Below are 100965 nucleotides of genomic sequence, written 5' to 3'. Positions count from 1 at the left end.
GAGCTGTTCATGTTTGGAATCCTGGCTCCTGGTTTAAGCGATGCGGGTTTGGCTTTGCGGATCGAAGAACACGGCCTTGTCGAGGTTGAAGGCGAGGCGGGCGTGCTGGCCGGCCTGGATGCGGGCGTCGGCCCTGAGCCGCGCCACGACCTCCTTGCCGCCGAGCTTGGTGACCGCGAAGGTGTCGGATCCGGCCGGTTCCACCACCTCGATCAGGCAGTCGCTTTCGGCCAGCGCCTTGGCGTTGCGGTCCGCACCGTCAGGATCGGTCAGCGCCTCGGGGCGGATGCCGAAGACGATCTCGCGGCCGGTATGCGCTTCGAGCGCGCCGTTGCCCGCCGTGACAGGCAGCCGGATCGGCTCGCCCTGCGGACGTGAAAGCGACACGGTCAGGCCGGACGCCCCCTTCTCGATCGTCCCCGCGAGGAGGTTCATCGCCGGCGAGCCCATGAAGTCGGCGACGAACATGTTGGCCGGGTTGTTGTAGATCTCGGCCGGCGTGCCGAACTGCTGCACCTCGCCGTCGCGCATGACGGCGATCTTGGTGGCCAGCGTCATCGCCTCGATCTGGTCGTGGGTCACATAGACGATCGTCGTGCCGGTCGCCTGGTGCAGCCGCTTGATCTCGATGCGCATGTCGACGCGCAGCTTGGCGTCGAGGTTGGAGAGCGGTTCGTCGAACAGGAACAGCTTCGGGTCGCGCACCAGGGCGCGGCCCATGGCGACGCGCTGGCGCTGGCCGCCCGACAGCTGGCTCGGCTTGCGATTGAGCAGGTGGCCGATCTGCAGCACCTTGGCGACCTTGTCGATCGCCTTGTTGCGCTCCTCGACCGGCACGCCGCGCATCTCCATGCCGAAGGCGATGTTTCCGGCCACCGTCATGTTCGGGTAGAGCGCGTAGCTCTGGAACACCATGGCGATGTCGCGCTTCGACGGATGCAGGTCGGCAATGCTGCGGCCATCGACGCGAATGTCGCCCTCGGTGATCGATTCCAGGCCGGCAATGGTGTTGAGCAAGGTCGACTTGCCGCAGCCGGACGGGCCGACGAGCACGAGGAAGCCGCCCTTTTCCAGGTCAAGGTTGATGCCCTTGAGGATCTCCAGCGAGCCGAAGCGCTTCTTGAGACCTGAGATTTCGAGGAAAGCCATTGGATTATCCTTTGACAGCGCCCGCCATCAGGCCACGCACGAAGTAGCGGCCGGCGAGAATGTAGACGAGGAGGGTCGGAAGCGCTGCGATCATCGCCGCCGCCATGTTGACGTTGTATTCGACGACACCGGTGGAGGTGTTGACGACGTTGTTCAGCGCCACCGTCATCGGCATGGAATCGCCCGTGCCGGCATAGGCCGAGGCAAACAGGAAGTCGTTCCAGATGTTGGTGAACTGGTAGATGACGGTGACGACGATGATCGGCAGCGAGTTCGGCAGCATGATGCGGCGGAAGATCTGGAAGAAGCTGGCACCGTCGACCTGCGCCGCCTTCACCAGTTCGGTCGGAAAGGCCTCGTAATAGTTGCGAAAGAACAGCGTCGTGAAGCCGAGGCCGTAGACGACGTGAACGGTGACGAGGTTGACGGTCGGATTGCCGAAGCCGAGCGACATGCCGATCTGGTCGCGCAGCGTCGCCCCGAAGCGGCCGAGGCTGCCAAGGATGGTCGCCATCGGCAAGAGCACCGACTGGAACGGGATGAAGCAGGCAAACAGCATCAGGCCGAACACCAGCGTGTGGCCGGGGAAGCGCCACTTGGTCAGGATGTAGCCATTCAGCGCGCCCATGATCGTCGAGATCGCCACGGCCGGAACGACCATCTTGATCGAGTTCCAGAAGTAGCCCTTGATGCCGGCGCAGGTCAGCCCGACGCAGGCCTGCCCCCAGGCCTTGAACCAGGGCTCGATGGTCGGCGACTGCGGCAGCGCCAGCATGTTGCCGTTCTGGATCTCGTCCATCGTCTTGAACGAGGTCACCAGCATGACGAACAGCGGCATCAGGTAGATGATCGCGAAGATGACAAGCAGCCCGTAGATGAAGATCCGGCTGAACAGTCTGTTGCGCGAGGCGCTGGCCGCACTCGGCAGGGTCGAGGTGACGGCGCTCATCGCGATTTCTCCCTGAGTTCCGAATAGAGATAGGGAACGATGATCGCCGAAATCGTCATCAGCATGATCACCGCGCTCGCCGAGCCGACGGCCATCTCGTTGCGCTTGAAGGTGTATTCGTACATGAAGTTGGACGGCAGCCAGGCCGAGCCGCCGGGGCCGCCCGAGGTCAGTGCCACAACCAGATCGTAAGACTTGATCGCCATGTGGGCGAGCACGATGAAGGCCGACAGGAAGATCGGTCTGAGCAACGGGATGATGATGCGGCGATAGAGCTGCACGGTCGTCGCCCCGTCGATCTGCGCCGCCTTCATGATCTCGCTGTCGATGCCGCGAAGGCCGGCAAGGAACATCGCCATGACGAAGCCGGACGCCTGCCAGACACCGGCGATCACGACAGTATAGATCACGAAGTCCTTGTTCTTGATCCAGTCGAAGTGGAAGCTCGTCCAGCCGAACTGATGCAGCGTCTGCTCGAGCCCGAGCCCCGGATCGAGGAACCATTTCCAGGCAACGCCGGTGACGATGAAGGAGAGCGCCATCGGATAGAGGAAGATCGGCCGCAATATGCCCTCGCCGCGGATCTTCTGGTCGAGCAGGATCGCCAGGAACAGGCCGAGCGCCAGGCAGATGCCGACATAGAGCACACCGAAGATGCCCATGTTGGTGATCGAGGTGTACCAGCTGGACGGCGGATCGCTTTCGAACGTCCAGCGCCACAGCCGCTGATAGGCGCGCGGGCCCGTCAGCACGTAGGACGGAAAGGTCTTGGAATTGGTGAAGGACAGATAGATCGTCCAGAGGATGAAGCCGTAGACGAACACAAGCGTGATGGCGAAACTCGGCGCGAGCACGATCTTCGGCAGCGCGTCCTGCAGGCGCGCGCGGATGGAAATGGGCGTTCCACGGTGCGGCGTGAGAACGGTTTTATCGGTAGCGATGGTGCTCATGGGGTCATCTCCTCCAACGAGATCGTCCGTGGCGGAATCTTCCCCGCCGACACCGGCGGGGAAGACCGTGGGAGGCCTTGATTACTTGGCGTCGTCGATGGCCTTGACGAGCTCTTCGACCGCCTGGTCGGAGGTCTTGATCTGGCCATGCACGAACTTCGAGACGACGTCCTTGTAGGCATTGGCAACCGCCGGAGGCGCGCCATAGCCCTGGGCCAGCGAGCCGTACAGCGTGCCGCCTTCATTGGCCTTCTTCAGGTCGGCGATACCCTTCTTGCCGCAGGCGTCGAAATCGGTATCCGGAACGTCGGTACGGGCCGGAACCGAGCCCTTGACGACGTTGAACGCCGACTGGAAGCTCTTCGACAGCGTTGCCTTGGCAAGCGCCACCTGTGCTGCCTTGCGGTCGTCAGGCACGTTGAACATGCCGAACATGTCGGAGTTGTAGATCACGCTGCCGTCGGTGCCCGGGAAGCGGTAGCACAGGAAGTCGGTGTTCGGTGTCTTCTTGGCGGCGACGAACTCGCCCTTGGCCCAGTCACCCATCACCTGCACGAGCGCATCGCCCTTGATGACCATGGCGGTCGCAAGGTTCCAGTCGCGTCCGGAGAAGTTCGGGTCGACGTACTGGACGATCTTCTGCAGGTTGTCGAACGACTTCTTCATCGTGTCCGACTTCAGCGACTCCTCGTCGAGGTCGTTCATCGCCTTCTTGTAGAACTCGGGGCCGCCCGTCGACAGCACGATCGAGTCGAACATCGTCGCTTCCTGCCAGTTCTGGCCGCCGAGCGCCAGCGGCGTCACGCCGGCAGCCTTCGCCTTGTCGAGCAGCGCGATCAGGTCGTCGAAGGTCTTCGGCTCGGTGCCGCCGATCTTGTCCATCACACCCTTGTTGATCCACAGCCAGTTGACCGAGTGGACGTTGACGGGGGCTGCGACCCACTTGCCGTCATAGACGGAGAACTTCTGCAGCGCCGCCGGAACCGCCTTGTCCCAGCCCTCGGCCTTCGCCGTCTCCGTCAGGTCCCCCATGACGCCGGCCTGGGCGTAGTCGAGAACGGTGTAGCCGAGCATCTGCGAGGCCGTCGGATAGGTGCCGGCCGCAACCATCGCCTTCAGCGCCGTCATCGCCGCATCACCGCCACCACCGGCAACCGGCACGTCCTTCCAGGCAAACCCCTCCTTCGACAGATCCTCCTTCAACACGTTCAAGGCCGCTGCCTCGCCGCCGGACGTCCACCAGTGCAGCATCTGCACTTCCTTCACATCCGCAGCCTTGGCAGCACCCAAGCCCGCAACACTCATCGTCACCAACGCTGTCGTCATCAAAAACTTGCGCATCGTTTCCTCCCGGTTTGCAAGTTCACAAAAGCGGAAAATCCGCGGTCAAAAAGCCCCTGCGCTCCCCGCGCGAAAGACTCTACTTATACGGCGCGAACGCCGCATGGGTTAATTTAAAACGTTATAAACATAAGCAAGTCAAGTGTAGCGACGCGCCTTTCTTTGTCGGAGGCAGTATCATTTACCGCCTGTTTTTACTTGTCTTTCAGACGCAGCCCTATTGCTTGGAAAACGGAAGCCGATTATTTAAAACGTTTCCATAATAGCATTGCTTTCGGCGCCGATATCGCGCTAGTGTCCGGCCAATCGACGCTTTGGAGGAAAGTCGAGCGTGTCTCGCATTACAATGCCGCCCACGACCGGAGTGACCCGCAGGAGCGGCAAGCCGACGTTGCGCACCATCGCGGACATCGCGGGCCTTGCTGTGACGACGATATCCCGAGCCCTCTCGGACGACCCGGTCATCAACCACGAGACCCGCAAGCGCGTCCGGGAGATCGCGCTGCAGGTCGGTTACTCCCCAGATCGAGCGGCCCAGCGCCTGAAGACCGGCCGCACGAACGTCATCGCCATCCTTCTTGAATCGCATGAGGAGATCCTCGGCTACGGCACCTCGATCATGTCCGGCATCGCCGCTGCTTTGCAGGGCACCACCTACCATCTGATCGTCATGCCCAACCTGCCGCACACGACCAATATCGAGGCAGTCAACTACATCATGCGCAATCACATGGCCGACGGCCTGGTGATGTCGCGCACCGAACCGTTCGACCCGCGCGTGCGGCTGCTAATGGAGCACAATTTTCCGTTTGTCACCCATGGCCGCACCGAACTTTCCACGCCGCATCCTTATGTCGACTACGACAATTTCACGTTCGCCTATGAGGCAACCAAGCGGCTGATCGCCAAAGGGCGTCGTAAGCCCGCTTTGATCGGCGGTCCGATGCAGTTCAGCTTCGGCAGCCATATCCTGCACGGCTTCATGACCGCGGTGCGCGAAGCCGGCTGTGCCTACGAGATTATCTCCGAGATCGACCTCGATCATCCGGCGGGCGCAATTCGCGACCGTATCGCCCGACGGCATCGCGAAGCCGATCCACCCGACGCCTTCATGTGCGGCGGCGAAGTGTGCGCGCTTGCCACGATCACCGGCATGAGCGATTGCGGCCTCACCCTTGGCGTCGAATACGACATCGTCGCCAAGCAGACCTCGCAGTTACTTTCCGCCATCCAGCCGAAGGTGGAAACGATTTATGAGGACCTTACGGCCACCGGCGAACATATCGGCCGCATCCTGAGGAAACGGATCAGCGGCGAGACGGATATGGACCAGTTGCAGATGCTACTAACGCCGCAGCCGCCTTTCTCCGGCGGTGCCGGAAAATAGATGACATCTGCTACTCGATCTCAACTGGCTACGCGGTAGACCTTAGCCTCGTGACCTCGGCGGTTACTGCAAGCGGACACCCTATTGAAGCTCGGATTTCTGCTCGAAATCGACAATGACGCCGTGTCGCAATGCCTCTTCTTGAGCTGCACGAAGAGCCTGCTGGATGAAATAGACGACGAGGTCATAGTCCGGGCTCTCCTGCGAGGCGATTTCCCACGCGATGTTCAGAGTGAATATCAGTTGTGGGGCGATCGTATCGGTCACGGCGGCGTATCCCGGAAGCACGGAGATACTAGGGTGCGCCCGCACCCAGGGCAACATCAACGGTTGAGCGTGCCGTAGGAGAATGTCACCAGCGACCTAGTGGGATTTACTATGGCCTTCACAAGGACGCCCAACGATTCAAGAGACGCGCACGTGCTGGGCGGCTTGAGAAAGAGTGGCGACCCCTGCAGGAATCGAACCTGCGACAACCTGCTTAGAAGGCAGGTGCTCTATCCAGCTGAGCTAAGGGGCCGCATGACCGAATTCGCACCCGGTCAAATCTGCGGATGAACGCGGATCAATGCGTCCAGGGTTGCGTCCGCGTATAGCGGAAATTGTCAGGATAAGCCACGATCTGGCGCTGCGGATCCTTCGGGGCAATAACCCGGTACTCGATGCCGTTACGCTTCGCGTAAGCCTCAGCGAGTTCCTGCGTTTCGAAGGTCAGCTTCAGCTGCTGGCGCATATCCGAGGAAGACGTATAGCCCATGATCGGATCGATGGTGCGCGGCGTCTCCTGATCAAACTCAAGAACCCAAATATGTGTCTTTGCCTTGCCGGACTGCATCGCGGTCTTGGCTGGGCGGTAGATCTTGGCAGACATTGCTGCAGGGCCTCCGATTTAGCGGCTTTCGCACTTGAAACTTCATTCTGCCCCACAAGGCAGCTACTCTTGACGCAAACCATCGCACGAAGAGATGAATTTTGCTTAGCGGCGAATCCCTTTCTTTTCAAGAAAAAAGCCGTACCAGTCGCAGCGCTGTTCAACCGTTTCCAACAGGCGCCTTCCTCCCGCGATCATCGATTGTCATGCTCATATCGATCGCTTCACGCCGCAAGCTTGAGGAAGAGAATACTCACACCAAGGTTGGGGATAGGCGATTTAGATATTGCGGGCACGGGGCGAACCGTGTATTGGCCTCCCTCGTCGGCACGGAGTGTAGCGCAGTCTGGTAGCGCATCTGGTTTGGGACCAGAGGGTCGGGAGTTCGAATCTCTCCACTCCGACCACTACCCTTCCCCTCCACATCAAGACTTGTCGGACTTTCGCAGGACATCCTCCGATCGACGCTTCCGAAAACTTCGATGCCGTACTGGGGCCTCCGCGTTGTCCCAGGAATCATAAGTCTAAGATTTCCAGTTCTGAATGGCCGGTTCGGCGAGGCACTTCACCTAGTCCTGATCGGCATTGTCAGAATTTGAGCGATCCGGATCAGCGCCACGGAGAGCCTGCACGCTGGCTGCGGCAATAAGACCCGTAAGGACAATCCCGCATAGGCCGATCACCAGAGCCAGCACCCGCGCGATTGTCTGCTTTGGTACGAGGTCGCCGTAGCCGATCGTCAATCCCGTAACAAAGGTGAAGTACAGGGTGTCGCCGAGCTGCCATCCTTCGATCCATCCGACAAGTGCGCCTGACCCGACGATGACAACGAGAACACCGGAGAAGATCGGCCACAATATTCGAAGTTGCTGGAAGAGAGAGGCGAAGAACCGCCTTCTCATCCTCCTCGATTTAAACTTGCTCTCTGTGCCTCGCGTCATCGGCGCCGCTTTCCTTGCGCTTCCAAGGTGCCTGATTGAGTTTGCTTTGGCGTCGCTGCAGAGCTATCGCGCGGCGCGCCTAGAAGTAGCCTTTCGATCACGTCGGTCCAGCTGGAGGCAAGACAAACAAGGTGAAGGCGAAGATCGCGTAGAGGGCAAGTGCCATCACTCCTGCGTACCAGGCGCCTCGACCACCGTTCGACAGAAGCGTAGCGGCCACGGTGGCGACGATCATCATTGTAACTGCCCCGGGCCAGAACTGCAGCGTCATTGGTTCCGGTCCGATGACGTAGCTGACAATGACCAGCAGCGGGGCAACGAAAAGCGCGATCTGGGCGGCGCTGCCGAGCGCGATCCCAACGCTGAGATCAAGGCGATCCGCCCGAGCTGCCGAAAACGCGGTGGTCATCTCCGCGGCCGCACCAACAAGGGCGACCACGATGAAGCCGACGAACGCCGGTGTCATTCCCAGATGTTCAGCCGCAACCTGAACCGACCCGACGAAAATTTCACTGACCAATGCGACCAGCACGGTTACGCCGACGAGAATGGCGATGCTGAGGCCAAGCGGCCAGGTAGCCTGCTCTTCGTCCGCGTGACCGGCACTGGCGAAAAGCTCCTTATGTGTTCGCAAGGAGAACAACATGCCCAAGGCGTAGACGGCGATGAGGATGACCGACAACCCGAGGCTCACGTTCTGAGAGATGGCGAGCGGTGGCGGCTGATCGACTTCACTGATGATCGACGGCACCAGAACGGCAATGGTTGCCAGGAAAAGCAGGCAGGCCTGGAAGCGAGCATTGACGCGATTGAACTCCTGCAGGTGATGCTTCAACCCGCCGAGTAGAAATGCGCCGCCCAGCATGAACAGGGTGTTTGTAACGATTGCGCCGGCCAGCGATGCCTTGACCAGCAGATATTGTCCCGTCCGCAGGGCCGAAAGCGATATCACCAGCTCGGTCAGATTTCCGAGCGTAGCATTTAGCAGGCCGCCGACCGCGTCGCCCGTTCTCGCCGCAACCGCCTCGGTTGCACGGCTAAGGAGCGTCGCCAGAGGAACGATTGCAAGGACCGATATGAAAAAGAGCAGCGTATGACTGTCCGGAACCAGGTGCTCCAGAACGATGACGATCGGCACCAGCACGATCAGCCAGAGAACGGGCGTGTGTCGCAGTTCTTGAAGAACACTTCTTCCGATGCCAGCAGATGGAGAAGATCGTCCGTCGGAGCTGCTCATGTCGTTTCTCCCATCATAAGATAGTCTCGTTTGCAGGCGATGCATTCTCGGTAGGAGTGCTCATCCGAGAGGATCGCGATCGGCAGCCGAATCGAGCGTCTGCAAAGACCGCCAGCAAAGCAGGCGTTGCCCAACAGCGTTAGTCTCGGGGCGTTCATCCGAGCCTCCACACTCCCAGGGGGCGGCCCATCAACTGCTGGCGCGCGGCATCGTTTCGACGCCGCGGCCTCTTTCCGATCAGGACTTAATCTTGAAGACACCGAGGTTGATAAGTTGAACACGTCTGTTGTTCGACCCTTTCACGTCAGTGCCTTCGATCGGTAAGTGTTCCCCGACACCGACCGCGTAAAGGCGCGCCGGATCGACGGCAAACGTCGTCGATAGTGCTTCTTTGATTGCAGCAGCACGCTGTTCGCTGAGATCGAGGTTATGTTTTTCGTCCCCGGTCGCGCTGGCATGACCGACCACGAGGAACTTGTAGTCCCACAGGTTCGGATGATGCAACGCGTCGGCGATCAGCCCGAGGGTGCGATAGGAGTTCGGCTGGATGGCGACAGAGTCGTTCTCGAAATCGATCTCGACCACCATCTGCGGCAGCTTCCCTATCCGCTTCCAGTTCGGAAGCGCAGACATCGGCTGGTTACCGCCGTTGATAGCCTCCTGTCGCAATATCTCGAGGTCGATCGCAGGAGCCGCCGCCCTGAGTTTACCGAGTCCCTTGACGATGCGCTCCTGGGAGACCTCCTGCGCCGACGCAAAGCCGGAAAACAATACGCCCGCGGCCAGAACGAGAATGGCTTTGGAAATAAGACGTTTCATCGGTTTACCTCCAACCCGCATCGGTGATGACCTGATTGCATTCCTTGCTGACGCGCTTTTCCTTTTTCACCAGACAAGCCAGCACGAAGCCGTCACCCTTGATGCCTGAGCAACTTTTGGACATGTCCCGCTGGCAGACCCGCTCGTAGGCGGTCTGCGCGTGTTCTCGCTGGGTTATCGATTGGAACACTGATGTCAGCGAGCCTTTGCAAGTGGGCGACACTTTTGCCGCGTTCTGCTGCAGGCAGTCGGCGATCCGTCCGCTGCCGAGGTTCAGTCCCTTGCACAGTTTCTGGATGTCCGTGCCGCAGTCGGCGGCGAGCTTCGTGACCGCATCCGCATAGCTCAGCGTCTGCGCCGGCGCATTCCCGGCAAATGTCAGCGTCGCCAACGTGAGCGCCGCCGTAAGAATTCCGCGTTTGAACATGTCGCCCTCTCCCTGCCTCGACGATCTAGCCGGTGAATGTTCTCACGAAGCGCTATGATTGGGGACGTATATTACGGTAGCGCACACTGCAGAGCACTCACTTCGGCGGCGCGGCAGTACCTGCTTCGTGCGCCCGGATCGCCTGCGCGGCAGCCACCGCGCCACCCTCCTTGTCGTCACCTCCGACTTGCACCGTCGGTTGGGCGAACGTGATCCCGTTTGCCAGGAACAACTCGCGAATCTTGGCGTAGGCCTTGCGGCGTATGTAGGTCTGCATGCCGGGAACCGTGGTCATGGCGAAGCTCAATACGATTCCGTAGTCGGCGAACTCCTCGACACCCTTCATCTTCAAGGGCTCGATAAAGAGCGGCCCGAGTTCCGGGTCATCCTTCAGCTCCGCTCCGACCTTTTTGGTCAGCTTGCGTGCCTTGTCGATATCGGTGTTGAAGCCGACCGTGATCCTGAACTTGTCGATCACCCAGTCGCGGCTCATGTTCTGGACGGCTCCGAGTTCGCCGAATGGCACGGTGAAGACCGGACCGCGATGATGACGAAGGCGTACCGATCGCAGGCTGAAGCCCTCCACGGTTCCTTTGTAATCCTTGGCCTGGATGTATTCCCCAACCCGGAAGGCATCATCCAGCATGTAGAACACACCACTGATGACGTCCTTGACGAGGGTCTGAGAACCGAAACCGATGGCAACGCCGAAGATGCCGGCTCCCGCGATCAATGGCCCGATCTGTACGCCCATCTGGGCCAGCACGACCAACGCCGCCATGACCGCGACAACAACAGCCAATGCATTGCGAAAGATCGGAAGAAGCGTGCGGAACCGTGCCCGTTTGGCGGCATCAGCGGGCGCAAGGGATGTTGCGTCGGTCGCCACCCGCAACGTTCTGTCGATCCAGCCTCTGGCCAGTTGCCAAAGAAAATCAGCAACCACGAGGATCAAAACACTCTTCAGGCCCCCGTAGAAAAGGGCAGCGACAACAGGATCGCGCTGACCCAATGTGTCCGGATTGAGACGCCAAACAAGTGCCAGCCACCCGACGGCGAGGAAGATCACCGCCGCGCGTGCGCCACGGACGATCAAGACACCACGAAGGCTACCGGGATCGCTTACGAAAGACCCTGCCACGCGGCCAACGGCGTTGAGCATCGCCGGTAGTACGAGGACATAGACGCCGATCCAGAAAAGGCCTCTCATGTCGAGGCACCAGATGATCCACAGCGCGACGAGGAAGGCAATCACAGCCGCTTTCCACGGCCGAGATCGCTGCGACGTAGCCCACACCATCTCGATCGCGACAAATAGCCCAACGACCGACAAGCAGTAGCTGATTGCATCCCTAACCAGCGGCGGAACGCCCAAAGGTTCTCCGATTGCCGCCGTGGCAACGGCAAAGCAGACAAGCCCGAATAGGATCATCAACCGTGTGCGCAAGAACGGCGTGATATCGGCGGCGGACAAAAATGCGACCGCCAGCCGAAACGCGACGAATGCCGTGAGATAGGCAAGCAAGGTGATACGGGCGAGAGGCGGCCATTCCACGGCAAAGAACACGATCGCCATTGCCCCCGCGAAGATTCCGACTGGGGCCAGTCGCCCAAGGAGCGTTTCGCGGGGCTTGGCTAGCCTGCGGTACAGCCCCTCGACGAGGAGACCGAGAGCGACCAGTCCGCCGAATATGACGAATACGGGCGCATAGCCTCGGCTTACGGCGTCATGCCGTGTTCTGGCAGCGGCGGCCGCCACTTCCGCTGGTATCGCCGGTATGGCCGTGATGATTTCGTGAACGCGCGTCCGCGCCGCAGACTCCCAGCTGACCAAATCGGAGGCGCCTGCGGATGAAGCGGGGCTCTGAGGTGCACCGACCTCCTTGCGACTGTTCAGCCAGGCCTGCACCTCCGGGTCCTGAAGAAGGCGCACGAGTTCGTCGATCTTCTGCTGTGGTGCGGCCGCGGGAGCTTGCGCCACGGCATTGAATGCGAAGAGAAGTCCGGCGATGAGAGACAGAATCCATTTCATGCTGGTTTTCCCCCTATTGCGTCCGCGTCTGCTGCTTCAGGTCGCCGCCAAGCGTATCGTCGGCCGGCCGTGGCTTTCTTCTCTCAGCAAGCGGCTGCTCGATGATTGTCGCCGGAACCGCGACGGCTGTAGCCGCAACCGTACCGATGTTCGTCACCGTGCCGCCGACCACGGCTGTAATGCCTTGGCCGAGCGCGACATTCGAATCCGTAAGTGTCTCGCCCGTCATGAGTCGCTGGCCGATAAGTTGGACGATTTCCGGACTTTCGGCAAACTTGCCGTGATTGAGCCCGTCCTCGGTCTTTACTTTCGTCAAATCGATCGCGGCGATGCCCGCTTTTTCGAGCTTCGACCGATAGGGCTCTTCTGCAGGATTGATGGCACCGAGACGGGAGACCCGCCCCGAAATAAAGCTCGAAACCGCGAGAGCCTTATCATCCTTGGACACGAAGGTCGTGAACTTCGGACATGGCTCGCCCATTTCGGTGAACTGCTTGGCAAAGACTTGGATATCGATATCGGGGGAAGCGAGGATCACATTGTGAATTTTCGGATCCACACGGCCGTCGCGTATCCCCATCTGCCGCAGCGATTCCATCGCCAGCCAGGTCCCCATCGAATGTGCCATGATGGTGATATCCTTGACATTGGGATCGGCAGCGAGCGTGCGAAGGGCCTGCTCCAGTCCCGTGCGCGAATAATTCGTGCTTTCCTTGTCATACTGGTAGGCGGTGATTTCGGCTCGCGACGGCCATGTGAACAGGACGGGCGTCGCCTCCATCTTGCTATCGTGCACGATCTGCGCCAGCCGGAAGACGGAATCCTCGTAGGCGTTGTTGAAGCTGTGAATGAACACTAGCGCATGTCCGGCGTTCACATGCTGCGCGAACCATTCGCGCCCTTGCGCGATGGTGTCTATCTGCTGAGCATTCGTCACAGCGAAATCGGTTGCCGGGTCAGGTGGGAGACGCTTCGGCCACTGTACCGTGCCCGGCTCGCGCTTCGGCGGAATCGAGACTGTGATTTGCGTCAGGTGCGGCTTGGAACTGCGCTCCCCATTGAATAGCGTCGCCGGGTCCCCAGACGGCTCGCGTGTGGTCGCAACCAGCATCGCAACCTTGGACGTTGGTGGAGCGGAAGCCGACAGCGGAACCGGCGTCATGACACCGTCCGGATGTCCGAAACTCGTCAGAAAAAAGAGAAGAAGAGGGATACTGCGTTTCACCATGCCTGCATTCCAGCTATTGCCCAGGGGGATGGGCCATCTCAAGCCTGGAGGCTAGCAGGTGGCGTGCGGCGAGGCCTGTAGCATCGCGTAGTATCTGTCGGGACGGACGCCGCCGTGGTACGAAATTGCCACGCCAGCGAGAGGATGACGGCAACGGCTAGTTGGTCACTGCCGGCTGAACCTGATCGACCGCGGCACCGGCAGCGCGCAGCCCGGCGAGGACGCGCTCTTGGTCTTGCGGCCGCGCCAAGCGCATCGAAATCTCGCGCTTTACCACCGGCATCAGCGCAGGGGCCTTCGTGTCAAGCCAATCGAGTTCCCTTTTCGCCTGCTCGATCTTTCCGGACGCGCCAAGGATGGATGCCAGAACCATGCGGTGCATCGGATTGTAGTTTAGATCAGACATTCGCGACCACAGTTCTGCTGCCTGAAGGTCGCCTCTCATGAAGGCGCACAACGCCATCCCGACCTCGTAGTAACCTTGCGGACCTGCGTTCCTGCTGACTGCCTTGGAAACGAGATCGCAGCCCGTATCCCACTTGCCCGCCATGGAGAGACGTAAGCCGTATTCGCCGGCCACCTCGGTGTCGTTGGGATTCAACTGATAGGCCGCGGCACCCGCCTCGAGGGCGGCGTCAACGTCATTGCGAAAGAAGCTGGTCAGCATCAGCGCCTGCAGGACGCGCGGGTTCTGCGGATCAATTACAGCCGACTTTTTCGCCAGCTCCGATGCCGTCTCCAATATCTTTGGCGACGGTTTGGTTCCAAGCTTGTAGGGGAAGCGTACCTGATCGAGGTAAGTCAGCGACAAGAAAGCAAGAGACGTGGCGTCGCTCGGAAACTTCTCGGTCACGGACCTGAGACATTCCTGTGCTGTCTGAAGCGCTTCCGCCGTCATGCTTCTGCGATAGTTGTAATAGGACAGGCTGCAATCATATGCGTCCCATCCACCCGCCCCATCCGGGGCTATGTCGGTCTGAAATACCACGCCAAAGGGTTGGGCGACGGCGGTCGCGATCTCCTCTGCGAGAGCGGTCTCGACTTCAAACACGCTCTGTATTCGAAGATCGGAATCGTAGTGGTTGGCCCAGATGACGGCGCCGTCGGAACGACGCACCAGGCGCGCCGTGGATCGAACACGATCGCCATCTTGTCGAACACTTCCCTGGAGGGCGTATCGAGCATTCTGGAGGCCGCTCACAGCGTCCTGATCATTACCGGACGCATCGACGACCAGAATGTCCTTGAACTTCACGAGCTTCGACATGATTTCATCGGTCACGCCGCCCGAAATTCCCGAAAATCTGCTGCCACCCGCAATATCCTCGAAGCGATCCACGGCTATCGTCGGTCGGCTGTTGATGGAAGCGACCTCCTTGGAGGCCGGCTCTAAGCCAAGGAAAATGGCCCCTGCAGCAATCGCGGCCGCCATTGCCGCGCCAGCTATCAGCCAGCGTTTTCCAGCGGATCTGGAAGCCGCCGGTGCTGCCGCAACCTCACTTGATGAAGGCTCGACAGAGACGGGAGAAGGCGGTGCCATCGCCTCGTCCGCTGTGTCGCCACGGCAATGCGACGAAGCTTGGAATATGGGAACATATCGGCCCTTGGGAATCGTGATGACAACCGGCTCGCTGCCACCAGCCATCAAATAATAGCGCTCCAGCTCCCGCCGGATGCGCCCAGCCTCGATCCGCACCGCGGGATCGCCCTGAGCATCGAAATTCTGCCTTCCGAAAACGACCTCCGCGATCGTGTAGGCCTTGAGGTAGTGGGATCGACCGGCGAGCGTCTCCGTCACGACATACACCAGGAACCGCCGGGCTCGCTCAGGGAGGTGAACACTCTCGCTTCCGAGGATGCGCTCCAGCTGGTCTTGCACTTCCTCGGCAGATGGCGCTACAGGGGCCACGTCGCCTGACCTTGCACTTGCCATCGAATTCCCCTCGATGCTGACTAAGCACAACCCAATGCGTATGTTGCTAGCAGATAAACATGACCTATACGTTGTGGCAATACCGGGTTCACAATCGTTCGGGCAACACTTGCCCTTGGTGAGTGAGGACCACATGCGTTGGCTCTGGGTGGGCTCAATCGCAGCCAACATCACATATGTCGCCGTTGGTACCGAGGTATTCTACCGTATTCTACACCGCTCATCTGGAGAACCGTGATATCCCAGCGACCAATACGCAATCACTGCTGTCGTTTGTGCACCAGGAGGGGACGGTGGCGCGAATGGGCAAGTCATTCAATCGTCTAGGCGAGGCTGCAAGATGCGGTCTGGCGCGCATGTTGTTAAGGTTACCGGCATCCCAGCGCGAGGCTGTGCGGTTAGCCGCCAATGGGCGACCGTTGCTTGATGAAATGCTGGGTGCCTATGAGGAGGCATGCCTCGCACTCGAACGGTTCCGCAAGGAGGCCAGCGCCGAGCTCACCCTGGTCGATGAATATGAAGAACTTTGTGTGGAGTTGGAGGGCGACGTCATGCGCGAGGTGTTCGGCGCACGTCGCTAAACCGCCCTTCTCACGCCGGGCCTGTCGAGGAACAAGATACCCGCTGCATTCCCGCTTTTCGGGAGAAATTCGGCGCTGCCTCAAGCAGCCCCGTGTCACCGCGTGGCGCGAACGCCTACTTTTTCTTGGTCGTCGTGGCGCTCATCACCTTGTCGCCAGGCTTGATGCCGAGCTTGGCCGTTACACCGGCATTGAGTTCGATCACGTACTTCACCTCCGTCATCGAATCGATGATGTCCTCGGAGTACGGCACCGCGTTCTGCTTGATGTTGCGGATCGTGCCCGTCGAGTCGACGAACAGCATGTCGAGCGGCAGGATGGTGTTCTCCATCCACATCTGCACCCGCCGCGAAACGCCGAAATCGAAGATCATGCCGGCGTCTTCCGCCATGTCCTTACGATACATCAGCCCGCGCTGGCGTTGCTCGTTGGTGTCGGCTATCTCAACGATGAAATTCAGCCGCTTGCCGGACGCCGTCTGGATAATCAGCGGTTCCTTGTCGAAGGTTATCGGCTGTTGGGAAAGGGCCGGCACGGCGAGAATGAAAAAAAGCGCCGCGATGGCGCTTCTGATCCAGTGAGCTGCAGACATACGCATCAGTGCGCGCGGCTCACCGGGCTCGGCACATCGGGATGGATCTCAGCGGCCATCAGCCCCTTGTCGCCATCGCCGTAACGGACGAGCACCACCTGCCCCGGACGCAATTCCGTGAGACCGAACCGACGCAGCGTTTCCATGTGGACGAAAATATCCTCCGTCCCCTCGCCCCGCGTCAGGAAGCCGAAGCCCTTCGTGCGATTGAACCACTTCACCAGCGCACGCTCGAGCCCGCTCGTCGCCGTCACCTGCACATGCGTGCGGACCGGCGGCAGCATCGAAGGGTGTACAGCCGTCGACTGGTCCATGGAAAGGATTTTGAACGCCTGGTAACCGCGTTCGCGCCGTTGGATGAGCGCAACGATCCGCGTACCCTCGAGAATTGTCTGGTAGCCGTCGCGACGCAGGCAGGTCACATGAAGAAGAACATCCTGCATACCGTTGTCGGGAACGATGAAACCGAAGCCCTTGGCCACGTCAAACCACTTGACGACGCCAGTGATTTCAATGAGATCGACCGCTTCCCCCGCGAGTTGATCGAGGTCGCTGAATTCCTTTGACGAAATTCTGTCAGCCATATCGCCAGTCCCTCAATACGCGTCACACTGTTACGGTTAACTGATTCTTCACATCAAGATTAACATGTTGGTAACGGATTAGCGCAAGTCCTACTTTTCGATTATTCGCAGTTCCCAATCATACCCCGCTATCTTGCCCGAAGCTGGTGTTCCGCCACATAAGATTCCGACAGAATCCAAGACCCCGCATTAGAGAGGAAATAGAATGCGTTATCTCCACACCATGGTTCGCGTGAAAGATCTGGACGCCTCCCTGCATTTTTACACCAAGCTCTTCGGACTCGAGGAAATTAGGCGCACGGAGAACGAGAAGGGCCGCTTCACGCTCGTTTTCCTTGCAGCGCCCGGCGACAAAACCGAGGCCAGTGCCAAGGGCGCGCCCTGCCTGGAACTGACCTACAATTGGGATACCGAGGACTACACGGGCGGCCGCAATTTCGGTCACCTCGCCTATGAGGTCGACGATATCTATGCCACCTGCCAGAAGCTGATGGACAACGGCATCACCATCAATCGTCCGCCGCGCGACGGTCACATGGCCTTCGTGCGCTCCCCGGACGGGATCTCGATCGAGATTCTGCAGAAGGGCGGCAGCCTCCCGACAGCCGAGCCTTGGGCTTCGATGGGCAATACCGGCGCCTGGTAAGTCGAGGCTTTTGCGAGGCTTGCGGCTTTGGCGATTTCGGACCTGCGTGTCCGCATCGCGCTTGCCGCAGGCCAGTGGCGCGGGCACTGTCCAGCCGACTCGAGGCGAACGATGCGTTTTGGCGCAGCACTCGCCGTCCTCTGGAGAATGCTCGCGTGCTCGCTGTTGAAAAGCGGATACCTTTCGGACCTGCCCTTCTCATCGCCACGTCAGCGCTGGTGCTCAGCGGCTGCGTGTCAAACAAGAAGGCCGCCGACGCTGCCGCTGTCGTTTCCCCAGTCGAATCGACTGCAGCCGTTCAACAGGCCACCGCCTCGCCCACCGCCCAACCCGGCTATCGCGACCCTATGGTGGCGAATGTATCGGGTCAGCAGCCGGCACAGGTTCCAGCGGCGCAGTCGATGGCAGTAGGATCGACCGCTTCGGCTCCCGCCAATATCGGCGGTCTCGCAATGCAATCAACGGGGATCAACGCGCAGGCGATGAGCATCTTCTCGGCACACACGCTGCCGCAGAACAACCCGACATCGACCCAGGTGCAGCCCGTCACGGGCAACGCCTACACGCCGGCCGGTGTCAGCCCCATGCGCTCGAGCGTCTACAGCAGCCAGCTTCCTGTCGATCAGCCCCAGCAAACGCAGCAGACTCAACCCCTGTTGCCGCAGCAGTCCTCACAGAACACGGCCATACGCGGCGAGCCGGTTCAGAGTGCCTCGCTCTCGACCGGAGCACTGGCAGGCCAGACGATGAATGCGCTCTATAGCGCGCCGAGGCAAAACCTGCTCGGCAGTCTCTCCGGGCTACTGCAAAAAGCCTCACTGCCCGGCATGACGCGAATTGCGCCCAACGGCCTGCATCTCCAAAACGACAAGGTAGAGGTCGGCTGCTTCAAGCCGAACTTGTTGAATGTGATCAGGGCGGTCGAAACGCACTTCGGCAAGCCGCTCGTCGTCACGTCGGGATATCGCGACCCGGACCATAACCGCATGGTCGGCGGCGCCGAAGAATCCATGCACAAGACATGCGACGCGGCCGATATTCAGATCGACGGCGTGTCGAAATGGGATATCGCAAGCTATATCCGCTCGCTGCCTGATCGCGGCGGTGTCGGTACCTACTGCCACACGAACTCCGTCCATCTCGATACCGGAAAAAGCCGCGACTGGAACTGGGGCTGCGGTGGTGGGACGGCTGCATCGCCCCTTGCTCGCGCTCTGTGACGCTCACGCTTCGCTGCCATTAGCGTTACGTAAGCTCTTGTGAAGAATTGGGAACATCGATCCATAGCGTTTTGATTCGGCTGCAATAAACGCCATTTCGCTGCTGCAAAAGAATCCTGTCATTATTTTGAAAAAAATCCAATTTGCCGCTTGCGGGATTCAAAGTGCCTGACTATAAGGGCGCCACCACGAAGGAAGCGCCCTTCGTCTATCGGTTAGGACACCAGATTTTCATTCTGGGAAGAGGGGTTCGACTCCCCTAGGGCGTGCCATCGTTGTTTAATATCAATAACTTACATTGCCGGGTCACCATCGAGTCACTTATTGATAAGTGACCGTCACTTTTCGGCTGCGCGAAGGCGCTTTACCTCGGCTGACCGCTTCTTCGCGGCGGCGGCGGCGCGGAACGCCATCGGCTCCTCATTCAGCTGATCCATGTAGATTGCCGTCGTCGTCGGCGACCGGTGGCCCATCGCTTTTTGAACAGTGAAAAGGTCGGCACCGCCCTCGGCAATCTCGCTTCCGAATGTCCGCCGGAGGCCGTGCAAGGTATAGCCCGGCTCCAGCCCGGCCTGCCGCGTCCAGACCGCCATCTGGTTAGAAAGGCTCTTCTGCGAGAATGGCTTGCCCGCCTGCGTCTTTAGCATCGTTCCGCCCTTCGACCGGTCCAGCGCGTTCAAGACCATCTCAAGCTCTGGCCTGACGACGACCGTAACCTTGACGCTGCCGCCATTGTGCTGGTTTTTTTGCGTCATGAATTCGATAACGGTGGCGACCTGTATCTGGTCGTTCTCATCGATGTAGCGCTTGGTCCGCAAATTGTCCCTTTCGATCTTCGCGACATCGCCACGCCGACCGACGCCGTAGCGGGCCAAGGCATAGGCCGTTCTCGCGCTACTTCCCAGCTGGTGGCGGCGTTCAAACCTTTCGCAAATATCGTCGGGCCAAACCTTTTCCGGCGAGGACGGAGGCAATTCCACTTGTTCGACGTCGCAGCCCAAATTTCTCAAGCACCACTCCTCCTTGATGGCGGCGGCGTACAATTTCCTGATCGTGACCGCGACCCGCTTAGCTTTATGCGCCGCATGGCTTGCTACGGTTTTGCGCAGGCAAGGCAGCATTTCGGCCTCCGGCGTGTCAACTGGAGCCTCGGCGAACGTCGCCTTCGATGTCTTCGTCATAGGCGCTTCCAGAAAAGCTTTGGCATGCCGAACATGCCCCTTGATGGTCTTGCTCTCATAGGCTTTCCATTCATCGCTCTTCTTCCACGCGACGTAGGCGTCGGCAAAGGTCGGCTTCTTGATGGCTGGCTTGGCCTCGGCGGCGGGCGCATCGACCAGCAGCCTAAGCTTTTCATAGGCGTCGGCGAATTCCTCCGAGCCAATGTCCGCCGGGAGAGTCTTCTGACCGATCAGCGGATGGCGAAAGACCAGCTTGCCGTTCTTTAGCTGGAGGACGTGCGGGTAGTCAGCAAATCTGGATTTACGCGCCATGATGTTCCATGCCCTTCAATGCCTCGACCGCCAACGTCATCATGGCCGCATACCTGAATGCCCGGCCCTGCTCGATATGCTGCAAGCTTCTCAGCGGAACCCCCAGAATTTCCGCCGCCCTGGACTGTGACAATGCGCCGTCCCTGCGCCATTCCTTTACGGTTTCCCTCAGTTCCATTGCCTTTCCCTTCCGTTTCGATGGCAGGAAGGGTGTTATCTCCACTATGGGTAGAAGCAACTCGGAACCCACCTAAGCCACGGGTCGCGAATCCAGCAATTTCTGGAAGGTCGAGCGGTTATCCTGTGCCTGATCGGGCAAGCTTTCGAACGCGGCGTCCAGCGCTACCCGGTCCCAGATGACACGTTTGTTCACCTGCTTTGGCGGTGGCAAGCGCCCGTCTTTCACTAAGGTATCGAAGAGGCTCAAACCGAGGCCGAGATAGCGAGCGGCGTCAATTCTACCAAGGCCGCGCGGCGGGTAGGAATTCGGATTCCCGGCTTTTTCAGACATGCGGAGCGGCTCCCTTACAGAGGCAAGCTGGAAAGCGCTCCGATATGCGCTTTTTAGTGTTTACTTAATTATACCAGTAGTGCTAGCGTTGTTCCATAATATGCCAGCATCTATTGGAATTGCTAGGTAATCTGATGAAGAAAAAGAAACTCGCCAACGCCGAGATGCGGGCGAAGACCAATCTCAAAAGCTACGAGGTCTCGATCCTGCAGCGGCACGCACATTTCCCGATTGGCACGAAACGCGTACCAGGCTCGATGCAGTCACCTCCGGAAAACGACAACGACAAGATCGAGAGATGGCTGGCGGCAATGGATCGCCTCCGCCTCGAAATGGACAGTGCATGAAATGAAATACGCCGGGCGTTGGGAACCCGGCGCGAGGCAAAAGTGATACTGCTGCAAGTATCCATTATGCGCCCCCTCGGCATTTTTTAAAAGGGCGCGTTCATCGGACAACTCAAGATGCATCAGAGGCCGCGCGGCGATCAGGAGAGACGCCCCGCAGAAAGGGCATCCTTGTGGTCCACACAGACTTATCACCTCACGAGAGAGCGCGCGCGCTAATTGCCCGTATCGAGGAATCGCGCCGGGACTTTGAGCGGGAGACGCAAAGCCGCCGACGCCTGCTGGCCGATATCAACGTCGCGTTGGAGGCCCGCCTTCGTCCTGACGAGCCGCTGTCAGATGCCGAGGAGGCCGCCCTTTTCCGCAACGAGGCGTATCGCTCCAACTGCGAGTTACGGGATGCCAGGAACGAACTAGCCCGCACGCAGGCAGCACTCGCGCATGACCAGGGCCAAGCCCCGCAAGGACCTCCCGATAAGCTGACGGCGGAGATCGAGGCGTCATGGCAGTGGCTGTATCGGGATTACAAAAACTACCGAAGGCAAGTCGGCTATCCCGGCGAACGCAAGGGAGGCGGCGATGCACCAGAAGACTGACAAGCCTGACAGAACCGCCATCGAGGCCATGGACGTCGTTACCCAATCGGACGTCGCTCAAGCCTTCATTGACCGCCATGCCGATGCTATCCGCTACGATTGGGATGCGGGCCGGTGGTATCGCTGGAACGGTTCGCTCTGGAAAATCGATACACTCGGCGCGACCTATCACGATGCTGTTTTGATTAGCCGCCAGTATTCCAGGACGCTCGATCCCCGTGACAAGCGCGATTGCCGAAAGGCTATGTTCGCCAGCGGCGTCCAGAAGATTGCGGCCTCATCGCCTGTGCTTGCCTGCGGCTCATCCCATTGGAACAGCGATCCGTTTCTACTAGGAACGCCGGACGGAACTGTCGATCTAAGGAGCGGAACACTTGTGCCGCCGTCGATCGGCGATTTCATCAACCGCAGTACAGCTGTGGTCCCAGCGGAGGCCCCTGATTGCGCGCGCTGGCTCACGCTGATGGAGGAGGCTACCAGCGGCGACGATGAGGTTGCCTCCTTCTTGCAGCGCTGGATCGGTTACTCGCTGACCGGCGCGACGACCGAACAAAGGTTCGTCTTTATGTTTGGTCCAGGCGGCAATGGAAAAGGCTCGATCCTCAATACCATCGCCGCAATCGCGCATGATTACCATCGGGAAAGCCCGATGGAGACGTTTCTGGCATCCGGCAGCGACAGGCATCCGACCGAACTGGCAATGCTTGCAGGCGCGCGAATCGTCACGGCTTCAGAAACTGACAAGGGCCGGAAGTGGAACGAGCAGCGCATTAAGGCGATGACTGGGGGCGATACGATCAGCGCCCGGTTCATGCGAAGGGATTTCTTTTCGTTCCAGCCGCAGTTCAGCCTGACCGTCCAAGGCAATCACAAGCCAGAGCTCCGGAGTGTCGGAGATGCCATGCGGCGACGACTGATCCTTGTGCCTATGATGGCAAAGCCGAAGACAGTTGATCTGGCATTGTTCGAAAAGCTGAAGCCGGAATGGCCCGGAATCCTCCGATGGATGATCGACGGTTGCCTAGAGTGGCAAGTAAAGGGCCTCGGCGTCCCGGCGTCGATAGAAGCCGCCACTAGCCAGTATTTCTCGGAGCAGGACGTCTTCACCACTTGGCTGGATGAATGTTGCCGCGTGGATCGAGGCAATAGCTACCTATTCAACACCGCCACAACGCTGTTCGCGTCTTGGAACCAGTTCTGCAAACGAAGCGGCCTCGATGCGGGAACCTTGAAAAGTTTCGCGGATGATCTGGATCGCGAGGGATTCCCGAGCGAGCGGCGCAATGCAGGCCGCATGAGGATTGGCATTGATATCAAGCGGAACGACTACGAGGAGGCCAAAGCATGACGCATGACGGATCATGCCGCTCCTGCCGTATATCGCTACGCGCGCGCGTGGGGACGATACTGAAAACCCGTCATGACCTGACATGCGTCATGGAGGGAGGACGCCCATGCTGAAGGAATTCGAGGTCGTGCCGGGCACCCGGATACTTTTCGACCATCAAGTCTTCCGCTGCGAGACCATTGCGCCGCTGCTTCGCGACGACGGTTCGGATCGCGGGCTGGTGCTGGTTTGGGAAACCCGCTGCCCCCATTGCTTCGCGCCTTTCTTTTTCACCACGGCAATCAATTGCGAGTTTCGGCCATCAAGGCGGTGCGCGGCGCATCGCGCTCCAGGCAAGCCGGTATTTCCCAAAGGAGGACGAAAGCAAGAACGGCAAGGTCGGGAGCTGACGATTCCGGCGCAATGAGGAGGAAGGGAAATGAGTGTGGAATCCGATACCAAGCCAAAGCCACCAGACATCGAAGAACTTCAAATGCGCATCTGGAGCCTCAACGATGATGTCAGATATCTCGAAGGCGAACGTGATGCCTTGGAGGAGAGTGTCGCGGAACTGATCGATCTACTGCGCAAGGTTCGCGTGATGATCAGGAAGCCAGCGCCAGATCTGGAGTTCATCGAACTGCTGATCGAGCGTGAAATCGGATTTTGAAAAGGAGGAAAAGCAAATGACAGAACAACTGATCCTCACCGACGAGGATATCGCAGAACAGCGCGAGGTCCGGCGCAAGCAGCTTTTGACTGATCTGGAGACGGCACAGGACGCCAATGTCGCGTCCCTGTTGATCGCGCAGTTCGCAAGTTATGTGCATCCAGCCAGTGCAGTTGGTGTGCCGGTATCGCGAGAGCGGATTCGCAATCGCATCCTCTATCACGGCTGGATGAAAAGCTGGTTCGAAAGCCAACTGAAGCTGAACCATGAGGTAGCCGCAGGAGAACCAGTGCAATCGAGCCCCAAGGCCTGAATGGAATGCCGGGGTGGCAGGAGGGGCCACCACCCACACGCTTCGTGCCGAACGATGCCCACTATGTCGCTGATCGACCAATCTGGCCAAGCGCTTCCGTCGCTAATAAATATTGCGATTCGTATGGGATTTCCCGGGAATTTCGGCGACAAGGTGGCATAACGGTGCGGCTGGTACAGCCACACACCGGCATGTCCGCGCCCAACGACCGCGTCAACTTGCGTCGTCCTCGACCAGCGGATCTCTTCCGCGGAGTACTACTACAAGTCGACGCAAACTCTCGGCGATCCAAAGGTCTGACGGATAGCCCAATGTACTGATAAAATTCTGCGCTCGCTCAAGGACCAACGGCGTGTCGAAGAATATTTCCAATGTCTCTAGACTTACCCTGATACCCGGCGGAACCAGAAGTGCAGCCAATGTCGAAATCGCATCGAATGTCGTGAGCTGGTCGGTAAAGGAACTGCGCATCTCACTGTCGAAACTGTTCAAATTTGCGAAGATATAAAGTGCGTCTGGTGATGCGACGCGACGGAGGAAGCTTCCATCGATTATTGCCTCCCGATAGCGAGGAAGTTCGCGGTCAAGCAGCGCTTGGGTCTCCGATTGAGTGAGCACCCCCCCGCCCCTAACCTGGTTCCCGACTATCCCATAAGCGAAAAGATGAGTGCGAAGTATGTCTGGAGCAAGCACGAGATCCCCATCGGTAACCAGTGCTTCGATCGTCGCTCGGAGTCTGTCCGCAAGTTCCGGGTTGCGTCGAGCGAGGGAAACAAGCGTGCGAGAGGCGTCGTCCGCAAGAGCATGACGATTATCGTTTTCCGAAATCCAGTCGTCCTGCCTAACCAACGCTCGCGAAAGCGCAACCCAGAACGTTCGATCTCCCCTTTCCGGTAAAGAGCGAAGCAATTCGTCTAAACGATCCATAAGTGTCGCTAGTTTGCGCTCACGTATTAGTTCGCGCAAAATGCGTTCCAGCTCGCCCAGGTCGGTATTGTTCCACAATTGCTCGACATCGCGACGCGTCACCGCGCCTGGCGGGTTGCCCAAGTAGAGCATGCGAATGAGATTGCGCCGCCTCGTGAGCCGTTCTCTATCGTCAACTTGTCGTTCTTCGATGAAGCGAGGAAACAAGAGCTCCAGCGTCCTTGTGTGTTCTCTTGCTGAGCTGCCCAATATGCTAACGATATCCGGCTCTGCCTCATTGTTCATTCTGCGAACAACCCGCTCGCTTGCACTTTCGTCACTCGGGTCAGTCACGAGAGCGTCCACATGTTCGGCGATCCGTGTCCGCAGTGTCGGTGACTTAGTGACGATCCAACTATACGCCAGAACGTCAAATGGGCAGATCTCGTCTCGTACGGCCCTCTCTAGAATAGCAAATGCCCCGACCAACCGTTTGACCTCGCGAGGCGTCTGGATCGAGTCAATTATATGCGCATACAGCTCTTTCTGGCTGTCAGTTCTCTGTTCCGCCAAAAGTACGCCGTGGTCGGCCAGCGTACTTTCCAACAGCGCTTTGACATCCTCAGAGAAAAGCGGCCGTAAAGGGATGGGATACTGGATGATTTTCTCCAGATAGAGTTCCCCGACTCGACGGCGTCGCTCGCCTATCCCACGTCCTAGAGCTTCAACCACTCTTTCGGGGTCGTACGCCACGAGATAAGACAAGCCCTTGATGTCGCCCACGGCCTTCACAAGCTGCGCAACCGCCCTTACCTCGTCGTCCTCTATCCTGTCGAGTTCGTCAATCAGTACAATTACTGCGCATTGCGTGGCTGCGATCTTCTTCTCTAGCGAAATTCTCTCCTCGTCCGGCGTAAGTGGCCTTGGTTTTACGAGAGCGCTCTTGAGCTTTCCGCTTAGCTTTTTCCAACCGGCCGAAGCGGCACCGGAGCTGCCGTGTAGATCGACGATCGCAGCAACCCCGTGCCCCGCAAGATCAATGGCGCCCCAATAACGATCTAGCGCCTCGACGAGCGCGCGAACCTCCTCTGTATTGCTCCTACCCAATGCCCCTCGGAGCGTATTGAAAAACCCCCTAACTAACTCGTCTCGTCCACTAAAGAGCCAAGGATTGAAGAGCGCAACAACAACGTGATCCATCGCGTCCAGGCGTTGGTGCAACATATTAAGGATGCTGGACTTTCCTAGTCCCCACCGCCCCGTAAGGCCAACAACATAGCCAGTACCGCGGCGCCCCAGAACATGTCCCTTTGCATCAGTTTTATCGATGACAAGTGAGCGAACCAAGCTTTCGACAAATGGCGAACGGTCCAATCTATCCTGATCCGGCATGCTAATTGGGCGATCTTGATGAGAGGCGTGGTCAATTTCAGTCATGAACGAGGTTCCCAGCAGTGTGGTGCCGATAGGTAAGCGAGATTCTCAGCTGGCACAACCAAAGGGGGATGGGGAGGTAGTAAAACCCATGATCCTAGGCCGGGGATCGACGCGGGAGATTGCGTTCTAATTTCCGGGTTATCGATTTTTAGGGTCTGTTTCCTTCATTGATACAGTTGTGCAATCCTACCTGAACGCGCTCTAATCGGCCCTCACCGGGACTAACGTATGTTCTGTAGTTCTGCACGCCAGTCTCAATGGCGGGTTCCGGCCCGAAGCGGTCATTCTTTCAGGACCCTGTTAAGGCATCCCTTCAGTTCGTCTCCGTTAGTTGCTCGCAACCTTAACGCATCTCTCTAGCAAATTCAGTGCTGTAAACCGATATTGAAGACCGCCATCACCGCCCCGCCGGTGACCCAGGCTTGTTTGGCGTCGGGCGAGAATCCAAGGGTTAGGGCGCCCCAATAGGGCATTCGAAATCGCTGAAGAACAGTGCCATCAGTCATCGACACAAGCGCGATATGGTCATAGTCGCTAGGCATCGTTATCAACGCGTATCGCCCATCGGGGCTGATTGCGGGCACCTCGCTCGTCGAGAAAGTTTGGGCCGTTCCCGATAGAGACCAAATCAGCCGACCGGAGCTTACCTCCCTTAGCTCTGCGATCATTCCTGACCGCGGCGTTGGCGGCGGGCAGCGATTGCCGTTCTCGCACAACCACCCGGTGGCACTCAGATTTCCCATGATCAGCGCTTTGCTGCCATCAACCGAAAGCGCATAATTTTTGCGAATTGCGTTGCTGTGGATCGGCACAACCCTCGGCCTGTCACCTTGATCCCAGAGCACCCAAGTGTCTGGAGTCCAGGTGGCCAAAACATGCGCTCGTCCCGTTCCGTCAATGCGAGAGGCCGCTGCAACAAGAGTTCTCTTCGCAGCCAGCCCTTGGATCGTTGCAGTCTCAACCGATTCCAAAACCCGACCGACTTTCGCGTCGACGAGTGAAATCGTGGTGTCACTGAAACTCTCTGCCGAGGGCGTGAATGTTGCAAAGGCCAAGCCGTTGCCGCCCATCCAATAGATCTCACGCAGCGTCCCGTTTGAGTGAGAGAGAGGCGGCAGAGGCGTCTGTTGTCCAGTATTGCTGAAGAGGTATGGCTGCCCACGTGTAATAACAACGCCTTTGTCATTCATGATATCCTTGACACCAATGACCTCGGTCGAGTCTGCAAGCCATTCAAAGGGGGCATGTCTCGTGAACACAGATAACTTGGCATGCCCCGGAAAGGTGTGGTTCGCATCGTCGGGATCGACACCGCCGACCCACAAGCCTTCAATGGCATGAACGCTGAATATCTTGCTTCCGTCGGGCGAAGGCGAAACGGGATAACCCCGGTGGGCCACCGGCAAGCAATGGATTGCCGATAACATCATTGGTCCAGAAGGTTGGGGCTCGAGTGACGCTATGGTGTCGGCCCAGTTCCCACGGCAGTTACTCATCAGGGGGGCGCTCTTTGCTGCTGGAGCAAAGATCAAGCTAAGTGCTGCCAAAACGACCAACTTCAACATGTGGCACTCCAGTTCATCCCAGAAACACAATGCTTCGAAAGCGCACAAAGGATCATTAAACGCGTTAGGCGTATTCTACTTATTCGAGCGATTTGCAGTTGCAGCCGGTTGTTGGGCGATCTCCAAAGCGACGCGATAGTGAGCTTAGCTCCGACATGCCCTCTCATTCAGATATCAATCGCTACTTCTAGCGCAAACCAGCCGTGCAGCCCCTATCCACCAGCCTCGCCGAGCGTGTCCCCGCCCGGCGACATGTCATTTCGGTAGCGAAACGATTGGTGTATGATCGGCGTGTTTGGAATTAGCGCCGGTGGTCACGCCCGGTATCAAGCTTAGGTCGTCGGCCATCGCGCGTTTTCCATTCCGCTGTGAGGGCCATTCCATGCGCGAACCAAAGACCGATGAAATCCTTGAGGCCGTACAACTGGCATTTACCGATGTCAGAAGCTATGTCGATGGCCAGTTCGGCCAGCGGGAGCGCAAGACCGGCCTGATGTTCAAGAACCTGAACGACCGGCTGGATGAAACCAAGCGGCTGGCGATAGCCAACCGGCGGCAGATCGATACCGGCGCGAAAAGGCGCTCGTCGCCGCGAAGCATCCTCATCAAGAGCTTGACCACACGGTTGATGGCCTTGGCGCTGAAGCGCGGCGAGCCGGATAAGCTGGCCGAGCAACTTTACGGCGCAGGCAAGATTGTCGAGGCCACCCGCGATCCGGTCGGCTGGCTCAGGAAGGCCGTCACCAATCCGGCGATGACCAGCGTGCCGGGATGGGCCGCCGAACTGGCAAATCCGGGCGTCTATGGCGGCGTCATGAGCGAGCTTGCGCCCACCAGCGTCTATGCCGCCCTGAAAGCGCGCGGGATCAGCGTGAACTTGACCGGCACATCGGGCTTGAGATTTGCCGCCAGGGCGAAGCCAGGCAGCATCCCGAATTGCTTTATTGGCGAGGGCCAGCCGATCCCGGTAAGGCAGCTTAGCTTTCTGGAGGGCGCATTTCTGACGCCGCACAAGGCCGCCAGCATCAGCCTTTTTACCGGCGAGCTTGCCAAGGCATCGACGCCATCAGCCGAGGCTATCATCGGGCAAGCGCTGGCCGAGGATATCGGCATTAGCGTCGATACCGCTTTGCTCGGCAACGCGGCGGGGACGGCCACGCAGCCGCCAGGCCTCCTATTCGGCGTGACTCCGCTGACGCCATCGGCGGCCTCCGATCCAGCAACCGCGGCAAGCGCTGATATGGCGGCGCTGGCGGCGGCCATCAATCCGGCGGCGGCATCCCCGGTCTTCGTCATGAATTCCATTCAGGCGACCAATGCGGCCATGCTGGTGCCGGGATTCGGCGCGGTGGATGTCATCGCCTCGGATACCGTCCCGGCAAAGACGGCCATCGCCCTCGACGCCGCCGATTTCGTCAGTTCCGTCGATGACGGCGAGGTTAGGGTCGAAACCGATGCTTCGATTGTTTCGAGAGACGATCCCACGCCGGTATCGACGGGCGCAAGCGGCACGGACGCGGCGAGCGGCAGCCCGCATCTCAGCTTGTGGCAGATGGATCTGCTTGCAATCAGGATTGTTGAGGACATCAGTTGGGAGATGCGCCGGGCTGGCCGGGTAAGCGTCGTCGCGAATGTGAAATGGTGAATTCGCCATGCCAAGTCAGGCAATTGGCGGGTAGCGGGCGGCGGGCCTGCTGAATCAATCCCCGCCGTCCGTTTGCATGTTTTGAGACCGCGCACGTCTGCTATCGACCTATAGAGCTACACTTGACCGAATCTTGCTGATCGGCTTCCTATCCAGCACGGAGTTCCAAAGGGTGTGAAATGGAAGACGACATCTGGAATCGGGCCTTCTTTGACGACGGCGAGTGGGTTTCATGGTCCGATGTGGAAGAACAACTCCAATTCCAAGAGTGGCGAGCAAAGTATCCGAATGCCATAAGATCTTTGATTCCGTATTTTCAGGATCTCCTTTCGCTCGCAGAAAGCTACCACTTTGAGACAGGCCGTCATCTCAACGTGTACGGAGACATTGGGGAACTCTTCGGCGCCATTACCTACGGAATAAAGCTGAACAAAAATTATGCGCAGGGTGCTGACGGTAGGCTTGGCAACGATCACATTGAGATCAAAACCATCACCCCGTTCAAGACCAAGGACGAGGTCATCGTGAAAGTATCGGGAAACTTCAGCAAGCTGCTCGTCGTGAAGATCAACGCGGACTTTGAAGTCTCATCCCGGATGGTCGATCGCTCGAAGCTCCCGAAAACGGCAAAGCCTTTCCTCAAAATAAGGTGGGCAGATCTGCTCATGAGCGGATCGGCGGAAATAGTGAATAAATGACTCCGGGCAACAATCGATTCGCCAAGCCGAGTCAGGCATCGGTGGATAGCGGGCGGCGAGCCTGAGTTTAGGCTCGCCGCCACATCATTGCCTCAGCTGACTAGCCATTGGAAAACGTCGTCAAGGTCGGCGGAATAGTCCGAACCGAAAACAACACAATTTCTGTCGTCTGCCAGCAGATATCCCCCTACTTCCGGGTCCGGATTCTTGATGAGCAGAAACCCGAGCTCTTCGGCACGGCGATAAGCACTCATCTCGAGAGCGTTGAACTCCCAAGTAATGTCCTTAGCGGTCACGATACATCACCTTCTTTCCACAAGGATTTTCAGTACCGTGCCGTGCAATGCCTGCCTTGTCGTGGAACCGGCGCCATGCCGTGACAAAATCGCTGTGCCTCACCCCACGCGAGTATGTTTCCCACAATAGCGAGGAAGCGCAAATCTCTTTATGCGTCCTCAAAGATTAAATGGGGCAAGCAAGCTGGTACAAAAGCGGAACGTGAATAAATGACTCCGGGCAACAATCGCGGCATTTCGATAAGTGACTCGGATTTGCAAGCCATTGAAAACATTAAAAGATGGTATACCCCTAGGGCGTGCCAATTTTTCTAATTATCCAATAAAATCAATGACTTGAGTTTCGAGGTCACTAAGACCAAAAGTGACCTGCTTTTGATGCCTCTGCTTGAATTCCAAAATCTGCGCTTGGCGCTGCTTGTAAGCCGCGCGAACAGCCCGGATTTTGTCGGCGCTGTCTTCGTTGCCGATGAGATCCTTGAGATAGATCGTCGTCGATGCGGGGCTCTTGTGCCCCATGGCCACCTGCACCAGCGACAGGTCGCCACCGGAGGCGTGCCATAGCTCGACCGCAAAGTTTCCCCGCAGCCCGTGGGCCCGATAACCATCCGGGATATCGGCCGCCACGCACCAGTCGAAAAACTTGTTGCCCAAGCTGTCGATGGAGAACCCGGTGCCCCACTCGTTCTTGATGATGGTGCCGCCCTGGCCGACGGCTCTCCACCAGTTCCGGCAGCTGCAGGATGGTCTTTAATTCGTCCGGCACCGGGAGCCACATTTCCTGGCCGCCCTTCTTCTGGTTAAAATTGAAGGTCCACTCTTCGACGAGATCGTTGTCGATGATGGTGTCCTCGATGCGGAGCTTGTCCTCTATTACCTGGAGAGCGAAGGCGTGTTGAAGCTCATCGAGGACAACCGGCTGCGGGTGACCAAGCCGATGGTGCGGCCAGAACAGCCGTGAACAAACCGGAACAAAAGGCTTAGTGACCTTTAGTGACCTCTGGGTATTTCCGGCAGTTTTCGTTAGTGACCTCGACCCAAAAAATCCAATAAAAACAAGAAAATTGGCACTCCCCTAGGGCGTGCCACAGTTTGTCGTTGAAATCATTTGGCTTGTGACGTTTACACGATATCCTCGTAACATTGTTGTTCGGCGCGTCAAATGCTACTGAATCTCGAATGAAATCCGGTCGGTCAACCGACGACGCGTAGCCCTCGAGCCTGTAGCGCCCTCGCCTTGACTCGCGACTCGGCAACACGCCTGCTTCCTCCAGTCGGCCTCCTCAGCATGCGCAGAACATCTGGCATCCGAGCGTCGACGCTGCCATAAATGAGCTTCATCGAGGGAGGGATGATGATGCAGAAGAACGCGCCGGACTTCAGCCTTGCGGGTAAGGTGACTTTCGTGACGGGAGCGAGCCGTGGCATCGGTCGGGCTTGCGCGCTTGCCTGTGCCGCAGCCGGCTCCGATATTGTCTTGGGGATCCGCGATGTCGCGGCGTCGGCAGGCCTGGTCGCCGAACTCGAGGGCATGGGACGAAACGTCCTCCCTGTCGAACTGGACATTCCCAATGGGGTCCATATCGCACAAGCCGTCGACGCGGCTCTTACGAAGTTCGGTCGGATCGACGTACTCGTCAACAACGTCGGCGTGGCTCCGGGCAATCTTGCAGAACTCGTTGAGGAGAAAGACCTTGACGAAATACTTGATGTCAACATCAAGGGCACGTTTCTGATGACGCAGGCGGTGGGCCGTCAGATGATCAAGCGCAACAGCGGCCGGATCATCAACATCAGCTCACAGGCCGGCACCGTGGCACTGCGCGGCGAGGCAATCTATTGCATGAGCAAGGCGGCAATCAATCACCTCACGCGCTGCCTTGCAGCCGAATGGGCACGCTATAATGTCACCGTGAATACCGTATCGCCGACGTTCATCCACACGGATGGTACGGCACCTTTTCTATCCGACGCCGACAATCGCAAAGCGACGCTCGCTCACATTCCGCTCGGCCGGATCGGTGAAACCGATGACGTGGTGGGTGCCGTCGTCTTTCTTGCGTCACCAGCTGCGAGCCTAATCACCGGCGCGAACCTGCTGGTGGACGGCGGATGGTCCGTGGCCTGATGCCGAAGTGCGCAAATCCTCTGCAGACGAGAACGACGACTTCCCCCGGGCGTGCCAGTTTCTCACCTAGCTTGGATTCGACAACGCGTTGGTATCGCTACTCATGCTGAGTATGGACCAGCCTTGCTTCGGCCTGCCCCGCCGAATAGAGTTGCCGGATGGCTAGGCAGGTCCTCTTTGTACAAGGAGCCGGCGAAGGCGTCTACGATTGCTGGGACAGCAAGCTCGTGGCGAGCCTTGAGCGCGAACTCGGCGAAAACTATACCGTCCGCTATCCCCGAATGCCCAATGAGGACGATCCAAGCTACGCAGCGTGGGAGCCTGCGTTAACGAGAGAACTCGCTTCGCTGGACGACGGGGCAATTCTCATCGCTCACTCGGTCGGCGGCACCATTTTGATCCATGTGCTTGCCAAACAGCAGCCGAAACCGAGGTTCGGAGGGCTATTCGTCATCGCTGCGCCCTTCATCGGCGAAGGCGGATGGCCGAGCGACGGCATCGGCGACTGCAAGGACGTCTCAGAGGGTCTCCCGCCCGGCCTTCCCATCTATCTCTATCATGGCGCCGCCGACGACGTGGTACCCACTGCCCATGTTCATCTCTGTGCGAAGGCGATTCCGCACGCCGTCGTCCGCACCCTCGACCGCAGGGATCACCAGCTCAACAACGATATGAGCGACGTTGCACGAGACATACTTTCAGCCGGCTAAGCTGTCAGCACGCCGAAGCGCGCGCTGGATCCCTTTTCCAGCAAGCTGAACGTCTTGCCGAACAGCCATGCCGTTCCTATTTTCTTGTCAGATGCGCCCTTCGTCTATCGGTTAGGACAACAGATTCTCATTCTGTAAAGAGGGGTTCGATTCCCCTAGGGCGTACCAACCTCTCGATTCCAGATTACCAAATGGCGCACTCGCGCGAGTTCCATTCATACACAAAATCAGAAGCCGCTGATCAGCTCGACCTTCGAGCCGTCGCTGAAGCGCGAGAGCCGGAACGCTTTCGGGTCGACGACGGGCGCCCGGCCTGTAACGATATCGGCCATCAGTCGTCCCGCTGCCGGTCCAATGCCGAAGCCGTGGCCGGAGAATCCGGTCGCGATATGAAAGCCGCGAATGGAATCGACCGCCGAGATGACGGGCATGGCGTCCGGCGTGACATCGATGTAGCCACCCCAACGCTGGGCGATTTCCGCCTTGGCGAAAACCGGAAACGCCTTCTTCAGACTGTCGAGTGCATCCAGCGTCAATCTCTTCGAGGGCACCGGATCGAGAACCCGGTGATACTCGAACGGAGTTGCGTCATCCATTGACCAGCGCCGTGGCATGCGCAGCTCGTCAAAGAAACGGCCCGCAAGCCGGAAGGAAAGCGACTTCCACTCTGACCGCAAGGCCGGCAGAAACGTAGCGGCATAGCGGAACGAGGCCGGCACGATATCGACGATGTTGTCGTGGCCGCGGGCCACTGTGTAACCACCGTCCTGCCGCTTGCGGATAGCGAAATCCTTGGCCCATATCGTTTGCGCCGGCCCGCCTTCCAACGGCTTCGTGCGCATAACACTGTTCAGCACCTTCAGTTGCGGCAGATCGATGCCGAAGCGACCGGCAAACAGGCTGGACCACGCGCCGCCGGCCAGGACCACGGCATTGCAGGCGATCGCGCCGCGTTCCGTCACGACACCGCTGACGGTCCCTGCCGAGGTCTCGATACCGCGTACAGCGCACTCCGTGAGAATGGTCGCTCCCTTGTCGCGTGCCGCTTCGGCGATCGCCGGTGCCGCCTTCTGCGGCTCCGCCCGCCCATCGGCCGGCGTGTAGAGCGCTCCCGCCATATCGACACTTGAGCCGGGAACCGTTTCACCGAATTCTTGCGCCGTTAGCATGCGGGATTCGATCTGGTAGCCGTCCAGATTGGTGCGCCAACGCTCGCGCTCCGCCACCTCCTTGTCATTGGCGCAGGTGAAGATGATGCCGGCGCGCTTGAAACCCGTATCGCGCCCGGTGCGCTTGTCGAGGCCATCCCAGATTCTCAGCGCCTCTGCCATCAGCGGCACCTCGCGCGGATCGCGCATCGAGATCCGCACCCAGCCCCAGTTCCGGCTCGATTGTTCCCTCCCAATCCCGCCTTTCTCGCAAAGCGTCACGCGCAGGCCGCGTTCGGCGAGTTCCAGCGCCGTGGAGCAACCGACAATGCCGCCGCCGATCACAACGACGTCGCACTCTTTCGGAAGCTCCTCGTCGCCATGGACGGGAACAACATAGGGACCGGGCATGAGGGATTGTCTCCTGGCAGGGACTCAAGATCGTTTGGCTTGTGTAGCCCTACAACCCCGCCCCGCTTTTAGGAACCCTACCCGCGCTTCGTCTGCATATCTTACAGCTTCAGGATCGCTTGAAGGCAAACACATCAACTGGCTCGCCCAAACCACGCAGAGGAAACGCGCCGAGGCTTTCCATGCCTTCCTTGCACGAAGCCATCTCGACGAAGGCCCTGGAGAAGAGCACCGGCCGCTTGATCTCTTTCGTCAGGCTTTCCAGACGCGATGCCACGTTGACCGCAGGCCCGATGACCGTGAAATCCAACCGGCGGCGCGAGCCGATGTTGCCATACATGACGTCGCCGACATGCACGCCGATACCGTAGCGCAGCACCTCGCGACCCTCGCGCGCATTCTCCTCGTTGAGCGCAGCGACCGCGGCGCCGGCCTCCTTGATCGCCGTCAGGAGGTTTCTGCAGGCCATCGGATCGGTCAGCGGGAAGATCGCCAACATCCCGTCGCCCATGAATTTTAGGATCTCGCCGCCGTGTTTCTCAATTGGCTCCGACATCGCGTCGAAATAGCCGTTCAGCAACTCGATCACGTCATCGCGCGGCCATTGATCCGAGATCGTCGTGAAATCGCGCAGATCGCAGATGAGGATTGCCGCACCGACGGTGGCCCCGCTGCCACGTGTTGTCGCCCCAGCAAGGATCTGTCCGCTGGCATGCGGCCCGACATAGGTCTCCAACAACGTGCGCGCGAGAATGTTCTTGAGACGGATCTCGGTCACCAGTGTCAAGGCGGGCAGAAGATCCTGGAGGAAAGCAATGTGCTCGTCAGAAAAACCGCCGGGCCGGTCGCTGGCGAAGGTCGCGATGTGGCGCTTTCCGAGTGTGTGCTCCATCGGCCAAGCGATATATTCCGTAAGCCCATCACGTATCAGTTCGTCATAAAATTGATGGTGGCCGTCTCCGTCTCTCATAGCCTCGAGGTTTTTGCGAACCTCGATCGCGCCGCTGAAGATCTCGTTGACCGGACTGTTGCGAAACTGCGGTGTCTTCTCGACGCCATAGCCGAACGTATCGATCTTGGCCTCGGCCAACCCGGTGCGCCACAGGATACGTGCTCCGAGCCATTGCGGATGAAGCGTCCTGAAGTGCAACGATGCGCGCGCTACCGGTACGCCTTCGTTCCGGAGCCGCTGGCACATCTGCACGAAGATGTTGTCGATGAAGCGCTCGTCACGCGTTTCCGTGACCAGCCAATCGATGATCTTTCGCCGACGCGAGGGCCACACACCCTCACTCTGATCGTTGAAAGACAAAGGCACGTCCGAAACGGATTGCATGGCTATACTCCACAAACACGGTCGCGTCCCGATTGAGGAAGGACATCATTCATCCCCTAGATGGTGCGTGACTCTGCAGATTGAAATGGTTGCGTCCATCCGAGTCTGAGTCACCCGGCTTCTAGCCGAGCATATGCCGGGTCTCCACAATCGTCGCAGCGCTCGCTGCCAGCGGCCTGTATTCCAGCCCGATCGCGCCTCGGTAGCCATGTTCGACAAGCCAATCGACCCGTCGCTTAAGGTCGACATTTCCGCTGCCGGGCTCATTCCGTCCCGGATGATCGGCTATATGGACGTGGAAAACTCGGTCGATATCATCGCCGATCACCTCGGCCGTGTCCTCTCCCATGACGGCGGAATGATAGACATCATAGACAATGCCGATCTCGGAACGCCCCGTCGCCCTTACGATCTCGAGACCTTCCACCGTTGAATGAAGGAAATAGCCGACGTGGTCGATCAGCGTGTTGAGCGGCTCGAGGCCGAGGCGAACCCCACTGCCCTCGAGAATTTCGCCGGCGGCGGTCAGGGTTTCGATCAGCGCTGCCTTCTGCTCCTCGCGGGACTTGCCGGCAAGATCATCACCTGCCTGCGCAATCAGGGTGTGCGCGCCGAGGCGTCTTGCCGTTGCGATCGAACTTTTCAGACCTTTCAGAAACGCTTCCTTATTGGTTCTGTCTGTCAGGGCAATCATCGGTTCCGCCACAAAACTCGTGAGTTCTATGCCGGTTTCCGTCAGCGCCCATTCGATGCTGCCGATATCCTTGTTCGTCCACTTCCAGAATTCGACTGCCTCCACGCCGTGCGCGTGCGCAAGGCGGATCCTGTCCGCGAAGTTGTCGGCGTCAGCTGCGAACAACCATTCGATGCAGGCGGAAAGTCTCATGGCGGCCTCGCTGAATCGGGAACTCTTTCGCCGACAATAGTCGAGCCGCGGCAAATGGCAAAAAGCTTCCATGCTCCGTTTCTGACTTGACGCCATATTCAAGATTGCTAACGTGCGGGTGCGTATTAATCTCCCAACTCCGCCCGTCATCATTGACGGGCGTATCTTTTCCGGCTCGATCCAGAAAGTCAGGAATGGCGACAGAGGGACGATGGCTGCGGTGGGCGTATCGTTTGGCAAAGCACGCATCGTAGCGCTGGTGGCCAGCTTTCTGTTGGCACTTACCCAGATGGCCCTCTCCCAGCCGCCCGCTGCAACGTCGCATCGTGTCTGTGTCTATTCCCTCGACATGCCGACCTCTGGCGAGCGCCTATGTATCACCCGCGAAACTTACGGTCGCGATCTCTGCATCGCGATCGATCACTTCGCGCGGGAAAACGACCTGCCGCCGGAATATTTCGCCCGGTTGATCTGGCGGGAAAGCCGTTTTCAGGCAGGCGCCATCAGTCCCAAAGGCGCGCAGGGCATTGCGCAGTTCATGCCTGGCACCGCAAGGCTGCGCGGATTGAGGGATAGTTTCGATATCCTCGAATCCCTCAAGGAATCAGCGCGCTACCTCGACGAGCTGCGAATACGCTTTGGCAATCTCGGCCTCGCTGCCGCGGCCTATAATGCCGGCGAGCAGGGCCTCTCCGACTATCTCGATACGGGCCTGCTGCCCTTCGAGACACGCAGCTACGTTCTTGACATCACGGCGAATACGATCGATCAGTGGAAGAACGATCCGCCTGTCGAGGCTGCGCAGTTTCTCATTCCGGACAAATCCTTCATCGATGGTTGCATAGAGCTTGCCAGCAAGCGCCGCCTGACCGAAACCGCCTCGGTCCAACAGGGTCAGTGGGCGCCATGGGGCGCCCAGCTTGCGGCAAATAGTAACGATGCCGCAGCACTTCGCCTATTTACCGCAGTCGCACGTCAACTTCCCGCACCTCTCGCGAGCGAGGAGCCGGTCATCGTGCGCATGCGGGATCGCAGCTTTGGCTTCAGGCCGCGCTTTGCTGCTCGTATCGGCAGAGAGACTCGCGCTGAAGCTGACAAGGTTTGCATGACTGTCCGTGCCGCCGGGGCAGCCTGCACCGTCTTCCGAAACTGAAACCATTTCGGCCCCTGCTGCGGATCGGCGACGGCGAATTTTCCGGTGGAGCCATGAACTTTGGCGCGAGTTGTGCGTTTCCCCCGGAGGGAGGAAAGAGCCATGCACAGCACGCAAAACCGACAGATTAGAAATCCGGGGCCGAGGGGCCGGAGCATCGCCAACCAAGGCAGGCGGAACGGTGCCGATTCCGCCGAAGAGCGCAAATTGCACAAGCTCCTCGGGCGCCACGTCCCTGAACACGAAATTCAGGCGAATATGACCAGTAAGCCACCGAAACTTCGATAGCGGCAGCGAAAATATCAGAAGACCAGAAAATCCGGGGCCGTCTGCTGGGAGGTCAACTTAAGCGTTCCATCAGGCTGGACCACGTATTTCTCGAATGTGCGGTAACCCCATTTTCCCAGGAACGTGTTATTGATCACCGTTCCCGGCGGGTACGGCGAGCGCACGACGCGTCCATAGGTCAGGCTTCCCGGCACAGGCTCAAGCGGCGGTGCAGTCGTGTTGCAGCCGGCAAGCGCTATCGCCATGATTATTGGGGTATATCTCATCTCTCCCTCCTGAGCCGAAGCCCAAGCTGGCCGCACAAGAATGCGGCCAGATTTATTCAAGAGCGCGCCAATCGATAGCCGGCGAGACGCCGTTAGCCTTGTGGCGTCAACGTCATGGACGTTCCGGTAGCGGCAACGTTGAGGCCGAGCTGTCCGGTCACGCTCAGCGTCTGCAACTGCACCGAGCCACTGGTGCCGCCGACGAGGATGTTGGCACCAACACCGGCGACAAGCGTCGCTTCGGCCGATGCGCCCTGGTAAAGGCCGCCCAGCGAACCGCGATGGTATCCCGTCGTCGGCGCAAACACCGCCCACACAATCCGGCCGCGCGTGGTAAATCCGACATCAACGCCCAGTTTGCGGATCGCACCCGCGTACCGATCCTGCGTCTCGCTGCCCGATGTCGGGCTGAAAACGCAATCGACCGATTTTGCCGAACCGAGGACATAACCGACACCGCCACCGACGTCACAGGTCAGAATCCCGATCTTGACGCCGTCACTCAGGTCGGGCTCGGGCTGCTTATAAGTGGTGACCAAATCGGCAGCACCGACGCTCGTGGCCAAGGCTTGCATCAGCGATACGGCAGCAACTGCGGTTGCAATCTTCTTCATCATTTTCTCCTTGTATTGCACGGAGATAGATAGCGCATCGCTATGATTTACCAAGGCCGCTGATGCATGGCTGCCCTTCCGATCTTGCACGCTAATTGAGCCAATTCGTGAGCATCCTTGCCAGCGCCCGGCAGCGCGCCGCCCATCTAAAACAGCTCGATCACAGCCAAACACAAGGGCTCGCCCGATCCGCGACCTCAGACCGATTTTGGTGAGACAGTTCTGCCTTGAGGACCGGGAGAAGTAGGCCCGAGAAAACCGCCGTGCATAGGTGGGACGGCCAACGCGGCAAAATCAGGCTGGGGCGTCTAGGGCGGATGACGGCAGAAACGCCAGGTCCCTGAGAAAAAGCCTCGCTTCACGCGAGGCCGATTCTCTATTCGCAAACCGTTCTATACCTGGTGATATAGTGGTGGTGGCTTCGGTGCTGGTAAGGCACCCTCCAGCATACGTCGCGGCGGGCGTAGCGCGGTCCGTCATAGTCGTAATCACGGTACCTTGGGCCGTATCGGTAGTAACGAGGCGGTGGTGAATCATCATAATACCTGTGGCCGCCGGAACCGAACTCGAAATAGACACCTTGGGCGTCGGCAGGAGCACTCACCAGTACTGCTGCGAGGCCGGCCATTGCGATGATCAACCGTTTCATGGTCAGTCTCCTTTCTCTGGAGATCAACGCGCCAGGCCTGCATATGGTTCAGGTTTTTGAGGTCCTATAGGACCTAAGTCCTACAAGAGCCGGCTGAAAAGACGACAAAGGAAAAGCCCCGCCGCGGTGTCGGCGCGGCTCTCTAATATCGTTACACTTCAAAACAACGTGCCTAGGGCGGCACGACCTGAGCGAAAAACGCCGGTGGTTCGCTTCTGTTCCCAACCATTGTTCGTTTTGTCCACTAAGATCGATGCGCAAACCCGCGCGCCACGTCGATCAGCGTGTGCAACTGTTTCTCGTCACGGACTCCCTGGCGATAAAACCCGATGATGATTGAGGCGATCCGATCGGATTCGTCCGAGGACGCTTCGATCCCCTGCTCGTTGCGGATGTGATCGAGCACCCGATGGCAGACTGACAGATCCTTGGAATGTAGCGGCTCGTCGCGACGACTGTAGCGCTTATGTGACATGGTGGCTCCCCTTCCTCGACAAGCAGAAAGGAGCCCCGCAACAAGCGGGGCAGATGACAGGGACTTTTGGAAAGGCCAAGGCGGGCGTGCGGATCGCCTTGGAACTGTGCCTAAAACGCCGCGCCACACTGTTGGTTCCCACAGTTTTTTTGCCGTGCGAAAGGACCGGCGGTGGCTCAAGTTCCCCGGAACAGCGTCATTGGCTGGCAGTCTCGGCACTGGTGTTGCTGGAGAATGGCGAGACACATTCGCGCCTCGGTCGGCCGTACGGCTGGTATGTATTGTCGTTTGCCCGATAGGACGCATAACGCGCAAAGCACCACGCGAGATGGTCTGGGTTTCCACTCACCGATCCAGTGATCTCCATCGATGGGGCGGCGAAGGGCGACACGCAGATGCGGGTTTGACCGCTGTAGGAGCGATAGGTGTCACGGGCACGATCGTAGGACCGGTATCGCGACGCGCACCATTGTTGATGCTCGTTACGAAGTGACGCCGAGGCGGCGTCCGTCGATGAGTCCTCGGACGCGGAATTTGCTACCACGTCCGCCTTGGGCTTGGGTGCTGCGGATGTAACGGGATAGGCCGCTGACACAAGGGGCGCAATCCGCTCGAACTTCTGACTACGTGCGTCAACCCGCTCGGGAGATGCAGTCCAAAGGTTCGGTGTATCCAGATTCGCGAACTGCCGCCCATCAGGCACGGCGAGGATGTAAGTGGCGGCCGCAGCCCCGATGAAACAGGCCCCGACAGCCGAGGCAATGCCGAACAGCATCGTTGCAATCGCTCTCATGACAGCTTCCCTACCCTCATGACTGATGCATGCGCCCTCTGCGCTCGATCATGCGGAGCCGCACGACGCCTTAAAATGGCGCCTTGCGGATGCCCCATGGCGAGGCGGCGCAGGCCTGGTCGAGATAATCGCGATCAGCCAAGAAACCCGTGCGAGGGAACTTTGTTCCGCGTCACTATCGTCTTGCCGGCAATACCCGAGCCAAGCGCCGCCGGCGGCGTCTATCCGATCGCCGCTGCCCAACAATCATGGATAGTTTCTTGTGTTCCATGTCTCTTCTCCGTGGACGACAAGGCGCACGCAACGTACGGCATCGAGCCGCAGCGTATGTCCTTGACGTCAATTTGATTGGGGTTGGTTGCGCGCAGCATAGCCGCGCTCTCGAACCAGGATCAGTTGAGAACCCGGATAACCTTGCGCGATGAAGGCTCGACGATCACACGCTCGTCGTTCGCGACCGCGTATGCAAAGTTCGGATTGTCGGGAACAGGTGTTAGGACAACGGTCTCCGGAAGCGGCTGACCGACGACGATCTTTTCCTCGACGACGACCCGTGCCTGCGGAGCCGGGACCTCGCGGACATAGGTGACAACCGTCTGCGGCGGCTCAAGCATGGCGCCAACTGCCGCACCGGTCACACCGCCAACAGCCGCGCCCACCGGTCCACCGACAATCGCGCCGGTGGCCGCGCCGCCAACGGTGCCATTGACAGTGGACGATTGTGCGAATGCCGCGCCAGACGCAAAGATCAATGCTGCGACCGCGCCAATAGATTGTTTAATAAGCATATTCTCCTCCTTGAAAAGGCGACCCGACGGGCCGCTCTTGAAACCGACGAGGCAAAATCCTCCCGGTTCCACTTGTCAGACCTCGGTCGGAGACGAAACCCGACTTCGGTCCGATCGTCGTCTCAGGTGGACGGATGGGGAATTGGTGATGGAATGGCAGCGGGCGAAGGTCATCTAACCGATGAGGGCGCGCAAACCATTGCTGGAGAGGCGACGAGAGGATCCCGTGCAACGAGGGCGCGCACCCGTCGGGCGGATCGCCCTTCGGCAGGCGCTACCGCCCGTCAGTAACTGCAGGACCGGCCGTCGCTGGGCCTGAAGCCGTCGGAGCAGGCTCGATTCATTGAATCTCCCGGCTCATAGCCTGACGCATTGCCCATCGAGTTCGGGGGCGTCCCGCAGGCCGACAGGAGCGTGGAAAGACTGATCATCGCTCCAGCTGCTACAAATGCCCGAAATCTGCTCATTCATGCTTCTCCTGGCTGCAGCGGTTTACGAGAAAGAGATGTTAGACGAAAGCGGCCCCGCGCTAAACCGCTGTCCCCTGCTTCCATTCAAGCTTCACACAACCCATGCGCCGATCAATGCCTTCGCCTCGAACCGGTGGCTGCCAATTGACACCGTGTCAAGCTGAAAGCTCGTCATCTCAAAGTCGCTGACGCAATTATCGTCCATTTCATCGCTCGCCGAACCAGTCTCTGGTTTGCAACCCACCGACACGATTACGGATTCTGACATTTGCTGATAATCTGGGAGCCACCACGGTCAGGCCTATCCGGCCTCGCCCTATGCAACTATCGCGTTCTTTTCCTCGCGATGGTCTGGCCGAAACGGTCATGTCGGGCGTTTTTCAGGACCGGCATGAGTCAAACAGTGAGGATGATTATGAGTATCGTCACAATAATGCGTGGATCTTCGCTCGTCTCATCAGTGCTCGCCTTGGCAATAGTGGCGTCACCAGTGGCGCTTCCCCGTGAAGCGATTGCCCAAACGGACATCAGCATACACATCGGGATCGGTAGCAGCCTCAATAGAGGTCGAGGGATAACCTGTAGTCAGGGTGAACGACTGCTTCGCAATCGCGGCTTCCGCGATGTTCGTCGGGTCGACTGCCGTGGCAGGTTCTTCATCTATCGTGCGTGGCGAGGCAACACCCGCTTCGAGATCGCAATCCGTCGAACTGACGGCCGCATTGTCGACATGCACCGCATTAGCCGCCGGCGATAGCTGCAAACCTCCACGCTGCTCTAATGAGAACTCGCTTTAACGCCGACGGGATGCACGCGCCTGTGTCCCGGCGCGGGGCTTGGATGACGGAAGAAATTCGCTTCCTCGACGGAGCTTACCACTTTCGATTTTGTGACAAAGTTTGTGACAGAATTGGCAGAATGGCCAGAGCTCCCGCTTGGGAGTTTTTTGCTAACTGCTTACCTTTCTTGAGGTTTTTGGTGGGTGATGTAGGGCTCGAACCTACGACCCGCTGATTAAGAGTCAGCTGCTCTACCAACTGAGCTAATCACCCGTAACCGCCGTGTTGCGCGGTGTGAGGGGGCGTATAAACAGGATCGTTCGGCTTGTCTAGCGCCTGCCTGAAAATTCTTTGGTTAAATGCGAAGATTTTTGCGCATGGCTGAAATGCAATGAAATCAAAGGTCCAGCGTTCCGCTTGCGATGCGCATAGCCTGCCCGCCGATCCGGGCATTTGAGATCGTTCCGCCTTCAACATCCATGTGCAGATGAATGAAGGATGGCCGGCCCATTTCCACGCCCTGCTCGATCGTTATGCCATGGTGCCCGTCCGTCAGACGGTCGAAATAGTGAATGGTGCCGGAGAGCGCGGCGGCAGCCGACCCGGTCGCAGGGTCCTCCACGATCCCCATGCCGCTCGCAAACATCCGCGCATGGAATTTCGCCACATGGTTCACGCCGCCCCGGCAGTAGATATAGGCCGAGGCAAGCGCGCCATCCACGAAGGGAACGGTCTCTTCCCAAAGTTGCGGGTCGAACTCCATGTGCTGCGCGGCGCCGACGTCGTGCACCGGCACCATCAGGTACGGCACGCCGGCGCTCCACAACGACGGTACGTGGTTCTCAAAGCCGATCTCGGTCGTCTTCAACGACAAAGCATTGGCGATTCCAAGCTTGTCGAGCGGCATCGTGATCTGCTGCGACTTCCGCGGCAGGTCGAACTCGGCAAAACTCGCCTCGCCTTCCCGCAGGCGAACGGCGCAACGCACCGGTCCGACATTTTCCTCCAGCACCGAAACGAGATCGATGCTCGAGCCGCCATGCGCCTGCTCGGCGAGAGCGATCGCCGTTCCAACGGTCGGATGCCCTGCAAAGGGAAGCTCCCGCCCGGGCGTGAAGATGCGGATTCTCGCCGTGTAAGCGGGATTACCCGACGGCTGCACGAAGACCGTTTCCGAGAGGCTCATTTCCTTGGCGATCGCCTGCATGGCGTCATCGCTCAAATCGTCACCATCGAAGATAACGGCGAGCGGATTTCCGGCGAGCTTGCGGTCGGTGAACACGTCATAGACGCTGTAGCTTCGCCCCACATCGGCCTCCTGATGGTCTCGATCCTCGTTTCGCCAACCTGCCCGACCGGACGACCGAGCGCAAGGCGTTAAGCGCCGCGCCGTTCCCGGAAGTACCAGTCGATGACGGGGAGCATCGCAATATTGTAGGGGTGTGCCTTCGGGTCGGCCGAACGTATAGCAACCGCGCCGGCAATCTCCTTGTCGTCGGCAACCAGCATGTGTGCGTGGATCTTCTCTATCATGTCATCGGCGGTCAGGTCGAAGCGGAAGAGACGCAGCACAGTCACCGTGCGCCTGACATGGCTCGCGTAGTAGCGATCGCCGGCCTTGGCCTCGTTGAGGTCAAGCCCCGTCTCCTCCATCACCTCGCGACGCATATTGCCTTCGACGTCGCAACGACCTTCGCTGACGTCCTCTGGTTCGAGGGAACCGGCAGCGAAATAGACCTGGCCGGGATTGGCCGTATGGCTCCCCATGCGGATAGCCACCAGCGCGCCGTCCGAGGTTTCGAGGACCGGATAGGCGAACAGATGGATGCCGCCTTGCCGGCTCGGTTGGCGGCGCCACCACATGAATGTAGAAAACGGGATGACATGGCCCTCGCCTGCTATGCCGGCATCGGTTAGAGCCAGCCGCTCCTGAAAGACCATGCGGCCGTCGAACAGCGCCGGGTTTGCAGCCGTTTCCTTCGCCCAGTTCTCCCGGATCGCCTCGCGCTCCGCGACATAGAAGGAATGGTCCCCGGCGAGAACGCGAAGGTCCAGCCCAGCAATCGGAAATACGGTCTGCTCCGGCGGCCAGCCGGCGAAATCCTCGGAGAAATGCAGGTTCATATCAAATCCAGTGTCATGACAACGGGGCAATGGTCGGAGGCCTTTGGCCGGTCCCAGCCGGTGCGAGGATAACGCTCGACCTCCTGGCCGGGCGGGAAGGCCGTGCGGTAAGGCTGTCCATGTCGAACGATCTCCGGCAGGCGTCCGACATTCGTTCTGGCGAGCGCCTTCGAGAGCCAGATGTAGTCGAGCTGACACAGCCATTGCTCTTCGGGTCCACGGGCATGGTAGAGCGTCCAGCGGTCGAGCGGATCACGGCGGCGCACGACATTCTCCAAAAAGCCGTCGCGACTGAAGACGTCGAGCGCGCTGATGCTCTCGACCTGATGCTCGAAGCGGTAGCCCGTTTGGCGGCGCCCGATGACGTCGACGCGCTCCTGATAATCGTTCATGTCACCACATATAACGAACCTCTTGTCATCGGTATGACCGTGAAAGCGGTCCTCGATGATACGGCGAACCGCCAGCGCCTCGGCCCGCCGGATCGGCATGGTGCCGAGCCTGCTGTCGACGCCATTCGTGCGCGGCCCGTCCATCGACTTGAAATGGACCACGTAGAGCGACAGCGCGACGCCACCGATCTCGAGCTCCAGTTCCAGGCAGTCGCGCTTGAAGATCTTGTCGTCGATGCGGTTGGTCAGCGCCAATTGGTCGTTGAAAAGCCCCAGATCGCGATAGGTGAGCATTGCATGGCTCTTGATCTGCTTGAGCTCGATCTTCTGCCCGTCACGTGTCTCTTCCCGCATCAGGACTGCGACGTCGATCCCGCGGCTGTCGTTGCCCTCGACGAGATATTTTTGCCGGTAACCGTTGCCGACCATCCTGAAGAGATAGCCGTATTCGAAGGCTTGCAACGCCTCCATGTTGTCGACTTCCTGCAGGCAGAGAATGTCGGCGTCGGCGTCGGCAATCGCGAGCGCCGTCATCTGTCGGGTATCGTCGGTGGAAGCGATCACCCGCGCCTGCTCGAGCTGCTGGTAGACGCCTTCACTGCGCACTTCGAAAAGCTTGATGACCCGGTCTTGGCGCAACTGGTTGCGGAAGCCGGTAAAGTCGAAACGCGTCATGAGGTTTTCGACGTTGAAGGTGGCAATGCGAAGCGACATCGAACATTTCCAATTGGCGTTATGCCATTAGTAGTGGCTAAGCCCCGCTTCGGAAAGACGTTTCGCGATCAGAGACGCCAGGCGGCGCGCGCAATGACCCACACGCTTTCGCCGACCCGCAAGCGCTCACGGTTGAATGCGCGAAGCACCTGTCCGTCACCAAGCAGCAACTTCACGGCGTAGCGTTCGCCTTCGTAGAGGATCGACTCGACGCGCGCTGGAACGCCCTCACCAACAATCAAGACGTCTTCCTGGCGCACCAACACATCCACTCTCGGCTGGTGCCTCGCCTCGTGAGACAGCATGGGCTCGAGAGCGTTCCAATCGAGAAGCCTGATGTCACCAACCGGAGATGAAAGCGAGAGGATCGCACCGCGACCGATCAGCCCACCGACCAGCCGGCCCTCTGGCCGGGCGTAGATCTCCGCAGGCGGCGCAGCCTGCAGAAGGCGGCCCTCGGACATGACCGCAACATCAGTCGCAAGGGCCATCGCCTCGCTCTGATCGTGCGTCACATAAACCATGGTCGCTCCGGAGCGCTGGTGGAATTCGCGGAACGTTTCCTCCATCTCTTGCTTCAGGTGCCGGTCGAGATTGGCGAGCGGCTCGTCGAGCAGCACGACATCAGGTGACGAGACAAGGCAGCGGGCCAATGCCACGCGCTGTCGCTGGCCGCCGGAGAGATCGGCGGGACGCCGCTCGGCATGGTCGGCGAGCCTCACCGTCGCCAGTGCCTCCCGGACCTTCTGTCTGTAGGACTCGCCGGAGATGCCGCGCACTTTCAGAGGATAGCCGACATTGTCGGCGACGCTCATATGCGGCCACAGCGCATAGGATTGGAACACCATTGCCATGTTGCGCCGTTCCGGTGGTAGCGACCTCGAGGCGTCTGCAAGCAGCCGCTCGCCAAGATGGATAGAGCCGTCGGTTGGCGCCTCGAAACCGGCGATCATGCGCAGAACAGTTGTCTTGCCGCAGCCAGACGGTCCGAGCAGCGCCAGGAAGCCGCCATGCCGCACTTTCAGGGAGAAGTCGGCGACCGCCGCGCGCCCGGTACCGAAGTCCTTGGCAAGATGGTTGAGGATCAGTTCCGCCACGGTACGACTCCTCTCGGCAGGCGTTTTGCCATCAATTCCAGGAGAAGCATCATGAAGACGACCATAAGAACGACGAGCACGGAGAGCGCCGACGCGAGATCGGAACTACCGCTGTCGTCGAGATTGTAGATGGCGACGCCAAGCGTCTGCGTCCCGGCCGACCACAAAAGCGCGGAAATAGTCAGCTCATTGCAAGCGATCAGGAAGACCAGGATCACCGACGCGCCGGCAGCGGGCGCGATCAAGGGCACTATGATGTCGGCGAGCCGCCGGAAGAAGCCCGCTCCCGAAAGCCTTGCCGCCTCCTCCAGTGCCGGATCGAGCTGATGGAACGCACTGACGACAGGCTTCAGGCTAACGGCAAAGAAACTGGAGAGGTAGGCGATCAGAATGATCCAAATCGTTCCGTAGAGCGTCACATGCAGGATCGGAAGCGGTGCGGCAAACACCAGAATGAAGCACACGGCCATGACGATGCCGGGCAGCGAATAGGGAATCTCGATCAGGCTCGAAACGATCCGGCCCAGCAGGTCATTCCGTCGGGTCAACGCGTAAGCCGTCAGCACGGTCACCAGGAGGAGACATAGCGCCGTCCCCGCCGCGAGAGAGAGCGAATTGGCGAAAGCCGTACGCGTGACCGCCTGACGGAAGAGAATTTCGTAGAAGGCGCTTGCCGACAGGGTCTTGAAGGTCAACGGCACGCCATAGGCCGGCACGAGTGCACCAGCGAGGAGAGCGAAGAATGGCGCTACCAGCATGACGAAGATGCAGAGCCAGAGCAGCGGCTGCAAAAGGAGCTTCCAGCGCCCCACCTCGAAGGCCGCGGTCGCGCCCGAAAGCCCGAGGACGCGGTAGTCGCGTCCGCGCAGGGCGCGATCCTGAATGGCAAGCCCGGCAACGGAAATGATCGCGATCAGTGCGGAAAGCACTGCAACGTCGCCGAAAGTACGGCTCGTAAAGGCGGAGAACTTAGTGAAGATAAGTGTCGGAAGCGTGTAGATCGAGGCGGGTATGCCGAGAATGGCGGGAATGCCGAAGTTGCCTGTACAGGATACGAAAGAGATTGCGGCACCGGCAATGATGCCCGGCAACGAAAGCGGCAGGATGATATCGCGGAAGACCCGAAAGCTGCCCGCCCCAGCAAGACGCGCCGCCTCGACACCATCGCGAGGCAACGCCATCAGGCCTGCACGGAGGGCGAGATAAACGAGCGGCGCGTGCTGTACTCCGTAGAGCAGCGAAATGCCCCAGACCGAATAAAGCGGCTGCGGCGATCCAAGCGGAGGCGCAAGGTGCAACGCCTTCAGCAGTGGGCTTGACGGCCCGGACATCTGCACCCAGGCAAGCGCCGTCACCTGTGGCGGGATCATCATCGGCAGGATGAACAGAAAGCTTAGCGCTCCCTTGCCGCTGATATCCGTCAGCGTCAGCAGGAACGCGAAGGCGCAGCCGATGGCAAGCGAGATCAGTGTGCCAAGAACGGCCGTGGCGAGCGTGTAGTAGGTTGCCGACCAAAGGGCAGGATCGCTGAGCACCGCGCCGACGCCGCCCTTTGCGAGCGCCGCAATGCCTGTCATCGCGAGCCGCGCTAGCGGCAGCACGCTAAGTATCAGGACAATGATAACGACAAAAGGAAACAGCCAAGCAGGCTGGCTGTTTCCAGGACGAACATATCCGCGCATCTGCTTTCCGGCGGCGATCAGTTCGAGCCGTAAATGCCGGAAAAGGTCTTGAGGTCCTGATCGGTAGTCTTCAGCGCCTCCGCGGCATTGACTGGCAGCACCTTGATGCTGTCACGAGCCGGGAAGCCTTCCGGCAGCTTCATGCCGTTGCGGGCGGGGATATAGCCGAGCTTGAGGAAGCCTTCCTGCCCCTTTTCAGAGAGCACGTAATCGACGAATTTCTTCGCCGCATCGGCATTCTTCGAACTTGCGAGAATACCGACCGGCTCCGTGACGGCGGAGACGCCTTCCGTCGGGAAGACGAATGCGACCGGCGCGCCCTTAGCCTTTTCGCGGATCGGCATGTAGTCGACGATCATGCCGAAGGCTTTTTCACCCGAGGCAACCGACTTGAGCACAGCACCGTTTCCACCTGCGGCGGTCGCGCCATTGGCGGCAAGATCCTTGTAGAAATCCCAGCCGAGGCTGCTGACGCCGGCCAGCGTCTGCGCATGAATGAGGGCTGCACCCGACGTCAAGGGGCTCGGCATGGTCACGAGACCCTTGGCTTCAGCCTTCGTCAGGTCCTTCCAGCTGGTCGGCTTGAACGCGGCAGAGGTGTTGTAGACGATGCCTGTCGTGATCAGCTTGGTCGAATAGTAGTAGCCGTCACCGTCGTAGAGTGCCGCGTCGTAGCTGGCAGCTTCCGGCGACTTGTAGGCGAGCAGTTTGCCGGCTTCCTTCAGACGCTCGAGCGTCACCGTGTCGGCGATCAGCAGGACGTCGGCGACGGGATTGCCGGCCTCGATCTCCGCCTGCAGCTTCGCCATGATCTTGGGCGTGCCATCGCGCACCCAGTCTACCTTGACGTCCGGATTGGCTGCCATGAAGCCATCCACGGTTGCCTGCGCGTCCTCGTTCGGCTGGCTCGTATAGAGGACGAGATTGGCGGCGGAGGCTGGGATTGCAAGCAAGCTCGCTGCGAGTAGCGCGGCGGCGGAAACGATCGTCTTCATGATTGGTCCTCGGTGGTGGGAGACCCGTTCCTTAGCCATCGCGGATAACATGATTGTGACAGTCGGCTTCGGTACCAAGACGTCGGACATCTGCCCTTGACCCACCTTCCCCGCCCCTATCTTCTACCGCACCTTTTGACTTGTGCATTTTGGAGGAGCGCAAATGGAATACCGGCTTCTTGGCCGTTCTGGCCTGAAGATTTCGACCTTGACGATGGGCACCATGACATTCGGTGGCCAAGGCTGGGCGAAGATGGTTGGCGATCTCGGCGTTACCGAGGCACGCAGGCTTGTCGACCTGTGCATAGACGCCGGCGTCAACCTGATCGACACTGCCGACGTCTACTCGCAGGGTGTTTGCGAGGAAATCCTCGGCGAGATCATCGGCGGGCCGCGCAAGGACGGCGTTCTCATCGCCACCAAGGCGCGCTTTCGCATGGGAGACGGCCCGAACGACACCGGCCTGTCGCGCTATCACTTGATCGGCGCCTGCGAGGCCAGCCTGCGGCGCATGAAGACTGACGTCATCGACCTCTACCAGCTTCACGAGTGGGACGGGCAGACGCCACTGGAGGAAACCATGGAGGCGCTCGATACACTCGTGCGCCAGGGCAAGGTCCGCTATGTCGGCTGCTCCAATTTCTCCGGTTGGCATATCATGAAGGCGCTCGGCGTCAGCGAGAGGGAAAAGCGGGAGCGGTTCGTCAGCCAGCAGATCCACTACACGCTCGAAGCACGCGATGCGGAATATGAACTCCTTCCGATCAGCATCGACCAGGGCCTCGGTGTCCTCGTCTGGAGCCCGCTTGCTGCCGGCCTGCTTTCGGGCAAGCATCGACGCAACCGGGCAGCACCTGAGGGTTCGCGGCAGTTCTCAGGCTGGACCGAGCCGCCGATCCGCGATGAAAACCGCCTCTGGAATATCGTGGAAACGCTGGTGGCGATCGCCGATGAGCGCGGTGTCTCGGCAGCCCAGGTGGCGCTTGCCTGGCTGATCGGCCGCAAGGCGGTCACGTCTGTCATCATCGGAGGGCGCACCGAAGCCCAGTTCAAGGACAATCTCGCCGCAGCCGAGCTGAAGCTGACCGAGCAGGAGCGCAGTCGACTGGACGCGGTCAGCCTGCCGCCCGTGCTCTATCCGTATTGGCACCAGCTGAACACGGCCAGCGACCGGCTGAGTGAGGCGGACCTCGAATTGCTCGGCCCACACCTCAATCGATAGTTGGCTCTGAAGAGGTCGGCGGCTGATCAGCCGCCGATTTCACCGGCGATCAACGCACCAAGGCGGCTGATCCCCTCCTCGATCATTTGATCGTTCGCGCAGGAGAAGCTGACGCGGAAGGTGTTCTCACCCGAACCATCGGCGAAGAAGGCCTTGCCCGGGACGAAGGCGACGTTGGCCGTTTCCAGCGACTTGGCTAGCAGCTTCGCGCCATCCATGCCATCAGGCAGCGTCACCCAGATGAACATGCCGCCTTCGGGCTTCGTCCAGCTCGTGCCTGCAGGCATGTACTTCTCAAGCGCCGCCAGCATGACATTGCGGCGGTGACTATAAACCGACTTGATCTTGGCGACCTGTGCATCGAAACCGCGTTCCGCGACATGCGCGATCGCCATCTGATTGATCGTCGAGGAGTGCAGGTCAGCCGCCTGTTTCATCAGAACAAGCTTGCGGATAACGGGAGCGTTGGCGACGATGAAGCCAACGCGCAGGCCCGGCGCAAGCGTCTTCGAGAAGCTGCCGCAGTAGATCGTGCGGGTATCGTTGATGTGCCCCTTCTTCGCGATCTCCGTCGCCAGAATCGGCGCGATCGGCGTTCCATCGTAGCGGAGTGATTGATACGCGGCATCTTCGATGACTGCGATATCGAGTTCCTCTGCCAGGGCAAGAACCTTCTCTCGTCCAGCCTGATCGACAGTCTCGCCCGTCGGATTGGCAAAGTCGGCCGAGAGATAGGCGAACTTCACCTTGCCGCCCGCGCTCGCGGCCTGCGCCTTGTAGGAATCAGGCGTGCGGTTGCCGTTCGGCGTCAATTGATCGTAGGCCGGCTCATAGGCATTGAAGGCCTGGAGCGCACCGAGGTAGGTCGGCCAGGTGACCAGCGCCGTGTCATTAGGCGAGAGGAAAAGCTTGCCGAGATAATCCAAGCCCTGCTGCGAGCCAGAAACGATGAAGACGTTATCGAGTTCGCAAGGGATGCCGATGGCGGCCATCTGCTTGACCAGCCATTCGCGGAGCGGCTTGTAGCCCTCGCTGACCGAATACTGCAGCGCCGAGTTCACGGCCGAGCTATCGAAGATATCGACGTAGGCCGCCTTGAATTCCTGATCGGGGAAAAGCGCCGGATCCGGAATACCACCGGCAAAGGAAATAATATCTGGGCGGTCAAGAAGCTTCAGAAGCTCGCGGATCTCCGAAGCACGCATACGGGAAGAACGCGTCGCGAATATGCTTTCCCAATTCAGCATGGGCATTTCCTCGTAATTTTTTGTCTTTAGGCGACAGAACCACGCAACAAATAATAAGTCAACATTACTGACCTATTTGTTTGCTACCATGACAATTTTGGGAAGCGAAGGTCACTTCCGTGATCAGAAGCCAGAACTGGCTAAAATCGATCTTTTCAAGACCCACTCCGTGGCAGTAGTGTCGCCGCCACTATCAAATATGCTATGAAGGTGCCAGCAATGCCCGCGTCGTCGAACACTCCTGAAATCAAGATCGAATTCCACACGTCGCCGGTCTCGGACGCCGACCGAATTCAGGCCCTGGAGTCGCCCGGCTTTGGCAAGGTCTTTACGGATCATATGGTTCTGGCTCGGTGGACTCCTGACAAAGGGTGGCACAATGCGAAGGTAACGCCCAGGCGGCCCTTGGAACTCGATCCTGCCAGCGCGGTGTTGCACTACGCGCAAGAAATCTTTGAGGGCATGAAAGCCTACAGGGCGGACGATGGTCGCATTCTGCTCTTCCGGCCTGAAGAGAACGCCCGCCGCTTCGCCCAGTCAGCCATCCGCATGGCGATGCCTCCCGTGCCGGACGAAATTTTCCTGAAGGCGGTGGAAGAACTCGTCCGTGTTGATAAGGACTGGATTCCATCGGGCGACGCCAGCCTGTATCTTCGCCCCTTCATGTTCGCCAACGAGGCATTCCTGGGTGTTCGTCCGGCTCAGGAATATATCTTCTGCATTATCGCTTCTCCGGTCGGCGCCTACTTCAAAGGTGGAGCAAAAGCGGTCTCCCTATGGGTCGAGACCGAATACACTCGGGCGGCCAACGGCGGCACCGGTGCTGCAAAATGCGGAGGAAACTACGCCGCAAGCCTCATCGCGCAGGCCGAGGCCTCGAAGAGGAATTGCGATCAGGTCGTCTTTCTCGATGCGGCAGAGCACCGCTGGGTCGAGGAACTCGGCGGGATGAACGTATTCTTCGTGATGAACGACGGATCCGTCGTCACGCCACCGCTCGGCGGCACGATCCTGCCGGGCATCACCCGCGCCTCGGTTATCGTTCTCGCCGAAGAAAAGGGCTTGCGCGTCGAGCAGCGCCCCTACTCGTTCGCGGAATGGCAGGCCGATGCCGTCAGTGGCAAGCTCGTGGAAGCCTTCGCTTGCGGCACTGCAGCGGTACTCGCGGGCATCGGCCTGGTGCGACACGCTGGTGGCGAATTCCTGATCGGAGACGGGCAGACCGGGAAGCTGACCACCGAGCTGCGCCAGGAGCTGGTCGGCCTGCAGAAGGGCGTGACGAACGATGAGCGTGGCTGGACACGCCGCATCCTGGTCTGAGGTCAGCGGCCGCAAGTAGTCGGCCCAGCAATTCAGAAAACTCGAAAACCGGGCAACGCCCGGTTTTTTTGTGGCCGGACCAGAGGAAGAGCGCAGAGAGGCGCGAGGCTTCGGCCGGTCGCAAAATCATCAGGGGCGGCATGGAAAAAACACTCGTTCGCCCCGCTTCCGACCGGGAAACGGGGCGAGTCTTCTCCGATACTGCAGCTCGATCGTACCGCGCTCAGGAACGGAACAGGGAGGCGATCTGCTCTTGTGTCGGCAGTTGGCCTCTGGGTGTCAGCTTGTCGACCACTCCGGGCAGGACTGTCGAAAGTTGATTCAGGAGTTCTTGCTCACTGATTCCCGCCTGGCGTGCGAGATCGCTGATCGTCTTCGACCCAAGCGCATCGTTGAGGCTGCCCGGCGCGATCGGTTTGTTCTGTCCGGGCTGGACCCAGGAATCCACCGTATCGCCCTGCCCGGCCTCCGTCAGCTTGCCGAGAAGACCGCCGAGCCCACCAAGAAGCCCGCCGTCACCAGCTTGGGGATTAGCCTGCTGAGCTGCTGGATCCGTCTGGCTGCCTCCAGCACCAAGAAGCTTTCCCACTAGTAACGCGCCAAGCGCGACCATGATCGGCTTCGAGATACTTCCGCCCGGAACGGCGTCATCAAAGATACCCATGACATCCTCCTTTTCGGTTGCTTCAATTCATTGAACAACAACTGTAGAATGAAAGAACAAGGTTCTCGCGAACCTTGAATTCCCCAACGAGCTATTTAGCTTAAACGGGAAGATGGTCTGAATATTCAACCAATCAAGGAGGGGAATGGCAGATGTCTGTTATCGGGTGGATTATCCTTGGATTGATCGCAGGATTCATCGGCAGCAAGATTGTGAACAAGTCGGGCGCAGGCATGCTGATGGACATCGTCCTCGGCATTGTCGGAGCGATCGTCGGTGGCGTCATCTTCAGCTTCTTCGGCGCATCCGGCATAACGGGCTTCAATATCTACAGCCTCGTTGTCGCCGTCATCGGCGCGGTCGTGGTCCTTTGGCTGTACCACGCCATCAGCGGGCGCCGTTCCATCTAGCTCGCTCTTTTATATCGACGGAATGAGCGCCGCCTCAAAGGCGGCGACCTTATGCGTGTAACTCCGGCCTTGGGTCATTGGGCGAACGATCATGGCAGACGAGAGTACATCTTCATTCTATGACGACAACGCGGCCACCTATGCTTCGCGGCAACGCACGCTGCCGGTTCGACGCCTAGACGCTTTTCTGTTGATGCTGCCGCCAGGTGCAGCCATCCTCGATCTGGGATGCGGCGGCGGACAGGACAGCGCCTACATGCTGTCAAAGGGCTTCGATGTCACGCCAACGGACGGATCGCCGGCGATCGCGGAGCAGGCCGAAACCTTTCTTGAGCGTCCCGTCGCGGTGTTGCGCTTCGAGGATCTGGACGAAGAGGAAGCCTTCGACGGCGTCTGGGCCGAGGCCAGCCTGCTGCATGTCCCCCGGGCAGACCTCCCTGATGTGCTGGAACGGATCCGCACGGCGCTGCGGTCCGGCGGCGTCTTTCACGCCACCTTCAAGGCGGGCGAGGCCGAGGGGCACGACGGCTTCGGTCGCTACTACAACTATCCGTCGGCGGAACTGCTTTCGGAAATGCTGAGCAATGGCGGCTGGCACAACATTGTGATCAGCGAAGGCGATGGGACCGGCTACGACGGAAAGCCGACCCGCTGGCTTGCGGTACGGACGCAAAAATAAGGCCGGAGCTTTCGCCCCGGCCCTGCTGACTCAGCACTGTGAAACCGCTTAGTTGACGGACTTGTCGACCAGCTTGTTCTTGCCGATCCAAGGCATCATGCCGCGCAGCTTCGCGCCGACTTCTTCGATCTGGTGGCTGTCGTTCATGCGGCGGATGCCCTTGAAGCGCGAACCCCCTGCCTTGTACTCCTGCATCCAGTCGGACGTGAACTTGCCGGTCTGGATGTCGTGCAGGACGCGCTTCATTTCAGCCTTGGTTTCAGCCGTGATGATGCGCGGGCCGGTGACGTATTCGCCCCACTCGGCCGTGTTCGAGATCGAGTAGTTCATGTTGGCGATACCGCCTTCATAGATCAGGTCGACGATCAGCTTCACTTCGTGCAGGCACTCGAAGTAGGCCATTTCAGGCGCATAGCCGGCTTCGACCAGCGTTTCGAAACCAGCACGGATCAGTTCGACGAGACCGCCGCAGAGAACGACCTGTTCGCCGAAGAGGTCGGTTTCGCACTCTTCGCGGAAGTTGGTTTCGATGATGCCCGAACGACCGCCGCCAACGCCGCAAGCGTAGGAGAGAGCGAGTTCGAGAGCGTTGCCGGAAGCGTTCTGGTGAACGGCAACGAGGCAGGGAACGCCGCCGCCCTTCTGGTATTCGCCGCGAACCGTATGGCCCGGGCCCTTCGGCGCGATCATGACGACGTCGAGCGACGCCTTCGGCTCGATCAGGCCGAAGTGAACGTTGAGGCCGTGTGCGAAGGCGATTGCAGCGCCGTCACGGATGTTGCCGGCGATTTCGCCCTTGTAGATGTCGGCCTGCAGCTCGTCAGGCGTTGCCATCATGATCAGGTCGCCCCACTTGGCAGCGTCGGCAACGGTCATGACCTTGAAGCCGTCGGCTTCTGCCTTCTTGATGGTTGCCGAGCCAGCCTTGAGAGCGATCGCCACGTTGGCATGGCCGCTGTCCTTGAGGTTCAGCGCGTGCGCACGGCCCTGGGAGCCGTAGCCGACGATGACGACGTTCTTCGACTTGATGAGGTTGAGATCTGCATCACGATCGTAATAGACGCGCATTTGAATTTCCTTCCCTTTGCTTGTCCTGTGACTTGTAAGAGGGGATCAGCCGACGAGCGGCATCTCCGCCAAAACCTTTTCCGTGCCATAGAGGCGCAGGAAGGCGGAAACCGCCCTCTCCGCCTGACGCGCGGTATCCTTGAGACCCGGCTCGCCGAGCAGCATGCGAACATGCAGATCGGAAACGATCAGGCCATAAAGCGTGTGATATGCCTCGTCGGCATCATGGAAGCGCAGCAGCCCAGCGCGCTTGCCGGAATCGATCAGCCCCATGGCGCGGCGATCGATCTGACGGCGACCCCGCTCCAGAAGCAGCTTGCCGAGCTTGGAGCCGTCGCGATGCGACTGGCCGATGGCGAGACGGTTGAGCGCCAGCGAGACATCGCCGGCGAGAACTTCAAGCAAATCCTTTGAGAAGATGACGAGGTGGTCGTGGAGGCTCGCCGACGTCAGCCGCTCGCCATTGCGCTCGAAGGTGCGCACCTTGCTCGCCTGATAGGCGATCATCGCGGACAGCAGGCCGTCGCGGTCGCCAAACCACTTGTACAGGCTTTCCTTGGAGCAGTTCGCCGCGCGCGCAACGCCCGATGTCGTCAGCGCCTTCTCGCCGCCATCGACGAGCAGCTGCAATGCCTGCTCCAGGACGGCGTTTTGGCGCGGCGAAAACTCGCTGGGCTCCAAATTATCGACGGACACGGCCTCACTCCCAATAGTACCGTACGGTACGGTTCGCAGGCTTTATGCTGCAAACCACTGTGCGCGTCAAGCGGCATGGCACGAAAATTTCAGCGTCCTTGTGCGCTATAGGCGCGACCGTCGCTGCCTACAGCGCACTACTCAGGCGTCGTCAGAAGGCTCGCGTGCCGCCTCGACGTCTCTCACCGGGGACATGCCGTAGACACGGCTGTATTCGCGGCTGAACTGCGACGGGCTCTGATAGCCGACGCGATGCCCTGCCGTCCCGGCATCCAGCCGCTCGATCAGCATTAGACGCCGCGCCTCATGCAATCGCAACTGCTTCTGGTATTGCACCGGCGTGATCGCGGTGATCGACTTGAAATGGTGATGGAAGGACGACACGCTCATGTTGACCTGCTCCGCGAGATCCTCGATGCGCAGCGGCTGGGCAAAGTTTTGCCGCAACCATGCGATGGCGCGTGCAATGCGGTTGCCGTGACTGTCGGCGACCGCAATATTGATCAGCCGGCCACCGTCCGGGCCGGTAAGAACCCGATATAGAATCTCCTGCTCTATCAGCGGCGCCATCGCCGCGATGTCCTTTGGACTATCGAGCAAACGTAGCAGTCGCACTGCCGCGTCCAAGAGCTCGGGCGTCGCGACATTCACGACGATCCCGCGTCCTCCAACGGGCGCGGTTGGCCGCGGAATTTCGGCGCGGCTCAAGAGATCGAGAACCTTCTCGCTGTTGATGGCGAGCGTCAGGCAGAAATGCGGAACCTCGGGGCTTGCCTCCACCACTCGCCATGTCACCGGCAGGTCGAGCGATGTCAGCAGGTAGTCGCCAGGCCCGTAATTGATGACGTCGGTGCCGAGGCGCAGGCTCTTGGCGCCTTGGATAACAAGGGCGATGCAAGGGCGGTAGCTGCCGTGGCAGGGGGCGCTTGGTGAAGTGCGCCGACTTATCCCCACGCTTTCGATCGCGGTCCTGCACTCCCCGTCGTCGCCGAGATGGCGCGCGGCAATGGAGACGATTTCCTGATAGGGATTGAACGGCAGAGTCATACGAGCGAACCCTTTATGTATCGCCTCGGAGAGATGCGCACTATGTAGGACAGCTTTGCTCCCGCGAAAATAGGCCCGCCTGTCACTTTTGCAGGATCGTGCAAGAAGCTCGGAGTATCGCTCTAACGCATCGACATCGATCCGGTGCATGGTCTGCCATCACCTCAGCAACCCGAAAGGAAGTCTTAGATGGCCATTGCAAAAGGCTATGCTGCCACCGACGCGTCCAAGCCGCTTACGCCCTTCACCTTCGAGCGCCGCGAACCCAATGCCGATGACGTCGTGATCGACATCAAGTTCGCCGGCATCTGCCATTCGGACATCCACACCGTCCGCAACGAATGGAAGAATGCGGTCTATCCGATCGTGCCGGGCCACGAGATCGCCGGCATCGTCTCGGCCGTCGGCTCGGCCGTCACCAGATTCAAGGCCGGCGACCGTGTCGGCGTTGGCTGCTTCGTCGACAGCTGCGTCGGCTGTGCAGCCCGCGACCTCGACCGCGAACAATATATGCCCGGCCTGGTCGGCACCTACAACGACTTCGAAGCCGATGGCAAGACGCGCACTCAAGGCGGTTACTCCGACTCGATCGTCGTCAAGGAAGGTTACGTCATGTCCATTCCGGACAACCTTCCGCTCGACGCCTCGGCCCCGCTGCTCTGCGCCGGCATCACGCTCTACTCGCCGCTGCGTCACTGGAATGCCGGACCAGGCAAGAAGGTCGCAATCGTCGGCATGGGCGGCCTCGGTCACATGGGCGTCAAGCTCGGCGCGGCCATGGGTGCTGACATCACCGTCCTCTCGCAGAGCCTTTCCAAGAAGGAAGACGGCCTCAAGCTCGGTGCCAAGGAATACTATGCGACCAGCGACGAGGAGACGTTCAAGAAGCTTGCCGGTACATTTGACCTGATCATCTGCACGGTCAGCGCCGAGATCGATTGGAACGCTTATCTTGGCCTTCTGAAGGTGGACGGAGCATTTGTGGTCGTCGGCATCCCGGAAAACGCGATCCCGGTTCATGCATTTTCGCTGGTCCCGGGCCGCAAGAGCATTTCCGGCTCGATGATCGGCTCAATCAAGGAAACCCAGGAAATGCTGGACTTCTGCGGCAAGCACAACATCGTCTCCGAGATCGAGACGATCAACATCCAGCAGGTCAACGAGGCCTATGAACGCGTTCTGAAGAGCGACGTTCGTTACCGCTTCGTCATCGACATCGCCTCGCTGGCAGCTTGATAATGGGAAAGGGCGGCCTTGAGCCGCCGCCCTTTCTATGCGCTGCTATCGTCGCGCATCGTTTCCTTCTGGGTGATCAACCGCGCGCTGTGCTGGCCGCTCAGGTAAATCCAGAGCCAACTCCAAGCCACGGCAAAACGCGAACGCGTCCCGATCAGGAAGTAGATGTGGGCGATGCCCCATATCCACCAGGCGATCCAGCCTTTCAGCTTGATCCGACCGAAATCGATGATGGCCGCGCTTCGACCGATCGTCGCAAGACTGCCCTGATGGCGATAGCGGAACGGTGCGGGCGCAGGGTTTCCCGCAAGACGCGCGCGGATGACCTTTGCGACATAAGCGCCTTGTTGTTTGGCCGCAGGCGCGATCCCCGGGACGGGAGCGCCACTTTCCCGAATGACGGAAGCCGTGTCCCCGACAACAAAGACATCCGGATGCTCCGGTGCCGTCAAATCTTTCTCGACGACGACTCGCCCTGCTCGATCGGCCGGAACATCGAGCCACTTGGCTGCGGGCGATGCCTGTACGCCTGCAGCCCAGACGATCGTGCGGCTCGGAATGAACTCCTCGCTCGTCTCGACACCGTCTGCCGTGCACTCCAGGACACGCTCGCCGATATGCAGCTCGACGCCGAGTTCCTGGAGGGCTTTGCTGGCATAGTCGGAAAGCTCCTCGGCAAAGGTCGGAAGCACGCGCGGCCCCGCCTCGACCAGCACGACCCGTGTCTTGCGCGTATCGATATTGCGGAATTCGCGCGGCAGGGTCTTGCGTGCAAGCTCGGCGATGATCCCGGCAAGCTCGACCCCCGTCGGCCCGGCGCCGACGATAGTGAAGGTCAACAATGCGTCGCGCACGGCAGGATTGGTCTCGGTCTCCGCCCGCTCGAATGCGAGCAACATGCGCCGGCGGATCGTCGTTGCATCCTCCAGCGTCTTCAGACCGGGGGCCACCGCCTCCCAGTCGTCTCGCCCGAAATAGGCGTGCGTTGCCCCCGTGGCGAGGACGAGCGTGTCATAACGCAACGTAGTGCCGTTGCGTAAAGAAACTTCCTTTACGTCAGTATCGACACCGACGACTTCGCCCAGCAACGTCGTCACGTCTTGGCGGTCGCTATAGAGATGGCGAATGGGCCAGGCGATCTCAGAGGTGGAAAGGATTGTCGTCGCCACCTGGTAAAGGAGCGGTTGGAAGAGATGATGATTGCGCCGGTCAATCAACGTGATCCGGATGCCCGCACCCTTTAGATCGTTGACCAACTGCAGGCCGCCGAAGCCGCCGCCGACAACCACAACATGGTGTTCGCTCATGAGCTGCCTTTCCGTGCCACTTCGCTATAGCCAATGTCGTTGGTCGCGCGCGGCTTTCAATCACTGTTTGGGCATAGCTCGCCTGCTCTAGGCGGTGGTCACGAATGCTCAATTTGGTGTCGGGGTCACTCAGTCTGCATAGGCAACAGGGATCGATGTCCCGCTTTTCAGCAATTCCATCGATATGGACGCGGACACATCGAAGAGTTCGATCTTGCGGACGATCTGCTTATAGATCACGTCGTAGTGCTCGACGCGTGGGAGCACGATCTTCAGAATATAGTCGTGGTTGCCGGTAAGCCGATGCGCCTCGACGATCTCCGGTATGCTGCTGATCGCCCGGCGAAACGCCTCGATCCACTCGTCGGCATGGTGTGCCGTCTTGATCAGCGCAAATACCGTCGTCGGCACGCCCATTTTCTCACGGTCAAGCACCACAATCCGCCGCGCGATATGGCCGCTCTCCTCCAGCCGTTGGATGCGGCGAGAACAGGCAGAGACCGATAGTGCGACCCTTTCAGCAAGCTCCGTCACCGAAATGCCCGCATCGGTCTGCAAATATTCTAGGATTCGTCGATCGCGGTCATCAAGCATGGTGCTTCGGAAATTTCACGGCTGCAGTTTGCGTAATTTGGAGATTATACGCAAAAATGCCGCGCCAATGAAGAGTTTGAGACAAAGAAAGCAAACCATTTGCGCGAGGTTCGATGCATGATCTCGCCACTACGAAATTCCAGACGGGAGCATAACAAAAATGCAGACAATCGGACTAATTGGCGGAATGAGCTTCGAAAGCTCGGCGGTCTACTATCGCCTGATCAATGAAATGGTACGCGAGCGCCGCGGCGGGCTCACCTCGGCTGACCTCCTGATGCATTCCGTCAATTTCGACGAGATCGTCTCTATGCAAAAGGCGGGTGACTGGGACTCTGCAGCAAGCCGTCTCGGCGACGTGGCTCTGCACCTGCAGATCGCCGGCGCCCGCTGCATGCTGATCTGCACGAACACAATGCATCTGATTGCCGATCAGGTCGCCTCCCGCATCTCCGTGCCGCTGATCCACATCATCGACGAGACCGCGAAGTCTCTGAAGGCAGCCGGGCGCAAGCGCCCGCTGCTGCTCGCCACACGATACACCATGGAACACGGTTTCTATGCCAACCGCATGAAGAGCCTGGGCGTTAACGTCGTGGTTCCCGAGGCCGCCGACCGCACGTCCGTCCATGATATCATCTTCAATGAGCTCTGCGCCGGCAAGGTGCTCGATAGCTCACGCGATAAGCTCATGCAGATGATCGAACGCGAGCGCGCCAAGGGCGCGGACAGCATCATTCTTGGTTGCACGGAAATCTGCCTCATCCTTGACCCGAAACATCTGCCCCTGCCCGGCTTCGACACAACCGAGATCCATGCTCGAGCCGCTGTCGAGTTCGCACTTGGCGACGAACAAGCCCGCGTGATCGCCGCTGCCTAAGTCAACAAATTAGTTGACTACGTCAAATAAAAGCAGGACAAAATCTCCTATCAGGAGGTTTTGTCCATGTCCGATTCTGGCTTGATCGACGCTGCCCGCGACTTCAATCGCTTTTACACAAACTTCCTGGGGGTCCTGAACCGGGCCTACCTAGACACCGATTTCACGCTGACGGACGCGCGCGTCCTTTTCGAGATCGGCTCGCGCAAGGGCGTCACCGCGGTCGCGTTGGCACGCGACCTGCAACTCGACCCCGCCTATCTCAGCAGAATTCTCAAACGCTTCCGCTCCAATGGCCTGATCGAAACAACGGCCGATCCCGACGACCTTCGCAGTCAAATCATCTCTGTCACCACCAGGGGACACATTCAATTCGAGGAACTTGGCCGTCGCTCCAACACTCAAATAGCAGAGCGCTTCGCTAACCTCGTCGACGGCGAACCGCAAAGCGTCGTGGCCGCGATGACCGCTATTCGGGGGCTATTGGATCCCGAGGCCGCGCCCCCGCCCTTGATCATCCGCGCACACCGGCCCGGCGACATCGGCTGGATCGTCCAAAGCCAGGGCAAGGCTTACGCCGAGGAATACGGCTGGGACATGCGCTTCGAGGGCCTCGTTGCAGAGGTCGCCGGCAAGTTCCTGGCGAATTTCGATCCGTCGAAGGAGTATTGCTGGATTGCCGAGCGTGGAGGCATCAACATCGGCTCGATCCTTGTCACCAATGGTGGCGATGGCGTTGCGAAGCTTCGCCTGCTCTATGTGGACGAGGCGGCGCGCGGCCTCGGACTCGGCAAGATGCTGGTCGGCGAGTGCATTCGCTTTGCCCGGGCAAAGCGGTATCGACAGTTATCGCTATGGACGAACGACATCCTGCATGCCGCGCGCGGCATATATTTGAAGGCCGGCTTCCGCCTTGTCTCCGAAGAGAGACACCGGATGTTCGGGCCCGAGGAAAACGGTCAAACCTGGGTTCTCGATCTCTGATTTGCTGCGTGCAAAAGTTTCGCTTGATTTGGAAACGATCATTTCCTAATTAGGTCGGCCATGACCACGGCGACCCTTATTGAAACGACCCGGACACGCGGCAGACCGCGCGAATTCGATCGCGACGCGGCGCTCGACAAGGCGCTGCAGGTATTTTCCGAGCGCGGCTATCATGCCGCGTCGATCAGCGAACTTACCGAAGCCATGGGCCTTGCCTCCGGCAGCGTCTACAAGGCCTTCAAGGACAAGCGCGGCATATTCCTCGCAGCCTTCGACCGATACCGCGCTGTTCGTCGCAGCCTTCTGGACGCACGCATGGCAAAGGCCGCAACCGGCCGTGAGAAAATCCGCGAAGTCTTGGCCCATTATGCGCTCTCCTCGCATGGCGCCTCCGGTCGGTGCGGCTGTCTTGTCGTCAGCAGTGCGAACGACCTGGCACTTTTCGACGCAAAGGCTGCAGACCGTGTCGCAGCTGCGTTTGCAGCCAATGAGGCGCTGATCGGCGATCTCCTCCGCCTCGGCCAAAGCGATGGCTCGATCGCCGACGAGATTGACGCCGCGGCCACCGCCCGTACCCTGCTTTGCGTTACCAAGGGAATGCGGGTGGTTGGCAAGACGGGACGCAGCGAGGAAGAAATGGTCGCTGTCGCCGAGACTGCAATGAAGCTCCTGGCGTGAATCGGGTTGCGATCGACCCGCCTCAACGCACAAGCTTTTTGATCATCCGAGCCCCACCGGAGCCTATTATGAGCCTTTCGAATACCACGCGGGAAACTGTCGCGCCGCAGACGATCTCGCCTTTAATGACGTTTCTTTTTGCGGCCGCCTGTGGACTGGTCGCGGCCAATCTCTATTACGGCCAGCCGCTCGCCGGCCCGATCAGCGTATCCCTCGGCTTCACACCGGCGGCAACCGGCCTGATCGTCACCCTGACGCAAATCGGCTACGGCCTCGGCCTTCTGCTGATCGTTCCGCTCGGCGATCTCCTGGAAAACCGCAGACTTGTGCTGACGCTCATCGCCATCTCTGCGGTCGCTTTGGTCGGCGCGGCACTGTCCTCGACACCGATGATGTTTCTTCTGGCATCGCTCTGCATCGGCCTTGCATCGGTTGCCGTCCAGGTACTTGTCCCCTTTGCCGCCCATATGGCGCCGGACGCAACGCGCGGTCGCGTCGTCGGCAACGTCATGAGCGGCCTTCTCTGTGGCATCATGCTGGCCCGGCCCTTCGCCAGCTTCGTTGCCGAAGCAACCTCCTGGCACATGGTCTACTTCGTGACCGCGGCGCTCATGATCGCGCTCGTTGTCATCCTGAGAGCCAACCTTCCGGTCCGTGTTCCCCACACCAGACTGAGCTACGGCAGACTGCTCGCCTCGATGGCGGATCTCGCCCTCCATTCGCGCATTCTTCAGCGTCGCGCGCTCTACCAGGCCGGGATGTTCGGTGCGTTCAGCCTATTCTGGACCACGACGCCCCTGCTGCTTGCAGGCCCTGAGTTCGGGCTGACGCAGAATGGCATCGCCTTGTTCGCGCTGGCCGGTGCCGCCGGCGCCATTGCGTCGCCAATCGCTGGACGGCTCGCCGACCGTGGACTGACGAAGGCTGCTTCGACGCTGGCGATGCTGCTTGGAATGTCGGCCTTTCTCATCAGTCAGTTCGCCACCGATGGGTCGCTGACGGCGCTGCTTTTGCTGACCGCTGCAGCAATCCTGCTTGATTTCGGCGTAACCACCAATCTGGTCTGCGGCCAGCGCGCCGTCTACGCGATCAGCGCCGAGCATCGCAGCCGCCTGAACGGTCTCTACATGGCGACGTTCTTTACGGGCGGTGCGATCGGATCCGCCGTGGGCGGCTGGGCCTACGCGACCGGCGGCTGGACGATGACCGCGTGGATCGGCTTCTGCTTCCCAGCCTTTGCGTTCCTTCTGTTCCTGACCGAAGGCCGCGGCCGGCAGGCAGTCTCAGAGGCTGGCTGAATCGAATCGTAGCCGGGCGGCGCGAACCGCGTCATGGTTTGCCTCCGCCCAGTTCAGTAGCAAGGCGAGCGTGCTGTAAAGCGAGCGGCCGAGATCAGTCATCCGGTACTCGACGCTCGGCGGTTTCGTAGGAAACACTTCCCGCTCGATGTAACCGTCACGCTGCAGATCCCTTAGGGTCTGTGTCAGCATGCGCTGCGAGATATCCGGAATCATCCGCCGTAATTCGCCGAAGCGATACGGACGTTGCGACAGCGCCTCGAGCATCAGTGTCGACCACTTGCCGCCAATCTGCTGCATCATGTCCCGGACCGGGCAATTGTTGAAGTCGAGGTTGCTGAGATCGACGTCTCGACGAATGCCGGGGGCCTTGTTCTTCAGGTTGACGACGGCGCCACTCATTCTTGGTTCCCTTTTGGTAACGTAGAGCCAAAAAACTGCCTTCTTTACAGCGCGCAGTCAATTCCTAATCTAGAGCTACTCTCTTTTTGAGACCAACAGCAAACCTAGAGGAAAGACACATGAGCGAGACCATTCTCATCACGGGTGCGGCCGGCCAACTCGGCCAGCGGATCATCCATCACCTGCTTGAGACCGAAAAGGTTCCAGCGGCAAATATCATCGCCGCGACGCGCGATCCGGCCAAGCTCGCAGATCTCGCCGCCAAGGGTGTCATCACCCGAAAGGCCGATTTCGACAACACCGCCTCGCTGGAATCTGCCTTCAAGGGCGTCGATCGGTTGCTGATCATCAGCACCGACGCACTCGCCGTTCCCAGCCAGCGTCTCAAGCAGCACAAGGCGGCAGTGGATGCAGCCGTCAAGGCAGGCGTAAAGCACATCGCCTACACCTCGATGCCCTCGCCCGACAAATCTCTGGTGACCTTTGCACCCGATCATCTGGGCACCGAGAATGCCATGAAGGCCACTGACATCCCCTACACGATCTTTCGGAATGCCTGGTACATGGACAACTATCTCCATGGCATGCCGCACAACCTCCAGTCGGGAAACTGGTACACGAGCAGCGACGGCGGCAAGGTTGCGAACATCTCGCGCGAAGACTGCGCGCGGGCAATCGCAGCGTCCCTTGCCTCCGGCAGCGATGAAAGCGCGACCTATACGCTGACCGGAGCCGAATCGCTGAGCGCCGACCAGATAGCCGCGGTCCTCTCCGATGCGGTTGGAAGGCCGTTGAAGGCGGTCAGCGTCACGGATGAGCAGCTTGGCCAAGGCATTCGCGGCGCGGGTCTTCCCGATTTCGTCGCGGACATGCTGGTCTCAGCCGACGCCAACATCCGCGCCGGCAACTTTGATCTGGTAACGGCGGATTACGAGACGCTGACTGGCAACAAGCCTCAAACGCTCAAGGGCTTCTTCGTCGCACACAAGACCGCCCTCACGGCCTGAGTCGGTCGATAAAGCCCGCTTCGCACCACCGGAGCGGGCTCACTCATGCAGTTCTCAAATCTTCTGGCCGCATGCGCGGCAGAACCGCCGAACCGTTTCGGCCATGCCGAATTCCAGCGCGTCCGCCGTCAGCCCGTGCCCGATGGACACTTCCGCGAGTTTCGGAATGCGCATTACGAGCGGTGGCAAATTCGCCACCGTCAGATCGTGCCCCGCATTGACGCCCAAGCCGATCGCCAGCGCCGCGTCCGCTGTCTTACCTAGCGCCTCGAGGATTGGCCCTACCCGTTCAGGCGCATCGTAGCAGCCGCCATATGGCCCCGTATAAAGCTCGATCCGGTCAGCACCGACCGTCTTGGCAATCGCGACGGCCTCGGCGTCCCCATCGCCATCGGCGAACAGCGATACGCGCGTGCCCATCTTCTTCAGCCGCGCAATGACATCAGTCAGGAAATCGCGGCGCTTGCGGAAATCCCAGCCATGATCAGAGGTCGCCTGTGAGGGGTCGTCCGGAACCAGCGTGACCTGCTCGGGTGCCACCCCAACGCAGAGATCGAGAAACTCCTCGGTGGGATAGCCCTCGATATTGAATTCGGCGTTTGGAAATTCGTCATCGATCAGATTGCGGATGATGGGCAGGTCCGAGAAACGGATGTGTCTTTGGTCGGGTCGCGGATGGACCGTCAATCCGCTCGCGCCGGATTGCAGCGCAATCCGCCCCAACCCCTCTACACTCGGCCATGGAAGATCGCGGCGGTTGCGCAGCATCGCGACGGCATTGAGATTGACGGAAAGCGTAGTCTGCATGGCGGGATTCCACTGAAGCGAAGGATGATCGTTTCTAAGCCAACGAACCGGCATCGGCCAACGAGATTCGTACATGGATGCATGTGAATCGGTGATGACGCGAGCGTTTGGTCCGTCAACGCGGCGGCTGAAAGTAGATCTGGTTTGTTCTTCGCGCTTTAAACAATCAAGCGTTTCTCCAGCGCTGATTTCTCACGAGAAACACCTCACCTGGGGCAAGTTTCCAGCCGTATTCCGCTGTAAATTAAAAGTCACTAATTTTGATACTAACAAAATACATCAATCACGAGTAACGTAAGCTCACGATATCGAAGCAAACACCGCCAGTTGCTTCGATGCCTGAACAGGAACGATCAAGAGGGAACCCCACTCAACCGCACCCTTTTTGCAATTTGCAGACGCACAATGAGCACAATGGGAGGGACCATGGCAGAAGGTTACAAGCAGGGTTTCACGTCAGACCTCGCGACACAAGCACGACTGCGGCACCGTTTTCTTCCTTCCGCGGCACTCCCCCCCGCAGATTTGCCCCGCGGACGAGTTCCGATCGCCGACATGGCCAATGCCTTTGGCGTCACCCATCGAACCCTGCATTTCTATGAGGAGAAAGGACTGATTTCGGCCAGCCGAATCGGTTTGATGCGTGTCTATGAACCGGGCGACGTGATGCGCATGGCTGTCATCAATGCCTGCCGCGAGGCTGGAATGGCGGTTGCTGTGATCCAGGATTTGATGAGCGACCTCATAGAAGCCGACTCGCAGGAGGCTGCCGAGGCTCTGTTTCGTAACGCGCTCGTGACCCGCAAACGCGAACTGAGCGCGGAAATATCCACATTGCATCGGCAGATGCAGCAGGTGAGCGACCTGCTCGATAGGGAGGCAACCGAGGAGCAGCTTCTCAACGACAATCAGACAGGCTCGATGCTCACGGATCAGGAGTTGCGGTGCCTGGCGCTGATGGCGGCAGGGCTTTCCACGCAGCGTATTGCGCGCACCCTCGACCTTCGAAATGAAGATGCACAGTCACTTGAGGCCGGCATCATCCAGAAATTCCACGCCAACAATCGTTTTCAGGCCATAGCCAAGGCCGTCATGCTTGGCGTCGTCCAGGTCTGACGCCCAAGAAAATCGCCTAGCGCACGATCGTCAGGGTTTCCGCCGCGCGCGTGATCGCTGTGTAAAGCCACCGTTCGCGTGTATCGCGGAAGGCCCAGCTTTCATCGAACAGCACGACGTTGTTCCACTGCGAGCCCTGTGCCTTGTGGACCGTCAGTGCATAGCCGTAGTCGAATTCGTCGTAGCGCTTGCGCGTGTTCCAGGGAATCTCACCCTCGACATCCTCGAAAGCCTGCTTCAGCAGTTTGATCTTGGCCGCGCCGCGGTCCATGTCGTCATCTTCGGGCCGGATCAGCAAGTTGATGCCAGGCTTCGTCGTCTCCTTGGACGACGTCATCACCTGCCAAAGCGAGCCGTTGAGCAAGCCCTTTGCCGGATCGTTGCGCAGGCAGACCAGCTTGTCGCCGGTTTGCGGGTATTCGGTCGCAAAACCCTTCAGCTCGCGAAGACGCTGATTGTATCGGCGTCGCGTGCGATTGGTTCCGACGAGCACCTGATCGGCATCGAGGACCAGCGACTGGTTCACCTCGCCCTTGGAAATGACCCGCGCGGTACCGTAGTCTCCGTAGCTGACTTCGTTGCCCTCACGCACCTGCATTGCAAGCTGGATGATCGGATTATCGCGCGCTTGGCGGTGAATGTCCGTCAGCAGATAGTCCGGTTCCTGATTGGTGAAGAAGCCGCCGCCCGACACCGGAGGCAGCTGCCCCGGATCTCCAAGCACCAGGATCGGTGTGCCGAAGCTCATCAGGTCGCGGCCCAAAGCCTCGTCCACCATCGAGCACTCGTCGACCACGATCAGCGCAGCCTTCGCGACTGGGCTCTGGCGGTTGATGGAAAACATCGGCGCAATGGAAGTCTTGCCCGTCTCCTCGTCCTCGACAGCCTCCTCACCGCGCGGACGATAGATCAACGAGTGGATGGTCTTCGCGTTGCTGGCCCCGCGCGACCGCAGCACCTGGGCCGCCTTGCCGGTAAATGCGGCAAACAGTACGTCACCGTCCACGTGCTCCGCGAAATGCCGCGCAAGCGTCGTCTTGCCCGTACCGGCATAGCCGAACAGACGGAAAAGCGGTGTCCGCCCTTCCTTCAGCCATTGGGAAACGGCCCTGAGGGCTTCATCTTGTTGCGGAGCAAATTGCATCGTGGATCGACTTGGCAGGATTCGCCTGACATAGGCAACCCTGAAATCCGCGCAAGCGGGCAATCGAAAGGGAATAAAACCGGCATCGATGGTGTCTCATGTCAGGCAACGCAATCAAGCGTGCCCTACACGTGAGGAGAGAGCCCATGAAATCCGCAAAGATGCTGATCGCCTTTGCCATTGCATCCGCCGCCGCAACGTCCGCATTTGCGGCCCCGCCCGTCAAGGCCGTAAAGTCCACCAAGGGCGAGGTTCTTGCCGGCGAAAACGGCATGACCCTCTATACCTTCAAGAAGGATAAGATGGGTGTTTCCAATTGCTACGACGATTGCGCCAAGAACTGGCCGCCGCTGAAGGCCGCTAGCGACGCGAAGCCGGAGGGTGCATATTCGATTGTCGAACGGAAAGACGGCACCAAGCAGTGGGCCAAGGACGGCATGCCGCTTTATTTCTGGGTGAAGGACAAGAAGATGGGCGATATCACCGGTGACGGTGTCGGCGGCAATTGGGATCTCGTCAAACAGTGAGCGAAGCGACGTGAAGGCACCAGGTCACGACACGTTCGAGGGCCAGATCCTGGCCCTCCTTCCCTCGCTCAGGCGTTACTCGCGGAGCCTCACCCGCTCCGATGCAGACGGGGAAGACTTGCTGCAGGATTGCGTCGAGAAGGTGCTCGCCCGTCACGGACAATGGCGGGGGCTGAACCTGCGCGGCTGGGTGCTGACGATCATGACGAACCTCTATCGCAACAGCCGTCGCCAGACGGGTCGCGCGCCGTTCGTGGAACTCGATGGCGCCGAGGACATCGTATCCGTCGATCCCGCTCCCGATCCGCTCGAGCGATCGCGGCTGGAGGATGCATTAAACAGCCTTTCGGAAGAAAACCGCGCTGTGCTGATGTTGATTGTCATCGAAGGCTATACCTATCAGGAGGTTGCGACCGCACTCGACATCCCGATCGGCACGGTTATGTCGCGCCTGTCACGCGCACGCCAACGGATGGGAGAGCGCATGAAGGCAGACAATGTCATTACGCTTCGGAGACCGAAATGAACGAGATCAACCAGACCGTGACCGAAGCGGATCTTCACGCCTATGCCGACGGGCAGCTTCCCGAGCAGGCCCGCGCACGCATCGAGGCGTGGCTCACTGACAATCCGGGCGATGCAGCCAGAGTGGCGGAATGGTCCGCGCAAAATGCCGAGATCCGATCGCTTTTCGCGGACTATGGAAAATCCACGGACGTCGACATAGCGCTCGTCACTGGCCGGAGACGTCCAGCAAACTGGCCGAAGCGCCTGGCGGCAGTGGCTGCGATCATAGCGGCTTTCGGCCTGGGAGCCTTGAGCGGCCACTACGGCCCAGCACTGTTTCAAAAGCCGGATCTGCAACTGACGGAACTCGAAACCCTGCCCAACGAAGCCCGCAACGCCTTCCTGGTTTATGCCGATGAAGTCCGCCATCCCGTCGAGGTCTTTGCCAATGAGGAAGCCCATCTGGCGACCTGGCTCGGCAAGCGGCTTGCCATTCAAAACTTGCGGGTTCCGAACCTGCAGGAACTCGGCTTCAAGCTGGTCGGCGGGCGACTGTTGCCCGTCGAGGGCAGGCCGGGTGCAATGTTCATGTACGAGGATCAGGCCGGCGAACGACTGACGGTCCTCGTCGGGCGCAAGGCTGATAACAGGTCGACCAGTTTCCGCTTCGCGTCATCGGGCAATGTCGAAACCTTCTACTGGATCGACGGCGAACTCGGCTACGCCGTTACCGGCGAGATTCCGCGCGATGTGCTGAGAAAAGTCGCCGAGGAATGCTACAGGCAGTTTCCGTCGTAAGCCTCAGCGCAGCGGGTCGTTGGCAAGCTCGATCGGCTTGCCGTGCGGCGTCGCCTCCGCCGCCCGCTGCCAACTCTTCTGCAGATCGAGGATCATGTCGGCGTCAGCGACGCCGAGTTTGACGAGAATTGCCGAAAGCGCCGCCACCCAGCAATCGAAATAGTCGCTGCCGTCTTCGGCGCGGCCGGGCTTGTGCAATTCCCGTGATAGCGTCTCAGCCCATTCGTTCCACGTAAACAGGCCCCGTTCGTGCAGATGCACTGTTATCGCGAAGGCTTCCGCAGCCCATGGCTCAGGAAAGACCGGCTCTCCATCGGGCGATTTCGGCAGCTGCGGCGATTGCGCCAGCGGCGACCGCGTCTCACACTGGCTCAAGATAGCTCTCCCAGGCATCGATCGAGACGCAGAGCGTCGGATCCGCTCCCTCACCCCAGATTTCGCAGCCGTCGAACACGACCGTATAGACCCATTGTGGGTTCTCGCCCTTCCCATGGGCGTTGTCGTCGGGGAAGACGAAGGAGCCTTGAACAGCTTCTACCACGCCCAATTTTGAGCGTGCATAGCGCGGCAGCCGCGTATGTGTCGTCGGATTGAAATTCCTGGTTCGAACACTGTCCCCCACGGAGAAGCGTGGCGGCGTCGCCGCCGGTCGGTCGCAGGGACCACCCTTGGCGAGCACGCCTGCCACCATGTCGGCCTTCAGGACACGCTTCGGCGTCGCGCCATCCATTTGCTTGTGACCGGCATTGATCTCCTCGGCCGTCACGAAGCCATGGCGCCGCAGCAGCACCTCCAGCGCCCGCGTCCAGATCTCGTAGTAGCTCGCGCCAAGATAACTCGCCGGTGGAATGCTTTCGCGCGTATGCCGGCTCTCGTCGATATTCCAGGCGCCGAAGGCGCCGCTGGAAAGCGTAAGGCCGAGCGCACGCTTCTCCCACTCCGCATGGAAATACGGCTCGTTCCTTTCGGGCGCGACAGGGCCGAAACCCATCTGACCGCCAAGGTCGTGCGGGCCGTTCATGACGCATCTCCTGGCGCGGCAGCCAATCCCGTTCCGATCATCGCATCGCGACTGACGAGATCTGCAAGCTGCTCCTCGCTCCATCCATCCGTGCCCGCCGGTCGCTCCGCAATGACCAGATAGCGGAGTTCCGCCGTCGAATCCCACACGCGGATCTTCTTATCTTCGGGCAAGGTCACACCGAATTCGGCCAGCACCCCGCGCGGATCGATAACTGCCCGCGAACGGTAGGCGGGCGCCTTGTACCACACGGGCGGCAGGCCGAGCACCGACCAGGGGTAACAGGAGCAAAGCGTACAGACGACGAGATTGTGCGTCTCGTCCGTGTTGAACACCGCGCGCATGTGCTCGCCCTGACGCCCGGTATAGCCGAGGCTGGCGATCGCCGCGGTCGCGTCGCGCCTCAGCCACTCCGCGTATGCCGGATCTCCCCAGGCCCTGGCGACGACGCGCGCACCGTTTCGTGGGCCGACCTTGGTCTCGTAGGTCTCGACGATCGCGTCGATCGCCGCCGGATCGATCAGTCCCTTCTCCGTCAGAACCGTCTCCAGCGCCCTCACCCGCGCCTGCATGTCGGTATAGCGGTTGTCGTGGTCATGGTCGTGGTCGTGATGGTGATCGTCGTCGTGCACGAGATAATCCTCCGCCAATGGGCGGCTTATCTTTAAGCGCTTGTAGCCAGAGCGCCAAGCCCCACTCAGGATGTCGTCGAAGCCTGCCGCAACCTCTATTTCAGCATCGGCCAAAGGCTGAGCACCAACAACACGGCCATGGTGATGTTGAACCATTTGAGCCGGACGGGATCCGACAACCAATCACGCAGCGCCGAGCCGAACCCCGCCCAGGTCGACACGCTCGGCAGGTTGACCAGCGCGAAGGCGAAGCCAACGATCAGGACGCTCGCAAAGTAGATATTCGGGATCGTGTAGGTCGCCATCGCGGTAACGGCCATGACCCATGCCTTCGGGTTGACCCACTGGAAGGCTGCCGCCGACAGGAACGACATCGGCTCAACACCGCTCTTGCCTTCGCCCAGAGATCGCGACGTCGCAATTTTCCAGGCGATCCAGGCAAGATAGGCGCCACCGGCAAATTTAAGCGCGACATAGAGCGCCGGCATCGCATGCAGCAGCGCCCCAAGCCCGAGTCCCACGCCGATCAGCAGCGAGAAGAACCCTGCCCCGATCCCCAGCATATGCGGAACGGTGCGGCGGAAACCGAAATTCACGCCGGATGCGAAGAGCATCATGTTGTTGGGGCCAGGCGTTATCGATGTGGTAAAGGCAAACAAGACGAGTGCCAGAAATGTATCCAGCGGCATGAGACCTCCCGGAGGCCCGCGGTTGGTCCGGCGGGACTTTTCGATTTAGGTCAACCTAACTGACCTAAATCCACCGCTCCATGCAATCATTGTCATGGTGACACGATTGGTTGAAAGATTGGCGCGCCTTCCAATCTTCTTCGAAAACCGGAACGACCATCATGCGAGACGACGCCATCCCAACCATCAGCTTTCCCAATGGTGCAGAGGTTCCAGCCATCGGCCAGGGCACCTGGAACATGGGAGAGAGATCTTCCGAGGCCAGGAGAAAGCCTGCGCGCAGGCCTCGATCTCGGGATGACGCTGATCGATACCGCGGAAATGTATGCCGACGGCGGCGCGGAGAAGATCGTTGGCGAGGCGATCCGGGGCCGACGGGATGAGGTGTTTCTCGTCAGCAAGGTGTATCCCTGGAACGCCAGCCGGACGGGAACGATCGCAGCCTGCGAACGCAGCCTATCGCGTCTCGGCACGGATCGGATCGATCTCTATCTGCTTCACTGGCGCGGCGACCATCCGCTCGCTGCTACCGTCCAGGCTTTCGAGGAACTGAAAGCATCCGGCAAGATCGGCGCCTGGGGTGTTTCCAACTTCGATGCTGACGACATGGAGGAACTGCTGACCGTTCCCGCCGGAGGGAACGTCGCAGCCAACCAGGTTCTCTACAACCTGTCACGCCGAGGCGTTGAATATGATCTGCTGCCCTGGTGTCAGGAACGTCGGATCCCGATCATGGCCTATTCACCGATCGAATAGGGGCGCATTCTGCATCATCCGGAACTGATCCGCGTCGCCAAGACCTATCCGGCAACGCCGGCGCAGGTGGCACTTGCCTTCCTGCTGGAACGCGACGGCGTGATCGTCATCCCGAAAACGTCGAACGCTGCCCGCGCCGCCGAAAACCGGGACGCAGTCTCGCTCGACATTACCGACGAGGACTGGGCGGCGCTCGATGCCGCTTTCCCGCCTCCGGCAAGAAAAAGGCCGCTGGAGATGCTCTGATCTTCAGCGGATTTTGATGGCGCGGGTTGGCACTGGTCAAGGAAGTGCCGGCAAGGGCCGCGATCAGGCGGCTTTTATGTCGGGGCTACCCTCATATACCGGATAATCAGTGTACCCTTCGGCGCCACCGCCGTAGTACGTCTCACGGTTCGGCGTCGCCAACGGCAGGTCCCGCCGCAGTCGCTCGACCAGATCGGGATTTGCGATGAACGGCTGACCGAAAGCAGCGAGATCAATAAGGCCGTCCTGCAGGAACTGCTCTGCACGGCGCTTGTCGAGAGAACCGGCAAGAATAAGCGTGCCCGAATAGCTCTCGCGGAACTTGCGCAGAAAATCCCTCGAAAGAGCCGGAGCGCTGGCAGGCCCCTGATCCTTCAGATGCACATAGGCAAGTTTGCGTTCAGCAAGCGCAGTCGCAAGATGCAGGTAGGTTTCCTCGATCAAAGGATGGTGCGGCATGTCGAACAGCTTGCCGAACGGCGAAAGCCGGATACCGACCTTCTCGGCACCAATCCGCGCCACCACCGCGTCGACAATCTCCAGCACGAAGCGCGTCCTGTCTTCGACATTGCCTGCGCCATATCGGTCGGTGCGGTCGTTGATCAGAGGATTGAGAAACTGCTCCAGGAGATAACCGTTGGCACCGTGGATCTCGACGCCGTCAAATCCGGCGGCAACGGCATTGGCCGCAGCATTCGCAAAGTCGTTTACGACCCTTGCGACGTCGTCAGTCCCGAGCGGTCGAGGCACACTGGCTTCGACGAAACCGGCAACACCTTCGTCGTTGAACGCGTAGGCCGTGCTCTTATCGTCGCGCGCCGGCTTGGCGCTGGAACTGACCGGCTGGCCGCCAGCCGGCTGAAGAGAGGTATGCGACATGCGGCCGACGTGCCAGATCTGCGCAAAGATCTTCCCGCCTTCCTCGTGCACGGCCTTCGTCACGCCCTGCCAGCCGCGAACCTGATCGTCCGACCAGATGCCGGGGATAAAGGCGAAACCCGTTCCCTCTTGCGAGATCGGCGTTCCCTCGGAAACGATCAGACCGGCGCCGGCGCGCTGGCGATAATACTGGGCGGTCTGCTCGTCGGCGATACCGTCCTTCGCCCTGGCCCGGGTCATCGGAGCCATGACGACACGGTTGCGAAGCTTCTGGCCGCGAAGGTCGTAGACTTCAAAGAGAGACTTCATGAGCGCTATTCCTCAATTCGGTTGATTATCATCGACCAAACAGATATCTCTGCCGCATTCAGAAATCCAACAGATGGAAATCATGATGTCGATCGATCACGCTCATATATTGAAGTTCGACCTGAACCTGCTGGTTGCCTTTGATGCCCTGATGAGCGAGCGCAACGTCACGCGGGCGGCGCAGCGTATCGGCACATCCCAATCCGCCTTGAGCCACAATCTCGGCCGCCTGCGCGCGCTTCTATCGGATGAACTGTTTGTTCGCTCGGCGCGTGGGATCGAACCGACGCCACGGGCGCAGGAACTCGCGGAGACCGTCAGTAGCATCCTGTGCACGATCCAGTCCCGCCTGATCGAGCCGGAGCAATTCGACCCGGCAACGGACGAGCGAACCTTCACGCTCGGAATGACCGACTATCTCGAAAGCCTGTTGATGCCGCCGCTTCTCGCTTCCGTTCGCGAGCAGGCGCCACACGTCAATTTCGTGATACGGTCGCTCGACCAGGATTATCCCGCGGATCTTCTGGACAGCGGCGAGATCGACCTCGCGATCGGCAAGGTGGAAACCGGCAACGAACTCCATAAACGCCGCAAGCTCTGGTCCGAGCGTTATGTCATCCTCAGCAATCCCGAGACAACCGGCCGCTCCGGCATGATCGACCTCGAGACGTTTCTCGCGACCCCGCAGGCCGTGATCGTCAGCAAGGACGGCCGCTGCCGCCTTGTGGACGAAGTGCTAGCTGAGCGTGGATTGAAACGACGCGCAGCAGTGACGACGCCGCACCTCTTCACGCTGCCGATCCTGGTTCGGGATACGCACGTACTTGCCGCCGTGCCAGCAAGCTTCGCCCGTGCCTGGGCGCCGGTGTTCGGCCTCGCCATCAGCCCAGGACCGGTGGACATCCCGCCCTATGACATCTCGCTTGGATGGCACACCTCGTCCGACCGCAACGCCGGGCACGTCTGGCTACGCCAACAGGTCCTTGCGGCGCTCGAGCCTGTCCGCGCCAAGGTCCTTCAGGCGAATGCAGGATCCGATATCGCCTTGGTCGCCGCCGAATAGATCGCTCGGATTGTCACCTGATTGCCGGAATGGGAGAAGTACCGGGCGCCCTGGCGTCCGGTACTTGTATTGGCTTACATCCCCTGCTGGCCGCGGTTCATCGCGGCAATACCGGTGCGGCAGACCTCGATGAGGCCGAGCGGCTTCATGATCGAGACGAACTGGTCGATCTTCGAGGACTTGCCGGTGATCTCCAGGATGAAGTGATCGACCGTGGCATCGACCACTTTCGCATGGAAGGCATCCGCGAGCCGGAGCGTCTCGGCCCGGGTCTCGCCCGTGCCGATGACCTTGACGAGCGCCACTTCGCGCTCGATCGGACGCTCCTGGCCGAGTTCGCGGGCGCGTACCGTCAGATCGACCACCCGATGAACAGGAACGATGCGCTCAAGTTGAGCCTTGATCTGTTCGAGGACATGGGGCGTGCCGCGCGTCACGATGGTAATGCGCGACAGATGCGCCTGGTGCTCGGTTTCGGAGACGGTCAGGCTCTCGATGTTGTAGCCGCGGCCAGAGAACAGGCCGATGACGCGGGCAAGGACGCCCGGCTCGTTGTCGACGAGGACCGAAAGCGTATGGCTTTCGACCGCCGCCGTCTCGGGCGAGATGAAGTAGGCAGAGCCCGTCGGCTGAAGGTGTGCGTTCATGGTCTTGGGTTTCCTCTACCTTGATATCAAACGAGCTGACGGCCCTTGGCGTCGATCGCATTGGCGACCGCCTCGTCCGTGGCTTCGTCCGGCAGCAGCATTTCGTTGTGAGCCTTGCCCGACGGGATCATCGGGAAGCAATTGGCGAGATTGGCGACACGGCAATCGAAAATGACCGGCTTCTTCACGTCGATCATTTCCTGGATTGCGCCGTCCAGATCGTCAGGCTTGTCGCAACGCAGGCCAACGGCGCCGTAGGCTTCGGCGAGCTTGACGAAGTCGGGCATCGCTTCCGTATAGGAGTTCGACAGGCGATTGCCGTGCAGCAGCTGCTGCCACTGGCGAACCATGCCCATGTACTGGTTGTTCATGATGAAGATCTTGATCGGCGCTTCGTACTGGATCGCCGTCGACATTTCCTGGATGCACATCTGGATCGAGGCGTCGCCGGCAATGTCGATGACGAGGCTTTCCGGATGCGCGATCTGCACGCCGAGCGCTGCCGGCAGGCCGTAGCCCATGGTGCCGAGGCCGCCCGAAGTCATCCAGCGGTTCGGCTTCTCGAATCCATAGAACTGCGCTGCCCACATCTGGTGTTGGCCGACTTCGGTCGTGATGTAGGTGTCGCGATCCTTGGTCAGCGCATAGAGGCGCTCCAGCGCATATTGCGGCATAATGACATCGGTGTTCTTGGTATAGGCGAAGGAGTTGCGCGCCCGCCAGCGCGTGATATCGGCCCACCAATCGGCGATCTGGCTCTTCTCCGGCTTCTTCGGCAGAGCCCGCCACAAGCGGACCATGTCTTCCAGAACGCTTCCAACATCGCCGCGAATGCCAAGATCGACGCGAACGTTCTTGTTGATAGAGGACGGGTCGATGTCGATATGGATCTTCTTCGAGTTCGGTGAGAAGGCAGTGATGCGGCCGGTAATGCGGTCGTCGAAGCGGGCGCCGATGCAGACCATAACGTCGCAGTCATGCATCGCCATGTTCGCCTCGTAGGAGCCGTGCATGCCGAGCATCTTCAGCCAGTTCTTGCCTGATGCCGGATAGGCGCCAAGGCCCATCAGCGTCGAGGTGATCGGGAAATCCGTCAGCTCGACCAACTCGCGCAGAAGCTTGGTCGCCTCGGGGCCGGAGTTGATGACGCCGCCGCCGGTGTAGATGATCGGACGCCGTGCACTCGCCATCATCTCGACCGCCGCATGGATCTGGTTGAGATCACCCTGGATCTTCGGCTGGTAGCTCTTCTGGATCGCATGGGCCGCCGGCGGCGTATAAGTACCGGTGGCAAACTGGACGTCCTTCGGAATGTCGACGAGAACGGGACCCGGGCGGCCCGACTGCGCGATGCGGAAGGCTTCGTGAATAATCGCCGCGAGATCGTTGACGTCCTTGACCAGCCAGTTGTGCTTGGTGCAAGGGCGCGTGATGCCGACCGTATCGGCCTCTTGGAAGGCATCCGAACCGATCAGCGAGGTCGGAACCTGGCCGGTGAGGCAGACGAGCGGGATCGAATCCATCAAGGCGTCCTGCAGCGGCGTGACGGCATTCGTCGCACCCGGACCGGAAGTAACAAGCAAGACACCGACCTTGCCGGTTGAGCGGGCATAGCCTTCGGCCGCATGGCCGGCGCCCTGCTCATGGCGGACGAGAATGTGCTTGATCTCGTCCTGCTGGAAGATCTCGTCGTAGATCGGCAGCACTGCGCCACCCGGATAGCCGAAGATATGCTCGACGCCGTTGTCCTTCAGCGCCTGGAGGACGATCTCCGCTCCCGTCATCCGATTGCCTGCTGCCTGATTGTCCGTGCCCGTCATGTTTCTTTTCCGTTTTGACTGCTGGGATTTGAGTTCTGTGGTCCGGAAGCCCGAATTTCGGGCATAAAAAAAGGCCCCTGAGGGAGCCTGTCATCTAGCGCATGGGTGGCTATCGCCGGATGGTTACACCATCCTGCCCATGCGCTTTCCCACCACGATAAGAGCTACTGCAATTTTCATGGGGCGAAGTGATAGACAGAAAATTTCGCATCGTCAACGCATGCCGCAATAAAAAATCGAGCCCGATCGCACCAGCCGAACGTGTGCCGGAATGATCACCTATCGCAAAAAGACTTTCTTAAACGTTCGCTCATATCCTCCTTTACTATCGCAGGGAGTAGCCTTTTGCTGAACAAGGACTTGCACACGTCAGGCAAGGCAGGCGAGCATGACCGCCGCGATGACCAGACTCCGGGCAACCGGTTTCTCGGCCGCGTTGTTGCGTGCAGCGGGTCTCGCGCAACCATCGCCGCCGTCGCCGAAGCTGGGGGCACGGAGCTTGCCGAACTGTGGTCGGTCGGAAAGCTGATTTCGATCAGCGTTGGCCGAAATCGTGTGGTCGCCATCGTCTTCTCCATGAACACCGACAGTCACGGCTGGGGTGAAGGAAAAGACAACCACTTCCAGATCGAAACCGAGTTGCTCGGCGAAGTTCGCGTCGACGAGGACGGTCGCGAGCAGTTCTCGACCGGCATTTCGCGCTATCCCTATCTTGGCGCCATCGCCCACCGCATTCGCGCGAGCGACCTGATGCGGATCTACGATGCCGGCAGCGGAACGACGGCGGTCATCGGCAAGCTCACTCAGGACGAGAGCATCGATGCCGCGATTCATATCCCTTCGATGCTGTCCAAGCACTTCGCCATTGTCGGATCGACCGGCGTCGGCAAGTCGACGGCCGTCTCTCTGCTCCTGCACAAGGCAATCGAGGCAGACCCGAAGCTCCGTGTCCTGATCCTGGACCCGCACAACGAATTCGCGGCCGCTTTCCCAAAGCATTCGGTGGTTATCGACACGGACACGCTCGATCTGCCCTTCTGGCTGATGAAACTGGAAGAGTTCGCGGAAGTCGTCTTCCGGGGTCGAACACCCATCCCCGAGGAAGTCGATATTCTGCGCGACTTGTTGCCGGAGGCCAAGCGCGGCTTTCGCGGCAGCGACAACTCGATCGTGCGGCGCACCACCGAAAAAAGCTCGATTACCGCTGATACACCTGTTCCCTATCGCATGGCCGATCTGCTTGCGCTGATCGACGAGCGCATCGGCAGGCTCGAGGGTCGCGACGAAAAGCCTCTACTCAGATCGCTGAAGATGCGCATCGTCGCCGCCATCAACGATCCGCGCTACCACTTCATGTTCTCAAGCAATACGATCAGCGACACCATCATGGAGACGGTGGCGGAAATATTCCGTATCCCTGGCGATAGCAGGCCGATCTGCACCTTCCAGCTATCGGGCATCCCTTCTGAAGTAGTGAACTCGGTTGCCTCGGTCCTCTGCCGTATGGCCTTCGAAATCGCGCTGTGGAGCGACGGCGCTATCCATATGCTTGTCGTCTGCGAAGAGGCCCACCGTTACATTCCGTCCGACCCGAATCTCGGCTTCTTCCCCACAAGACAGGCCATCGCCCGTATCGCCAAGGAAGGCCGCAAGTACGGCGTATCGCTCGGGATCATCACGCAGCGACCCGGCGAACTCGACCAGACGATCCTGTCGCAGTGCTCGACCCTCTTTGCGATGCGCCTTGCCAATGACCGGGACCAGGAGATAATTCGCTCGGCCATCCCGAACTCTTCGATCTCGACGACCAGCTTCATCTCCTCGATCGGAAACGGTGAAGCGATCGCCTTTGGCGAGGCCATCAGCGTGCCGATGCGCATGCGCTTCTCGCGCGTCGATGTGCAGTACCTGCCCAAGGCGAACGGCGCCAGCGTCAAGGTGAGCGAGGAGGATCCTGATAACGTCGACCTGCGGAAGATCGTGACACGCATGCGTGCCGTCGCCGGTCCAGATATCTCGGCGTTCCAGCAAAGCTATTCGGCCGCCATCTCTCCCAGCGGTGCCTACGAAGACGAAGACAGCTTTGGTGACGACTTCGACGAATTGGTAGCGGCCCCTTCCTACCCATCGGCCAACATAGCAACAACACCGCCACTGGCCCCGATCGAACCCTATCGCCGCGATATGTTGCCGGGTGCGGGCTCCGCGCGCGAGCCTGCGGCCGCCGCGTCGCCCGCACCACTCGCAGCATCGGAAACATCTATCGACAGCCGCCTCGAAGCCCTGAGGCGCGAAATGCGCGGAGAGCCTTCCTCCGGACCAGGTGACAGACCAACTGCCACGGGCGGCATCCGCCGGGAACCTGGCGTGTCTCTTCGTGACAGCATCCTGAAAAAGCCGCTCAGCAGCCTGAACAACAAGGAATAGCCGACCTCCGAGCGGTTCTACGGGAGGCGCTCCCAGCTTTCGTCCATCTGGTTGCGAAACCAGGTCATCTGTCGCTTGGCGTATTGCCGCGTCGCCGCAGCCCCCCGCTCCAGCACTTCGTCGCGGCTAAGCTCGCCTCTCAACATCGCCGCAATCTGCGAAACGCCGATGGCCTTCATGACCGGCATATCGGGCGGCAGCGAAAGCGAAAGCAGGGTCTTCACCTCGTCCTCAGCCCCCTGCTCCAACATCTTCTCGAACCGACCGTTGATCCGCTGGTGAAGGATGGCCCGATCAGGTGCGACGACGATCTTGCGAGAAGTCGAAGGATCGACGATCACAGGGCCGGTCTGCGCCTGGAAATCGGCAATCGATCGACCGGTCGCCTCGAGGACCTCCAGCGCTCTTACGATCCGCTGCCCATCCTGTGGGCGCAGACTTTCGGCGACCAATGGATCGCGCTCCCGCAGCTGCCGATAGAGTTCGTCGCGTCCTTCCTCCTGCAAGCGCGAACGAAGGCGGCTTCGCACCTCCTCCGGTATTGCAGGCATATCCGAAAGCCCACCGGTCAGCGCCTTGAAGTAGAGGCCCGTTCCGCCCACGAAGATTGGTTTGCGCCCGTCGGCATGAAGGCGTGGCAGAAGCTCGGTGACATCCCGCAGCCAAGCGCCCGTCGAATAGGCCAGGTTCGCCGGGACATGACCGTAGAGGTAATGCGGCACGCCTTGCATATCCTCGTCCGAGGGTCGCGCCGTCAGCACGCAAAGCGTGTCGTAGACCTGCATGCTGTCGGCGTTGATGACGACGCCATTATGCTGTTTCGCAAACTCGACGGCCAAGGCGGACTTGCCGCTGGCGGTCGGCCCGGTTATCAGGATCGCGTTCACTGCGCTCAGAAGGTTTTCCATCATGGCTCTCGTTGCCACGCTTGTTGCCAATCCGTCAAATCCTGTTCTCACGCCTGTCATTGCCGAGCAGGCATCCGACGCCGTGAATGCTTCCGGCCTATACTGGCTTGCCGATGGCGTTGCCTGCGATATCGCGCTGAGAGATGGGACGGATGTGGAAGCCGCCCGCGCCAACATTCTCGCCGTCATCGGCAGCGCTTCGATCGACCTTGTCATCCAGGACGCAGAGACGCGCCGCAAGAGACTGCTGATCGCCGATATGGACTCCACCATGATCGGCCAGGAATGCATCGACGAACTCGCCGCCGAAGTCGGTCTGAAGGAAAGGGTCGCCGCGATTACCGCTCGAGCCATGAATGGTGAGATTGCCTTCGAGCCTGCCCTTCGCGAGCGTGTCGCCCTCTTGAAGGGACTGCCGATATCGGTCGTGGATGAAGTCATTGCCAAGCGCATCACACTGACCCCAGGTGGCCGCGAACTGATCGCCACCATGAAATCCAAGGGGCATTATACGGCGCTGGTCTCCGGCGGCTTTACCGTCTTCACCGGTCCCATCGCAAAGACGCTCGGCTTCGATGAAAACCGGGCGAACGTTCTTCTGGAAGACAACGGCGTTCTCACCGGCTACGTCGCCGAACCTATCCTCGGCAAGCAAGCCAAGGTCGATGCGCTGAACGACATTTCAGAAAAGCTGGGAATTTCACCGAAGGACGCCCTTGCCGTCGGCGACGGCGCAAACGATCTCGGCATGCTTCAACTCGCCGGATCCGGCGTCGCGCTGCACGCCAAGCCGACCGTCGCCGCACAGGCAAAAATACAGATCAATCACGGCGACCTTAGCGCTCTCCTCTATATCCAGGGCTACCGCAAGACCGATTTCGTAACGCCATGACAGTGATCCTAACGACCGATCGCCTGCTTCTGCGCAATTGGACTGACGAGGATCGGCCGCTTTTCCACGAGATCAATTCCGATCCCGAGGTGATGGAATTCTTCGCCGTCCGTCGCGACCGCACCGAGGCAGATTCGATGCTGGATACGATCCGCGATGCCATCGCCGAAACAGGTCTTGGCTTCTATGCCGCGGCTCTGAAGGAAACCAACGAGCCGATCGGCTTTTGCGGCCTCTGGCGACCCGAACTCGAGCCTTTCCTGCCGGCAGGCACCATCGAGGTGGGCTGGCGTCTAGCGAAGAGACATTGGGGCAAGGGCTATGCGACGGAAGCGGGAGCGGCAGCCCTTCGGCGTGGCTTCACCGAGTTCGATCCTCCCGAAATCGTCTCTTTCGCGGTGGCGGACAATCATCGCTCCACCGCCGTCATGCGCCGACTTGGCCTGCATCACGAACCCGCCCGCGATTTCGACCATCCAAGGGTTCCCGACACGCATCCGCAGCTGAAACGCCACGTTCTTTATGCAATCAGGCGTGAGCAATGGAAGCGTGGAATCGGCTGACGAAAATTGTCGTGCGCGACGGAAACCCCAGAAAGATCCGGCGCCGACTGTGATCCTCGGCGAAGGCACCACTCAGCAGTTCGTGAAAAGATGGGCCGCGCTGCGTCCTGCTATTCCATCGGCACTGCGACAAAGCGCAAGTCGCCGTTCGACGACGCGATCATCATCTGTGCGTTGCGCCGGCCTTCCTGCTTAAGCGACTGCACTTTCGCGGCAACCGCCTCGGGCGAGCGCATGAACTCCTGCGCCACCTCAACGATTACATCGCCGGGTTTCAGGCCCTTCTCCGCCGCCAGCGAACCGGGTGCGACCTCGGCAACCAGTACCCCGTCAACGCTTTCCGCGATCCCGAAGGTCTTGCGGGTCTCAGCGCTGAGCTGCGAAAGCGAGAGGCCGAGCACGTTCTTGGGGTTCGTTGTATCAGGCGTTGCCTGATCCGCCTTGCCCTTGGCATCCGGCATCGGCTGGCTCTGCTGATCATCGGGCTCGTCCATATCCTGGTTCTCGTCAGGATCCGGATTGATGATACCACCCTTATTCGGGTCGGCATCGTTGGAGGCAGCCTGATCGCTGTCTTCCAGCCGGCCGAGCTTCACCTTGACGGTCTGCTCCTTGCCATCGCGAAGAACGACGACGTCGACTTCCTTACCGACAGGGCTCTCCGCCACAACGCGCGGCAGATCACGCATCTCGTTGACCGGTTTGCCGTCGAATTTCAGGATGACATCGCCCGCCTTGATCGAACCGTCATCGACCGGCCCGCCCTTGATGACGCCGGCCACCAGCGCACCCTTGGCGCTCGAGAGACCGAGGCTATCGGCAACATCGTCGGTCACCGGCTGGATGCGAACGCCGAGCCAGCCGCGGCGCGTCTCGCCGAATTCGCGCAACTGCTCGACGACACCCGCAGCCAATTCCGACGGCACCGAGAAGCCGATACCGATCGATCCGCCGCTCGGCGAAATGATCGCCGTGTTGATGCCGATGACCTCGCCCTTCATGTTGAAGAGCGGGCCGCCGGAATTGCCCTTGTTGATCGCCGCATCCGTCTGGATGAAATTGTCGTAGGGGCCGGCGTTGATGTTGCGTCCACGCCCCGAAATAATACCCACGGTTACCGATCCGCCGAAGCCGAACGGATTGCCGATCGCCATGACCCAGTCGCCGATCCGCATCACGCTGGAATCGCCGAACTTGACGGCCGTCAGCGGTGCCTTCGGCTCAACCTTGAGGACCGAAAGGTCAGTCTTCGTATCGGTCCCGATGAGCTTCGCCTTCAGCTTAGTGCCGTCGGCGAAATTGACCTCGATGTCGTCTGCTCCCTCAATCACGTGGTTGTTCGTGACGATGTAGCCTTGCGGATCGATGACGAAGCCGGAACCCAGCGAATTGACGTTGTGGTTGCCGCCCTTGTTGCCCTTCTGCTTGTTGAAGAAGTCGTTGAAGAACTCCTGGAACGGTGAACCGTCGGGCGCGCGCGGCGCCGGGCCGACGCCCTCATCGTCCTTGACATTCTGCGATGTCGAAATGTTCACGACGGCATTGAGAAGCCCTTCGGCGAGATCGGCAACGGATGCCGGACCGTTCAGCGGCGACGTGGTGCCCTGAGCTTGCACCGAGCCGGTGAAACCAACATTAACCAGAAGTGCGGCGCCGGCCAGGAGAGCGAGCGATCGTCTGAAGGTCGGGCGGGTCGTCGGGGCCATCAAGCATCCTCATTTCAAATAAAACGCACTCTGAGCACCAGCATACGGCGGAATGATGGAGGGCGAAATCACCTTTTCGCGAAATCCCGTGCAATCTATTCGCGGCGCCGCCGCCATCCAATCGCAACATAAAAAAGGGCCGGCAAAACTGCCGGCCCGCACTTGGTTTTCCAGGTTCCGATGCCCCGATCAGTTCGTCGGTGCAGTCGGCATCGCCGGCGGTGGCGCGTTTCTTGGCGCACCGCTTGCGTCGTTGAAGAAGCGGAAGAACTGCGAGTTCGGAGAGATCACCAGCGTGGTGTCCTGCGACGTCAGTGCCGTGGAATAAGCGGCCATAGAACGATAGAACTCGAAGAATGCCGGATCCTTGCTGAAGGCATCCGCAAACAACCTGTTGCGCTCGGCGTCACCTTGACCGCGGAGGATCTCGGAATCGCGCTGCGCCTCGGCAGTGATCTCAACGACCTGCCTGTCTGCGATAGCCCGGCGACGCTGGCCCTCTTCCGTACCCTGCGCGCGCAGGAGTTCAGCTTCGGCAAGGCGCTCGGCGCGCATGCGGTCATAGGTCTTTGGCGCAACTTCGCGCGTCAGGTCCGTACGGCGGATACGAACGTCCTGAATGTTGACGCCCAGGTCCTCGGCATCGCGATGCAGATCGTCACGCACCTCGAGCATCATTGCCACGCGCTCTTCCGACAGCGCGGCATCGAAGTCGCGCAGACCGTACACACGGCGAAGTGAGGAATCGAGCTGCGTGCGAAGGCGCGCCTCCGCTGCCTCGCGATCGCCCGACACGGTTTCGCGGAACTTGCGCACGTCCCTGATGTCATAGATCACGAAAGCATCGACATCGAAGGTCGCACCACCGCGAACCTGGACACGAATGTTGTCAAGGTCGAAGCGAAGGGCCTGCCTTTCGACGATCTGGACGCGATCGGCATCCATGAAGGCGAATGGCAGCTTGAAGTATATGCCCGGCTCGGTCTTCACCGACTGGATCTGACCGAAGCGGACCACGATTGCCTGCTCGCGCGCGTTCACAACGAAGACCGACGAATAGAGCGCGATCAAGACGACGGCGAGAAGGCCTAGGATGAGAGGAAGCCTGTTCGATGTCATGGCTCAACCTCCCTGCTGTGCCGGTTTGCCGATCTCGTTGAGCGGCAGATAGGGCACAACCCCCTGCTTCTCATCGATCACGACCTTCTTGGAGTTCTTCAGAACCTGCTCCATCGTTTCGAGGAAAAGGCGTGTCCGGGTTACGTCCGGCGCCTTCGCGTACTGATCGTTAATGAACGAGAAGCGCTGGGCCTCACCTTCGGCCTCCTTGACGACGCGGTCCTTGTAGGCCGCTGCCGCTTCGCGGATCTGGGCGGCGTCACCGCGCGCCTGACCGAGCTTCTGGTTGGCGTATTGATTGGCCTCTTCGACGAGCCGCTGCTTGTCCTGGTCGGCGCGCTGCACTTCTTCGAAGGCATCGGCAACTTCACGTGGCGGCGCCACGTCCTGGATCGTCACGGCACCGATGGAGATACCAGCCCGGTAACGGTCCATCGTCCCCTGGACGATGTTGGCGACTTCGGTCTCGATCGGCTGACGATTGTCACGGAACGCGTCCTGGGCCGGACGGCGACCAACGACTTCGCGCATGGCGCTCTCAGCGACCTGCTGCAGGGTCTCGGCCGGATTCTCGACGTTGAAGAGATAGGCCTTCGGATCGCTAACCGTGAAGAAGACGGAGAACTGGACGTTCAGGATGTTCTGGTCGCCGGAAAGCATCAGCCCGCTTGACGAAGAGGCGGACGTCGATGCCGCGCCGATGTTCTGCTGCTGCATCGTCACCTTGACGATCTCGACGGTCTCCATCGGCCACAGGTGGAAGTGCAGGCCAGGCGTGGAAATCTCTTCTTTGGGACGACCGAAACGCAATTCGACGCCGCGCTCGTCCGGCTGGACGATGTAGATGCACTGGAAGAGCCAGAACACCACAAGAATCGCCGCCGCAATGACGAGGACGCCACCGTTCAACCCGCCGGGCACTATGTTACGAAGCTGATCCTGGCCGCGCCTGATGATGTCTTCGAGATCAGGCGGCCCGCCCTTGCCACCGCCGCCACCGCGCGGGCGATTGGGCCCTTGCCCCCATGGTCCCTGATTGTTACCGCCGCCACCGCCCCAAGGGCCGCCGCCGCCATTCTGATTGCTCCAGGGCATCAAAACCTCGTTATTCGTTAAACTCACGACCGCCTACTCCACGGGGGCGGCGGACGTAGGCAGTCGTGACCGTTATAGGTATCGCCGCATCTGCTTTCAACGCAGCATGAGGAACTTGGCAATATTTATTGGAAAATAGTTGGTTTTCAGCGCTTAGCGCCTGTCGTAGACCACGAATTTCGTGGGATAGCTATCCTTGTCGCCTGCCGGCACCTCAATCGTCTCGGTCGCCCTCCAAAGCGTGGCGTCAATCGTGGGAAACGACGTGTCACCGTCAACGGATGTTTCGACATGCGTCACGCACAATCGATCGGCGAGATCGAGCGCCTGCGTATAGATCTGCCCACCGCCGATGATGCAGATTTCGTCCTCGCCGCTTCGTTTCGCAATGTCCTCGGCAAGACCGATGGCCTCGGTCAGGGATCGGGCCATACGCACATCCGGATGGTCTATTGCAGCGGCCTGTCGAGAGATCACGACATTGGCCCGCCCCGGCAACGGTTTTCCGATCGATTCATAAGTCTTCCGGCCCATGATGACGGACTTACCCAGCGTTAGAGCCTTGAACCGCTTGAGATCCGTGGATAGCCGCCATGGCATGTCCCCGTCCCGCCCGATGATGCCGTTCTCGGAAACGGCAACCACGATGGTCTTTCGAATTTCTGACATCAAGCTCTCCGATCAGGCCGCGATCGACGCAGTGGCGCCGGCGCCGGCTTCGTGGCCGGGCGCACCGTCTGCGCCATTATTTTTTCTGGGTACTCGGTACACTTGATTGAGCCTTCGTTCGGAGGTGTCGGGATCGATTCGATAGTGTCATAAAATCGTTGGCGTGGTCTAACCTTTCCTCCGGATATCCCGAGGAAGTTAGGATGGCATCGTATCGATTGTGATCGGTCTCGCCATTGCTCACATCAATGTCCCAGTCACCTAGGCGGCTGTCCGGACGCAATAGCCTGATCGCAGCCTGTGCCATCAAACGCCGGGCTCTCCTCAAACCGCGTCGAGGTCGTAGATGCGGCCCGTCAGCCATGCCGGCCAGTCGCGCTCGAAGAACGACTTGGCACCCTCGTCGAACTTGCGGTTTGGGCGGGTGGCTATCCGCATCGCGTCGCCTTCCAGTCGGACGACGATCTGCTCCTCGCGATGGGCGTCGCGCTCTTTCCGGAAGCGAAACTCCTCCAGCGGGCCGCCATTGGAAAGCGGAAGCGACTCTCCCGTAGTATCGCATATCGCGCGCGCACCACGGCTCCCGCCGCCGTTTCGAATGAAATAATCCAACGCGGCCAGCACCGCTTCCGAGGCGAGCGCCATCTGCCGCCATTGAAGTGCCCGCCCTGCCTCGGCAGCGCGCTCGTAGGCAATGCCCTTGGCCCGAATTTCGGCATTGAGCCGCCGCGCCTCGACCAAGGCCGAGGCCACGCTTTCGCCGTCGCAGATCAGGCCAGCCTTGTCGCTCATCCGCGCCTGAACTTCCGTACGGATTGCCTTTGCGGCCAGCGGACTGTCGCCCTTCAACATCCCCAGCAGCTCGAAGACGGCGGCGCCTGCGACAACCCGCAGGTCGCTCGAGAGAGCCTTCTTCGCCCTGCCACTTGCGCCGATATGCTCGGCAACGCGCGTCCCAAAGACCTGCCCCGCATTCAAGGCCGCGCCTCCTGGTCTCGTCACTCCGTGCGTACCCGCCGCCTCGCCGACCGCGTAGCAGCCCGCGAGACTGCTGCGCCCCCAGGTGTCGACCATGATGCCGCCATTCATGTGCTGGTTGTTGACGGCAAACTCCAGCGGGGCTGCAGCAATATCGACCTTGTAGCGGCGATAAAGTTCGATCGCGAGCGGATTCATATGGCGAAGACGATGGATCGGCAGATCCTGGGTCGCCGCCGCATTCCCAAGATAGCGCTTCACATCGTCATCGAGGCGCTCGAGATCGAAAGGCAGGTCGCCTGGCACCGGGAGCGGGTTCCGATTGAAGTCCATGAACACGCGCCGACCGGCCGCAGTTTCGCGATAGATCGCGAGGTCGACGAGGCTCGAACCGAAGTCGAGCATCCTCGTGGAGTGGAACGGCCACTGGTATCCCTTGCGGAAGACGTTCGACGCCAGTTCCTGCGTGGTCCGGTAGTATTCGGCGAGGAAGTTATGCTCTGTGCCCTCGGCATCGACGGAATAGATGTGCGGTATGGCCTGGACGTACGTCCCAGACAGGTTCCAGGGAAAGCCTTCCCGGCGCGTTCCAATGCCGAACTGGCTCTCGGTCAGGTTCACCAGGTCGACGCCTGCCTCGAGCGCCAGCCCAAGCGAACCGAAACAGCCGTTCGGATAGACGCTGTCGCGGTAGAGCTCGCCCGGTCCGCCCGCGGCAAGAACGATCACCTCCGTGGCGAACAACGCAACGCCGAGCGGATTGGTCTCGGTCCGGTCGTTTGCCCGAACGGCGAGAGCGCCGACCACGCGCCGGCTTCCCTGCTCGCCTTCCGTCAGGATCTTGACGGCGGTCGTATGGTTATAGAACGGGATGTCGAGCCGGATGGCTTCCTCGGCCAGAACCTTGACCATGAGCCTCGAGGTGCGCGGACCGCAGCTCGTTGCCCTTCCCACTTCGTCGTGGTCGGTTTGATAGCGGAGGGTGCCACCGAGCGGCTCCTGCGGCAGCGGCAGTCCAAGGAACTGCAGGGACGCCATCATTCGGCCCGATCCGACGGCCTCGACATAGGCCGTGTCCTCGTCCATCGCGCCGCCGGCCCGGATCGCCCGTGCCATCGCCTTGTAATTGTCGCCCTGATCCGCGGTATTCGCCGTATGGAGCGTCTGCTTGTCCGATCCGGAACAGGCTGAGGTCCCACCCCATGCACTTTGGCTCATGATTGCGACGTCGTCTCCACGGCGATTGAGCTCCACGGCGGCCCGCAGTCCCGCTGCCCCCGATCCAACGACGACGCATCCCGCCCTGTAGACCGGCACGTCGATACCCGCGAGCCGAATGGTCTCCGAGGGTGCGGCTTCCTGCGCCAACCGAGGCATGTCGACGTCAGTCAGGGCGTCGAGGATGTGCTGCGGGACATCGATGGTCATTGGACTGGTCCTTGGGATCTTCGTGCGATCAAACAAGCGGGATGTCGACCCAGCGCCTCAGGCGAGAAGACTCCATGCACGCGTCGACGATCTGGCAGATGTGATGGCCGTCCTCGAACGTCGGCCACATGGGAGTCTTGGTAGTAATCGATTTCACCACCTCGGCGGCTTCGATGATCTTGCTCTCGTTGTAGCCGAGTGCGAAGTTCGGAAGCGGCAGGAATGCCCTGAAGGTTGGGTTTTCCGGGCCGACGTCGATTTCGCGAAATCCGCTCCGGCCGGTGCGGTCGTCGTTCGTGTAGAAGCGGAGCCGATTCACCTCATCATAGGTGTAGGCGATGCTGCCCTTGGTTCCGTAGATTTCGTAGGTCTGCATGAACTTGCGGCCAGTGGCGACACGACTGAAGTCGACGATACCGGCTGCGCCATTCTCGAAGCGGCAAAGGAGGTTCGTGGCATCGGGATTGGTGATGTCAGCCCACGTCTCGTCGCCCTTGAGCTTTACCTGTTCGCCGTAGGCAAGCCCCTCGACAACAGGGCGTTTGGGAGTGACGATCAGGTTGTCGGCAATCAGCGAGCTGACGCGGCCGACGAGAAACTCCATGAAGCTGAAGATGTGCGACCCGGTGTCGCCGACGATGCCCGTCGGAGCAAGCTTTCCGTCGGCGCGCCACATGAAGGGCGTCATAGGATCGCCATACATGTCTACATGCTGGCAGCCCTTGAACATCTTGATCTCGCCGATCTCGCCCGCCTCGATGATCTCCTTGGCGAGGTCATGGACTGGGTTACGAGGAAACGCATGGCCAACGCGGGTGATGACGCCCTTTTCCCTGGCGATGTCGGCAAGCTCGCGAGCCTCAGCGGCGGTGTTTGCCAACGGCTTCTCGCAGTAGACGTGCTTGCCTGCGATCAGGGCGGCTTTGGCCACCTCGTAGTGCAGGCTGTCGGGCAGGCAGATGTCGATGAGATCGACGTCCGGGTCGGTTACCGCCTGCTTCCAGTCCTGCAGGATCTTGGCGCCGGGAGCTCGTCTGGCAAGATCTTCCGCAGCCTTCGGATTGGCCTCGACGATGGCGACGACGCGCGCGGTCCCGCCGGACACCCCCAGGAAATGAGGAAACGTCTGGTAGGCCATGGTATGAACCTTGCCCATCCAGCCGGAGCCGCCCAGCACCGCTACCCTGACTTCGGCCATTATGAAAACTCCCCTGAAAGCCGGTCCGTTCATGACCGGTCACTGCTGTTTCAACTGTTCCGCGTTGTCGCGCAGGCGTGACGTGTTTTGCCGTCCTACCGAACGCCGGCCCGAGCCCTCGGACGCGTATCGTTGCGCTCGTACGAGAAGATCGTCGATGGAAGCGGTGGCAGGTCGCGGATGAGGTCCGATCCCTTTTCGCCAACCATGATGGTCGGAGCGTTGGTGTTGCACGAGGGAATCCTTGGCATGATCGAGGAATCGCAGATGCGCAGCCCCTCGAGACCATGGACCCTGAGATCGAGGCCGACGACGGCGTCCGGGCCTGTCCCCATCTTGCAAGTGCCGACGGGATGGTGGTCGGTCTTGGCATTCGCGCAGCCGTACTCGATGAGCTGCTCATCGGTCATGATCTTCGGACCGGGAAGACGTTCAGCCAGAACGTAGGGCTTGAGCGCCGCCTGCTGCATGATCTCGCGAGCGATCTTCAGGCCCTCGAGCGACATCTTCTTGTCGCGCGGGTCCGACCAGTAGTTCGGATCGATCAGCGGTGCTGCTGCGGGATCGGACGAAGACAGGCGGACCGTGCCGCGCGATCTCGGGTGGAGATACGCGGAGTTGAGCGTGACGCCCGCGTTCCTCAGGCGCTCGACCCCAGCCTCGATGCCGGATCCCAGGCCGAGGTGGAACTGGATGTCGGGCGAACGGGCGTCCGGATCGGCGTACCAGAAACCGCCAGTTTCGAAGAGAGATGAGGCCACCGGCCCCGTGCGGAAGAGCACGTACTCCATCCCGGCCCATAGGGTGCGGTGCAGCTTGGCGACCCCGTCATATGTGTGGTCTCCGGTGCATTCGGAGATGACGAAGAGATCGAGGTGATCCTGCAGGTTGCCGCCAACGCCCGGAAGATCATGGAGCACCTTTACACCTACGGCACGCAGGTGGTCGGCAGGACCAATGCCCGACTGAAGAAGCAGCTTCGGCGAACCGATCGCGCCCGAGGAAACAAGCACTTCACGCTCGGCGCGAATGACCTCCGGACCGTTTCCGCTTGCTATCTCGACGCCGACGGCACGATTGCCTTCCAGGACGATGCGCGAGACGCGCGCGCCGGTGCGCACCTTTAGGTTCTTGCGATTCTTGATCGGCGAGATGTAGGCCATGGATGCCGAGGAGCGGCGATGGTCGCGCTGCGTAACCTGGTAGAAGCCGATACCCGCCTGCTGGCGGCCGTTGAAGTCGGGGTTGTAGGGAATACCAAGCTCCTGCCCCGCGCGGATATACGCGTCGCAAATGGGCAGAGGTGCGGCCGGCATGGATACGCCGAGCGGACCACCATAGGAATGGTAGTCGTCCGAGAAGCGCTGATTGTCTTCAGCGCGCTTGAAGTAAGGGAGTATCGCGCGATAGTCCCAGCCCTCGCAACCGTCTTCGCTTGCCCAGAGATCATAGTCGGCCGCATTGCCGCGGGTGTAGAGCTGGGCGTTGATCGACGAACCGCCGCCGATCACCTTCGCCTGCGTGTAGCGCAGCACCCTGCCGTTCATGTGTTTCTGCGGAACCGTCTCCCAGCCCCAACTGGCGACGCCCTTCGTCATCTTCGCGAAGCCCGCCGGCATGTGGAACAGCGGGTTCCAATCGCCGCCGCCGGCTTCAAGCAGCAGCACCTTGACGTTCGGGTCTTCGCTCAGCCGGTTTGCAAGCACGCATCCGGCCGGACCAGCTCCCGTGATGATGTAGTCGAAACGCATTTTGCTAATCCTGTTGGATGCGAGAGAACAATGGGCCGACTTGCAAATCCTGCGATGCGATATGGTCGGCTACGCGCAGCGCCTGGCTCGCCACCGTGAGTGCGGGATTTACCGCAGCCGACGTCGGCAGGAAGCTGGCGTCCACGACGAACAGGTTCCGGTGATCATAGGCGCGGCAGTATGGATCGAGCGGCGCGTTCGCCGGGTCATTCCCGATCCTGACGGTGCCGCACTGGTGCGACGGCGTGCGCTTGTCGAAGGGCTTTGAAAGGACGATCGGGAATCCGATCGACTTGAGTACCGCCTTCAGCTTCGCGACCAGCGCGAGATGCGCGTCCCAATTCGTTCGCTGCCACTGCAGCACGATGCGGTCGCCGTCGACCATCACACGGCTTTCCGGGTTCGGCACGTCCTCGCTCATCGCATAGAAGTCGATCGCGTGGCTTGTCATGGTGTGCAACAGCCATTCCGGAGCCCAGGGCAGCGACCCCTTCAGTACCTTCGCCGAAATCCTGCCCAGCAACTGCACGTTCCCCAACGGCGGGCCGCCGCTTCCATCGGACAGATAGAAATCGTTGAATCCGAACGTCTTCTGGTAGATCGACGTGTTTCGGTAGGTGGGCGAAACCGCGATCACGGCCGAGGAATTATGATTCATGAAGTTCCGCCCGACCTGATCGGAGGAATTCGCGAGTCCATTCTTGTGACGCGCATCGGCCGAGCGCAACAGCAGGACAGCGGACTGAACGGCGCCCGCCGAGAGAATGACGAGCTTCGGAGCAACGGTAAGGTCCTCACCGTTCTTGCGGTAATGGACGCGCTCGATCCTGCCATTCTCGCCCGCCTCGAGCTTCGTGACCTTCGCGTTCGTCTCAAGGCGGACGTTCGGATACTCCAGAGCCTTGAGGAGGGCAGCCGTCTCGGCGTCCATCTTTCCATCGCGGGAATTGGGATGCGCGTCCCAGGGCGTTCTCGCCTTCGACAGCCAGGCGTCGATATCCACTCCCAATGGCAGCGAGAACGGATGCAGGCCCTTGGCCTTCAGCCGCGCCCTGACATCGGCAATCGGCGGTTCGTCGGGAACCGGTGGGTAAGCGTAGTTGCCCGAGTGAACGGGCTCTGTCGGGTCATCTCCCAGGTTTCCCCGAACCTCGTACAGACGTTCCGCGCGGCTGTACCAAGGTTCCAAAACTTCGTAGGGAAACGGCCACGCGGGCGACACCCCTTCCCCATGTTGCATCTCCTCGAAATCCTCCCGGCGATAGCGCGAGAGCACGGCGCCGTAGAATTTCGAGTTGCCGCCGACATTGTAGTAGTTGCCCGGATTGAAGCCGGTGCCGTCGGCTTCGTACCAGGTTTCCTTCGGCCGAAAATGGCCGCGCTGAAAGATCGCGCGTTGATCCCGGTTCTCAGGACGATCGGCGATGAAATCACCCGCTTCGAGGATCAGGATATCGGCGCCAGTCGCCGCCAGTCCGGCGGCGACCGTGGAGCCGCCCACGCCCGAGCCGATGATGACGATATCAGGAGAGCTGTTCATGTTTGGAATCCTGGCTCCTGGTTTAAGCGATGCGGGTTTGGCTTTGCGGATCGAAGAACACGGCCTTGTCGAGGTTGAAGGCGAGGCGGGCGTGCTGGCCGGCCTGGATGCGGGCGTCGGCCCTGAGCCGCGCCACGACCTCCTTGCCGCCGAGCTTGGTGACCGCGAAGGTGTCGGATCCGGCCGGTTCCACCACCTCGATCAGGCAGTCGCTTTCGGCCAGCGCCTTGGCGTTGCGGTCCGCACCGTCAGGATCGGTCAGCGCCTCGGGGCGGATGCCGAAGACGATCTCGCGGCCGGTATGCGCTTCGAGCGCGCCGTTGCCCGCCGTGACAGGCAGCCGGATCGGCTCGCCCTGCGGACGTGAAAGCGACACGGTCAGGCCGGACGCCCCCTTCTCGATCGTCCCCGCGAGGAGGTTCATCGCCGGCGAGCCCATGAAGTCGGCGACGAACATGTTGGCCGGGTTGTTGTAGATCTCGGCCGGCGTGCCGAACTGCTGCACCTCGCCGTCGCGCATGACGGCGATCTTGGTGGCCAGCGTCATCGCCTCGATCTGGTCGTGGGTCACATAGACGATCGTCGTGCCGGTCGCCTGGTGCAGCCGCTTGATCTCGATGCGCATGTCGACGCGCAGCTTGGCGTCGAGGTTGGAGAGCGGTTCGTCGAACAGGAACAGCTTCGGGTCGCGCACCAGGGCGCGGCCCATGGCGACGCGCTGGCGCTGGCCGCCCGACAGCTGGCTCGGCTTGCGATTGAGCAGGTGGCCGATCTGCAGCACCTTGGCGACCTTGTCGATCGCCTTGTTGCGCTCCTCGACCGGCACGCCGCGCATCTCCATGCCGAAGGCGATGTTTCCGGCCACCGTCATGTTCGGGTAGAGCGCGTAGCTCTGGAACACCATGGCGATGTCGCGCTTCGACGGATGCAGGTCGGCAATGCTGCGGCCATCGACGCGAATGTCGCCCTCGGTGATCGATTCCAGGCCGGCAATGGTGTTGAGCAAGGTCGACTTGCCGCAGCCGGACGGGCCGACGAGCACGAGGAAGCCGCCCTTTTCCAGGTCAAGGTTGATGCCCTTGAGGATCTCCAGCGAGCCGAAGCGCTTCTTGAGACCTGAGATTTCGAGGAAAGCCATTGGATTATCCTTTGACAGCGCCCGCCATCAGGCCACGCACGAAGTAGCGGCCGGCGAGAATGTAGACGAGGAGGGTCGGAAGCGCTGCGATCATCGCCGCCGCCATGTTGACGTTGTATTCGACGACACCGGTGGAGGTGTTGACGACGTTGTTCAGCGCCACCGTCATCGGCATGGAATCGCCCGTGCCGGCATAGGCCGAGGCAAACAGGAAGTCGTTCCAGATGTTGGTGAACTGGTAGATGACGGTGACGACGATGATCGGCAGCGAGTTCGGCAGCATGATGCGGCGGAAGATCTGGAAGAAGCTGGCACCGTCGACCTGCGCCGCCTTCACCAGTTCGGTCGGAAAGGCCTCGTAATAGTTGCGAAAGAACAGCGTCGTGAAGCCGAGGCCGTAGACGACGTGAACGGTGACGAGGTTGACGGTCGGATTGCCGAAGCCGAGCGACATGCCGATCTGGTCGCGCAGCGTCGCCCCGAAGCGGCCGAGGCTGCCAAGGATGGTCGCCATCGGCAAGAGCACCGACTGGAACGGGATGAAGCAGGCAAACAGCATCAGGCCGAACACCAGCGTGTGGCCGGGGAAGCGCCACTTGGTCAGGATGTAGCCATTCAGCGCGCCCATGATCGTCGAGATCGCCACGGCCGGAACGACCATCTTGATCGAGTTCCAGAAGTAGCCCTTGATGCCGGCGCAGGTCAGCCCGACGCAGGCCTGCCCCCAGGCCTTGAACCAGGGCTCGATGGTCGGCGACTGCGGCAGCGCCAGCATGTTGCCGTTCTGGATCTCGTCCATCGTCTTGAACGAGGTCACCAGCATGACGAACAGCGGCATCAGGTAGATGATCGCGAAGATGACAAGCAGCCCGTAGATGAAGATCCGGCTGAACAGTCTGTTGCGCGAGGCGCTGGCCGCACTCGGCAGGGTCGAGGTGACGGCGCTCATCGCGATTTCTCCCTGAGTTCCGAATAGAGATAGGGAACGATGATCGCCGAAATCGTCATCAGCATGATCACCGCGCTCGCCGAGCCGACGGCCATCTCGTTGCGCTTGAAGGTGTATTCGTACATGAAGTTGGACGGCAGCCAGGCCGAGCCGCCGGGGCCGCCCGAGGTCAGTGCCACAACCAGATCGTAAGACTTGATCGCCATGTGGGCGAGCACGATGAAGGCCGACAGGAAGATCGGTCTGAGCAACGGGATGATGATGCGGCGATAGAGCTGCACGGTCGTCGCCCCGTCGATCTGCGCCGCCTTCATGATCTCGCTGTCGATGCCGCGAAGGCCGGCAAGGAACATCGCCATGACGAAGCCGGACGCCTGCCAGACACCGGCGATCACGACAGTATAGATCACGAAGTCCTTGTTCTTGATCCAGTCGAAGTGGAAGCTCGTCCAGCCGAACTGATGCAGCGTCTGCTCGAGCCCGAGCCCCGGATCGAGGAACCATTTCCAGGCAACGCCGGTGACGATGAAGGAGAGCGCCATCGGATAGAGGAAGATCGGCCGCAATATGCCCTCGCCGCGGATCTTCTGGTCGAGCAGGATCGCCAGGAACAGGCCGAGCGCCAGGCAGATGCCGACATAGAGCACACCGAAGATGCCCATGTTGGTGATCGAGGTGTACCAGCTGGACGGCGGATCGCTTTCGAACGTCCAGCGCCACAGCCGCTGATAGGCGCGCGGGCCCGTCAGCACGTAGGACGGAAAGGTCTTGGAATTGGTGAAGGACAGATAGATCGTCCAGAGGATGAAGCCGTAGACGAACACAAGCGTGATGGCGAAACTCGGCGCGAGCACGATCTTCGGCAGCGCGTCCTGCAGGCGCGCGCGGATGGAAATGGGCGTTCCACGGTGCGGCGTGAGAACGGTTTTATCGGTAGCGATGGTGCTCATGGGGTCATCTCCTCCAACGAGATCGTCCGTGGCGGAATCTTCCCCGCCGACACCGGCGGGGAAGACCGTGGGAGGCCTTGATTACTTGGCGTCGTCGATGGCCTTGACGAGCTCTTCGACCGCCTGGTCGGAGGTCTTGATCTGGCCATGCACGAACTTCGAGACGACGTCCTTGTAGGCATTGGCAACCGCCGGAGGCGCGCCATAGCCCTGGGCCAGCGAGCCGTACAGCGTGCCGCCTTCATTGGCCTTCTTCAGGTCGGCGATACCCTTCTTGCCGCAGGCGTCGAAATCGGTATCCGGAACGTCGGTACGGGCCGGAACCGAGCCCTTGACGACGTTGAACGCCGACTGGAAGCTCTTCGACAGCGTTGCCTTGGCAAGCGCCACCTGTGCTGCCTTGCGGTCGTCAGGCACGTTGAACATGCCGAACATGTCGGAGTTGTAGATCACGCTGCCGTCGGTGCCCGGGAAGCGGTAGCACAGGAAGTCGGTGTTCGGTGTCTTCTTGGCGGCGACGAACTCGCCCTTGGCCCAGTCACCCATCACCTGCACGAGCGCATCGCCCTTGATGACCATGGCGGTCGCAAGGTTCCAGTCGCGTCCGGAGAAGTTCGGGTCGACGTACTGGACGATCTTCTGCAGGTTGTCGAACGACTTCTTCATCGTGTCCGACTTCAGCGACTCCTCGTCGAGGTCGTTCATCGCCTTCTTGTAGAACTCGGGGCCGCCCGTCGACAGCACGATCGAGTCGAACATCGTCGCTTCCTGCCAGTTCTGGCCGCCGAGCGCCAGCGGCGTCACGCCGGCAGCCTTCGCCTTGTCGAGCAGCGCGATCAGGTCGTCGAAGGTCTTCGGCTCGGTGCCGCCGATCTTGTCCATCACACCCTTGTTGATCCACAGCCAGTTGACCGAGTGGACGTTGACGGGGGCTGCGACCCACTTGCCGTCATAGACGGAGAACTTCTGCAGCGCCGCCGGAACCGCCTTGTCCCAGCCCTCGGCCTTCGCCGTCTCCGTCAGGTCCCCCATGACGCCGGCCTGGGCGTAGTCGAGAACGGTGTAGCCGAGCATCTGCGAGGCCGTCGGATAGGTGCCGGCCGCAACCATCGCCTTCAGCGCCGTCATCGCCGCATCACCGCCACCACCGGCAACCGGCACGTCCTTCCAGGCAAACCCCTCCTTCGACAGATCCTCCTTCAACACGTTCAAGGCCGCTGCCTCGCCGCCGGACGTCCACCAGTGCAGCATCTGCACTTCCTTCACATCCGCAGCCTTGGCAGCACCCAAGCCCGCAACACTCATCGTCACCAACGCTGTCGTCATCAAAAACTTGCGCATCGTTTCCTCCCGGTTTGCAAGTTC

General features: G+C 60.0%; 102 protein-coding genes, 5 tRNA genes and 1 pseudogene. 38 read left to right on the top strand and 70 right to left on the bottom strand.

Annotated elements, in window-relative coordinates; all coding sequences use genetic code 11:
* Positions 1-33 precede the first annotated feature (33 nt).
* The 4 genes from AS026_RS25240 to AS026_RS25225 form a co-directional block, all read right to left on the bottom strand.
* A complete protein-coding gene (locus tag AS026_RS25240; RefSeq protein ID WP_025660749.1) occupies positions 34-1149 on the bottom strand; it encodes an ABC transporter ATP-binding protein in 1116 nt (371 codons plus the stop codon).
* Positions 1150-1153: 4 nt separating this feature from the next.
* A complete protein-coding gene (locus AS026_RS25235) occupies positions 1154-2098 on the bottom strand; it encodes a carbohydrate ABC transporter permease (protein ID WP_018117075.1) in 945 nt (314 codons plus the stop codon).
* Positions 2095-3048, bottom strand: coding sequence for a carbohydrate ABC transporter permease (locus AS026_RS25230; RefSeq protein WP_029792362.1), 954 nt, complete (start codon positions 3046-3048; stop codon positions 2095-2097). The genes AS026_RS25235 and AS026_RS25230 overlap by 4 nt, the downstream gene beginning before the upstream one ends.
* Positions 3049-3129: 81 nt before the next feature.
* Positions 3130-4389: an ABC transporter substrate-binding protein gene (locus AS026_RS25225; protein WP_018117077.1), complete on the bottom strand. Its 1260-nt coding sequence runs from the start codon at positions 4387-4389 to the stop codon at positions 3130-3132.
* 346 nt (positions 4390-4735) lie between these two features.
* Between AS026_RS25225 and AS026_RS25220 the strand changes: the two genes are divergently transcribed.
* On the top strand, positions 4736-5776 hold the full coding sequence (locus tag AS026_RS25220; protein ID WP_037217662.1) for a LacI family transcriptional regulator: 1041 nt from the start codon (positions 4736-4738) through the stop codon (positions 5774-5776).
* An 81-nt stretch (positions 5777-5857) separates the two neighbouring features.
* On the opposite strand, the gene AS026_RS25215 is transcribed toward AS026_RS25220, so the two are convergent.
* From AS026_RS25215 to AS026_RS25205, 3 genes are all read right to left on the bottom strand, one after another.
* A complete protein-coding gene (locus AS026_RS25215; RefSeq protein ID WP_018117079.1) occupies positions 5858-6043 on the bottom strand; it encodes a hypothetical protein in 186 nt (61 codons plus the stop codon).
* Positions 6044-6219: 176 nt separating this feature from the next.
* Positions 6220-6296, bottom strand: a tRNA-Arg gene (locus AS026_RS25210).
* Between the two features lie 45 nt (positions 6297-6341).
* Positions 6342-6647, bottom strand: coding sequence for an ETC complex I subunit (locus AS026_RS25205; RefSeq protein ID WP_016554394.1), 306 nt, complete (start codon positions 6645-6647; stop codon positions 6342-6344).
* A 330-nt stretch (positions 6648-6977) separates the two neighbouring features.
* Between AS026_RS25205 and AS026_RS25200 the strand changes: the two genes are divergently transcribed.
* Positions 6978-7054, top strand: a tRNA-Pro gene (locus AS026_RS25200).
* A 162-nt stretch (positions 7055-7216) separates the two neighbouring features.
* Here the strand turns inward: AS026_RS25200 and AS026_RS25195 are convergent.
* The 7 genes from AS026_RS25195 to AS026_RS25165 all read right to left on the bottom strand — a co-directional run bounded on the left by AS026_RS25195 (position 7217) and on the right by AS026_RS25165 (position 15264).
* Positions 7217-7549, bottom strand: a complete 333-nt coding sequence (locus tag AS026_RS25195; RefSeq protein ID WP_018117080.1) for a potassium channel family protein — start codon at positions 7547-7549, stop codon at positions 7217-7219.
* 136 nt (positions 7550-7685) lie between these two features.
* On the bottom strand, positions 7686-8825 hold the full coding sequence (gene cax / locus AS026_RS25190) for a calcium/proton exchanger (protein WP_062372541.1): 1140 nt from the start codon (positions 8823-8825) through the stop codon (positions 7686-7688).
* A 237-nt stretch (positions 8826-9062) separates the two neighbouring features.
* Positions 9063-9644, bottom strand: a complete 582-nt coding sequence (locus tag AS026_RS25185; RefSeq protein WP_025661851.1) for an OmpA family protein — start codon at positions 9642-9644, stop codon at positions 9063-9065.
* Between the two features lie 4 nt (positions 9645-9648).
* On the bottom strand, positions 9649-10071 hold the full coding sequence (locus AS026_RS25180; protein ID WP_018858619.1) for a hypothetical protein: 423 nt from the start codon (positions 10069-10071) through the stop codon (positions 9649-9651).
* A 97-nt stretch (positions 10072-10168) separates the two neighbouring features.
* The gene (locus AS026_RS25175; protein ID WP_062372538.1) at positions 10169-12103 is read right to left on the bottom strand and encodes a mechanosensitive ion channel family protein; all 1935 of its coding nucleotides are present in this window, start codon (positions 12101-12103) and stop codon (positions 10169-10171) included.
* Between the two features lie 13 nt (positions 12104-12116).
* Positions 12117-13331: an alpha/beta hydrolase gene (locus tag AS026_RS25170; protein ID WP_062372535.1), complete on the bottom strand. Its 1215-nt coding sequence runs from the start codon at positions 13329-13331 to the stop codon at positions 12117-12119.
* Between the two features lie 157 nt (positions 13332-13488).
* Entirely contained in the window at positions 13489-15264 is a 1776-nt protein-coding gene (locus AS026_RS25165; protein ID WP_425349830.1) for a hypothetical protein, read from the bottom strand.
* Between the two features lie 302 nt (positions 15265-15566).
* Between AS026_RS25165 and AS026_RS25160 the strand changes: the two genes are divergently transcribed.
* Positions 15567-15845 carry a hypothetical protein gene (locus AS026_RS25160; protein ID WP_037217658.1) on the top strand — a complete coding sequence of 93 codons (279 nt, stop codon included), beginning with the start codon at positions 15567-15569 and terminating at the stop codon, positions 15843-15845.
* A 115-nt stretch (positions 15846-15960) separates the two neighbouring features.
* Here AS026_RS25160 and AS026_RS25155 read toward each other — a convergent pair whose 3' ends face one another.
* Positions 15961-16443 carry a DUF192 domain-containing protein gene (locus AS026_RS25155; protein WP_018858624.1) on the bottom strand — a complete coding sequence of 161 codons (483 nt, stop codon included), beginning with the start codon at positions 16441-16443 and terminating at the stop codon, positions 15961-15963.
* Positions 16443-17021 (bottom strand): cold-shock protein, encoded by a 579-nt coding sequence (locus AS026_RS25150; protein WP_018117103.1) that lies wholly within the window; start codon positions 17019-17021, stop codon positions 16443-16445. The genes AS026_RS25155 and AS026_RS25150 overlap by 1 nt, the downstream gene beginning before the upstream one ends.
* A gap of 205 nt (positions 17022-17226) precedes the next feature.
* Here AS026_RS25150 and gloA point away from each other — a divergent pair, with 205 nt between their 5' ends.
* The 3 genes from gloA (at position 17227) to AS026_RS25135 (ending at position 19159) form a co-directional block, all read left to right on the top strand.
* A complete protein-coding gene (gloA, locus tag AS026_RS25145) occupies positions 17227-17667 on the top strand; it encodes a lactoylglutathione lyase (RefSeq protein WP_018858625.1) in 441 nt (146 codons plus the stop codon).
* 155 nt (positions 17668-17822) lie between these two features.
* On the top strand, positions 17823-18887 hold the full coding sequence (locus tag AS026_RS25140; protein ID WP_018858626.1) for a YcbK family protein: 1065 nt from the start codon (positions 17823-17825) through the stop codon (positions 18885-18887).
* Between the two features lie 197 nt (positions 18888-19084).
* A tRNA-Glu gene (locus AS026_RS25135) sits at positions 19085-19159 on the top strand.
* Positions 19160-19225: 66 nt separating this feature from the next.
* Here the strand turns inward: AS026_RS25135 and AS026_RS25130 are convergent.
* From AS026_RS25130 to AS026_RS25120, 3 genes are all read right to left on the bottom strand, one after another.
* Positions 19226-20380 (bottom strand): tyrosine-type recombinase/integrase, encoded by a 1155-nt coding sequence (locus AS026_RS25130; RefSeq protein WP_062372529.1) that lies wholly within the window; start codon positions 20378-20380, stop codon positions 19226-19228.
* Entirely contained in the window at positions 20370-20558 is a 189-nt protein-coding gene (locus tag AS026_RS25125; RefSeq protein ID WP_062372525.1) for a helix-turn-helix domain-containing protein, read from the bottom strand. Before AS026_RS25125 ends, AS026_RS25130 begins: the two co-directional genes overlap by 11 nt.
* A gap of 72 nt (positions 20559-20630) precedes the next feature.
* Positions 20631-20891 carry a helix-turn-helix transcriptional regulator gene (locus AS026_RS25120; protein WP_062372522.1) on the bottom strand — a complete coding sequence of 87 codons (261 nt, stop codon included), beginning with the start codon at positions 20889-20891 and terminating at the stop codon, positions 20631-20633.
* Positions 20892-21025: 134 nt separating this feature from the next.
* Here AS026_RS25120 and AS026_RS25115 point away from each other — a divergent pair, with 134 nt between their 5' ends.
* The 6 genes from AS026_RS25115 to AS026_RS25090 all read left to right on the top strand — a co-directional run bounded on the left by AS026_RS25115 (position 21026) and on the right by AS026_RS25090 (position 24144).
* Positions 21026-21238, top strand: coding sequence for a hypothetical protein (locus tag AS026_RS25115; RefSeq protein ID WP_062372517.1), 213 nt, complete (start codon positions 21026-21028; stop codon positions 21236-21238).
* A 173-nt stretch (positions 21239-21411) separates the two neighbouring features.
* The gene (locus AS026_RS25110) at positions 21412-21834 is read left to right on the top strand and encodes a hypothetical protein (RefSeq protein WP_062372513.1); all 423 of its coding nucleotides are present in this window, start codon (positions 21412-21414) and stop codon (positions 21832-21834) included.
* Positions 21818-23182, top strand: coding sequence for a phage/plasmid primase, P4 family (locus tag AS026_RS25105; protein ID WP_062372508.1), 1365 nt, complete (start codon positions 21818-21820; stop codon positions 23180-23182). Before AS026_RS25110 ends, AS026_RS25105 begins: the two co-directional genes overlap by 17 nt.
* A 106-nt stretch (positions 23183-23288) precedes the next feature.
* Positions 23289-23588: a hypothetical protein gene (locus AS026_RS25100; protein WP_062372503.1), complete on the top strand. Its 300-nt coding sequence runs from the start codon at positions 23289-23291 to the stop codon at positions 23586-23588.
* 12 nt (positions 23589-23600) lie between these two features.
* The gene (locus tag AS026_RS25095; RefSeq protein ID WP_062372498.1) at positions 23601-23831 is read left to right on the top strand and encodes a hypothetical protein; all 231 of its coding nucleotides are present in this window, start codon (positions 23601-23603) and stop codon (positions 23829-23831) included.
* Between the two features lie 16 nt (positions 23832-23847).
* Positions 23848-24144, top strand: a complete 297-nt coding sequence (locus tag AS026_RS25090; protein ID WP_062372492.1) for a hypothetical protein — start codon at positions 23848-23850, stop codon at positions 24142-24144.
* A gap of 213 nt (positions 24145-24357) precedes the next feature.
* On the opposite strand, the gene AS026_RS25085 is transcribed toward AS026_RS25090, so the two are convergent.
* Both AS026_RS25085 and AS026_RS25080 read right to left on the bottom strand, forming a co-directional pair.
* Entirely contained in the window at positions 24358-26487 is a 2130-nt protein-coding gene (locus AS026_RS25085; protein WP_082728606.1) for a KAP family NTPase, read from the bottom strand.
* Between the two features lie 365 nt (positions 26488-26852).
* Positions 26853-28052 (bottom strand): WD40 repeat domain-containing protein, encoded by a 1200-nt coding sequence (locus tag AS026_RS25080; RefSeq protein WP_062372481.1) that lies wholly within the window; start codon positions 28050-28052, stop codon positions 26853-26855.
* A gap of 382 nt (positions 28053-28434) precedes the next feature.
* On the opposite strand from AS026_RS25080, the gene AS026_RS25075 reads away from it, so the two are divergent.
* Together AS026_RS25075 and AS026_RS25070 are read left to right on the top strand one after the other, a co-directional pair.
* Complete coding sequence (locus tag AS026_RS25075; protein ID WP_062372477.1) at positions 28435-29697, top strand: phage major capsid family protein; 1263 nt, start codon at positions 28435-28437, stop codon at positions 29695-29697.
* 179 nt (positions 29698-29876) lie between these two features.
* Complete coding sequence (locus tag AS026_RS25070) at positions 29877-30395, top strand: hypothetical protein (RefSeq protein ID WP_062372473.1); 519 nt, start codon at positions 29877-29879, stop codon at positions 30393-30395.
* 92 nt (positions 30396-30487) lie between these two features.
* Here the strand turns inward: AS026_RS25070 and AS026_RS25065 are convergent, their stop codons facing one another.
* Both AS026_RS25065 and AS026_RS25060 read right to left on the bottom strand, forming a co-directional pair.
* Positions 30488-30691 (bottom strand): hypothetical protein, encoded by a 204-nt coding sequence (locus AS026_RS25065; RefSeq protein ID WP_062372470.1) that lies wholly within the window; start codon positions 30689-30691, stop codon positions 30488-30490.
* Positions 30692-31006: 315 nt separating this feature from the next.
* The gene (locus tag AS026_RS25060) at positions 31007-31318 is read right to left on the bottom strand and encodes a tyrosine-type recombinase/integrase (RefSeq protein WP_160330122.1); all 312 of its coding nucleotides are present in this window, start codon (positions 31316-31318) and stop codon (positions 31007-31009) included.
* Between the two features lie 730 nt (positions 31319-32048).
* Here AS026_RS25060 and AS026_RS25055 point away from each other — a divergent pair.
* The 3 genes from AS026_RS25055 (at position 32049) to AS026_RS25045 (ending at position 33697) form a co-directional block, all read left to right on the top strand.
* Complete coding sequence (locus AS026_RS25055; RefSeq protein ID WP_062372547.1) at positions 32049-32819, top strand: SDR family NAD(P)-dependent oxidoreductase; 771 nt, start codon at positions 32049-32051, stop codon at positions 32817-32819.
* 158 nt (positions 32820-32977) lie between these two features.
* Positions 32978-33529 (top strand): alpha/beta fold hydrolase, encoded by a 552-nt coding sequence (locus AS026_RS25050; protein WP_062372461.1) that lies wholly within the window; start codon positions 32978-32980, stop codon positions 33527-33529.
* A gap of 93 nt (positions 33530-33622) precedes the next feature.
* Positions 33623-33697: transfer RNA gene (locus AS026_RS25045), tRNA-Glu, on the top strand.
* A gap of 59 nt (positions 33698-33756) precedes the next feature.
* On the opposite strand, the gene AS026_RS25040 is transcribed toward AS026_RS25045, so the two are convergent.
* The 3 genes from AS026_RS25040 to AS026_RS25030 all read right to left on the bottom strand — a co-directional run bounded on the left by AS026_RS25040 (position 33757) and on the right by AS026_RS25030 (position 37310).
* Positions 33757-35088, bottom strand: coding sequence for an NAD(P)/FAD-dependent oxidoreductase (locus AS026_RS25040; protein WP_062372458.1), 1332 nt, complete (start codon positions 35086-35088; stop codon positions 33757-33759).
* Between the two features lie 109 nt (positions 35089-35197).
* Positions 35198-36424: an adenylate/guanylate cyclase domain-containing protein gene (locus tag AS026_RS25035; RefSeq protein ID WP_025661843.1), complete on the bottom strand. Its 1227-nt coding sequence runs from the start codon at positions 36422-36424 to the stop codon at positions 35198-35200.
* A 121-nt stretch (positions 36425-36545) separates the two neighbouring features.
* Positions 36546-37310: a TIM barrel protein gene (locus tag AS026_RS25030; RefSeq protein WP_025661842.1), complete on the bottom strand. Its 765-nt coding sequence runs from the start codon at positions 37308-37310 to the stop codon at positions 36546-36548.
* 211 nt (positions 37311-37521) lie between these two features.
* Here AS026_RS25030 and AS026_RS25025 point away from each other — a divergent pair, with 211 nt between their 5' ends.
* Together AS026_RS25025 and AS026_RS43675 are read left to right on the top strand one after the other, a co-directional pair.
* Complete coding sequence (locus tag AS026_RS25025) at positions 37522-38463, top strand: lytic transglycosylase domain-containing protein (RefSeq protein ID WP_025661841.1); 942 nt, start codon at positions 37522-37524, stop codon at positions 38461-38463.
* 102 nt (positions 38464-38565) lie between these two features.
* Entirely contained in the window at positions 38566-38751 is a 186-nt protein-coding gene (locus AS026_RS43675) for a hypothetical protein (RefSeq protein WP_025661840.1), read from the top strand.
* Positions 38752-38765: 14 nt separating this feature from the next.
* On the opposite strand, the gene AS026_RS25015 is transcribed toward AS026_RS43675, so the two are convergent.
* The 14 genes from AS026_RS25015 to AS026_RS24950 form a co-directional block, all read right to left on the bottom strand.
* On the bottom strand, positions 38766-39017 hold the full coding sequence (locus AS026_RS25015) for a hypothetical protein (RefSeq protein ID WP_025661839.1): 252 nt from the start codon (positions 39015-39017) through the stop codon (positions 38766-38768).
* Between the two features lie 92 nt (positions 39018-39109).
* Positions 39110-39631: a DUF992 domain-containing protein gene (locus tag AS026_RS25010; RefSeq protein WP_062372455.1), complete on the bottom strand. Its 522-nt coding sequence runs from the start codon at positions 39629-39631 to the stop codon at positions 39110-39112.
* Positions 39632-40524: 893 nt separating this feature from the next.
* On the bottom strand, positions 40525-40755 hold the full coding sequence (locus AS026_RS25005) for a hypothetical protein (RefSeq protein ID WP_025661837.1): 231 nt from the start codon (positions 40753-40755) through the stop codon (positions 40525-40527).
* 196 nt (positions 40756-40951) lie between these two features.
* Positions 40952-41548 carry a BA14K family protein gene (locus AS026_RS25000; protein WP_062372453.1) on the bottom strand — a complete coding sequence of 199 codons (597 nt, stop codon included), beginning with the start codon at positions 41546-41548 and terminating at the stop codon, positions 40952-40954.
* Positions 41549-41940: 392 nt separating this feature from the next.
* Positions 41941-42336, bottom strand: coding sequence for a DUF1236 domain-containing protein (locus tag AS026_RS24995; protein WP_025661835.1), 396 nt, complete (start codon positions 42334-42336; stop codon positions 41941-41943).
* A gap of 284 nt (positions 42337-42620) precedes the next feature.
* On the bottom strand, positions 42621-42803 hold the full coding sequence (locus tag AS026_RS43670) for a hypothetical protein (protein WP_082728602.1): 183 nt from the start codon (positions 42801-42803) through the stop codon (positions 42621-42623).
* Between the two features lie 487 nt (positions 42804-43290).
* Complete coding sequence (locus AS026_RS24985; RefSeq protein WP_245271726.1) at positions 43291-43569, bottom strand: hypothetical protein; 279 nt, start codon at positions 43567-43569, stop codon at positions 43291-43293.
* A gap of 213 nt (positions 43570-43782) precedes the next feature.
* Positions 43783-43858 (bottom strand) — tRNA-Lys (locus AS026_RS24980).
* Between the two features lie 124 nt (positions 43859-43982).
* Positions 43983-44894, bottom strand: a complete 912-nt coding sequence (locus AS026_RS24975) for a PhzF family phenazine biosynthesis protein (RefSeq protein ID WP_062372449.1) — start codon at positions 44892-44894, stop codon at positions 43983-43985.
* 68 nt (positions 44895-44962) lie between these two features.
* The gene (locus tag AS026_RS24970; protein WP_025661751.1) at positions 44963-45709 is read right to left on the bottom strand and encodes an NUDIX hydrolase; all 747 of its coding nucleotides are present in this window, start codon (positions 45707-45709) and stop codon (positions 44963-44965) included.
* The gene (locus AS026_RS24965; protein WP_018858638.1) at positions 45706-46815 is read right to left on the bottom strand and encodes an endonuclease/exonuclease/phosphatase family protein; all 1110 of its coding nucleotides are present in this window, start codon (positions 46813-46815) and stop codon (positions 45706-45708) included. The genes AS026_RS24970 and AS026_RS24965 overlap by 4 nt, the downstream gene beginning before the upstream one ends.
* 68 nt (positions 46816-46883) lie before the next feature.
* Positions 46884-47912, bottom strand: coding sequence for an ABC transporter ATP-binding protein (locus tag AS026_RS24960; protein WP_025661750.1), 1029 nt, complete (start codon positions 47910-47912; stop codon positions 46884-46886).
* Positions 47900-49594, bottom strand: a complete 1695-nt coding sequence (locus tag AS026_RS24955) for an ABC transporter permease (RefSeq protein ID WP_062372446.1) — start codon at positions 49592-49594, stop codon at positions 47900-47902. Before AS026_RS24955 ends, AS026_RS24960 begins: the two co-directional genes overlap by 13 nt.
* Positions 49595-49611: 17 nt before the next feature.
* Entirely contained in the window at positions 49612-50589 is a 978-nt protein-coding gene (locus AS026_RS24950; RefSeq protein WP_062372444.1) for an ABC transporter substrate-binding protein, read from the bottom strand.
* Between the two features lie 163 nt (positions 50590-50752).
* On the opposite strand from AS026_RS24950, the gene AS026_RS24945 reads away from it, so the two are divergent.
* Complete coding sequence (locus AS026_RS24945) at positions 50753-51811, top strand: aldo/keto reductase (RefSeq protein WP_025661747.1); 1059 nt, start codon at positions 50753-50755, stop codon at positions 51809-51811.
* 26 nt (positions 51812-51837) lie between these two features.
* On the opposite strand, the gene AS026_RS24940 is transcribed toward AS026_RS24945, so the two are convergent.
* Entirely contained in the window at positions 51838-53058 is a 1221-nt protein-coding gene (locus AS026_RS24940) for an aminotransferase-like domain-containing protein (RefSeq protein ID WP_062372441.1), read from the bottom strand.
* 219 nt (positions 53059-53277) lie between these two features.
* On the opposite strand from AS026_RS24940, the gene AS026_RS24935 reads away from it, so the two are divergent.
* On the top strand, positions 53278-54378 hold the full coding sequence (locus tag AS026_RS24935) for a branched-chain amino acid aminotransferase (protein WP_062372544.1): 1101 nt from the start codon (positions 53278-53280) through the stop codon (positions 54376-54378).
* A 223-nt stretch (positions 54379-54601) separates the two neighbouring features.
* Here the strand turns inward: AS026_RS24935 and AS026_RS24930 are convergent, their stop codons facing one another.
* Positions 54602-55042: a YidB family protein gene (locus AS026_RS24930; protein WP_025661745.1), complete on the bottom strand. Its 441-nt coding sequence runs from the start codon at positions 55040-55042 to the stop codon at positions 54602-54604.
* A gap of 152 nt (positions 55043-55194) precedes the next feature.
* On the opposite strand from AS026_RS24930, the gene AS026_RS24925 reads away from it, so the two are divergent.
* The gene (locus AS026_RS24925) at positions 55195-55452 is read left to right on the top strand and encodes a GlsB/YeaQ/YmgE family stress response membrane protein (protein WP_007534948.1); all 258 of its coding nucleotides are present in this window, start codon (positions 55195-55197) and stop codon (positions 55450-55452) included.
* Between the two features lie 91 nt (positions 55453-55543).
* Positions 55544-56131 (top strand): class I SAM-dependent methyltransferase, encoded by a 588-nt coding sequence (locus tag AS026_RS24920; protein ID WP_062372438.1) that lies wholly within the window; start codon positions 55544-55546, stop codon positions 56129-56131.
* A 48-nt stretch (positions 56132-56179) separates the two neighbouring features.
* Here the strand turns inward: AS026_RS24920 and ilvC are convergent, their stop codons facing one another.
* The 3 genes from ilvC to AS026_RS24905 all read right to left on the bottom strand — a co-directional run bounded on the left by ilvC (position 56180) and on the right by AS026_RS24905 (position 58942).
* The gene (ilvC, locus tag AS026_RS24915; RefSeq protein WP_018858647.1) at positions 56180-57199 is read right to left on the bottom strand and encodes a ketol-acid reductoisomerase; all 1020 of its coding nucleotides are present in this window, start codon (positions 57197-57199) and stop codon (positions 56180-56182) included.
* Between the two features lie 45 nt (positions 57200-57244).
* Positions 57245-57910: a TetR/AcrR family transcriptional regulator gene (locus AS026_RS24910; protein ID WP_026371979.1), complete on the bottom strand. Its 666-nt coding sequence runs from the start codon at positions 57908-57910 to the stop codon at positions 57245-57247.
* Positions 57911-58036: 126 nt separating this feature from the next.
* Positions 58037-58942: an AraC family transcriptional regulator gene (locus AS026_RS24905; RefSeq protein ID WP_025661743.1), complete on the bottom strand. Its 906-nt coding sequence runs from the start codon at positions 58940-58942 to the stop codon at positions 58037-58039.
* Between the two features lie 189 nt (positions 58943-59131).
* On the opposite strand from AS026_RS24905, the gene AS026_RS24900 reads away from it, so the two are divergent.
* Positions 59132-60178, top strand: a complete 1047-nt coding sequence (locus AS026_RS24900) for an NAD(P)-dependent alcohol dehydrogenase (protein WP_025661742.1) — start codon at positions 59132-59134, stop codon at positions 60176-60178.
* A gap of 35 nt (positions 60179-60213) precedes the next feature.
* Here AS026_RS24900 and AS026_RS24895 read toward each other — a convergent pair whose 3' ends face one another.
* Together AS026_RS24895 and AS026_RS24890 are read right to left on the bottom strand one after the other, a co-directional pair.
* Positions 60214-61485, bottom strand: a complete 1272-nt coding sequence (locus AS026_RS24895; RefSeq protein ID WP_062372435.1) for an NAD(P)/FAD-dependent oxidoreductase — start codon at positions 61483-61485, stop codon at positions 60214-60216.
* Between the two features lie 129 nt (positions 61486-61614).
* A complete protein-coding gene (locus AS026_RS24890; RefSeq protein WP_018858652.1) occupies positions 61615-62079 on the bottom strand; it encodes an Lrp/AsnC family transcriptional regulator in 465 nt (154 codons plus the stop codon).
* Positions 62080-62239: 160 nt separating this feature from the next.
* On the opposite strand from AS026_RS24890, the gene AS026_RS24885 reads away from it, so the two are divergent.
* The 4 genes from AS026_RS24885 to AS026_RS24870 all read left to right on the top strand — a co-directional run bounded on the left by AS026_RS24885 (position 62240) and on the right by AS026_RS24870 (position 65919).
* A complete protein-coding gene (locus AS026_RS24885; RefSeq protein ID WP_025662166.1) occupies positions 62240-62959 on the top strand; it encodes an aspartate/glutamate racemase family protein in 720 nt (239 codons plus the stop codon).
* A gap of 66 nt (positions 62960-63025) precedes the next feature.
* Positions 63026-63943 (top strand): bifunctional helix-turn-helix transcriptional regulator/GNAT family N-acetyltransferase, encoded by a 918-nt coding sequence (locus tag AS026_RS24880; RefSeq protein WP_062372430.1) that lies wholly within the window; start codon positions 63026-63028, stop codon positions 63941-63943.
* Positions 63944-64003: 60 nt separating this feature from the next.
* Complete coding sequence (locus tag AS026_RS24875; protein ID WP_062372426.1) at positions 64004-64621, top strand: TetR/AcrR family transcriptional regulator; 618 nt, start codon at positions 64004-64006, stop codon at positions 64619-64621.
* A gap of 68 nt (positions 64622-64689) precedes the next feature.
* On the top strand, positions 64690-65919 hold the full coding sequence (locus AS026_RS24870; protein ID WP_062372422.1) for an MFS transporter: 1230 nt from the start codon (positions 64690-64692) through the stop codon (positions 65917-65919).
* Here the strand turns inward: AS026_RS24870 and AS026_RS24865 are convergent.
* A complete protein-coding gene (locus AS026_RS24865; RefSeq protein ID WP_018858657.1) occupies positions 65905-66321 on the bottom strand; it encodes a winged helix-turn-helix transcriptional regulator in 417 nt (138 codons plus the stop codon). The genes AS026_RS24870 and AS026_RS24865 overlap by 15 nt on opposite strands.
* Positions 66322-66440: 119 nt before the next feature.
* On the opposite strand from AS026_RS24865, the gene AS026_RS24860 reads away from it, so the two are divergent.
* Positions 66441-67328, top strand: a complete 888-nt coding sequence (locus tag AS026_RS24860) for an SDR family oxidoreductase (protein WP_025662161.1) — start codon at positions 66441-66443, stop codon at positions 67326-67328.
* A gap of 54 nt (positions 67329-67382) precedes the next feature.
* Here the strand turns inward: AS026_RS24860 and AS026_RS24855 are convergent, their stop codons facing one another.
* The gene (locus AS026_RS24855; protein ID WP_062372417.1) at positions 67383-68135 is read right to left on the bottom strand and encodes a pyridoxine 5'-phosphate synthase; all 753 of its coding nucleotides are present in this window, start codon (positions 68133-68135) and stop codon (positions 67383-67385) included.
* Positions 68136-68561: 426 nt separating this feature from the next.
* Here AS026_RS24855 and AS026_RS24850 point away from each other — a divergent pair, with 426 nt between their 5' ends.
* Positions 68562-69251, top strand: a complete 690-nt coding sequence (locus AS026_RS24850; RefSeq protein ID WP_062372413.1) for a MerR family transcriptional regulator — start codon at positions 68562-68564, stop codon at positions 69249-69251.
* A 16-nt stretch (positions 69252-69267) separates the two neighbouring features.
* On the opposite strand, the gene AS026_RS24845 is transcribed toward AS026_RS24850, so the two are convergent.
* Entirely contained in the window at positions 69268-70395 is a 1128-nt protein-coding gene (locus tag AS026_RS24845; protein WP_062372410.1) for an ATP-dependent DNA helicase, read from the bottom strand.
* A 146-nt stretch (positions 70396-70541) separates the two neighbouring features.
* Between AS026_RS24845 and AS026_RS24840 the strand changes: the two genes are divergently transcribed.
* Genes AS026_RS24840 through AS026_RS24830 form a run of 3 tightly spaced genes read left to right on the top strand, consistent with a single transcriptional unit; the run spans position 70542 to position 72227 of the window.
* The gene (locus AS026_RS24840) at positions 70542-70922 is read left to right on the top strand and encodes a COG4315 family predicted lipoprotein (protein WP_025662157.1); all 381 of its coding nucleotides are present in this window, start codon (positions 70542-70544) and stop codon (positions 70920-70922) included.
* A 10-nt stretch (positions 70923-70932) separates the two neighbouring features.
* On the top strand, positions 70933-71448 hold the full coding sequence (locus tag AS026_RS24835) for an RNA polymerase sigma factor (protein WP_062372406.1): 516 nt from the start codon (positions 70933-70935) through the stop codon (positions 71446-71448).
* Positions 71445-72227 carry an anti-sigma factor family protein gene (locus tag AS026_RS24830; RefSeq protein ID WP_062372401.1) on the top strand — a complete coding sequence of 261 codons (783 nt, stop codon included), beginning with the start codon at positions 71445-71447 and terminating at the stop codon, positions 72225-72227. Before AS026_RS24835 ends, AS026_RS24830 begins: the two co-directional genes overlap by 4 nt.
* 3 nt (positions 72228-72230) lie before the next feature.
* Here AS026_RS24830 and AS026_RS24825 read toward each other — a convergent pair whose 3' ends face one another.
* The 4 genes from AS026_RS24825 to AS026_RS24810 form a co-directional block, all read right to left on the bottom strand.
* Positions 72231-72602 carry a nitrile hydratase accessory protein gene (locus AS026_RS24825; RefSeq protein WP_025662154.1) on the bottom strand — a complete coding sequence of 124 codons (372 nt, stop codon included), beginning with the start codon at positions 72600-72602 and terminating at the stop codon, positions 72231-72233.
* Positions 72589-73248 (bottom strand): nitrile hydratase subunit beta, encoded by a 660-nt coding sequence (nthB, locus tag AS026_RS24820; protein ID WP_025662153.1) that lies wholly within the window; start codon positions 73246-73248, stop codon positions 72589-72591. The genes AS026_RS24825 and nthB overlap by 14 nt, the downstream gene beginning before the upstream one ends.
* Entirely contained in the window at positions 73245-73880 is a 636-nt protein-coding gene (nthA, locus tag AS026_RS24815) for a nitrile hydratase subunit alpha (RefSeq protein WP_025662152.1), read from the bottom strand. Before nthA ends, nthB begins: the two co-directional genes overlap by 4 nt.
* A 95-nt stretch (positions 73881-73975) precedes the next feature.
* Positions 73976-74569, bottom strand: coding sequence for a LysE family translocator (locus AS026_RS24810; RefSeq protein WP_025662151.1), 594 nt, complete (start codon positions 74567-74569; stop codon positions 73976-73978).
* Positions 74570-74730: 161 nt separating this feature from the next.
* Between AS026_RS24810 and AS026_RS24805 the strand changes: the two are divergent.
* A pseudogene (locus AS026_RS24805) lies at positions 74731-75571 on the top strand (aldo/keto reductase).
* Between the two features lie 63 nt (positions 75572-75634).
* Here the strand turns inward: AS026_RS24805 and AS026_RS24800 are convergent.
* Positions 75635-76759: an alkene reductase gene (locus tag AS026_RS24800; RefSeq protein ID WP_062372398.1), complete on the bottom strand. Its 1125-nt coding sequence runs from the start codon at positions 76757-76759 to the stop codon at positions 75635-75637.
* 85 nt (positions 76760-76844) lie between these two features.
* On the opposite strand from AS026_RS24800, the gene AS026_RS24795 reads away from it, so the two are divergent.
* A complete protein-coding gene (locus AS026_RS24795) occupies positions 76845-77822 on the top strand; it encodes a LysR family transcriptional regulator (RefSeq protein ID WP_025662148.1) in 978 nt (325 codons plus the stop codon).
* Between the two features lie 74 nt (positions 77823-77896).
* Here AS026_RS24795 and ilvN read toward each other — a convergent pair whose 3' ends face one another.
* Together ilvN and AS026_RS24785 are read right to left on the bottom strand one after the other, a co-directional pair.
* A complete protein-coding gene (gene ilvN, locus AS026_RS24790) occupies positions 77897-78469 on the bottom strand; it encodes an acetolactate synthase small subunit (protein ID WP_018858672.1) in 573 nt (190 codons plus the stop codon).
* 26 nt (positions 78470-78495) lie between these two features.
* Positions 78496-80289: an acetolactate synthase 3 large subunit gene (locus AS026_RS24785; RefSeq protein WP_025662147.1), complete on the bottom strand. Its 1794-nt coding sequence runs from the start codon at positions 80287-80289 to the stop codon at positions 78496-78498.
* A 345-nt stretch (positions 80290-80634) separates the two neighbouring features.
* On the opposite strand from AS026_RS24785, the gene AS026_RS24780 reads away from it, so the two are divergent.
* Entirely contained in the window at positions 80635-82716 is a 2082-nt protein-coding gene (locus AS026_RS24780) for an ATP-binding protein (protein WP_062372395.1), read from the top strand.
* A 17-nt stretch (positions 82717-82733) separates the two neighbouring features.
* Here AS026_RS24780 and miaA read toward each other — a convergent pair whose 3' ends face one another.
* Complete coding sequence (miaA, locus tag AS026_RS24775; RefSeq protein WP_205634486.1) at positions 82734-83624, bottom strand: tRNA (adenosine(37)-N6)-dimethylallyltransferase MiaA; 891 nt, start codon at positions 83622-83624, stop codon at positions 82734-82736.
* A gap of 1 nt (position 83625) precedes the next feature.
* Here miaA and serB point away from each other — a divergent pair, with 1 nt between their 5' ends.
* Positions 83626-84516: a phosphoserine phosphatase SerB gene (gene serB / locus AS026_RS24770; protein ID WP_062372386.1), complete on the top strand. Its 891-nt coding sequence runs from the start codon at positions 83626-83628 to the stop codon at positions 84514-84516.
* Positions 84513-85079, top strand: coding sequence for a GNAT family N-acetyltransferase (locus tag AS026_RS24765; protein WP_025662143.1), 567 nt, complete (start codon positions 84513-84515; stop codon positions 85077-85079). The genes serB and AS026_RS24765 overlap by 4 nt, the downstream gene beginning before the upstream one ends.
* A gap of 110 nt (positions 85080-85189) precedes the next feature.
* Here the strand turns inward: AS026_RS24765 and AS026_RS24760 are convergent, their stop codons facing one another.
* The 12 genes from AS026_RS24760 to AS026_RS24705 all read right to left on the bottom strand — a co-directional run bounded on the left by AS026_RS24760 (position 85190) and on the right by AS026_RS24705 (position 100941).
* Positions 85190-86785: a DegQ family serine endoprotease gene (locus AS026_RS24760; RefSeq protein ID WP_025662142.1), complete on the bottom strand. Its 1596-nt coding sequence runs from the start codon at positions 86783-86785 to the stop codon at positions 85190-85192.
* Positions 86786-86974: 189 nt separating this feature from the next.
* On the bottom strand, positions 86975-87904 hold the full coding sequence (gene hflC / locus AS026_RS24755; RefSeq protein ID WP_025662141.1) for a protease modulator HflC: 930 nt from the start codon (positions 87902-87904) through the stop codon (positions 86975-86977).
* Positions 87905-87907: 3 nt separating this feature from the next.
* Entirely contained in the window at positions 87908-88999 is a 1092-nt protein-coding gene (hflK, locus tag AS026_RS24750) for an FtsH protease activity modulator HflK (protein WP_025662140.1), read from the bottom strand.
* A 153-nt stretch (positions 89000-89152) separates the two neighbouring features.
* On the bottom strand, positions 89153-89668 hold the full coding sequence (locus AS026_RS24745; RefSeq protein ID WP_025662139.1) for a dihydrofolate reductase: 516 nt from the start codon (positions 89666-89668) through the stop codon (positions 89153-89155).
* 324 nt (positions 89669-89992) lie between these two features.
* Positions 89993-92074: an FAD-dependent oxidoreductase gene (locus AS026_RS24740; protein ID WP_062372381.1), complete on the bottom strand. Its 2082-nt coding sequence runs from the start codon at positions 92072-92074 to the stop codon at positions 89993-89995.
* Positions 92075-92102: 28 nt separating this feature from the next.
* Positions 92103-93272 (bottom strand): Gfo/Idh/MocA family protein, encoded by a 1170-nt coding sequence (locus tag AS026_RS24735; protein WP_062372377.1) that lies wholly within the window; start codon positions 93270-93272, stop codon positions 92103-92105.
* 95 nt (positions 93273-93367) lie between these two features.
* Positions 93368-95023, bottom strand: a complete 1656-nt coding sequence (locus AS026_RS24730; protein WP_025662136.1) for a GMC family oxidoreductase — start codon at positions 95021-95023, stop codon at positions 93368-93370.
* Positions 95024-95027: 4 nt separating this feature from the next.
* Entirely contained in the window at positions 95028-96563 is a 1536-nt protein-coding gene (locus AS026_RS24725; protein WP_062372375.1) for an FAD-dependent oxidoreductase, read from the bottom strand.
* A gap of 22 nt (positions 96564-96585) precedes the next feature.
* Positions 96586-97701, bottom strand: coding sequence for an ABC transporter ATP-binding protein (locus AS026_RS24720; RefSeq protein ID WP_025660749.1), 1116 nt, complete (start codon positions 97699-97701; stop codon positions 96586-96588).
* Between the two features lie 4 nt (positions 97702-97705).
* The gene (locus AS026_RS24715) at positions 97706-98650 is read right to left on the bottom strand and encodes a carbohydrate ABC transporter permease (RefSeq protein WP_018117075.1); all 945 of its coding nucleotides are present in this window, start codon (positions 98648-98650) and stop codon (positions 97706-97708) included.
* Complete coding sequence (locus AS026_RS24710) at positions 98647-99600, bottom strand: carbohydrate ABC transporter permease (RefSeq protein WP_029792362.1); 954 nt, start codon at positions 99598-99600, stop codon at positions 98647-98649. The genes AS026_RS24715 and AS026_RS24710 overlap by 4 nt, the downstream gene beginning before the upstream one ends.
* 81 nt (positions 99601-99681) lie before the next feature.
* The gene (locus AS026_RS24705; RefSeq protein ID WP_018117077.1) at positions 99682-100941 is read right to left on the bottom strand and encodes an ABC transporter substrate-binding protein; all 1260 of its coding nucleotides are present in this window, start codon (positions 100939-100941) and stop codon (positions 99682-99684) included.
* Positions 100942-100965: the final 24 nt, after the last annotated feature.

Origin of the sequence: Rhizobium altiplani, from assembly GCF_001542405.1 — a bacterium.
GTDB classification, from domain to species: domain Bacteria; phylum Pseudomonadota; class Alphaproteobacteria; order Rhizobiales; family Rhizobiaceae; genus Rhizobium; species Rhizobium altiplani.
Note: the sequence above shows the minus strand (reverse complement) of the source record. Positions and strands in the feature narration are given on the sequence as shown.

Coding starts and splice junctions, on each gene's coding strand:
- AS026_RS25150 (WP_018117103.1), bottom strand. CDS start 17,021: ATGGCTGACAGAATTTCGTCAAAGGAATTCAGCGACCTCGATCAACTC.
- AS026_RS24900 (WP_025661742.1), top strand. CDS start 59,132: ATGGCCATTGCAAAAGGCTATGCTGCCACCGACGCGTCCAAGCCGCTT.
- AS026_RS24830 (WP_062372401.1), top strand. CDS start 71,445: ATGAACGAGATCAACCAGACCGTGACCGAAGCGGATCTTCACGCCTAT.
- AS026_RS24920 (WP_062372438.1), top strand. CDS start 55,544: ATGGCAGACGAGAGTACATCTTCATTCTATGACGACAACGCGGCCACC.
- AS026_RS25050 (WP_062372461.1), top strand. CDS start 32,978: ATGGCTAGGCAGGTCCTCTTTGTACAAGGAGCCGGCGAAGGCGTCTAC.
- AS026_RS24715 (WP_018117075.1), bottom strand. CDS start 98,650: ATGAGCGCCGTCACCTCGACCCTGCCGAGTGCGGCCAGCGCCTCGCGC.
- AS026_RS24710 (WP_029792362.1), bottom strand. CDS start 99,600: ATGAGCACCATCGCTACCGATAAAACCGTTCTCACGCCGCACCGTGGA.
- AS026_RS25240 (WP_025660749.1), bottom strand. CDS start 1,149: ATGGCTTTCCTCGAAATCTCAGGTCTCAAGAAGCGCTTCGGCTCGCTG.
- AS026_RS24970 (WP_025661751.1), bottom strand. CDS start 45,709: ATGAACCTGCATTTCTCCGAGGATTTCGCCGGCTGGCCGCCGGAGCAG.
- AS026_RS24965 (WP_018858638.1), bottom strand. CDS start 46,815: ATGTCGCTTCGCATTGCCACCTTCAACGTCGAAAACCTCATGACGCGT.
- AS026_RS25100 (WP_062372503.1), top strand. CDS start 23,289: ATGCTGAAGGAATTCGAGGTCGTGCCGGGCACCCGGATACTTTTCGAC.
- AS026_RS24930 (WP_025661745.1), bottom strand. CDS start 55,042: ATGGGTATCTTTGATGACGCCGTTCCGGGCGGAAGTATCTCGAAGCCG.
- AS026_RS24800 (WP_062372398.1), bottom strand. CDS start 76,759: ATGAAGTCTCTCTTTGAAGTCTACGACCTTCGCGGCCAGAAGCTTCGC.
- AS026_RS24925 (WP_007534948.1), top strand. CDS start 55,195: ATGTCTGTTATCGGGTGGATTATCCTTGGATTGATCGCAGGATTCATC.
- miaA (WP_205634486.1), bottom strand. CDS start 83,624: ATGGAAAACCTTCTGAGCGCAGTGAACGCGATCCTGATAACCGGGCCG.
- cax (WP_062372541.1), bottom strand. CDS start 8,825: ATGAGCAGCTCCGACGGACGATCTTCTCCATCTGCTGGCATCGGAAGA.
- hflK (WP_025662140.1), bottom strand. CDS start 88,999: ATGCCCTGGAGCAATCAGAATGGCGGCGGCGGCCCTTGGGGCGGTGGC.
- AS026_RS25205 (WP_016554394.1), bottom strand. CDS start 6,647: ATGTCTGCCAAGATCTACCGCCCAGCCAAGACCGCGATGCAGTCCGGC.
- AS026_RS24735 (WP_062372377.1), bottom strand. CDS start 93,272: ATGGCCGAAGTCAGGGTAGCGGTGCTGGGCGGCTCCGGCTGGATGGGC.
- AS026_RS25165 (WP_425349830.1), bottom strand. CDS start 15,264: ATGGCAAGTGCAAGGTCAGGCGACGTGGCCCCTGTAGCGCCATCTGCC.
- AS026_RS25055 (WP_062372547.1), top strand. CDS start 32,049: ATGCAGAAGAACGCGCCGGACTTCAGCCTTGCGGGTAAGGTGACTTTC.
- AS026_RS25220 (WP_037217662.1), top strand. CDS start 4,736: ATGCCGCCCACGACCGGAGTGACCCGCAGGAGCGGCAAGCCGACGTTG.
- AS026_RS24705 (WP_018117077.1), bottom strand. CDS start 100,941: ATGCGCAAGTTTTTGATGACGACAGCGTTGGTGACGATGAGTGTTGCG.
- AS026_RS25195 (WP_018117080.1), bottom strand. CDS start 7,549: ATGAGAAGGCGGTTCTTCGCCTCTCTCTTCCAGCAACTTCGAATATTG.
- ilvC (WP_018858647.1), bottom strand. CDS start 57,199: ATGCGCGTCTATTACGATCGTGATGCAGATCTCAACCTCATCAAGTCG.
- AS026_RS24765 (WP_025662143.1), top strand. CDS start 84,513: ATGACAGTGATCCTAACGACCGATCGCCTGCTTCTGCGCAATTGGACT.
- AS026_RS25180 (WP_018858619.1), bottom strand. CDS start 10,071: ATGTTCAAACGCGGAATTCTTACGGCGGCGCTCACGTTGGCGACGCTG.
- AS026_RS24945 (WP_025661747.1), top strand. CDS start 50,753: ATGGAATACCGGCTTCTTGGCCGTTCTGGCCTGAAGATTTCGACCTTG.
- AS026_RS24725 (WP_062372375.1), bottom strand. CDS start 96,563: ATGAACAGCTCTCCTGATATCGTCATCATCGGCTCGGGCGTGGGCGGC.
- ilvN (WP_018858672.1), bottom strand. CDS start 78,469: ATGAACGCACACCTTCAGCCGACGGGCTCTGCCTACTTCATCTCGCCC.
- AS026_RS24875 (WP_062372426.1), top strand. CDS start 64,004: ATGACCACGGCGACCCTTATTGAAACGACCCGGACACGCGGCAGACCG.
- AS026_RS24890 (WP_018858652.1), bottom strand. CDS start 62,079: ATGCTTGATGACCGCGATCGACGAATCCTAGAATATTTGCAGACCGAT.
- AS026_RS25090 (WP_062372492.1), top strand. CDS start 23,848: ATGACAGAACAACTGATCCTCACCGACGAGGATATCGCAGAACAGCGC.
- AS026_RS24895 (WP_062372435.1), bottom strand. CDS start 61,485: ATGAGCGAACACCATGTTGTGGTTGTCGGCGGCGGCTTCGGCGGCCTG.
- AS026_RS24935 (WP_062372544.1), top strand. CDS start 53,278: ATGCCCGCGTCGTCGAACACTCCTGAAATCAAGATCGAATTCCACACG.
- AS026_RS25005 (WP_025661837.1), bottom strand. CDS start 40,755: ATGTCACATAAGCGCTACAGTCGTCGCGACGAGCCGCTACATTCCAAG.
- AS026_RS24730 (WP_025662136.1), bottom strand. CDS start 95,023: ATGCGTTTCGACTACATCATCACGGGAGCTGGTCCGGCCGGATGCGTG.
- AS026_RS24760 (WP_025662142.1), bottom strand. CDS start 86,785: ATGGCCCCGACGACCCGCCCGACCTTCAGACGATCGCTCGCTCTCCTG.
- AS026_RS24955 (WP_062372446.1), bottom strand. CDS start 49,594: ATGCGCGGATATGTTCGTCCTGGAAACAGCCAGCCTGCTTGGCTGTTT.
- AS026_RS25000 (WP_062372453.1), bottom strand. CDS start 41,548: ATGAGAGCGATTGCAACGATGCTGTTCGGCATTGCCTCGGCTGTCGGG.
- hflC (WP_025662141.1), bottom strand. CDS start 87,904: ATGACATCGAACAGGCTTCCTCTCATCCTAGGCCTTCTCGCCGTCGTC.
- AS026_RS25040 (WP_062372458.1), bottom strand. CDS start 35,088: ATGCCCGGTCCCTATGTTGTTCCCGTCCATGGCGACGAGGAGCTTCCG.
- AS026_RS24865 (WP_018858657.1), bottom strand. CDS start 66,321: ATGAGTGGCGCCGTCGTCAACCTGAAGAACAAGGCCCCCGGCATTCGT.
- AS026_RS24950 (WP_062372444.1), bottom strand. CDS start 50,589: ATGAAGACGATCGTTTCCGCCGCCGCGCTACTCGCAGCGAGCTTGCTT.
- AS026_RS24840 (WP_025662157.1), top strand. CDS start 70,542: ATGAAATCCGCAAAGATGCTGATCGCCTTTGCCATTGCATCCGCCGCC.
- nthB (WP_025662153.1), bottom strand. CDS start 73,248: ATGAACGGCCCGCACGACCTTGGCGGTCAGATGGGTTTCGGCCCTGTC.
- AS026_RS25235 (WP_018117075.1), bottom strand. CDS start 2,098: ATGAGCGCCGTCACCTCGACCCTGCCGAGTGCGGCCAGCGCCTCGCGC.
- AS026_RS25155 (WP_018858624.1), bottom strand. CDS start 16,443: ATGCGTATGTCTGCAGCTCACTGGATCAGAAGCGCCATCGCGGCGCTT.
- AS026_RS24720 (WP_025660749.1), bottom strand. CDS start 97,701: ATGGCTTTCCTCGAAATCTCAGGTCTCAAGAAGCGCTTCGGCTCGCTG.
- AS026_RS25160 (WP_037217658.1), top strand. CDS start 15,567: ATGGGCAAGTCATTCAATCGTCTAGGCGAGGCTGCAAGATGCGGTCTG.
- AS026_RS24860 (WP_025662161.1), top strand. CDS start 66,441: ATGAGCGAGACCATTCTCATCACGGGTGCGGCCGGCCAACTCGGCCAG.
- AS026_RS25115 (WP_062372517.1), top strand. CDS start 21,026: ATGAAGAAAAAGAAACTCGCCAACGCCGAGATGCGGGCGAAGACCAAT.
- AS026_RS25225 (WP_018117077.1), bottom strand. CDS start 4,389: ATGCGCAAGTTTTTGATGACGACAGCGTTGGTGACGATGAGTGTTGCG.
- AS026_RS25230 (WP_029792362.1), bottom strand. CDS start 3,048: ATGAGCACCATCGCTACCGATAAAACCGTTCTCACGCCGCACCGTGGA.
- AS026_RS25185 (WP_025661851.1), bottom strand. CDS start 9,644: ATGAAACGTCTTATTTCCAAAGCCATTCTCGTTCTGGCCGCGGGCGTA.
- AS026_RS24880 (WP_062372430.1), top strand. CDS start 63,026: ATGTCCGATTCTGGCTTGATCGACGCTGCCCGCGACTTCAATCGCTTT.
- AS026_RS43670 (WP_082728602.1), bottom strand. CDS start 42,803: ATGAGCAGATTTCGGGCATTTGTAGCAGCTGGAGCGATGATCAGTCTT.
- AS026_RS24795 (WP_025662148.1), top strand. CDS start 76,845: ATGTCGATCGATCACGCTCATATATTGAAGTTCGACCTGAACCTGCTG.
- gloA (WP_018858625.1), top strand. CDS start 17,227: ATGCGTTATCTCCACACCATGGTTCGCGTGAAAGATCTGGACGCCTCC.
- AS026_RS25095 (WP_062372498.1), top strand. CDS start 23,601: ATGAGTGTGGAATCCGATACCAAGCCAAAGCCACCAGACATCGAAGAA.
- AS026_RS25035 (WP_025661843.1), bottom strand. CDS start 36,424: ATGCAATCCGTTTCGGACGTGCCTTTGTCTTTCAACGATCAGAGTGAG.
- AS026_RS24785 (WP_025662147.1), bottom strand. CDS start 80,289: ATGACGGGCACGGACAATCAGGCAGCAGGCAATCGGATGACGGGAGCG.
- AS026_RS25120 (WP_062372522.1), bottom strand. CDS start 20,891: ATGTCTGAAAAAGCCGGGAATCCGAATTCCTACCCGCCGCGCGGCCTT.
- AS026_RS25130 (WP_062372529.1), bottom strand. CDS start 20,380: ATGGCGCGTAAATCCAGATTTGCTGACTACCCGCACGTCCTCCAGCTA.
- AS026_RS24995 (WP_025661835.1), bottom strand. CDS start 42,336: ATGCTTATTAAACAATCTATTGGCGCGGTCGCAGCATTGATCTTTGCG.
- AS026_RS25030 (WP_025661842.1), bottom strand. CDS start 37,310: ATGAGACTTTCCGCCTGCATCGAATGGTTGTTCGCAGCTGACGCCGAC.
- AS026_RS25025 (WP_025661841.1), top strand. CDS start 37,522: ATGGCTGCGGTGGGCGTATCGTTTGGCAAAGCACGCATCGTAGCGCTG.
- AS026_RS25175 (WP_062372538.1), bottom strand. CDS start 12,103: ATGAAATGGATTCTGTCTCTCATCGCCGGACTTCTCTTCGCATTCAAT.
- AS026_RS25080 (WP_062372481.1), bottom strand. CDS start 28,052: ATGTTGAAGTTGGTCGTTTTGGCAGCACTTAGCTTGATCTTTGCTCCA.
- AS026_RS25105 (WP_062372508.1), top strand. CDS start 21,818: ATGCACCAGAAGACTGACAAGCCTGACAGAACCGCCATCGAGGCCATG.
- AS026_RS24870 (WP_062372422.1), top strand. CDS start 64,690: ATGAGCCTTTCGAATACCACGCGGGAAACTGTCGCGCCGCAGACGATC.
- AS026_RS25015 (WP_025661839.1), bottom strand. CDS start 39,017: ATGAGATATACCCCAATAATCATGGCGATAGCGCTTGCCGGCTGCAAC.
- AS026_RS24845 (WP_062372410.1), bottom strand. CDS start 70,395: ATGCAATTTGCTCCGCAACAAGATGAAGCCCTCAGGGCCGTTTCCCAA.
- AS026_RS24745 (WP_025662139.1), bottom strand. CDS start 89,668: ATGTCAGAAATTCGAAAGACCATCGTGGTTGCCGTTTCCGAGAACGGC.
- serB (WP_062372386.1), top strand. CDS start 83,626: ATGGCTCTCGTTGCCACGCTTGTTGCCAATCCGTCAAATCCTGTTCTC.
- AS026_RS25010 (WP_062372455.1), bottom strand. CDS start 39,631: ATGAAGAAGATTGCAACCGCAGTTGCTGCCGTATCGCTGATGCAAGCC.
- AS026_RS24740 (WP_062372381.1), bottom strand. CDS start 92,074: ATGACCATCGATGTCCCGCAGCACATCCTCGACGCCCTGACTGACGTC.
- AS026_RS25125 (WP_062372525.1), bottom strand. CDS start 20,558: ATGGAACTGAGGGAAACCGTAAAGGAATGGCGCAGGGACGGCGCATTG.
- AS026_RS43675 (WP_025661840.1), top strand. CDS start 38,566: ATGCACAGCACGCAAAACCGACAGATTAGAAATCCGGGGCCGAGGGGC.
- AS026_RS24905 (WP_025661743.1), bottom strand. CDS start 58,942: ATGACTCTGCCGTTCAATCCCTATCAGGAAATCGTCTCCATTGCCGCG.
- AS026_RS24850 (WP_062372413.1), top strand. CDS start 68,562: ATGGCAGAAGGTTACAAGCAGGGTTTCACGTCAGACCTCGCGACACAA.
- AS026_RS24855 (WP_062372417.1), bottom strand. CDS start 68,135: ATGCAGACTACGCTTTCCGTCAATCTCAATGCCGTCGCGATGCTGCGC.
- AS026_RS24810 (WP_025662151.1), bottom strand. CDS start 74,569: ATGCCGCTGGATACATTTCTGGCACTCGTCTTGTTTGCCTTTACCACA.
- AS026_RS24940 (WP_062372441.1), bottom strand. CDS start 53,058: ATGCTGAATTGGGAAAGCATATTCGCGACGCGTTCTTCCCGTATGCGT.
- AS026_RS25170 (WP_062372535.1), bottom strand. CDS start 13,331: ATGGTGAAACGCAGTATCCCTCTTCTTCTCTTTTTTCTGACGAGTTTC.
- AS026_RS25085 (WP_082728606.1), bottom strand. CDS start 26,487: ATGACTGAAATTGACCACGCCTCTCATCAAGATCGCCCAATTAGCATG.
- AS026_RS25070 (WP_062372473.1), top strand. CDS start 29,877: ATGGAAGACGACATCTGGAATCGGGCCTTCTTTGACGACGGCGAGTGG.
- AS026_RS24885 (WP_025662166.1), top strand. CDS start 62,240: ATGCAGACAATCGGACTAATTGGCGGAATGAGCTTCGAAAGCTCGGCG.
- AS026_RS25075 (WP_062372477.1), top strand. CDS start 28,435: ATGCGCGAACCAAAGACCGATGAAATCCTTGAGGCCGTACAACTGGCA.